We start from the raw sequence: 115,343 nt of genomic DNA, 5'->3' as shown, positions 1-115,343 counted from the left end.
TGCTCAATTATCGCGTACAGAAAAATCGTCCGGCTGATCCGCAGAACCACTATGACCTCAAGGGGTACGCCAAGCTCGATTTGCACGTTGGGGTGGAGAGTGGGGGGTCGGAGGTTTATCTGTGGGGCGATAATCTGCTGGATGCGCGGTATGACCTGTATGGGGCGTATTCCACCGATACGGTGTTGACCGGGATGCCGGGGCGCGGGCGTTCGGCGGGGGTTGGGTATAGCTATCAGTTTTGAGGCAGTCCGGCTGCACTCGGTTAAAAATGTGGGAGGGGGCTTGCTCCCGATGGGGGAGTGTCAGTCAGCACATCTGTGACTGATCCACCGCCATCGGGAGCAAGCCCCCTCCCACATTTGGACTGACAGCAGGCTGAATCGCCGTCAGTTCAGAATTGATAGGTATAGCCTACGCCCAACGTACGCCGCCGCGACGGTGCCCCGTAAGCCACCGGCTCACTGTAGAAACCATAGGTGTCATACGTCTGGTTCAACAGGTTGTCGGCAAACGCATACACCTCTCCAAACTTGCTCTCCAGCCCCGCCCGCAGGTCGAGTTTCTCGTAGTTATCCAGGTTGAAATGATTCTGCGGATCGGCCGCGCGCTCACCCACCAGGTGGTAGTTGAGGCTGGTGTTGAGGGTGGTTTCACCAAGGCTGGCGACGCTGCCCAACGGATGCTTCCAGCTGGCGTTGAAGTTGCCGCTCCAGCGTGGCACGTCCGGGGTGCGGTTGCCGGCGGCGACGTCACCGGCCTGGATGCCTTGCACGCCGCTGGTGATCTTGGCGTCGAGGTAGGTGGCGCTGGCGGCCAGGGTCAGGCCGTAGTCGAAGCGCCAGGTGCCTTCCAATTCGGCGCCGCGGGTGCGGGTGTCGGCATTGAAGGCATTGGTGGCAAAGGTCGCGGCGTCATAGCCGAGCAAGTGATCGTCGTGTACACGGGTGTAGAACAGCGCGCCGTTGAGGCTGCCGCGACGGTCTTCTGTCTCGCTCTTGAAGCCCAGTTCGGCGGCCTTGCTGACGGCGGCTTTGTAGGGCGCGCTGTCGCTGACCTGGGACGCATAGTCATTGAACCCTCCGGACTTATACCCCCGTGCCAGTTGCACGTAGACGTTGGTCTGCGGGGTGATCGCATAACTCAGGGCGGCGCGACCGGTGGCGTAGTGGTCGGTGAGTTTGCGCGAGTCATCCACAGCGCTCGAGCCTGCGAAATATTGGCCGTTGTAGGTCTTGCGGTCCCAGGAGTGGCGGTAGCCCGTGGTGAGTTTCAGGCGTTCGGTCAGCGGGAAAGTCACTTCGCCGTAGCCGGCGTAGGTGGTGGTGGTGAAGTCGCGGAACTTCGCGCCGGAGGTGCCGTAGGTATTGCGCGGGGTATCGTAGCTGCGCTCGTTGCGGCTGGCGGCGACGCCGGCGACCCAGAACACGTCGGAGTCTGGCAGTGAACCCAGGTGCACGTCCTGGCTCCAGCTGCGCTCAAAGGATTTGTCCACCACCCAGAACTCGCCGGGCGTGCCATAGAGCGCGCCCATCAGTTTGCTGTCGTAGGCGATCAAGCCGGTGAAGTCGGCAGTGCCGGTGGCGGTGGTGGAGGTCAGACGGCTGTTGGCGAAGTCGTGATCGACTTTGATCATGTAGCGCTCGGTGGTCTTGTCGTTGTCGTCGAACAGGCCGGGAGTCAGGTCCAGGCTCGGGTGGCTGCCGTAGGGGCGCAACACCAGGGAGTTGGTGGCGCGTTCGGTCTGCTGGCGTTCGGCGCTGAACAGCACCTGGGTGTCATCGTTGAGGTCCCACAACAGGCTGCCGCGATAGGCCTCGTTGCGCGGCTTGGTGATGGGGTGGTGGGTCTGGTCGTTGTCGATCCAACTGTCGTAGCCGGCACGGCGCACTGCCAGTCGGCCGCTGAAGCTGTCACTGAGCGGCCCGCCGATGGCGCCCTCGGTGAGAAACTGGCCTTTCTGGCCGACTTCGCCACGCACATAGCCTTGCAGTTCGCGGGTGGGTTGGCGGGTGGTGATATTCACCGCGCCGGCTTGGCCAATGGCACCGGACAGAGTGCCCTGCGGGCCCTTGAGCACTTCGATGCGGTCCACGTCGAGGGTGCCGAAGCCCAGGCTGCGCGACGACACCGGCACGCCGTCGATATTGAACGCTACCGAGCTGTCGTCCATGGACATCTGGTACAGCGAACCCACGCCTCGGATCAGCACGTTGAAGTCATTCGGCCCGCCGGATGAATTGACGCTGACCCCGGAGGTATTGCGCAGGGCGCTTTCCAGGGTGTCGAGGCGTTGGGTACGCAGTTGCTCGCCGCTGATCACACTGACGCTGATTGGCACTTCCTTGGGATCTTCCTTGCCCATGCGCGCGGTCACCGTCGAGGCGGGCAGTTGCAGCGGCTCATTGTTGGCGGCGAAAGCTGAATGGGTCAGTGTCAGTGCAATTGCTATTGTTATACTATTACGTTTGTAGCAAGATTGGCGGGTAGCCGTCGTGTTGCATCGTGCAGACATGATGGGACCTTGACTGAGAATTCTGATCGGCGCGCGTTGCGCAGGGCAGCGGCGGTTTGGCGTAGCGTTTGCGGCGCGCCAAATGCTAATAATTATCAATTGCGCACATCTACCCCGATGTGATCTGATTCGAGCCGTATCCGGTCAGCCAGGAGATTTACGATGTCAGCCGTTCAAGGAGGCGCAGGAGAGCCGATGCCGGTCTCGCGAATCATTACGGGAGGGTATGGAAGCGATCTCGGGCCTGGGGCGCATTGTCGGGTCACCCGCATGACGCTGCAGGAGGGCCTGGATATCGTGCGCTGGCAAAGCACCTTCGAGCAGCCGGTGGAACTGCCGTTGCAGGACGACAGCGAATGCATTCATTTCAGTTTCACCAACCTGCTCAAGGGCAAGGCGGCGTGCAGCTTTCGCGATGGGCGTCGGCAACGGCGCTATGCGATTGACGAGGGCGCAGGCAGCATCAGCTTTGGTCGCTGCCGCCATGGCCTTTATCACCAGCACGGCGAGATTGACAACATCACCGTCATGATCCGCCCCGAGCTGCTAGCCCAGTGGGAGCTGAAACTCGACCCGCTGCTGCACAAGGCGTTGGCCTGTGAGCAATGCTTTCTCGACGGCCATCGCAGCGGTGAAATGAGCGCCACTGCACACATGCTCGGTTTGGCCATGGACCACGGTACCAGCCTGCCGCCCGCCCAGCCACGCAGCAGCCTGTGGTTGTACGGGCAAAGTGTCACGCTGGTGAGTTTGTTCCTCGAAGCACGTCAGGACGCGCAATGCTCCTGCCGCGTCAGCCACACCGACCGCCAGCGGCTGGTGCGGGCCCGCGATCGATTGCTCGAGGACCTGGGCAAGGCGCCGAGCCTGTCGGAGTTGGCCCGCGAATCCGGCTTGAGCCAGCCCAAGCTTACCCGCGGGTTTCGCCAACTGTTCTCCAACAGCGTCTACGGCGTGTTCCAGCAGATGCGCATGATCCAGGCGCGCAGCCGCTTGATGAACGGCAATGAATCGGTGATGCGTATCGCCTCGGACCTGGGCTATGCCAACGCCAGTCATTTCGCCACGGCGTTCCGCAAGCAGTTCGGGATCAACCCATCGATGCTCAAGAACGGTGGCCGTGGCAAATCCCTGGGGGCCGGCTGACGCTGCCGGTCAGAACACCGCTTTGACCTGCAGGCCCAGCACCAGCGCGTTGTCGATGTTGCCACCGGAAAACGCCCCCGGTTCGATGATGTATTGCACATCCGGGCGCAGGGTCAGCCACGGCGTGGCCTGATAGCCATAACTGAGTTCGATCAGCTGTTCGGCAGTGTCCAGGTCGGGATAGGTCGTGCCTGCATTGAACGCTGCCAGCTCCTGCACATCGCGACTGCGGGGGTTGGGCACCGCACGGCCGTAACCCAGGGCGACGGTATCCCGCGGGCGGCCTTCGAACGGCTTGTACAGCACCATGCCCGCGCCATACCACTTGGTGAATGGCGACGCCGCCTGGCTGGCGGCCGAGTACTGGCCGAAGGCGTGCAGGCTGCGACCTTGCGATGACTCGGAAGCCCACACGGCTTGATCGATCAGCAGGTAATGCCCACCGCGACCGCTGACGGTTTTATCGCTGCCAATGCGCTTCACATCGGAGCTGTCGTAGTAATACCCCAGCTTGTATTCACCCGGCAGTGCGCCGGTGTGCTTGTAGATCAACTCGATGGGCACCACGGTGCCGGTGGTGTGCTTGGGCCCCAGGTGCCAGGCGCGGCTGGAGTTGCCGTTACTGGACGGGTCGACATTGAACGCCGCCACGCGCAGTTGCCAGTTCGGCGAAAAATCATATTTCACTCGCGCGCCCAGATGCGCATTCGGGTAGTTGGCCCAGCCGCTGCCGCCGGACATGTTCAGCGGATGCCCGCAGAAACCGGCGTTCATGAAGTTGCACAGGATGCCGCTGTCCAGGCCGCCAAGGTCGTTACCCATGGCCATATAGCCGAGCTTCACATTCAGTGCAGGAGTAAACAGGCTGCGCTCGTAGCTCAGCTCGGTGAGACGGGTGTAGAGGCCGCCGTAGTTTTCCTGGATCGGCAGGCGGTTGCCGACTAAATCCTCGGAGGCGCTGTTGCCGCGCCGGTCATTGATGGTCAGCTGGATACGGTCGCCATTGTTGAAACCGTAGAGCTTGCCCAGGTCGAACTGCACACCGAGCTTGAGGTTTTGCGAGTAGCGCGCCGAGCGGTGCTGCCCGCCGTGGGCGTTGTAGGCGGTCTCGCCGCTGTAGTCGCCGGTAAAGCGCACACCTTGTGCGTCGAGTTCGCGGCGCAGGCCGCCCCAGTCGCCGGTCAGGGTGCTGTCGTCGGCTTGGACGGGCAGGGCGGCCGCAAAGGCCAGGCCCAGCACCAGGCGCCCAAAAGGCAGATGAGAAGTAGGGTTCATGCGCGGTTTTCCAGACACAAAGCGCGGTGCGGGAGCACCGCGCAAACAGAGGGGTTGTTACGGCAGGGCGTAGGCGATCACGTAGTCGCCACGGTCGGTGGACTGGCGTGCGCCGCCAGCGGTGACCACGATGTACTGCTTGCCGGTTTTCGGCGACACATAGGTCATCGGGCCGCCTTGGCTGCCGACTGGCAAGCGGGCTTTCCAGATTTCATCGCCATTGCCGCTGTTGAAGGCGCGCAGGTAGAAGTCCTGGGTGCCGGCGATAAAGATCAGGCCGCCTTGTGTCGACAGCGTACCGCCCAGGGTCGGCAGGCCCACCTTGATCGGCAGGTGCATGCGAATGCCCAGCGGGCCGGTGTCTTCAACAGTGCCCACCGGTACTTGCCAGGCGACCTTCTGCGTCTTCATGTCGATGGCGGTCAGAGTGCCGAACGGCGGCGCCTGGCAGGGGATGCCGGCCACCGACAGGAAGCGGTTCTTGTTCACCGCATAAGGCGTGCCCTTGAGCGGTACAGCGCCCATGCCGGTGTTCAACGCTTCACCACCGGAAGAGGCCTGGGCCTTGTTCTGCGACGGCACCATCTGGATCCACAGGCCCAGGCGCATGTCATTGACGAAGATAAAACCGTGCACCGGGTCGGTGGAGATACTGCCCCAGTTCATGCCGCCCAGGGAGCCCGGGAAGCTCAGGGATTTATCGGTGCCTGGCGCGGTGTACAAGCCGTCGTAGCGCATGCCTTTGAAGTCAATGCGGCACAGCAACTGGTCATACGGCGTGGCGCCCCACATGTCCGATTCGGTCAGGGTTTGCGCGCCGATCTGCGGCATGCCCACAGATTTAGGCTGGGTTGGCGAGTAAGGTTCATTGGGAATGTTCGCGGCCTTGACCGCTACCTCCTGCACGTCGGTCAGCGGCTTGCCGGTGGCGCGGTCGAGCACATAGATCTGCCCGGCCTTGGTGCCGATCACCACGGCCGGTACCGCCTTGTCGCTGCCCGGAGGGGTGAAGTCGATCAAGCTTGGCTGCATCGGCAGGTCGAAGTCCCACAGATCGTTGTGGACGGTCTGGTACACCCACTTCTCGGCACCGGTGGAGGCGTCGAGTGCCAGCACGGAAGCACCGTATTTGTGGTTGAGCTGGGTGCGTTCCACGCCGTAGATATCGGTGGACGAGCTGCCCATCGGCAGGAATACCGTGTTCATCAGCGGGTCGTAAGACATCGGCGCCCAACTGTTCGGCGTGCTGCGCACATAGGTGCTGCCCTCGGCCGGTGCTTGCTTGTCCTGCGGATTACCCGGGTCGAATGCCCAGCGCATCTGGCCGCTGATCACATCGAAACCACGGATCACGCCGCCGGGCATGTCGGTCTGGACGTTATCGGCGACGCGGCCACCGACGACGACGGTGGTGCCGGCAATCAGGGGCGCCGAGGACAGTTGGTAATAGCTGTCCGGCACATTGCCCAGGCCGGCTTTCAGGTCAACCTGGCCATGGGTGCCGAAGTCTTCGCAGAACTTGCCGGTGTCGGCATCTACGGCGATCAGGCGCGCATCAATGGTGTTGGTCAGCAGACGACGCTGGCACTGCGCGCCGGCAGGCACGCTGGCGGCAATGATCGGCGAGCTGTTGGGCTGGGTCGGCTGGGCAATCGGCGCGCTGGCGTCGAAATAGGCCATGCCCCGGCAACGCTGCCACACCGCCGATTTAGCGTTGACCTCGTTCTTCCACAGCTCTTTGCCGGTGTCGGCATCCAGGGCGATCAGGTTGTTGTGCGGCGTGCAGATAAACACCTTGTTGCCGATCTGCAGTGGCGTCAGTTGGTCTTCGGCACCGTTGCCGTCGCTGATGGCCACGTCACCGGTGTGATAGGTCCAGGCGACTTTGAGCTTGTCGATGTTGTCGCGGTTGATCTGGTCCAGCGCGGCGAAACGGCTGCCACCTTCAGTATTGCCGTAGTGTGCCCAGTCTTTCTGCGCATCGGCCGCGGCCACCGGGGTGATGCCCGGGCCATTACCGGTGGGCGCCACGCTTGGGTGCGCGACAAACATATTGCCCGCCGCAACCGCTACGCCCACCGCCATCACGGCGGCAATGCCATAGGCGCCGCGTGCAGGCCGGCCGGCCAGCAGCGGATACACCAGCGCCACCACCAGGCCAATCACCGCAAACATGAACAGCCGCGAAAACAGCGGCCAGAACACCAGGCCCACATCCGCCACCGCCCACACGGCGGTGCCCAGCAGGAACGCGGCGAACAACCACGCGCCCGCCGGTTTGCGCCGGGCAATCAACAGCCCAGCGACCGCCATTGCCGCGCCGCCGACCAGGAAATACCAGGAACCGCCCAGGCTGACCAGCTTGGCGCCACCCACGGCGAGTGCCACGCCGAGCAGGGCGATGACCACGCCCAGGCCCAGCAGTAAGAATCTAGAGACGCCAGCGGCGCGCGATGCTCGTTTCATATCGATCAGGACTCGAAGGTGAGAGGGCAAAGCGCGATTTTAGCAATATAAGTAACCAGTTAGTACATTGTGCCTTGCAACAGTCTTTTACAACTGCGGTGATGATCGTTTCAGTCAGGCCAACGCATCACGCTGCATCGACTGCAAATTCTTCTCGATGGTCTCGCAGATACTTTCCATCTGGATCTGGTGTTCGCTGGCGTTGAACGGGCTTTGCAGGTCGGTGCCGATGCGCTCGATGGCCAGCAGCATGAAGCCCACCACCGTGGAAGCCAGCGGCGTGAACCAGCCGAGTGATTCCACCAGGCCCACCGGCACGATCAGGCAGAACAGCGAAATGAACAGCCGTGGGAAGTACACGTAGGGGTAGGGCAGTGGCGTGTTGGCAATTCGCTCCATGCCGCCCTGGGCGTTGGACAGATCCACCAGGGTCGATTCCAGCCGTGCCAGGCGGATGCTGTCCAGGCGCCCGGCCTGGTATTCACGGGCCAGCAACGTGGCGGAGCCGGTGAGGATGTCATTGGCAAAGTTATTGGTGGCACCGCTGCGCGCAAATTCCTCGGCAGGGATAAAAGCCCGCACTTCTTCCGGGCAGGCCTGGCCCTTGAGGTGCGCGGCCAGGCAATTCACATAGGCCACGTGACGGCGCAACAGCGTCGACTTGACCGGGTTCACTTCACCCGGTGTGTCATCTAGCAAAGTCAGCACTTGCCGGGCGAAACTGCGCGAGTTGTTGACCATCGCCCCCCACAGCGTGCGCGCTTCCCACCAGCGGTTGTAGGCGCTGCTGTTGCGAAAGCTGATCAGCACCACCAGCGCCGAACCCAGCAGGGTCAAGGGCATCAGCGGCAGGTTGATCTTGGTAGTGAGAAACAGCATGAAGTCCACCGTCACCGCCACGTCCCACAACAACAGCCAGAACAGGGACCAACCCACATAGCCCATGGTCTTGATGATCAGGCGGTATTTCTTCAGGACGGCAGCTTTCAAACGAGAACCTCGCGGCGGATGGTTGGCAACAATGCCCTGTTACGACGTCGCGGGAGAGGGAAGGTTCGCAGCGCGCTGAATCGATTAGTTGATCGGTCAATATTTGCGGAGAATGTAACGAGAGGTTTCGCGCAAGTGCGTGCCGAAGATCAGTTGAATTCGGAACAACTTTGGTACTGATGACGTCTGGTGCGGCAATCGCTGTACATTGCGTTCGGGGCAAATAGCCATCAACCGTAGGGTTAATGCCGTGATTTGTTTTGGGGCCTGGCTGCAGGGATTTCGTAGCCGAGATCAGTGGAATAAAGTTGGTTGATCAGGGCTCTTTCATGCGTGTCAGTTCGTTGAAGTCAGCTATGTGTAATACCGCGCAAGCACTCGAACGTCATAGGGATTTTGAAGCGTGCATGAGAGCGCATTACCACGTGCTGCTCGTGCCCTATTCGAGACGACCGTTTTTCTACAAGAGTGCACTTAAATACAGCCGCTTGATGGTGTCGTTCGCGTTATTGAGCCAGTACTTTTCCACGCCACTGCCGTTGTTGGCAGAAGTTAAAACCCTGTGCGTGACGCGCAGGTATTGTTCGAAAAACAGCCTGGAATCAATCTTCCTGCTATTGCGGGCGCTGGGGTTCATGGAGGTTGCGCCACACCCCGAAGACAGTCGCTTCAGGGTCTACTCACCCTCCGATGAAGCCTGCCGTGAAGCGCGCTTGATGTTGACGGCCCTCACCGAGTCGTTGGCGCAGCTGTACCCGGAAAGAGAGATTTTCCGGCAGATGCGCGATCTCGATGATCGCGGGTTCCTGGCGCTCTATTTCAAAGGTTTCGCCGTGATCCTCGCCTCCGAGTTGACGGTAGATGTATTGCTGCCTGAGTGTTATTGGCTGGTCAAAAGAGACGCCGGGCATCTGTTGATGCTGGCCATCTATAACGATGCTTTTGCGCCAGACAATGACCGAGCCACCTTCAGGTCGTCTTCCTACCTGGCATTGGCCAAGCAACTTTCCGTGTCCAAGACCCACATTATCCGCATGGTGCAGGAGGGCGTGGAGAAGGGCTATTTCAAGGCCCACTCCAAGACCCGGCTGGAAGTCCTGCCACCTTTCGCCAGTCTGGTAAAGCGCTTCATGGCCTTTTCATTTGCGGTTGGCCTGCATGCTATTGAGATGGGAGCGTAAGGATGCCTACTAACTTGAAGTTGCGGCCCAGGATGCGCGGTTTGCTGTCGCCGGCGGTGACGCAAGCCGAATGGATAGGGATCATTGCCTGGATAGGCATGCTATTGATTCAACCGGCCCTGAAGTTGGATATTTATATGTTGGGCCTTACGGTTGGCCTCTTGGCGGTTTGCCGGCTGCATGCGGTGACGGCGAACTTTCTGTTGTGGCGGATGCTGGGCGTTACTTATATCGTGCTGTTGTCCGTCGGCTTCGCCTATATCGTTCGCTTGAATGAAGAGTTGCGTCTTTATGGCTTGCCGTTGGCTGTCACCCTGGCAGTGGGCAGTGCCATCTTGTTTATCAGTGTCCAGGATTATCTGGCCAGCGCCCTGTTGGTCTGGCTGATTCTGTGGCCGCCGATGCAGGCCGATATATATGCAGGCACCGAGGTGTATCTGCTGATGTTTTGTGCTTCTTCGGTGTCCATCGGGTTTATCTTGAGTTATTCCTACTTGAAAAACCTGCGCTCGGTATTGCTGGTGGAAAGTGAGTTTCGCGCATTGGCCGAAACCGATTACTTGACCTCCATCCTCAACCGACGCGCCTTTATGCAAAGCTTCGAAAAGTTACTCGGCGGTGGTCAGGGTGGCTACTTCATCATGCTGGATATCGACAGCTTCAAAGAAAAAAATGATCTGTATGGCCATGACGTAGGTGACAAGATTCTGCGTGCCATGGCCGTCTGCCTGAAAAACGCCAAAGGTAGCCACAGCTTTGGAAGGATCGGCGGGGAAGAGTTCGGTGTGTTGTTGCAGGGCGATGACCCGGAACTGGCCTGTGACTTTGCCCTGGGCTTGTTGCAGGCGATCCGCTGCAGTGTCGCCGCACCGCATAACTACACCTGCAGTGCGGGCATGGCGCGTTTTTCGCCGGGGGACGAGTTGTCGGCGGTGCTCAAGATGGCGGACAAGAATCTTTATGGCGCCAAGCGCAACGGCAAGGACTGCGTGCATCTGGACGGTGCGCTGCTACAACCGGTCGTGGCCTGACGCGCTGGCGCCCTCTACAGCTGCGACAGAATACTCGCCAGCAACCCGGGAAAGCGGCTCTCCAACTCGTCACGACGCAATGAGTTCATATGAGTGGTGCCCACATTGCGGGTGTGCACCAGGCCGGCGTCGCGTAATACCCGGAAGTGGTGGGACATGCTGGACTTGGGTCGCCCGCCATCGAGTTCACCACAGGTGGCTTCGGGCACGCCGGCCAGGCAGCGCACGATTTCAAGGCGTACGGGGTCGCTCAGGGCGTAGAGCACGCGCTCAAGCGTCAATTCTTGCAGGGTAGGGTGTTTGAAGGCTCGCATGGGGCGGATCATAACAGGGGGGTAGCGTTCAATACCATAGTTCGATTACCATCGAACTATCGAATCACACACCCTTCCCCGGAGTATCTGATGTCCGCTTTGTTCGAACCGTTCAAACTCAAAGACGTTACCTTGCGCAATCGCATTGCCATCCCGCCGATGTGCCAATACATGGCCGACGACGGCATGGTCAACGATTGGCACCACGTACACCTGGCCGGCATGGCCCGTGGTGGAGCCGGCCTGCTGGTGGTCGAGGCTACCGCAGTCGCCCCTGAAGGGCGTATCACCCCGGGCTGCGCCGGTATCTGGAGCGATGCCCATGCCCAGGCGTTTGTACCGATGGTCAAGGCCATCAAGGCCGCAGGTTCGGTACCGGGCATCCAGATCGCCCACGCCGGCCGCAAAGCCAGCGCCAACCGGCCCTGGGAAGGTGATGACCATATCCCGGCCTCCGATGCGCGCAGCTGGGAAACCATCGCCCCGTCCGCCATCGCGTTCGGTGCAAACCTGCCCAACGTGCCGCGTGCCATGACCCTGGACGATATCGCCCGTGTCCAGCAGGACTTCGTCGACGCCGCCCGCCGCGCCCGTGATGCCGGTTTTGAATGGATCGAATTGCACTTCGCCCACGGCTACCTGGGCCAGAGCTTTTTCTCCGAGCATTCCAACCAGCGCACCGATGCCTACGGTGGCAGCTTCGATAACCGCAGCCGCTTCCTCCTGGAAACCCTGGCCGCCGTGCGTGAAGTCTGGCCGGAAAACCTGCCGCTTACCGCCCGTTTCGGCGTGATTGAATACGACGGCCGTGATGAGCAGACTCTCACCGAGTCCATCGAACTGGCTCGCCGTTTCAAGGACGGTGGCCTGGACCTGTTGAGCGTCAGCGTCGGTTTCACCATTCCTGACACCAACATCCCGTGGGGCCCGGCCTTCATGGGGCCGATTGCTGAGCGTGTGCGCCGTGAAGCCGGTATTCCGGTCACTTCTGCATGGGGCTTCGGCACGCCGCAACTGGCCGAAGGCGCATTGCAGGCCGGGCACCTGGACCTGGTTTCGGTAGGGCGTGCGCACTTGGCCGATCCGCATTGGGCGTACTTTGCCGCCAAGGAACTGGGCGTTGAGAAGTCGTCGTGGACCTTGCCGGCGCCTTATGCGCATTGGTTGGAACGCTATCGCTGAGGTAGCCAAGGCAATCGCCTAGACGCTGAAACGTGCCGCGCAGCGCTGCAAAATGTGAGCGGGGCGGCGCGACTGCGCGGGATCACAACGGCGTCAACACATTCATCACCGTATCCAGCGCCACTCGGGTGTCATCCAGTTGCACCAGCGACGCATGTCGCGCACCCAGTGCATCGCGGTTCTGAATCGCGGTGAGGATCGCCTTGTGCCGGGGCAGGCTCAGGCCCTGGATATCCGGGCGGCGGTTGGTGATGTTGATCGACTCACGCAATGGCAGCGAGAGCATGTTGCACATATAGGCGAGCAGGTCATTGCGAGTGGCGTCGGCAATCGCGCGATGGAAGTCCAGGTCAGCCTGCAACAGCTGTTCGTGGGTCTGCGCGGTTTCCATGCCCAGGTAGGCTTGTTCGATGGTGGCGATGTCTTCGTCGGTGGCGGTGGTCGCGGCCATGGCGGCGATTTCCGGCTCCAGGATGCGGCGCACCCCGGCCAGGGTATTGAAGAACTCACTGTGGGGCGTGGACTGCATCAACCAGGACAGCACGTCGGGGTCGAGCAGGTGCCATTTCAAGCGTGGCCGCACCACCGCGCCTACCCGTGGCTTGGAGTAGACCAGGCCCTTGGCGCTCAGCACTCGCGTTGCCTCGCGCAATACCGAACGGCTGACCTGGTATTCCTCGCACAGCGTGGCTTCCATGGGCAGCCGTTCTTCGGGCTTGAAGCGACCGGAAACGATGTGCATGCCCAAGTCCTGAACGATTTGGGCATGCTGGCTCTTGCGCGGCTTGGGCGGCTGGTGATCCATGACGACGGGGAGGCTCTGGCTTAGATTCGCCGCATCATAGCATCCCAATTAGTGGGAATGCCGTGGGACTTCGGCGCCACGGCAACCCACCAGGAAGTCGAAATCGCAGCCTTGGTCGGCCTGTAGCACATGGTCGATGTACAGCTGGCGATAACCGCCAACAATGAGTTTCTGCGGCGGCGCCAGGTCGGCCATGCGTGCGGCCAGTTCGGCGTCGGGGATGTCCAGGTGCAGGCGGCCGTTGGCACAATCGAGTTCGATCCAGTCACCTTCCTGTACCGTGGCCAACGGTCCGCCGGCAGCGGCTTCCGGCGCTACATGCAACACCACTGTGCCGTATGCCGTGCCGCTCATGCGTGCATCGGAGATGCGCACCATGTCGGTCACGCCCTGGGCCAGAAGTTTGGCCGGCAAACCCATGTTGCCGACTTCGGCCATGCCCGGGTACCCCTTGGGCCCGCAGTTCTTCATGACCAGGATCGAATTGGCGTCTACGTCCAGGTCCGGGTCGTTGATGCGTGCCTTGTACATGTCGAAGTTCTCGAACACCACCGCGCGGCCGCGATGCTGCATCAGCTCCGGGCTGGCCGCCGATGGCTTGAGCACCGCACCCAGGGGCGCCAGGTTACCGCGCAGTACACAGATGCCGCCGTCGGCGCGGATCGGGTTGTCGAGGGTGCGGATCACTTCATCCTGGCCGTAGATCGGCGAGTCCTGGGTGTTCTCGCCCAGGGATTTGCCGTTGACGGTCAAGGCGTCGGGGTGGGGAATCAGGTTGGCTTCACCGAGGCGGCGCAGAACGGCGGGCAGGCCACCGGCGTAGTAGAACTCTTCCATCAGGAACCGCCCGGAGGGTTGCAGGTCGACGATGGTCGGCATGCCGCGGCCGATGCGGGTCCAGTCATCCAGGTCGAGTTCAACCCCGATGCGCCCGGCGATGGCTTTCAGGTGGATCACCGCATTGGTCGAACCGCCGATGGCCGCGTTTACTCGAATGGCGTTTTCAAACGCCTCCTTGGTGAGGATCTTCGACAGCTTCAAGTCTTCGCGCACCATCTCCACCGCCCGCATGCCGGACATATGCGCCAGTACATAGCGCCGTGCATCCACTGCCGGGATCGCCGCGTTGTGGGGCAGGGACGTGCCCAGTGCCTCGGCCATGCAGGCCATGGTCGAGGCAGTACCCATGGTGTTGCAGGTGCCTGCCGAGCGCGACATGCCGCCCTCGGCCGCGAGGAAATCATCCAGGGTGATGGTGCCGGCCTTGACCTGTTCGCTGAGCTGCCACACCACCGTGCCCGAACCGATGTCCTGACCCTTGTGCTTGCCATTGAGCATCGGCCCGCCGGTGACCACGATGGCCGGCACATCACAACTGGCCGCACCCATCAGCAATGCCGGGGTGGTCTTGTCGCAACCCGTCAGCAGCACCACGCCGTCGATGGGGTTACCGCGAATGGCTTCTTCCACGTCCATGCTCGCCAGGTTGCGGGTGAGCATGGCGGTGGGGCGCAGATTCGATTCGCCATTGGAAAACACCGGGAATTCCACCGGGAAGCCACCGGCTTCGATCACGCCGCGCTTGACGTGTTCGGCGATCTGGCGGAAGTGCGCGTTGCACGGGGTCAGCTCCGACCAGGTGTTGCAGATGCCGATGATCGGCTTGCCATGGAACTGATGGTCGGCAATGCCCTGGTTCTTCATCCAGCTGCGGTACATGAAGCCGTTCTTGTCGGCGGTACCAAACCATTGGGCAGAGCGGAGGCCGGGCGTTTTGTCAGGCATGATCGATTCTCTTATTGTATGACTATATGTTCTATTCGTGCTTAAACATAAGCGTAAAATCGACGCTTTGGAAGTGTTGTTTTGTAAATAGTCCTACTATATAGTCTATCTCAACTGAGGCATGACCCTGGCGGATTTCGCGAGAGGCGTCCCCCGAGCTTCTATAAAAACAACAATCGGAGATCGACCCCATGAGCCAGGAATTGCGGCTTATTCGGCGCATCACGCTGAAACTGATTCCCTTCCTGATCCTGCTGTACCTGATCGCCTACGTCGACCGTTCCGCCGTAGGGTTCGCCAAGCTGCACATGGGCGCCGACGTCGGCATCGGTGACGCCGCCTATGGCCTCGGCGCCGGGCTGTTCTTCATTGGCTACTTCCTGTTCGAAATTCCCAGCAACCTGATGCTCGACCGCTTCGGCGCGCGGCGCTGGTTTGCGCGGATCATGATCACCTGGGGCGCTATCACCATCGGCATGGCTTTCGTGCAGGGGCCGCACAGTTTCTATGTGATGCGCTTTCTGCTCGGCGCGGCGGAGGCGGGGTTCTTCCCCGGCGTGCTTTACTACATCACCCAATGGTTCCCGGTGCGCCATCGCGGCAAGATCCTCGGGCTGTTCATCCTGTCCCAGCCCATCGCGATGATGATCACGGGCCCGGTGTCCGGCGGTTTGCTCGGCATGGACGGCATTCTTGGCCTGCACGGCTGGCAGTGGTTGTTTATCGTGATCGGCACCCCGGCGATCCTGTTGACCTGGCCGGTGCTGCGCTACTTGCCGGACGGCCCGAAACACGTCAGCTGGATGAGCGCGGATGAAAAAGCCTGGCTCACCGGCGAGCTGGAAAAAGACCTGCAGGCCTACGGCCAGACCCGTCATGGCAACCCCTTGCATGCCCTCAAGGACAAGCGCGTGCTGCTGCTGGCGCTGTTCTACCTACCGGTGACCCTGAGCATCTATGGCCTTGGCCTATGGTTGCCGACCCTGATCAAGCAGTTCGGCGGCAGCGACCTCACCACCGGCATCATCTCTGCCGTGCCGTATATCTTCGGCATCATCGGCCTGCTGATCATTCCGCGCAGTTCCGACCGCTTGAACGACCGTTACGGCCACCTTGCTGTGCTGTACGTGCTCGGCGCCATTGGCCTGTTCTGCAGCGCCTGGCTGAGTGTGCCGGTGCTGCAGATGGCTGCACTGTGCCTGGCGGCGTTCGCGATGTTTTCCTGCACCGCGGTGTTCTGGACCTTGCCGGGGCGCTTCTTCGCCGGAGCCAGCGCCGCAGCGGGCATCGCCTTGATCAACTCGGTGGGCAACCTCGGCGGCTACATCGGCCCGTTCGTGATCGGTGCGCTCAAGGAGTACACCGGCAACCTGGCCTCGGGCTTGTATTTCTTATCCGGCGTGATGGTGTTCGGGCTGGTCTTGACCTTAGTGGTCTATCGCGTGCTGGAGCGCAAGCACGTGCTGCCCGTCGACCAATTCGCCGCCAGCGCCCGTGGCGCCACACGTACTTAAACCCTGGAGAAAATGCATGCGTCTAGTTCAGTTCGAGTTGCGCAACGGTGAGCGCCGCGTCGGCGTGGCGGAAGGCGATAGGCTGCGGGAAGTGCAGGGCGCCCATAGCGTGCGCGAGCTGGCGCTGGCCGCTATCGAAGCCCGCGTGGGCCTGGCGCAAAAGGTGCAGGACCTGGGCCTGGGCGACAGCCATGACTACACCGCGCTGCTGGCCGAGTTGAAAATCCTGCCACCACTGGACCACCCGGACCCGAGCCATATGCTGATCACTGGCACCGGCCTGACCCACCTCGGCAGCGCCTCGGCCCGCGACAAGATGCACCAGCAGGCCGGTGACGACAGCGCCATGACCGACACCATGCGCATCTTCAAGTGGGGCGTGGAGGGCGGTAAACCTGCGGCGGGGCAGGCGGGCGTACAGCCGGAGTGGTTCTACAAGGGCGACGGCAGCATCGTCGTACGCCCAGGCGCCGCCTTCCCGGTACCGCCGTTTGCCGAAGACGCCGGCGAGGAGCCTGAGATCGGCGGCCTTTACGTGATCGGCCACGACCGCAAACCCTACCGCCTGGGTTTTGCGGTGGGCAACGAATTTTCCGACCACGTGATGGAACGTAAGAATTACCTGTACCTGGCCCATTCCAAGCTGCGCAGTTGCAGCTATGGGCCGGAGCTGCGCGTGGGCGAGCTGCCCCAGCACCTGGCCGGCAGCAGTCGCATCCTGCGCAACGGCGAGGAAATCTGGCGGAACGAATTTCTCAGTGGCGAGGCCAATATGTGCCACAGCCTGGAAAACCTTGAATACCACCACTTCAAATACAGCCAGTTCCTCAAGCCGGGCGATGTGCACATTCACTTTTTCGGCACCGCCACCCTGTCATTTGCCGACGGTATACGTACCCAGCCGGGCGACGTGTTCGAGATCAGCCAGGCTGAATTCGGCGCGCCGTTGATCAACGGTATTGGCAGCAGCGATGCGGCATTTGAACCCGGCCAAGTCACCCCCCTTTAAGGAGATCAACATGACCCAGTTCCTCGGCCACAACTACATCGGCGGTCAGCGCAGCGCCAATGGCAACGTCAAGCTGCAAAGCGTCGATGCCAACAGCGGTGAAGCCTTGCCGCAGGATTTCTACCAGGCAACACCGGAAGAGGTCGATGCCGCCGCCAAGGCCGCCGCCGCTGCGTATCCGGCTTTCCGGGCGTTGAGTGCCGCGCGCCGTGCGCAGTTTCTGGACGCGATAGCCGACGAGCTGGATGCCCTGAGCGATAACTTCATCGAGCTGGTCTGCCGCGAAACCGCGCTGCCCGCTGCGCGCATCAAGGGCGAGCGTGGGCGCACCAGTGGCCAGATGCGCTTGTTCGCCACGGTGCTGCGTCGAGGTGATTTCTATGGTGCGCGTATCGACAAGGCCCTGCCGGATCGCCAGCCGCTGCCACGCCCGGACCTGCGCCAATACCGAATCGGCCTAGGTCCGGTTGCGGTGTTTGGCGCGAGTAATTTTCCCCTGGCGTTTTCAACGGCCGGCGGTGATACCGCAGCAGCGCTAGCGGCTGGCTGCCCGGTGGTGTTCAAGGCCCACAGCGGGCACATGGCGACGGCCGAGCAGGTGGCCGATGCAATCATCCGTGCCGCTGAGGTCACTGAGATGCCTGCTGGCGTGTTCAATATGATCTTCGGTGCAGGCGTTGGCGAAGCGCTGGTCAAGCACCCGGCGATCCAGGCGGTGGGTTTTACCGGCTCGCTCAAAGGCGGTCGTGCCCTGTGCGATATGGCAGCGGCGCGCCCGCATCCGATCCCGGTGTTCGCCGAGATGTCGAGCATCAACCCGGTGATCGTACTGCCCCAGGCCTTGCACGCCCGCGCCGAAAGCGTGGCTCGCGACCTGACCGCCTCGGTAGTGCAGGGCTGCGGCCAGTTCTGCACCAACCCCGGTCTGGTCATCGGTATCGCTTCGCCACAATTCACGGCGTTCACTCAACAGGTCGCGCAATTGATCGGCGCGCAACCGGCGCAGACCATGCTCAACGCCGGTACCTTGGGCAGCTATGGCAAGGGCCTGGAAAAACTCCTGTCCCACCCCGGCATCCAGCACCTGGCAGGTAACGCGCAATCGGGCAACCAGGCTCAACCGCAGCTGTTCAAGGCAGATGTACGGCTGTTGATCGACGGCGACGAAGTGCTGCAGGAAGAAGTGTTCGGCCCCACCACGGTGTTCGTCGAAGTTGCCGACCAGGCCCAACTCAGCACCGCCTTGCAGGGGCTGCACGGGCAATTGACCGCCACCATCATCGGCGAACCGACTGACCTGCAACTGTTCGCCGATCTCACGCCGCTGCTGGAACAGAAAGTCGGACGCATCCTGCTCAACGGTTATCCCACTGGCGTCGAAGTCTGCGATTCGATGGTCCACGGCGGTCCGTACCCGGCAACCTCCGACGCCCGTGGTACCTCGGTTGGCACCTTGGCCATCGACCGCTTCCTGCGCCCGGTGTGCTTCCAGAATTACCCTGATAGCCTGCTGCCCGACGCGTTGAAAAACGCCAACCCATTGCGTATCCAGCGGCTGGTGGATGGCACGCCATCTCGTGAATCGCTGTAAGTCACCAGGAGGCTTCATGTCGTTCAGAGCAGTGACCCCACACCGTGCCCGGTTGGGCGAAGGGCCGTTCTGGGACATACCGTCCCAGGCCCTGTACTGGGTGGATATCGCCGCCAAACAGGCCCTGCGCCTGATGGGCGGGCAAGTGCGGACCTGGCAGTTGCCCGAGCACCTCTCGGCGTTTATTCCCTGTGAAAGCGGCGATGCGCTGGTGACCCTGAGCAGCGGCGTGTATCGCCTGGACCTGGCCACCGAAGCGCTGACCCTGCTCTGCGTGGCAGACCCGCAAGCGGGCAACCGTGGCAACGAAGCGCGCTGCGATGCCCAGGGCCGGCTATGGCTGGGCACCATGCAGAACAATATCGGTGAGCAAGGCGAGGACTTGCCCATCACCCAGCGTTCCGGTGGATTGTTCCGCATCGATGCCGATGCCACGGTCACGTCGCTGCTCAGCGGCCTGGGCATTCCCAATACCTTGCTCTGGAGCGAAGACGGCGCTCAGGTGCATTTCGGTGACAGCATGGATGCCACGTTGTACCGGTATTCGGTCCAGCCCGACGGCCAACTCGACCCCGCGCAGGTGTGGTTCGGGCCCCACGAGCGCGGCGGGCCGGACGGTTCGGCCATGGACGCCGAAGGCTACATCTGGAATGCCCGTTGGGACGGCAGTTGCCTGCTGCGCCTGACGCCTTGTGGTGAGGTGGATCGCATCATCGAACTGCCTGTCAGCCGTCCCACCAGTTGCGTTTTCGGTGGGCCCGACCTGACCACGTTGTATATCACCAGTGCCGCGAGTCCCTTGGACCACCCTTTGGACGGTGCGCTGTTGGCCATTGAAGTCGATATCCCTGGCAAACCTTGCCATCGTTTTGCCGGTTAAACCCAAGACTCAAAAACAACAACAAGAGGTGTCGTTCATGAAAAAGGCTCTACGCGTTCTGGCTGCCGCCGTTGCTTTAAGCAGCCTCAGCAGCATCGTCTGCGCTGAAGAAGTGAAGATCGGTTTTCTGGTCAAGCAGGCCGAAGAGCCCTGGTTCCAGACCGAATGGGCGTTCGCCGAAAAAGCCGGCAAGGAACACGGTTTCACCGTGATCAAGATCGCCGTGCCCGACGGCGAGAAAACCCTCTCGGCCATCGACAGCCTGGCCGCCAACGGCGCCAAGGGCTTTGTCATCTGCCCGCCGGACGTGTCCCTGGGCCCGGCCATCGTCGCCAAGGCCAAGGTCAATGGCCTGAAAGTGATGGCCGTGGATGACCGCTTTGTCGATGCGAAGGGCAACTTCATGGAGGACGTGCCGTACCTGGGCATGGCCGCCTTCGAAGTGGGCCAGAAGCAGGGCGCCGCCATGGCCGCCGAAGCGAAAAAGCGTGGTTGGGACTGGAACGACACCTACGCGGTGATCAACACCTTCAACGAACTCGACACCGGTAAGAAACGTACTGACGGCTCGATCAAATCCCTGGAAGAAGCCGGCATTCCCAAGGACCACATCCTCACTGCCGCCCTCAAGACTCTTGACGTACCCGGCAGCATGGACGCCACCAACTCAGCCCTGGTCAAGCTGCCCAGCGGCGCGAAAAACCTGATCATCGGCGGCATGAACGACAATACCGTGCTCGGCGGCGTGCGCGCGACTGAAAGCGCCGGCTTCAAGGCAGCCAACGTGATCGGTATCGGCATTAACGGCACCGACGCCATCGGCGAATTGAAGAAAGCTGACAGCGGTTTCTTCGGCTCCATGCTGCCGAGCCCGCACATCGAGGGCTATAACACCGCGCTGATGATGTACGAGTGGGTCACCAAAGGCACTGAACCGCCGAAATATACCGCCATGGACGAAGTCATCCTGATCACCCGCGAGAACTTCAAGGAAGAACTGACCAAGATCGGGCTGTGGAAATGACCGCTGCGGCCCTGTGTTTTGACGCGATCGGCAAAACCTTTCCCGGGGTCAAGGCGCTGGATGGCATCAGCTTCACCGCCCACCCGGGGCAGGTGCACGCCCTGATGGGTGAGAACGGTGCGGGCAAGTCGACGCTGCTGAAGATCCTCGGCGGCGCCTACATCCCCAGCAGCGGCAGCGTACAGATCGGCGCGCAGGTCATGGCGTTCAAAAACGCCGCCGACAGCATCGCCAGCGGCGTCGCGGTGATCCATCAGGAACTGCACCTGGTGCCGGAAATGAGCGTCGCCGAGAACCTGTTCCTCGGGCACTTGCCGACGCGCCTGGGCGTGGTCAACCGCGGCCTGCTGCGCCAGCAGGCGCTGGCGTGTCTCAAGGGCCTGGCCGATGAGATCGACCCCGACGAGAAGCTCGGGCGTCTGTCCCTGGGGCGGCGCCAACTGGTGGAAATCGCCAAGGCGCTGTCCCGTGGCGCCAACGTGATCGCCTTCGATGAACCGACCAGCAGTTTGTCGGCGCGGGAAATCGACCGGCTGATGGCGATCATCGCGCGCCTGCGTGACGAGGGCAAAGTGGTGCTCTACGTGTCCCATCGCATGGAGGAAGTGTTCCGTATCTGCGACGCGGTGACGGTGTTCAAGGACGGTCGCTACGTGCGCACCTTCGATGACATGAGCGCGCTGACCCACGACCAGTTGGTGACCTGCATGGTCGGTCGCGATATTCAGGACATCTACGACTACCGCCCACGCGAACACGGCGAGGTGGCGCTCAAGGTCGATGGCCTGCTCGGCCCGGGCCTGCGTGAGCCGATCAGTTTCCAGGTGCGCAAAGGCTAGATCCTGGGCCTGTTCGGGCTGGTGGGCGCGGGGCGCACCGAGCTGTTTCGCCTGCTCAGCGGCCTGGAGCGCGCCAGCGCCGGCAGCCTGGCGTTGTGCGGGCAAGCGTTGCACCTGCGCTCACCGCGCGACGCCATCGCCGCCGGGGTGCTGCTGTGCCCGGAGGACCGCAAGAAGGAAGGCATCATCCCGCTGGCCAGCGTTGCCGAAAACATCAACATCAGTGCCCGCGCGGCGCACTCCACCTTTGGCTGGCTGTTGCGCGACGGCTGGGAAAAGGGCAACGCCGACCGGCAGATCCAGGCGATGCGGGTCAAAACCCCGAACGCCGCGCAGAAGATCCTGTATCTCTCCGGCGGCAATCAGCAGAAGGCCATTTTGGGCCGCTGGCTGTCGATGCCGATGAAGGTCCTGCTGCTGGATGAGCCTACCCGTGGCATCGATATCGGCGCCAAGTCAGAGATCTACCAGATCATCCATAACCTGGCGGCCAGCGGCATTGCGGTGATCGTGGTGTCCAGCGACCTGATGGAAGTGATGGGTATTTCCGACCGCATCCTGGTGCTGTGCGAAGGCGCCCTGCGTGGCGAACAACGGCGCGAACAGGCCACCGAATCCAACCTGCTGCAGATGGCCTTGCCACGCGGCGCAGCGAACTGAGAGACGACGATGACAACCCAACCCAACGCGTTGCCCTCGGCACGCAAGCCTCTTGATATGCGCGCATTGCTCGACAATTGGGCGATGCTGTTGGCGGCCGTGGGCATATTTGTGCTGTGCGCCCTGTTGATCGATAACTTCCTTTCGCCGCTGAACATGCGCGGCCTGGGCCTGGCGATATCTACGGTTGGCATCGCTGCGTGCACCATGCTGTTCTGCCTGGCCTCGGGGCACTTCGACTTGTCGGTGGGCTCGGTGATCGCCTGTGCCGGTGTGGTGGCGGCGATTGTGATGCGCGATACCGACAGCGTGATGCTGGGCATTGGCGCGGCGTTGTTGATGGGCCTGATGGTGGGTCTGATCAATGGCATCGTGATCGCCAAGCTGCGGGTCAACGCCTTGATCACCACCTTGGCGACCATGCAGATCGTGCGCGGCCTGGCGTACATTTTTGCCGACGGCAAGGCAGTAGGCGTATCCGAGGAGCAGTTCTTCGTCTTCGGTAACGGCCAACTGTTTGGCGTGCCGGTGCCGATCCTGATCACCATCGTCTGCTTCCTGTTCTTCGGCTGGCTGCTCAATTACACCACCTACGGGCGCAACACCATGGCCATCGGCGGCAACCCGGAAGCGGCGCTGCTGGCCGGGGTCAACGTGGACCGCACCAAAATCCTGATCTTCGCCGTCCATGGCCTGATCGGCGCACTGGCCGGGGTGATCCTGGCCTCGCGCATGACCTCCGGCCAGCCGATGATCGGCCAGGGCTTCGAGCTGACGGTGATCTCTGCGTGCGTGCTGGGCGGGGTATCGCTGAGCGGCGGCATCGGCATGATCCGCCACGTGATCGCCGGGGTGCTGATCCTGGCGATCATCGAGAACGCGATGAACCTGAAGAACATCGACACGTTTTACCAGTATATGATCCGCGGCTCGATCCTGCTCCTGGCCGTGGTCATCGACCGCATGAAACAACGCTGATCCAAGCCATATGGAGATCCAATGTGGGAGGGGGCTTGCCCCCTCCCACATTTTATTCAGCGGAGAATTTGAAGAGGGTGTGTTGGGTATAGGTCTGCCCAGGATTCAAGCGAGTCGAGGCAAAGCCTGGCTGGTTAGGCGCATCCGGGAAGTGCTGGGTTTCCAAGGTAAACCCGCTCCAATGCTGATACGTCTTGCCCCCTTTACCCTTCACCGAACCATCGAGGAAGTTGCTGGTATAGAACTGCACACCCGGTTCGCTGGTGTAGAGCTGCAAGCGCCGGCCTGACTCAGGGTCATGCACGTCCGCGGCGAGCTGCTTGATGTCACCCTTGGTATCCAGCGCCCAGTTGAAGTCGAACCCACCCTGTTTCGGTTCGGCGAACTTGAGCTGCGGATGGTCCGCCTTGATGTGCTGGCCGATAGGCGTGGGCTTCAGGAAGTCCATTGGCGTGCCCTTGACTGGCGCCAGTTCACCGGTGGGGATCAGGGTAGCGTTCACGGGGGTGTAGTGGCTGGCATGCAGGGTGGCGACCTGCTTGAGAATGTCGCCGTTACCCGCGCCGGCGAGGTTGAAGTAGCTGTGGTTGGTGAGGTTGAGCACCGTCGGTTTGTCGGTGGTGGCCTTGTAGTCGATGTGCAGTTCGTTGTTGTCGTTCAGGCGGTAAGTGACTTCGGTCTTGAGGTTGCCGGGAAAGCCCATCTCACCGTCCTTGGACAGGTAGGTGAGGGTGACGCCCACCGAATCCTTGTCTTTGACCGATTGGGCTTGCCACACCTGCTTGTCGAAGCCTTGGGCGCCGCCATGCAGGGAGTTGGGACCGTCGTTGAGCGGCACCTGGTAGCGTTTGCCGTCGAGTTCGAAGGCACCGCCGGCCAGGCGGTTGCCGAAGCGGCCGATGGTCGCGCCAAAAAATGCCGTGCCGGCCTGATAGCCCTGCACGTCATCGAAGCCCAGCACCACGTCGTCGACCTTGCCGTTTTTGTCCGGCACCTTCAACGATTGCAATACGCCGCCGTAGGTGATCACCGTGGCTTGCATGCCATGGCTGTTGCGCAAAATGTACTGTTCGACGGCGGTGCCGTCGTTGGTTTTGCCGAAGGGTTTGTGTTCGCTGGTCAGGCCGGCAGCCTGGGTGCCGCCGCTGGCGACCAGCATGGACAGCGCCAGACCGGACAGCAGGTAACGAGGGTGCTTCATGGTCGAACTTCCTTTTGTTGTTTTGAATGGAATAGTTCTACTAATTTGAGATAATTTGTGGTGACGGCCTCGAATTTATAGCCTTTAACGGCTTATTTGCAAAATAAAATAAGACTAATTAAGTGGAGCGATCATTCATATGACTACCCGGCAAGCGATTTATCCCGACCTCAAGGACAAAACCGTGCTGATTTCCGGCGGCGCCTCGGGGATAGGCGAGTTCATGGTGCGCGCCTTCGCCGCGCAAGGCGCCAAGGTGGGCTTCGTGGATCGTGCGCAAAGCCAGGGTGAACGCTTGGCTGCGCTGTTGAATTCCAAAGGGCATACCGTCGAGTTCGAGTGGTGCGACATCACCGACGAAATTGGCTACCGCGCCGCCATCGGGCGCTTTGAGCAGTCCCTGGGGCCGATCACGGTGCTGGTGAATAATGCGGCCAATGACGTGCGTCACAGCCTGGAAGAAATCGACTCGCAAATGTTCGACCAGTTGATCGCAGTCAACCTCAAGCACGCTTTCTTTGCTGCCAAGGCGGTGGTGCCGATGATGAAAGAGGCCGGTGGCGGCTCGATTATCAACCTGGGTTCTGTCGGCTGGATGATGGCCTCGGCCGGCTACCCGGTGTACGCCGCCAGCAAGGCCGCGGCCCACGGCATGACTCGCGGCCTGGCGCGGGAACTGGGGCCGAGCTATATCCGCGTCAATACGCTGGTGCCGGGCTGGGTGATGACGGAAAAGCAACTGGCCATGTGGGTCGACGATGCGGCCAAGGAACTCATCGCCCGCAGCCAGTGCCTGCCCGGCAATGTGCTGCCGGAACACATCGCCAATATGGCGTTGTTTCTGGCCTCGGATGCCTCGGCGATGTGTTCGGCGCAGAATTTCATCGTTGACGGCGGCTGGGTCTAAGCCGGGCATAATTGCTCAAGGCGACGCCGTCCAAATGTGGGAGGGGGCTTGCCCCCGATAGCGGTGGGTCAGCTTAAAATAGGCTGACTGATACACAGCCATCGGGGGCAAGCCCCCCCCCACAGTTGATACGCGGCGTTTACTCGATGGGATAACGCCTGAACGCCGGGTGCTCTTCCAGGCGCTCCGCATGGCGCTTGAGGTTGGGGAACGCATCCGCCTTCACCACCGACGCCACGGTGAACTGACTGAACGACCAGGCGACCGCCGCAGTAATGGACGCCTGGGTCAGCACTTCACTGTCTGCCAGTTGCTTGTCCAGCAGCGCATAAGCCGCCAGCAATTGCCCGCTGACGCGCTCGAGCCACGGCGCATGCTGCTTTTCGGCCGGGCGCAGGTTGTGTTCATAGACGATCTGCACGCTTTTTTCACAGGCCGCGAGGGCCAGCCCGAGCAATTGCAAGTCTCGGGCGCGTGCCTCTGGTTGCTGGGGCAGTAGCTTCTTCTGCGCGGGCGCCAACGTTTCCAGGTAATCGAGGATCAGGCTCGAATCCATCAGCACCGTCCCATCATCCAGCACCAGGGTGGGCGCCTTGACTACCGGATTGATCTGGGCGAATTCCGTGAAAGTGCTGAACACCGACAGCGGTTCATGCACAAACTCCACCCCATACAAGTCCAGGGAAATCGCCACGCGGCGTACGTAGGGCGAGTCCAGCATTCCGACCAGTTTCATGCAGCCTCCATTGCTTTCGCGGTGTGATTGGCTGACGAGATTAAGGCTTCATGATCGGGGTGCGCAATACGTGAAGGGGCAGTCGCTACATCGAATTGCGGGCCGCCCCGGGCGGTTGCCCAGTGATGCGCTTGAAGGCACGGCTGAACGCTGCCTGGGAGGTATAGCCCAGGCGTTGCGCGACGGTTTCGATGGGCATGCGCTCCAGAGTCAGCCACTGGCTGGCCAGGCGCATGCGCAGTTCCGTGGCGTAGCGTAACGGCGGTATGCCCAGGATGGCCTGGAAGCGATCGGCAAACACCGAGCGCGAGGTATGGCACTGCGCGGCCAGTTCCGCCACGCTCCAGTCGCGGCCCGGCTGCTGGTGCAGGGCGAGGAGGGCGCGGGCCAGGCGTGGGTCGCGCAGCGCCGCCACCAGGCCCGAGGCGTTGCCGCAGGCACATTCGACCCAGCCGCGTACGATCATCGCCGACACCACATCGGCCAGGCGCGCGAGGATACCGGCAAAGCCGATGCGCGCGGTGGAGACTTCCCGTTCCATCACCGCCAGGATCGGCATCAAGCCGGGGTAACGCTGGCCCCCGGCATCGATCAGCATCAGCGCCGGCATCAGGTTGCCGAGGCCCTGGATGCTGCCGAGTTCGAACTCCATGCAGGCACTGAACAGCAGAGTGCTGGGGACGGTCTCGGGTGACGCATCCACGGCGCAGACCGCGTCCCCCAGCGGTGCGCTGTCGAAATCGCCGATGTCGTGCGTTGCGGCATTCGCGTCGGATAACAATGCATGCGCGCCGCCATGGGCGATGAACACCGCATTGCCCGCCGACAGGTCGAAAAGGTCGCCATCCTCGCCGCGCAAGGTCACGTGGCCGGCCGCGACAAAGTGGAAATAGGCGTGGCCGGGCTTGGCGCCAAAGCCCATGCCGAAGGTCGGGCCGGCCTGGATGCGACGGTACTGCACGCCGCGCAGGCGCATGCCGCGCAACAGTTCATTGATCAGGTCGGAAGACAGGGTAAAAGCATCCGCGGCAGACATGGTCGGGGTTTCGGTCAAAAACTCAAGGGTTTGCATCATAGATCATCCTAACAGGCAAACCTAGACTGGCCGCCTTGCTAATGATCTGAGGATGACCTGTGATGAGTGAATATGCAGCCCAAGCCCCTGCCGGGGTGGTGACGGAGCCGGCCTGGCTGGCGGTATTTTCTTTGGCGATGGGGGTGTTCGGTTTGCTGACGGCGGAATACCTGCCGGCCAGCCTGTTGACACCCATGGCCTTGGACCTGGGTGTTTCGGAAGCGCTGGCCGGGCAAGCCGTGACGGTGACGGCGGTGGTGGCGTTGTTTGCCGGCTTGCTGGTGCCCGGCCTGACCCGAAGCATCGACCGGCGCGTGGTGCTGCTGGGGTTCTCCACGCTGATGATCGCCTCCAACCTGCTGGTGGCGCTGTCTTCCAGCCTGACCGTGCTGTTGTTGATGCGCATCCTGCTGGGCATCGCCCTGGGCGGTTTCTGGAGCATGGCGGCGGCGGTGGCCATGCGCCTGGTGCCGACCGCGTCCCTGCCACGGGCGCTGTCGATCATTTTCAGCGGGATTGCGGCGGGCACCGTGGTCGCCGTGCCGCTGGGCAGCTACTTGGGTGGGCTCTACGGTTGGCGCAGTGCGTTTATCGCGGCGGCTGCCGTGGGTGGGGTGACCCTGGCGTTCCAGGCGTTCACCCTGCCGCGCCTGGCGCCCAGTGGCACCGCGCGCCTGCGCACCGTGCTGGAGGTGCTGCTGCGCCCGGGTATCGCCATGGGCATGTTCGGCTGCGTACTGGTCCATACCGCGCATTTCGCGTTGTTCACCTACATTCGTCCGTTCCTGGAAAGCACCACCGGCGTCGATACCCAAGGACTGGCGCTGATGCTGCTGGGTTTCGGCGTGGCGAATTTCGTCGGCACCTTGCTCGCCGGTTGGTTATTGGTGCGTCACCCGCGTGGGACGTTGGTGTTGATGCCGGTGCTGGTGGGTATTGCGGCACTGGCCCTGGTCTGGCTGCCCGTGTCACTGCCGGGTCAGGCGTTGCTCCTGGCGCTGTGGGGCATGGCGTTCGGCGGCGTACCGGTGGCATGGTCCAATTGGGTCGCCCGTGCGGTGCCGGACCAGGCTGAAAGTGCCGGCGGCATGGTGGTCGCTTCGGTGCAGTCGGCGATTGCCGCAGGGGCTGCCGGTGGCGGGTTGATGTTCAGCGTCAGCGGTATTGCTGGGGTGTTTGTCGGCGCGGGCGTGTTGATGCTGATCGCGGCTTTGCTTATCGCCCTGCGCGTACAGGTGCCTCGACAAGACGGGGATGCCGGTGTGACGCACCAGCCGTCTTTGGTTTAGTCTGGAACGCTTGGTTGAATACAATCCCTGAGGAGCAGTGGCATGGCTGACTATCTACCCCCAAAGGTCTGGACCTGGGACACCGAAAACGGCGGCACCTTCGCCAGCATCAACCGGCCTATCGCCGGCGCCACCCACGATAAAGAGCTGCCGATCGGCAAGCACCCGCTGCAGTTGTATTCCCTGGCCACCCCCAACGGGCAGAAGGTCACGATCCTGCTCGAAGAGTTGCTGGCCCTCGGGCACACCGGCGCCGAATACGATGCCTGGCTGATCAAGATCGGTGACGGCGACCAGTTCGGCAGCGGCTTCGTGGCGGTGAACCCGAACTCGAAGATTCCGGCCCTGATGGACCACAGTGGCGCCACGCCGATTCGGGTGTTTGAGTCGGGCGCGATCCTGCAGTACCTGGCCGAGAAATTCGGCGCGTTCTTGCCCACCGAGCCTGCGGCCCGGGCTGAATGCCTGTCGTGGTTGTTCTGGCAGATGGGTAGCGCGCCCTACCTGGGCGGTGGCTTCGGACATTTCTACGCCTATGCGCCGAGCAAGATGGAGTACCCGATCAACCGCTTTGCCATGGAGGCCAAGCGCCAACTGGACGTGCTGGACAAGCGCCTGGCGGTGAGCGAGTACATCGCCGGGGATGAGTACACCATTGCCGACATTGCCATCTGGCCCTGGTACGGCGGGCTGGTCAAAGGCCGGCTGTATGGCGCGGCGGAGTTTCTATCGGTGCATGAGTACCAACACGTGCTGCGCTGGGCCGACGCGATTGACGCCCGGCCAGCGGTGCAGCGCGGGCGGCGGGTGAATCGGGTGTCGGGTGAGGATCTATTGCCCGAGCGTCATGATGCGAGTGACCTGGACTGAAGGTAACTGGCCGACCGCGAACCCGCGGCTTAACTCAACAACCCGGTGCTGACTGCCACGATCAGGAAGATCCCCAGCAGCGCACGGTAGATCACGAATGGCCAGGTGGAGAAGCGCTCCAGGAACTTCATCAGGCCCCAGATCGCGAAGAACGCCGAGACGCTCGCCACCAGCAGGCCGAAGATCAAGTGCGGCCAGGCGTGAGCCGGCATATCGGCGTGCAGCAGCACCCACAGCTCTTTCAAGCCGGCCAGGGCGATGGCCGGCAGGCCCAGCAGGAAGGAAAATCGCGCCGCTTCCTCACGCTTGAAATTCAGGAACAGCGCTGCGGTGAGCGTGGAGCCCGAACGCGATACCCCAGGAATCAACGCGCCGATCTGCGCCACCCCTACGATCAGCGCATCGCGCAGGCGCATCTGGCTCACGTCGCGGGTGTGGCGGGCGCGCACTTCGGCCAGCGCCAGCAACACCGCCATCACCACGCACGAAATGCCGATTACCATCAGCCCACGCAACGGCGAGTTGCAGGCATTCAGGGTCGAAGACAAGGCCAGGCCGGCAATGCCGATCGGCACGGTCGCGAGCACAATCGCCACGGCCAGCTTGAACCACGGGTCGTTGTAGTCACCCCGGCGTACCGCACTGATGCTGCCGGTGGTGACCTGGTGCACATCCCGCCAGAAGTAACTGACCACCGCCGCCAGCGCCGCCAATTGCATGGCTGCGGAAAACGCCGAGCCCGGGTCTTGCCAGCCGAGGAGGGCGGGCACCACGCGCATATGCGCGGTGGACGACACTGGCAGCAATTCGGTAATGCCCTGGATCACACCCAGGATGAAGATCTGCAGGTAATCCAGGGAGGCAAAGCCCACATCCAGGCCGGCGGTACAGACGTTGGTCAAAATTAGGTGTCCTTGAGCAAAAGGTGGAAGCCTGCGAAGTTTATTCTAAATGTTTCAGGAATTAGCCCAGGGCAACCGCTATCTGCAATCGGTTCAGCAAGTAGAAAGGAATCGACAATCCATTGGCTTGACGAACACTTTTGTGAACAATGGCGCCCTGCGTTTTTTCACTGAGAGCCCCATGCCTGAAACCACCGTCGAATTGATCCAGACCGGCCCTGAAGACGCCGAGCTGATCCGCAATCTCTACCAGTACTACGCCTACGAGTCTTCGGACTGGGAACAGGAAGATGTCGAGGCCGATGGCCGTTTCTACATCCATGACGAGCACCTGGCCCGTTACTGGCACGACCCGCAGTGGAGCGCCAACCTGCTGCTGGTGGACGGCTATATTGCTGGTTTCCTGCTGATCGAAGGTAGCGAACTGCCCGGCATCGACGCCCTTGAACTGGCCGACCTGTTTATCCTCAAGCGCTACCGTCGCAAAGGCATTGGCCGCGCCATCGCCAGCCAGATGCTGTGCAGTGGCGAGGCCAATTGGCTGGTGCGTTTTTATGATCAGGACGAGGTGTCCCAGGCGTTCTGGCGCACCGTCCTGGATACCCTGCCGCGTCCGGTGCAGACGATTGAACTGGAGGATGATCCGCAGTTGGTGAGCTATCTGATTACCCGGGTTTCGCTGCATTGACGGGCGGTTTTTTCCGAGTGTGAAGGCGGGTCGCTGTCACTGATCCCCTGTGATCCAAATGTAGCAGGGCAAGCTCCAATGCCGCTCCCCCAGTTTGCTCTGCAAACTTCAGGCAGATATCCATCTGCTTGATCTTGAGCGGCAGCAATTCGCTTCATGATGTTTTTATTTGCATAAAAAAACATTTACATCGGAAGCTACTGCTGCAAATATGTCTCGGCGAATTTAAAAAAACAAAAGCCCGCGGTACTGATCCCGATCAGGCCATAACAACAACTACCTGACACAGGCTTGAAGCCGGCTCCTGCCCCAGGCCGGTCTTTTCAGCGTAGGAGAACGTCTCCCGTGAATCGCTTACTCAATGGCACACTGTGCGTCACCCTCGCACTTGGCGCCGGCCTTGCGCAGGCCCAGAGCACTTTGCGCGTCGGCTTGAACGCCGACATCCGCAGCACCGAACCGGGCGTCAACCGTGACGAAAACACCGACACTGTGATGCTGCATATCGTCGAAGGCCTGGTGGCCCATCGCGAAGACGCCTCCGTCGGCCCGTTGTTGGCTCGTGAGGTGCAGCAGTCCGATGACGGCATGACCTACACCTTCAAGCTGCGCGAAGGCGTGCACTTCCAGAACGGCGCAAGCTTGACCGCAACCGAGGTGAAGTGGACTTGGGAGCGTTACCTCAACCCTAAAACACAATGGCGCTGCCTGGCTGAATTCGATGGCCGCGGCGGAGCGAAAATCACCGGCATCGACACCCCGGACCCACTCACCGTGGTGTTCCACCTCGATCAGCCCAGCGGCCTGTTCCTGGCCGCGATGGCGCGCCCCGATTGCGCCGGCAGCGGCATCCTGCATCCCGACTCACTGGCCGCAGACGGCAGTTGGAAGGCCCCCATCGGTACCGGCCCGTTCAGCCTCGCCGAATGGAAACCCGGCCAATACGTGACGTTGTCGCGCTTTAATGACTACAGCCCGCGCGACGAGGCCGGGCCGGATGGTTTTACCGGCAAGAAGCAGGCCCTGGTGGAAGCGGTACGGTTCATGGTGATCCCCGATCCGTCGTCGGCCAAGGCGGCGTTGATGTCCAACAACATCGACCTGCTGCCCAATGTCAGCGCCAGCGATGCCGAGGAGTTGAAGGTCCGTCCGGGCGTGCAGATCTCGTTCAGCCCGATCATGGCGATCTGCGGCTTGCTGTTCCAGACCAACGACCCGCTGCTCAAGGATGTGCGCATCCGCCAGGCCATCGCCCATTCCCTGGACTACGGGCAAATGGTTAACGCGCTGTCCAACGGCACTTCCGAGCCGAACAATTCGGCGGTCCCACAAACCAGCGCCTTCTACAGCGCCACGGCCAGGCAGGGTTACCGCTACGACCCGCAGGAATCCCGGCGTCTGTTGCAAGAGGCCGGCTATCAGGGCCAGCCGATCAAGATGATCGTCAACAAGCGCTATCCGCAGATGTTCGACATGGGCCTGCTCAGCCAGGCGATGGCCATGGCCAGCGGCGTGAATATCCAGATGGAAACCCTGGAGTGGGGCACTCAACTGGAGCGCTACCAGAGCGGCAATTACCAGATGATGGCGTTCTCTTATTCATCGCGCCTGGACCCGGCCACCAGTTTCGATTCACTGATGGGCGACAAGACCAAGGAACCGCGCAAGGTCTGGGACAACCCCCAGGCCCAGGCGCTGCTGCGTGAAGCTGTGCGTGAGAGCGACACGGCCAGGCGCCAGGCGCTGTTCGACCAATTGCACACGATGATGATCCACGACACGCCGATGGTGATCATCTACAACGGCACGGTTGCCGCAGCGTTGCGCGATAGCGTCAAGGGTTTCCATTCGTGGCCGGTGTCATCGCCAAGGCTGTGGGGCGTCAGCCTCGCGGCGCACTAACGGGGCTTGAGCATGTTGCGTTTTATCCTGCAAAAACTCGCCATGGCGATCCCGACGCTGTTGCTGATTTCAGTGATGGTGTTCGCGCTGATTCGCCTGATCCCCGGCGACCCGGCACTGCTGATGCTCGGCGATATGGCCGATCCCCAGAGCCTGGCCGACATGCGCCACACCCTGGGCCTGGATCACTCACTGGTGACCCAGTTCCTGATCTGGTTCAAGGCGGTGCTGAGCGTTGACCTGGGTTTTTCCATCAGCACCAAGCAAGCGGTATTGCCGCTGATTCTCGACCGGTTCAGCGTCAGCGCCACCATCGTGCTGGTGGCGGTGCTACTCGCCACGCTGATTGCGGTGCCGATTGGCCTGATCGCGGCGTGGAAGCAAAACAGCGCTCTGGACCTTGGCCTGGTGTCCGTTGCCACCTTGCTGCTGTCGATCCCCAGCTTCTGGCTCGGCCTGTTGTTGCTGCACGCGTTCGGCATCCAGCTCGGTTGGTTGCCGGTGGTGGGCTACGTCAGCTTCGCCCAGGCGCCGTGGCAAGCGATCAGCTACATGGTGCTGCCAGTGGTGACCCTGACCTTGGTGGAAGTCGGCGCAATTACCCGCATGGCGCGGGCCAGCACCATCGAAGTGCTGCGCCTGGAGTACATCGCCCATGCACGGGCAAAGGGGCTGTCGGAGCGGGCGGTACTGTGGAAACACGCACTACCCAACGCCTTTGCACCGACCTGGACCCTGGTGGGTTTGATCCTCGGCAACCTGTTGGGCGGTATCGCTGTGCTGGAAACCGTGTTCACCCTGCCGGGCATCGGCCGGCTGATGGTGGACGCGATTTTCGCCCGTGACTACCCGGTGCTGCAGGGCTGCCTGTTGCTGATCACGTTTATCTACGTGCTGGTCAACCTGTGTGTGGATCTGCTCTATCCGCTGTTCGATCCAAGGGTGAAGTTATGAGTGCGAGTATTGCCGTGCCCGTGCCGGGCAAGCGCCGACGCGTATGGGCGCCGGCCAATGCGTTGATCGGCGGCGGGTTGCTGGTGGTGTTGATTGGGTTGGCGTTGCTAGGCCTGGTGTGGTCACCGTTCGACCCGTTGAAGATTGACCTGATGTCGCGTTTCCAGGCGCCCTCGGCGGCCCATTGGCTGGGCACCGACGAGTTTGGCCGCGACGTGTTCAGCCGCTTGCTGATTGGTGCACGCACCAGCTTATGGGTGAGCGTGCTGACGGTGAGTGTCGCGGTGCTGGCTGGCACCTTGATCGGCATGCTCGCCGGTTACCTGCGTGGCTGGACTGATCGCGTGCTGATGATGCTCAACGATGCGCTGCTGGCGTTTCCCGGCATCCTCATGGCGCTGGGCATCATGGCGATCATCGGTGCCAGCGAGTACGGCATTGTCCTGGCCCTGGGCATCGCCTACACGCCGTCGGTGGTGCGGGTGGTGCGCGGCACTGTGCTGTCCTTGCGTGAACTGGAATACATCGAGGCCTCGCGGGTGATCGGCAACTCCGAGCTGTACACCATGCTGCGGCATATCGCCCCCAACTGCCTGGCGCCGCTGTGTGTGCTGGCCACCAGTATGTTCGGCTGGGCGCTGCTCTCGGAAAGCGCGCTGAGCTTTCTTGGCCTGGGCGTGCCACCGCCGGCTGCCACCTGGGGCAACATGCTCGCCAGCAGCCGGCCATATATGGCCTCGGCGCCCTGGCTGGGTGTGTTCCCTGGGCTGTTTATCTGCCTGACGCTGTTGGCGATCAACCTGTTCGGCGATGCCTTGCGTGATCGCCTCGACCCCCGGATGAGGAAGTAGGCATGTCGGCCAATCCTGTTTTGTTGAACGTGCAACACCTGAAGATCCGTGTTGGCGAATACGGCCCGTTGGCGGTGGATGACCTGAGTTTCAGCATCGCACCGGGGGAGATCGTGGCGCTGGTGGGCGAGTCCGGCAGCGGCAAGACTATGGCCGCCCGCGCCGCGATTGGCCTGCTGCCCTTGCCCATGCAAGTCTGCGGTGGGCGCCTGGACTTCCAGGGGCGCGACCTGGCCAGTGCCAGCACCGAGGCGCTGCGCGCCATTCGTGGCGCGAGCATCGGCATGGTGTTCCAGGAACCGATGGTGTCGCTCAACCCGGCGTTGAAGATCGGCCAGCAGATGAGCGAAGCCCTCAGGCTGCACACCGACCTTGACGCCACGCAGATTCGCGAGCGTTGCCTGAGCATGCTGCGGCGTATCGGCATCAAGGCCGCCGAGCGCTGCCTGGAGTCCTACCCGCACCAGTTCTCCGGCGGCATGCGCCAACGCATCATGCTGGCCTCGGTGATGCTGCTGCGCCCCGCCTTGCTGATCGCCGATGAGCCCACCACCGCCCTGGATTGCCTGGCGCAGCTGGACGTGATCGAACTGATGCTGGAACTGACCCGCGAGCAAGGCACGGCGATCCTGTTCATCAGCCATGACCTGTCCCTGGTCGCCCGCTATGCGCATAAGGTGGTGGTGATGCGCCATGGCCAGGCAGTGGAGCAGGGCACTATCGAGGAGATTCTGCTCTCGCCGAAGGCCGAGTACACCCGCCAGTTGCTGGAAGCCTTGCCGCGCCGTGGTGTGCTGGCGCCATTGCCGGCGAGCAACGGGCCCTTGGTTGAAGTTGACCAGGTGAGCATCGAGCATCCCGGGCCGAACTCGTTCTGGGGCAAGCGCCAGCACCACCGCGTGGTGCATGCCGCCAGCCTGGTGATCGCCCCGGGCGAAACCCTGGCGCTGGTGGGTGGCAGTGGCTCGGGCAAGACCACCCTGGGCCGCTCCTTGGTCGGGCTGATCAAGCCTTGCGCCGGCTCGATCCGCTTCAAGGGTGTGGACATTCTCAAGGCCGCCAACCGTACCCATCGCCTGCAGTGCCAGATGATCTTCCAGGACCCGTATTCATCTCTGAACCCACGGATGAAAATCGGCGAAATCCTTGCCGAGCCGTTGCGTCACGAACCCGGTTTGAATGCGGCCGAGCGCCGTGAGCGGGTGGTGCAAACCCTCAAGGACATCGGCCTGGGCGAGCAGTTTGTCGAGCGCTTTGCCCATCAGCTTTCCGGCGGCCAACGCCAGCGCGTCGCCATCGGCCGCGCCCTGGTGCGCCACCCGCAATTGGTGATCGCCGACGAGCCGATCTCGGCCCTGGACATGACTATCCAGAAGCAGATCCTCGAACTGTTCGAGCGGTTGCAGGCGCAGTACGGCTTTGCCTGCCTGTTCATCTCCCATGACCTGGCGGCAGTGGAGCGCATTGCGCATCGGGTCGCGGTGATGCATCAGGGCGAGGTGGTGGAAGTGGGCCACCGCGAGCAGATCTTCGATCACCCGCAGCACCCGTACACCCGTCAGTTGCTGGCCGCCGCCAGCCCGTTGGAGCAACTGCCGGGCGGCGGCTACCGAATACGACCGGCCATTTAGACCCTGATTTCTTCCGGCGCGCAGCCTTGAAAACCTGCGCGATGGGGAATGTCGTGCCCAAAAAAACAATAAGACCTACTCACCCGTAGCGACTGCCAGGAGCCAAGCCCATGCATAACAACCATTTCAACCTGATCTTGAAAGGTGTCGGCCTGATGAGCGGGGGCCTGCTGTGCGCCCCAGCCCAGGCGGACTTCATCAAGGACAGCAAGGCCGACCTGGACTTGAAGAATTACTACTTCAACCGCGACTATCGTGAAGACGCCGGGCAATCCAAGCGTGAGGAATGGGCCCAGGGTTTTATCCTCAACCTGAAGTCAGGCTTCACCGAAGGCCGAGTGGGGTTCGGCCTGGACGTAGTCGGCATGCTTGGCGTGAAACTCGACTCCAGCCCGGATCGCTCAGGCTCCGGCCTGTTATCCAGGGACAACGATGTTGCACCGGGTAAGCCCAGCTATGCCAAGCGCGCCCATGACGAGTACTCCAAGCTCGGCGTGACCGGCAAGGTGCGCCTGGCCAAGAGCGAGTTGCGCAGCGGCTACCTGCTGCCGGACCTGCCGACCTTGCAACCCAACACCAGCCGGTTGTTCCCGCAGACCTTCCGTGGCACCCAGGTAACGTCCACGGACATTGCCGGCTTGGCCTTGGTCGGCGGGCAGATCGACCAGACCAGGCAACGCGAATCCACCGACTACGAAGACCTGGGGCTGACCAGCCAGAGCGGTGCCTACAAGAGCAGCGCCAAGAGCGACCGCTTCCGCTTTGCCGGCGGCGACTACACGCTCACCCCAGGCATGGTCCTCAGCTATCACTTTGCGCAACTGCAAGACATCTATCAGCAGCACTACGTCGGGCTGAAAAACAGCTTTGCCCTCGGTGGTGGCACGCTCAAGACCGATATCCGCTATTTCGACGCGGACAAATCCGGCGCGGGCTTGGCGGGCAAAGTCGACAACCGCGCGCTGAGTACGCGGGCGATGTACAGCTACAAGGGCCATAGCCTGGGCGGCGGGTATCAGGAGCAGTTCGGGTCGACGCCGTTTACCTATGTGGACGGGACCAATACCTACCTGTTTTCCGAGTATCAACTGAGCAACTTCTCCCAGACCAACGAGCGGGTCTGGCATGCGCGGTATGACTTTGACTTCGCCGCCCTGGGCGTTCCGGGGCTGACCTTTTCGACGCGTTGGGCCAAGGGCGATCAGGCGCAGGTCAAGGGGTTTGTGGGGGAGGGGCGTGAATGGGAGCGGGATATCGATCTGGGCTATGTGGTTCAGTCCGGGGCGCTCAAAGGGGTGTCGTTGCGCTGGAGGAATGGGTTGAGCAAGTCCAACTACTTGCGGGATATGAATGAGAACCGGGTGATTGTTGGCTATACCGTGGCGCTTTGGTGATGAACGTATTCGGCCAGCACGGTTCAATGGGGCGCCAGAGATCAAGATCAAGAGCGCCTCTCCCACCTTCGGCTTTTTGTGTCTGTGACAGCAACGCCTCAGCCCTTATTGCGCGCCACCCGCAACTTGCTCGCCACCTCCAGGTGGCGGTGCAACAGCGTCGCCGCCCATTCGTTATCGCCTTGCTCCAAGGCATCGAGGATTGCCAGGTGTTCCTGGCACGACACCTTGACCCGTTCCACATTGCTCACCGTGTGGAATTCGGTGAGCCGGCGCAAGCGGTTCTGCTGCTGGATCGCTTGCAGGATATAGCCATTGCCCGACGCCGCCGCCAGCAGTTCATGGAACTCTGCGTTGCACTCGATAAAGCGTTGCCCATCGACCTGGCCTTCGAGCAGTTCCAGTTGCCGTTCGCGGCAGCGGCGCAATTGTTCGCGGTTGATCCTGAAGGTCGGCTCCAGCAACCCGGCGGGCTCCAGCAGCATGCGCAAGCGATAGCTTTCGAAGCGCGTCTGCGGGCTGTTCAGGGTCGGCAGGAATTGCCAGCCATGCCCGTGCTTGCGCTGCATCACGCCTTCATCCGACAGGCGCAACAGGCAACGACGCAGCACGCTTTTGCCGACGCCATAGCGGCGCAGCAAATCGCTTTCGGAAATCTGGTCCGGCAGTGCCTGGTTCAAGCGATCGTCGATCAGCCGCGTGTACAACTGGTCCTCTTCGTTGTGCAACTCGCTGACCTGTTGCGCCAGGCCAGCGGCCGCCTGCAGCGGTACGCGAAAGCCCTGTTGCGGCAATGGCTCGATGGCCTGCTGTTGCGCCAGGTAGGACAGCGCGCTGCGAATCGGCGAGCGCGACACCCCCAGGCGCTGGGCCAGCTCGACTTCTTTGAGGTGCATACCGGGTTGCAAGTCGCCGCTGGCGATGGCGGCAAGGATCTGGCCGGCAACTTTGGTCTGCAGCGAGGTGAGTGGGGACATGGCGCGGAGTCATTCCTGTGACAGGGGAGGCAAGGATACTCGGAAAAACGGAATTATAGGTGGCTCAAATACACCAGGCCGCTGTGAGCAAATCTTTATCTGCATTATTTGAAATATAAAAACATGAACGAGGACCCACTATGACTTACATCCCGCTGCCCCGGGCCTTGCCCATTGAACGCGGTGTCGACCCCGCCGGTATCGTCGACTTTATTCAGGCCGTGACCGAGGCGGGCCTGGAGCTGCACAGTTTCATGCTGTATCGCCAGGGCGCAGTGGTGGTCGAGGCGTTCTGGCAACCCTATTCGGCCCATCGCATGCATGTGCAACATTCGGCGACCAAGAGCTGGACCGCCACAGCAGTGGGCTTGTTGATCGACGATGGTCGGCTGGCGCTCACGGACAAGGTGATCGATTTCTTCCCCGAGCTGTGCCCGCGGCCCATCAGTGCCAACCTCGCGGCCATGACTGTGGAGGACCTGCTGACCATGCGCACCGGCCACACACGCGGCATTTCCGGTGGTGACTGGCGCAACCTGCAAACCAGCTGGGTCCAGGCGTTCCTCAATGAGCCGGTGGACGAGCCGCCGGGCCAGTCGTTTATCTACAGCAGTGCCAGCAGTTTCATGCTGTCGGCCATCGTCACTCAGGTCAGCGGGCAGACCCTGCATGCACTGCTGCAGGAGCGGGTGCTGAAGCATATGGGCCTCGACCGACTGGAATGGGACCTGGCGCCGGGCGGTTTCAACTCCGGCGGCAATGGCTTGAGCTGCACCAGCGAGGACTCGCTGAAGTTCGGCGTGCTGCACTTGAACCAAGGCCAATGGCAGGGCCGTCAATTGCTGTCGCCAGCGTGGGTGGGCGCCGCCACGCGCAACCAGGTGCAGGATGTGTGGATGGGCGAGTTCGACGGCAAGCAGTACTTGCCACGGGACAAGAACAAGGCCAATGAAGCCCAGCGCGAAGGCTATGGCTACCAATGGTGGATGACCCAACACGGCGGCTACTACGCCTCCGGCGTGTTCGGCCAGTACTGCATGGTGCTGCCCGAGCAGGAGGCGGTGATGGTCTTTACCTGCGGCCTGCGCCTGGGGGAAAAGCGCGTGCACCAGGCGCTGTGGCAACACTTGTTTCCGGCGCTGGGGCGCAGCAGTGCCGACCCCAAGGCCAGCCAGGTGCAGCTGGAGGCGCTGATTGACCACTTGCGCCTGCCCACTTTGCAGGGTTTGTCGGTATCGCCGGCGAGCGCCGCACTGCAAGGGCGTTACATCATCGAACCGAATGAAGATGGCGTGCACGAACTGGCTTTTGAATTCCACGGCGATCACTGCACCTTCACCCTGGTCGACCACCGCGGCACTCACCACCTGCGCGCCGGTTTCCAGCGGCCGCTTGAAACCATCACCAGCATCACCGGCAACTACCTTCACCACCAATACCAGCCTGAGCAGACTCCAGTGGTTGCCAAGGCTGGCTGGACCACCGAAGGCGAGTTGCGCATGGACTGGCGTTTTGTCGAAACCGCGTTCGGCGACCACGTCAGTTGCCGCTTGCATGACGGGCGCCTGCACTTCGACCGCGGCGTCAACACCAACGCCGGTGCCCTGCAACGTCCGACTCTGTTCGGCACGCGAATCTCTGCTCAAGGAGTACACCCATGAGTTCTTCCCTGTGGGCGCCGTTTACCGCGATGCGCCCGTTCAACCGTGCGCCGATGCTGTTTGATCGCGCTGCCGGCATGCACTACACCACCACCGATGGCCGCGCGGTGCTCGATGCCATGGCCGGGTTATGGTGCGTCAACGCCGGCCACGGCCAACCACGGATTGTCGAGGCGATTCGCGAGGCAGCGGGGCGCCTGGACTTCGTGTCGTCGTTCAAAATGAGCCACCCGGCGGCGCTGACCCTGGCCGATCGCCTGGCGGCCATGGCGCCGGCGGGCCTGGATAAAGTGTTCTTCACCAACTCCGGTTCCGAGGCGGTGGACACCGCCCTGAAAATCGCCCGCGCTTACCATCAGGCCCGTGGAGACTGCCGCCGTACCAAGCTGATCGGCCGCGCCAAGGGGTATCACGGCATGGGCTTTGGCGGGCTGTCGGTATCGGGAATAGGCCGCCAGAAGCGCGACTTCGGACCGTTGCTCGGCGATGTGGCGCATTTGCCGTTGCCTTATGACACGGCGTCACGTTTCAGCCACGGCCAGCCAGAGCAGGGCGCCCACTATGCGGACGCGTTGCTGCAACTGCTGGAGATCCACGACCCGGCCACAGTGGCGGCGGTGATTGTTGAACCGGTCACGGGCTCCGGTGGCGTGTACGCCCCACCCCAGGGTTACCTGCAACGGTTGCGGGACATCTGCGATCGCCATGGCGTGCTGCTGATTTTCGATGAAGTGATCACTGGCTTTGGTCGCGTCGGCCATGGTTTCGCCGCCCAGGCCTTCGGCGTCACGCCAGACCTGATGACCCTGGCCAAGGGCCTCACCAACGGTGCGGTGCCCATGGGCGGCGTACTGGTCAGCGGTGCGGTCTATGACGCCTTTATGCAAGGCCCGGAACAAGCCATCGAGCTGATGCACGGCTACACCTATTCGGCCCATCCGCTGGCGTGCGCGGCAGGTTTGGCGACCCTGGATGTGCATGCGGAGCTGGGCCTCAATGCCCATGTCCAGCAGATCGCGCCGCTGTGGCAAACCACCGCGCTGGCGCTGCGCGAACAGCCCCTGGTGCTGGACGTGCGGGCCATCGGCCTGCTCTGCGCGGTGGAACTCACCCCCCGTGACGGTGCTCCCGGTGCGCGGGCGGCGGAGGTGGCCCAGCGCTGTTTCGATGCCGGGGTGCTGGTGCGGGCGTCGGGGGACAATATCGTGCTGTCGCCGCCGCTGATCATCAGCGAGGAACAGGTCGCGCTGGTGTTCGGCACGTTGAAGCAGGCCCTTGAGGTAACGCGATGAACCCCCTGGATTTCTACATCGACGGTCAATGGGTCAAGCCCCAGGGCACCGAGACCCTGGCGGTGATTGATCCTGGCACCGAGCAGGCCATCGCCCACATCAGCCTGGGCAACCGCGCCGACCTCGACCTGGCTGTCGCTGCGGCAAGGCGCGCTTTCCACAGCTACGGGCAATGGAGCCGTGAACAACGCCTGGACCTGTTGGCGGCCATCATCGACGGCTATCGCGAACACGCCGAGGCGTTGGCGCTGTGCGTGCACCAGGAAATGGGCGCACCATTGTCCCTGGCCCGTAGCGCCCACGTGCCCGCGGGGCTCGGCCATCTGCAACGGGCCTACGAAATTCTCAAGGACTATGCCTTCGACCGTCCCCACGGCAGCACGTTGATCAGTCGCGAACCCATTGGTGTGTGCGGGCTGATCACGCCGTGGAATTGGCCACTCAACCAGCTCACCTGCAAGCTCGCCCCGGCACTGGCGGCGGGCTGTACGGTGGTGCTCAAGTCCAGCGAAAAGGCGCCGTTATCGGCGATGTTGCTCGCCGACATCCTGCACCGCGCCGCAGTGCCCAAGGGCATATTCAACCTGGTCAATGGCGACGGCCCGACCATCGGCGATGGCCTGGCCCGACATGCCGACATCGATATGCTCTCGTTCACCGGTTCTACCGGCGCCGGTATCGCCGTGGCCAAGGCGGCGGCGGATACGGTCAAGCGCGTCTCCCAGGAGCTGGGCGGCAAGTCGGCCAACTTGATTCTCGAGGATGCCGACTTCGATGCGGTGGTGCGCCATGGGGTCAGCAGCTGTTTTCGTAATAGCGGGCAGTCGTGCAATGCACCTGCGCGCATGCTGGTGCCACGGGCCTTGCAAGCACGGGCGGTAACGATTGCGCAGGAGGTTGCCGCGCACGTGTGCTGGGACGACAGCAACCCGGCCACGGCCATGGGGCCGCTTGCCAATCAGGCGCAGTTCGAACGGGTGCAGGGCTTGTTGGCGGCGGTGGATATGACGCCGGTCTGCGGTGGAGCAGGGCGTCCGGCAGGCGTGACCACCGGTTTCTATGCCAGGCCCACGGTATTCGCCGATGTCGACCCGGCCATGCCAATTGCCCGTGACGAAGTGTTCGGCCCGGTACTGGTGATCATCCCCTATGACAGTGAGGAACAGGCCATCGCCATTGCCAATGACAGCGTCTACGGCCTGTCGGGCTATGTCAGCGCCGGCACGCTGGAGCGCGCCCGTGCCGTGGCCCGGCGCCTGCGCACCGGGATGGTCCATCTCAATGGCAGCAAGGCCGACAATGGCGCACCGTTCGGCGGCTACAAGCAGTCAGGCAATGGGCGTGAGTGGGGTGTGTTCGGGTTGGAGGACTACCTGGAGGTGAAGTCGATGTTCGGCTATGAGCCTAGCCTGGATTGAACAACACCTGCTGCATCGCCTGGGGCGGCTGCCCGAACGCTCTCAGGAACGCCTGGCGCATGCGCTCGCGATCACCAAAGCCAGTTTCGCGGGCCACCACTTCCACCGGGTGGCGGCTGGTTTCCATCATCGCCCGCGCCGCTTCTACCCGCAGGGCTTCAATGGCCTTGGCCGGTGTCTGCCCGGTTTCTTCGCGAAACACCCGGCTGAACTGGCGCGGGCTGAGCCGGGCGACGTCGGCCAAGGCTTCCACTGACAAGTCATGGGTCAGGTTCTCGCGGGCATAGGCCAGGGCCAGTTGCACGCGGTCGGACTTGGGGTCCAGTTCCAGCAAGGCCGACAACTGCGATTGCTCGCTGCCGCGGCGTTGGGCAATCACCAGCTTGCGTGCGATGCGGCGGGCGAGGTCGCTGCCCAGGTCGTTCTCCACCATGGCCAACGCCAGGTCGACCCCGGCGCTCATGCCGGCGCCGGTCCACACCTGGCCGTCCACCACGAACAGCTTGTCTTCTTCCAGGCGGATGTCCGGGTAGCGCTTGCGGAATGCCGGCGCGTGGATCCAGTGGGTGGTGGTGCGCTTGCCGGTGAGCAGGCCGGCTTCGGCCAGCACAAAGATGCCCATGCATAACGATGCCACACGGCGTGACTGCGCGGACGCCGCCTTGACCAGTTCCAGCAGGTTGGCCTCCGGCAGGCGAAACTCCAGGTAGCCGCTGACGATCAGGGTGTCATAGCCCTGCGGCCGGATCGCCGTAGTGTTCACCGAAAAACCTTGGGAGGTCATCACCGCGCCGCCGCTTTCCGACACCAGATGAAACTCATAGGCCGGCTCACCGCGCAGCAGGTTGGCGCACTCGAACACCGAGCCCAGGCTGAGGCTCAAGGATTGGAAATTCGGGTAAACCATCAGTGCAACGCTGTGCATCGCTTCTCTCCAAGGGGCGGTGGAGCGGCGATTGTCGGCGTGTGCCGGGTAAACGGCAACCGACTTTGGCCCATGGCCGGAATCCTTGCGGATATGACATTGTGAGCCGTTGCCTTGCTGCCTAACATGGCCCCAACGAACTAGACGACTGGTCTAATCGGACGGGGTCAAGCATGAACCACACAAGCAAAAGTGCACGGCAGGCGATTCTGGAACGTGGGCAATCGATTGTCGGTGCCAAGGGGTTTTCCGCCGTGGGCTTGAACGAAATCCTGCGGGCTGCCGAAGTGCCCAAGGGTTCGTTTTATCACTACTTCGGTTCCAAGGATGCCTTCGGTGTGGTGTTGCTCGACACCTATTTCGACCACTACCTCCAAGGCATGCAGCAGCTGTTCGACCAGCCGGGTTTATCCCACTACGCCAAGCTGATGCGCTATTGGCAATGCTGGGTCGACAACCATACGGGCTGCACCGATGCCGGCAAATGCCTGGCGGTAAAGCTCGGCGCCGAAGTGTCGGACTTATCAGAGCCGATGCGGTTGGCCCTGCAACGCGGGACCTCGCGCACCATCGATTTGCTCACCATGGCCCTGCAACGCGGCGCCGAAGACGGCTCGCTCACCTTCGAGCAAGCTCCCGACAGCCTGGCCCGGCGCCTGTATGCGCTGTGGTTGGGAACCAGCGTCATGGCCAAGATTACCCGTACCACCGCGCCGTTCGCTGAGGCGCTGCTGCTGACCCGACAGTTGTTGGGCGCCCCTGAAACCCCTGATATCCACATCGATCGAGGCACTGGAAAATGAACGTATTAATGGTACTGACCTCTCACGACCAGCTTGGCGATACCGGGCGCAAGACCGGCTTCTGGCTGGAAGAATTTGCCGCGCCCTATTACGCGTTCAAGGACGCCGGCGCCGAGGTGGTGCTGGCCTCTCCGGCCGGCGGCCAGCCGCCGTTGGACCCGGTGAGCGACCTGCCGGACTTCCAGACCGAACAAACCCGTCGTTTCGCCGCCGACCCGGCTGCACAGCAAGCACTGGCCAACACCGTCAAGCTGGACTCGGTCAACGCCGCCGACTTTGACACGGTGTTCTACCCAGGTGGCCACGGCCCGTTGTGGGATTTGGCGGAGTCGCCGGTGTCCATCGCGCTCATCGAGTCGTTCGAACGAGCCGGCAAGCCCATTGGCTTTGTCTGCCATGCCCCGGGTGCGTTGCGTCACGTCAAGGCGGTCAACGGTGCGCCGTTGATCAAGGGCCGTCGTGTGACCGGGTTCTCCAACTCGGAAGAAGCGGCGGTGGAGTTGACCGATGTAGTGCCATTCCTGATTGAAGATGAATTCAGGAAATTGGGCGGCAAGTATGAGAAGGGCGCCGACTGGCAGTCTTTCGTGATCGTCGATGGCTTGCTGGTGACCGGGCAGAACCCCGGCAGCTCCAGCGAAGTGGCCAAGGCCCTGCTGACACTCAGCGCCTAAGTCAATCAACTGCTGTACGCATTTGGCGACTCCCGGGAGTCGCCAGTGTTTTCGTTCGTTCTGAATTTGGACTACCCCATGCCTGACTGCATCTTGAATACCCCGATAAAGCTGGGGCATCACCGATTGAACAATCGCATTGTGCTGCCGCCGCTTACACGCCAGCGCAGTGCCCAGCCGGGTGATATCGCCACCGACCTGATGGCCGAGTACTACCGCCAGCGTGCCAGTGCCGGCTTCATGGTCAGCGAGGGCACGCAGATCGAGCCCCGTGGCCAGGGTTACGCCTGGACGCCGGGTATCTACTCTGCGGCGCAGATCGACGGCTGGCGCAAGGTCACTGCGGCGGTGCACGCTGAGGGCGGGGTGATCTTTGCCCAGTTGTGGCATGTGGGGCGTGTATCCCACAACGCCTTACAGCCCGGTGGTGCCGCCCCGGTAGCACCCTCGGCGCTGCCGGCGTTGCAAGCCAAGGCCTTTATCGAAACCGGCCCGGGTGTTGGTGAGCTGGTGCAACCACCCGTACCTCGTGCATTAGCCACGCTGGAAATCGAAGAACTGGTCGGGCAGTACGCCCAGGCTGCGCGAAATGCGCTGGATGCCGGGTTTGATGGCGTGGAAATCCACGCGGCCAACGGCTACCTGATTAACCAGTTCATCTCGGCTCACTCCAACATCCGTGAAGATGAATACGGCGGCTCGCTGGAGAATCGCCTGCGCTTGTTGCGCGAGATCGTCGAAGCCGTGTGCAAGGTGGTCGGGCCGGAGCGCCTGGGTGTGCGCTTTTCGCCGCTGTTCAGTGGCACGGACCAGGACCGCGTCTACATCGGCCTGGTGGAGCAAGACCCGCACCACACCTATATCGAAGCGGTCAAGGTGCTGGAAGCGTCGGGCATCGCTTACGTGTCCATCGCCGAAGCCGACTGGGAAAACGCTCCCGACCTGCCCGAGACCTTCCGCCAGGCGGTGCGCAGCACCTTCAGCGGCAGGATCATCTACGCCGGCCGCTACACCGCCGAGCGGGGTGCTCGGCTGGTAGAGGCAGGGCTGGCGGACCTGATCGCGTTCGGGCGACCGTTCATTGCCAACCCGGACCTGCCCCAGCGCATTTTCAATGGCTGGCCGTTGAATGCGTTGAAGGCAGAAGGGTTGTATGGCGGGACGCGGGCGGGGTATGTGGATTATCCGGTGTATGCCGAACCACAGTGACACACGCACTATGTGGGAGGGGGCAAGCCCCCTCCCACATTTGTACCGAGTACCGCCCATCTAAGCCGGCTGTCAAGGCATCAGGAAAGCGCCTCACTCCACCCGCAACACAATCTTGCCAATATGATCCCCGCCTTCCATCCGCGCATGGGCCTGGGCGGCGTCGGTGTAGGCGTAGACCTTGTCGATGATCGGCAGGCAGCGTCCGGCACTCAGCACCGGCCATACGTATTCGCGCAGTTGCTCGGCGATCGCAGCCTTTTCCTCGCGGGTGCGGGCACGCAGCAGCGAGCCGGTGATCACCGCGCGTTTGGCGAGGATGGTCAGCAGGTCGACATCATGGGCCTTGCCGCCGCCGAGGAAGCCGAGCATTACCAGGTGGCCGTCCATGCCCAGGGATTTGAGGTTGTTGTTCAGGTACGAGGCACCCATGATGTCGAGGATCACATTGACGCCTTTGCCGTCGGTCTGTTTGGCGATGACCTCGGCAAATTCCTGCTCGCGGTAGTTGATCGGCTCGGCGCCCAGCCTGGCAATCGCTGCGCATTTGTCTGCACTGCCGGCAGTGGCGAATGCCTGGATACCGAACTCCTGGCAGAGCATCAATGCGGTCGTGCCAATGCCACTGGTGCCGCCGTGGATCAAGGCGCGCTGGCCTTTGTGCGCACCGCCCAGGCCGAACAGGTTGGCCCAGACGGTGAAGAAAGTCTCCGGCACGGCAGCGGCTTGAATCCAATCCATACCTTGCGGGATCGGCAGCGCCTGGCTGGCCGGCACCGCACAAAACTGTGCATAGCCACCGCCATTGGTCAGGGCACAGACCTTGTCGCCCAGGCTGTATTCGGTCACACCGCTGCCCAGTGACACCACTTCACCAGCGACTTCCAGCCCGGGAATCGGGCTCATGCCGGGTTTCATCGGGTACTTGCCGGCGCGTTGCAGGGCGTCGGGGCGGTTGACCCCGGCGGCGTGCACGCGAATCAGGATTTCACCAGGCCCGGCCACCGGCACGTCTGCTCGCCGTGGCTGCAGAACGTCGGGGCCACCAGGGGTAGTGATTTCGATCAGGGTCATTTCTTGGGGAAGCGTCATGGGTGAGTTCCTGTAGCGATGAGCGTATGGGGTGGGACCGTGGCCAGTGGTCGGCAGTTCAGCACGATCATACGCGGCTACAGCGAGATGTCGGCGCCCATCGAAAAAAAAGGCCGGAGAGTTCCGGCCACACAGTTCAACGGTTCAGGAACGCCAGAAGGTCTTCATTCAGCTGTTGGGTGTGGGTCGCCGCAAAGCCATGGGGGGCATCCTTGTATACCTTCAAGTCGGCGCCCTTGATCATCTCGGCCGCGACTTTGCCGGTGGTCTCGAACGGTACCACTTGGTCGCCGTCGCCGTGGATCACCAGGGTCGGCACGTCGATCCTGGCCATGTCCGGGCGGAAGTCGGTCTCGGAGAACGCGGTAACGCAATCCACCGTCGATTTGAGCGAGGCGAGCAGGGCGATTTGCAGGGTTTGGGTGAGCACGCCTTCCGAGACTTCCTGGCCCTTGTTGAGGCCGAAGAACGGCGTGTTGAAATCGCTGATGAATTGCGCGCGATCTTTCAACAGGCCAGCCTTGATGCCATCGAAGACATCGGCGGGTACGCCTTGGGGGTAATCGGGTTTCTGGCCGAATATCGGCGTCACCGCGCCCAGCAGTACCAGGCCGGCGACACGGGCGCTGCCATGGCGGGCGATATAGCGCGCCACATCACCTCCACCCATGGAGAAGCCCACCAGGATTACGTCCTGCAGGTCCAGGTGTTCGATCAACTGCGCGATATCGTCGGCGAAGGTGTTGTAGTCGTTACCGGTCCAGGGCTGGTCCGAGCGGCCAAAGCCACGGCGGTCGAACGCAATGGTGCGAAAGCCGCGGCTGCTCAGGTATTGCATCTGGTACTCCCACATGTCCGCATCCAACGGCCAGCCATGGCTGAACAGGACCGGCTTACCGCTGCCCCAGTCCTTGAAGTAGATCTGGGTACCGTCTTTGGCAACAAAAGTGCTCATGTAAAAAACTCCTGATTGAGGGGGCTGAAAGACTCTAGCCCACTCTCGCGATAAACCGGACGAAGGGCTTGTACGGGTGTGCTCGGTTGAACGGTTCAGCGTCTATGCTGGTCCACTGACCTCCAACGTCAGATCAACAGGTGAACCAAATGGCCAAGACTTACAGCTACGCCGCCCAGAACGCCAAGGACGCCCTCAAGCCCTACACCTTCGAGCGCCGCACGCCGGGGGCTGACGATGTGCAGATCGACATTCTTTATTGCGGTGTGTGCCACTCCGACCTGCACACCGTGCGCAACGAGTGGAACAACACCCTATATCCTTCAGTGCCTGGCCATGAGATCGTCGGGCGGGTGACGGCGGTCGGCGCCAATGTGAAGAAATTCAAGGTTGGCGACCTGGCCGGTGTCGGCTGCATGGTCGACAGCTGCCAGCAGTGTTCATCCTGCGCCGAGGGCGAGGAGCAGTATTGCGAGAACGGCTTTACCGGTACTTATAACGGCCCGATGTTCGGCGGCGAAAACACCTTCGGCGGCTATTCGGACAACATCGTGGTCAAGGAGCAGTTCGTGCTGCGCATCTCCCATGACGACTCGAACCTGGCGGCGGTGGCGCCGTTGCTGTGCGCCGGCATCACCACCTACTCGCCGCTGCACCACTGGAAGGTCGGCCCTGGCAAGAAAGTCGGTGTGGTTGGCTTAGGCGGGCTCGGCCATATGGCGGTCAAGATTGCCCACGCCATGGGCGCCCACGTGACGTTGTTCACCACCTCCCCGAACAAACGCGAAGACGGCCTGCGTCTGGGCGCCGACCAGGTGGTGGTGTCGAAGAACCCGGACGAAATGGCCAAGGTCGCCAACAGCCTGGACTTCATCCTCAACACCGTGGCCGCGCCGCATAACCTGGATGCCTTCCTCAACCTGCTCAAGCGTGACGGCACCATGACCCTGGTCGGCGCCCCCGACAGCCCGCACCCGTCGCCCACGGTGTTCAACCTGATCTTCAAGCGCCGCAGCCTGGCTGGCTCGCTGATCGGCGGCATCCAGGAAACCCAGGAGATGCTGGACTTCTGCGCCCAGCATGGGATTGTCTCGGATGTGGAGATGATCGATATCCAGAACATCAATGAGGCGTATGAGCGCATGCTCAAGGGCGATGTGAAGTATCGCTTCGTGATCGATATGGACAGCTTGAAGCAGGAACATCACGCGGCCTGATAATGCCGTAATGGGGCTTGCCCCGGTACAAACCGAGTACATATCCGTTACCGCAGCAACGGATATGTACTCGGTCAAAACCCCCAGCATTCTGGTGGGCTGTCAGGCTGCCATCGCAGGCAAGCCACACACATGATTCTTTGTGTGCTTCAGACCGAAAGATGCTCGTACAGAATCGTCGCTCCCACCAGCATCAACACTACGCCACCGACCATCTCCGCACGCTTGCCCACCACCGTGCCCAGCACCCGGCCAAGCATCATGCCAATGGTCACCATGGTCATCGTCGCCAGGCCAATTGCCGCCGAGGCCAGCAGGATATTCACGTCGACAAACGCCAGGCCCACGCCTACGGCCATTGCATCAATGCTGGTGGCAAATGCCGTCACCGCCAGGATCATGAAGGAGTGCTGTGTGGGTTTTTCTTCTTCCTCATCCTCGGCCTTGAGCCCGTTCCAGATCATATGCAAACCCAACCCGACCAGCAGAGTGAAGGCAATCCAGTGGTCCCAGTTTTCCACCCAGCGGGTGGCCGCGTGGCCGATGGCCCAGCCGATCATGGGCGTGATGGCTTCGATCACACCAAAGATCAGGCCGGCGCGCAGGGCTTCGGTCAAGCGTGGTTTATGCAGGCTGGAGCCTTTGCCGATGGCCGCTGCAAAGGCGTCCGTGGACATGGCCAAGGCCAGGAGAATCAAGGAAATGGGGTTCACGGTAAGGCTTCCAGTCGGGCTGTATGAGTCAACGACACCGCCACACGCCCGACTACCGGCATGGCTGTGTCGCTGGTCTCACCAACCACAACGGTGTTCGTACCACGGCAGGTTGCCGAATATGTTGATACGAACGCTTCTGAGCGGGTCAGAAGCCGGTTACTCCCCAACGAAGGGCGTCAGCATAGCCGCGCACATATGAAAAAACTGTCAACGCCCCCGAATACGCCGGGCGTGACTTGGAGTCAATCCAACGACCGCCCGTCAGGCCACCATAATGATCTTCGACACCAACTCCACCACGGTCTTGGCCTGCAGCTTCTTCATCAGCCGCGCCCGGTGCACTTCCACCGTTCGGTGGGAGATCGCCAGGCGCAGGGCGATTTCCTTGGATTTGAAGCCATTGACGATGTGCATGGCGATTTCCCGCTCCCGGGGCGTGAGGTCGCCGGTGCCCTGGTGCATGCGATCCAGGCGTTCGAAGTGCCAGATCATCAACTTGAACGGGTCGTTGGGGGTGAGGGTGTAGCCGTGGGACTTGGCCCAGAACACTTCGCCATTGTGGTGCTGCATGAAGCGCTCATCGGAATAAAAGCCGTTGTCGCTGTCGAGCAACCAGTCATGGCTGCGCTTGCCGATGGCGTGGTAGTCGGCCTGGGAAGGGTAGATCAGCAGGGTCAATTGATTGACCAGTGCCTGGCGTGTATAGCCGAACAGCTTCAGGAAAGCGTCGTTGCAGTCGAGTATCACGCGGTCGCTGGTGACGATCTGCGGGGCAGGGGACAGCTTGAACGCCAGGCGTTCGAGGTTTTGGAATTGTTGGGCTAGCGCGTTCATGGGGCATCCTGCCTCGTTGTTCATTCCCTGGTGCGCTACTTACCCGTGTAAGTAGTTACACGAATTGGCGGGCGACCGGGGGTGCGTCATTGTAAGTAAAGTCCGACTCAAGAACAGAAGAAATTGATTATGCCTGCTGATTGCGTCTCCATTGTTGCCGCTGGTCACTCCCGTTTCGGTCGCCTGGAAGGCACCACGCTGGAAGACCTGATCGTTCAGGTCACCCGTGAAGCCTTGAGCGACGCCGCGATTGACGCTTCGCAAATCGACGCGTTGTTCCTCGGCCATTTCAACTCGGGGCTGGTACCCGACGGGTTTGCCGCCTCATTGCTGTTGCAGGCCGACCCCGGGCTGCGCTTCAAACCCGCCACTCGCTGCGAAAACGCCTGCGCGTCCGGCTCGGCGGCGATCCTGGCGGGGGTCAATGCGATTCTCTCCGGCAGCGCCGAACTGGTGCTGGTGGTAGGCGCCGAGAAAATGACCCACACCAGCACCGCCGCAGTCACCCAAGCCTTGGCCGGTGCCGGTTACCAGAATGACCCGGCCGAAGCCGGCCTGAGTTTCCCGCAATTGTTTGGCCGCGCTGCGCGCCAATATGCCGAGCGCTACCACTGCCCGCTGGGTTCGATGGCAGCCATCGCCACCAAGAACCACTCCAACGCCCTGGCCAACCCGCTGGCGCAGATGCATCGGGAGATGAATTTCGAGCACTGCAACAACGTGTCCCAGAGCAACCCCTTTGTGGCCGAGTCCCTGCGCCTGACCGATTGCTCGCTGATCAGCGACGGTGCCGCCGCTATCATCCTGGCGTCGCCCAAGCGGGCGCGGGCGTTTCGCCGCGACGTGCAGATCCGTGCGCTGACTCAGGTCAACGACATGTTACCCATTGCCCAGCGCGACATCCTCGCCTTTGAGGGCCCGCAGCGGGCGATTCACTCGGCGTTGCGCGGCGCGAACATCACCCTGGCCGACCTGAGTTTCGCCGAGGTGCACGACTGTTTCACCATCGCCGAATTGCTGATCTACGAAGCCATGGGCCTGGCGCCCAAGGGCGAGGGGCACCGGGTGCTCGACAGCGGCGTGGTGCGCGCCGGCGGGCGCTTGCCGGTGAACCTCTCCGGCGGGCTCAAGGCCAAGGGGCATCCGGTGGGCGCCACAGGGGTATCGATGCATGCCCTGGCGTTCCGGCAATTGACCGGTGAGCCGATAGGCCTGGCGGTGCCCAACCCTGAGTTCGGCCTGGTGTTCAACATGGGCGGCATGGCGGTGGCCAACTACGCCTCGGTCCTGCACGCACGCCGGAGCTGAGCCATGAACATTGCCAACTGGCTGCACGACACCCAGCGTCGTGCCCCTCGACGCCCGGCACTATTTGACGGCACTGAGCTCGTGGCCGACTACGCTACTTTTGCCGCCCACGTGCGCCAACGCGCTGCGCACCTGGTGGACCAGCACGGGCTGGTGCCGGGAGACGTCGTGGCGCTGCTGATGAAAAACAGCTGCGACTACCTGGAATTGCTCTACGCCATCTGGTGGATGGGCGCCGTGGCGGTGCCGATCAACGCCAAGCTGCACCCCGGCGAAGCGGCATGGATTGCCGATAACGCCGAGGCGCGGTTGATCTTTACCGATGGCGGCCAGGTGTTTTCATCGCGGGATTTGCCCCAGTGCTGCAAAGAGCTGGACGGCCACCTGCTACCCGCCAACCGTGGCTGGCCGACCCTGGAACACCCGGTGCCGCGTCAGGATCAGGACCTTGCCTGGCTGTTCTACACCTCTGGTACCACCGGGCGCTCCAAGGGCGTGATGCTGTCCCACGGCAACCTGGTCGCCATGTCGCTGTGCTACGCCACCGATGTCGATGCGGTCAGCGCCGACGATGCGGCGGTGTATGCCGCGCCGATGTCCCACGGTGCCGGTTTATACAACTTCATCCATGTGCGCTGCGGTGCGCGGCACGTGGTGCCGGCCTCCCACGGCTTCGACGCTGCCGAGCTGTTCGGGCTGGCAGAGCAGGTGGGCAATGTGTCGCTGTTTGCCGCGCCGACGATGGTCAAGCGCATGGTCGAGCAGGCACGGCGCCAGGACTATCACGGCGCCGGCATCAAGACCATCGTCTACGGCGGCGGCCCCATGTACCTGGCCGACCTGCGCGACGCCGTCGACACCTTCGGCCCGCGCCTGGTGCAGATCTACGGCCAGGGCGAGAGCCCGATGACCATCAGCGTGTTGCCCCGTGCACTGATCGCCGAGCGCGAGCGCCCCGACTGGGCTAGCCTCGCCGCCTCGGTAGGCCACGCGCAATCCTGCGTGGAAATCCGCATCCTCGATACCGGGCACCAGCCATTGCCCACGGGCGAGCGCGGCGAAATCGCCGTACGTGGCGCCACGGTGATGCAAGGCTACTGGCGCAACCCACAGGCCACTCGCCAGACCTTGGTGGACGGTTGGCTGCTGACCGGTGATATCGGCTATCTCGACGCGGCCGGCTACCTGACCCTGACGGATCGTTCCAAGGACGTGATCATCAGTGGTGGCAGTAACGTGTACCCGCGTGAAGTCGAGGAAGTGCTGGCCCAGCATCCCGAGGTGTTCGAAGTGTGCGTGGTGGGCGAGCCGGATGCGCAGTGGGGCGAGTCGGTGGTGGCCTTCGTGGTAACCCGCAATGGCCAGCCCCTCGATGAAGGCGAACTCACCGCATGGTTCCTGACGCGCATGGCGTCGTTCAAAAAACCGAAAAAGTATGTGTGGCGCAGCGACCTGCCGAAGAACAGCTACGGCAAGATTCTCAAGACCGACTTGCGGCAGTGGTTGAAAGCAGCGAGTATCGCCGCGCTTTAACATGGATCGACAATCAGACAAGGAGTCCCCTCGATGGGCAATCCCGCACAAGACACCGTCCGCAAGCGCCGCCGTGCCTTTCTCGGTGCCACCTCCGGCCACTTGATCGAGTGGTACGACTATGGCGTCTATGGTTTTCTCGCCGTCTATATCGGCCAGGCGTTCTTCGTCTCCGATGACCCCACCACCAGCCTGTTGGCCAGCTTCGCCGCATTTGCCCTGAGCTTTTTTATCCGCCCCTTGGGTGGGCTGTTCTTCGGCCCGCTGGCGGACAAGATCGGCCGGCGCAAAACCTTGATCATGGCACTGGTGATGATGACCGGCTCCACGGTCATGCTGGGCCTGTTGCCGACTTACGCGAGCCTGGGCATTGCCGCGCCGATCCTGCTGATCCTGGTGCGCTGCGTACAGGGCTTCTCGGCGGGTGGCGAAATCGGCACCGTCACCAGCTTTATCTCCGAATACGCCGGCCCCGGCCGCCGCGGCTTCGCCACCTGCTGGTTGATGGTCACCGCCGTGCTCGGCCTGCTGCTGGGCGGTGCCGTCGCCAATGGCATGACCTGGGTATTGGGCGCCGAGGTCATGCAGGAATGGGCCTGGCGCGTGCCGTTCCTGATCGCCGCACCGCTGGGCTTAATCTCCATGTACATCCGCCTCAAGCTCGAAGACAGCCCCGAGTTCCTCGCGCTGCAACGCGCCGGGCAAACCTCGCGGGCGCCGCTGCGGGAAGTCTGGCAATGGAAGCGCGCGATTGCCCTGGTGTTCTTTATCATCACCTTGCACAGCTCGATCTTTTACCTGGTGCTGACCTTCGCCTCGACCTACATGGCCAAGATCCTCAAGTTCGACAGCGGTACCACCTTGCTCTATGTGTTCGTTGCCAGCTTCTCGGCCGCCTTTGTGATGCCGTTTGGCGGGGCGTTTACCGATAAATACGGGCGCAAGCCGTTCCTGATGGTGATTGGTACGCTGGCGACCCTGGCGATGTTCTGGATGTTCAAGTCGGCCCCGACCGCGACCCCGGCCTCGTTCTTTGCGCCGTTGATGGCGGTGGCGATTCTGTTCGGGCTGTATGCGTCGTCGACCTATGCGTTGATGAGTGAATTACTGCCGACGCGGATTCGTTCTACCGGGATTGCGGTGGCGTATAACGTGCCGGTAGCGGTGTTTGGCGGCAGTGCGCCGTTGATTTCCACCTGGTTGATCAAGGTGACGGGGGATATTACGTCGCCGTGGTATTTCTATGTGGCGACGGGGGTGGTGTCGTTGGTGGCGTTGGTGGTGTTGCGCAAGGAGGATTTTGTCGCCAGCGGTGGGGTGGTGGCGGTGCCGGTTGATGCGGCTTTGGCCTGATGTAGGCCTTAAAGTGGGGGTTTTGACCGAGTACATATCCGTTGCCGCGGTAACGGCCACTTAGGGTTCCGCTCTTACAGCGGGTCACTTTTGGAAGGACCCAAAAGTAACCAAAAGGTCCTCGCCCCACCACTCGGCACCTCGCCTAGGCTCGGTGTGCCCGAACGAAGGCTTGAATCCGTGGGCCGCCGCAATGGGCCATCCATGGCCCAGTGCGGCTAACCCGGCGTCCTGCCGGGTTACCCACGGATTCAAGCCTGCGTTCGGCCAGCGTGGTTTAACGGGGCGCTTGAGATCAAAAGCGACTCGCTTCGCATCGTAGCTACGCTGGCGGCGCTGCTGCTTTTCTGTGGGGGCGGGTCAGTTAAGCGAACGAAATGCTCAAGGCAGCGAAGATCAAATGTGGGAGCGGGCTTGCTCGCGAAAGCGGTGGGTCAGTCAACCTCACTGTTTGCTGGACCGACGCCTTCGCGAGCAAGCCCGCTCCCACAGGGGGTACGCGTACGCCTCAACGATCAGGTCGGCTGTAAGGCCGCCTCGCTGTGCTTTTGATTTTGATCTTAAGAGCCCCGTTAAACCACGCGGCCCCCCAAATCAATGTCGGATTACGGGCACACCGAGCCTAGGCGAGGTGCCGAGTGGTGGGGCAAGAGCGTTTTGCTTACTTTTGCGCTGTTCAAAAGTGAGCCGCTGTAAGAGCGGAACCATAAGCAGCCGTTACCCAAATAACGGATATGTACCCAGTCAACCCCGGCCCGCGTGATTCACCCGGCCGCCTACACACTCAAGGCCGCTGCGGCTTAACCGACACCCCAAACGTATTCCCCATGCGCGTACCCGTCGCCGCCGGCGTGGCCAGACCTACCTGGTGGGGCGGGCGCTTTTGCACCGGAACGTTCTGTGCCTCACGGTTTTTCCGGCTGGCCTTGGCCGCGTCCGAATCGCTGCCCATCTGCTGACTCAAGCAGCCGTAATCAGGCGCTTTATAGCCATCCACCGTGACCTCCGTGCAGCCGGTGGCCGCAGTTTCGGCATGGGCGAGCAAGGGCAGGGCGACGCACAGCCCTAGGCTGGCAAGTAGTGAAATACGCTTCATCGAGGCCTCCTGGCCGGCCCGTCAAGGAGGGCCGTTAGCCGAGCAAAGTGTAGTGCAGCGGGCTCGTCGTCACCGTGATGTTTTTTTTGCTATCACCGTAACATCAGGTTCATAAACTGGCCTCAGGATGACGGTTTTCAAGGACACGTCGACCGTGCAGCGAGGCAGAGCGGGAGGTGAGCAAGGGGGCTGGAGGTGGGTCGCTGGCGCCCTGGCCTTGCTGTTGATGCTGAGTGGGTTTGAACCCGCCCAGGCTGAACCTGAGCTGCTCACCCTGGACCTGCCGGCGCAAGCGCTGGAGCCCGCACTGCACGCCTACAGCCACGCCACCGGCATGGCGGTGCTGGTCGATCGTGAGTTGACGCGCGGCCGGCGTTCCATCGGTGTGCGGGGGCATTTTACAGCGCAACAGGCACTGGCGGTGTTGTTGACGGGGAGCGGTCTGATGGCTCGTTATGCGCGTGATGATGCGTTTACCTTGCAGGTGCCGCAGGTCAGCCAGGCGCCTGTGACCGGTGGGGCGTCGGCGCGCAGTACCGCGCGACTCAACCACAGTTACGCCACGGCCGTGCAGCAAGCGGTCGAGGCCAGCCTGTGCCGTTCGCCATTGACCCGCCCCGGCAGTTTTCGTGCGCTGGTGCAGGTATGGGTCAACCCGCAAGGGCTGATCGAACACAGCCGGTTGGTCAGTTCCACCGGCGATGAACAACGCGATGAGGCCCTGGTGCGCAGCCTGGGCGCGGCACGGGTAGAACGCCCGGCGCCGAGTTCGCTGCGCCAGCCGGTGACCTTGCTTTTGATGCCCGTCACCACAGGAATGCGCATGGAATGCACAGCAGGGAACGGAGCCACGGGGGCATGAAAAACACCGGGCATAGCCCCATGGTCAGCCTGTTCCTGGCCTCCTACGAGGACTTCAAGGTGCGTTTGCGCAAGCGCCTGGGGTCCGAAGACCTGGCCAATGATGTGCTGCACGAAACCTACCTGCGTGTCGACCGCATGGACGTGCCGCCCAACCTGCAACAACCCAATGCCTACTTGTATCGCATGGCCCTGAACATCGCCGCCGACCGACGCCAGGCTGACGCCCGCCTGCTCACCGGCAGCGAAATCGAAGAACTGCTGCAAAGCGCCGACGAAACCCAGGACCCGTCACGGGTGGTAGGCGGCCAGCGCGAGATCCAGTCCCTGGTCAAGGCCCTCTACGAGCTGCCGGCGCGCCGGCGCAAGATCCTGATTGCCGCACGCCTGGAAGAGGCGCCGCACCTGGAAATCTCCCAGCGCTTCGGCATTTCCACGCGTATGGTCGAGAAAGAAATCAAGGCTGCCCTCGGCCACTGCGCCCAGCGCCTCGAAAGAAAAGTGATTCAGCGGTTCGGTCCCGGGGCCGGAAAACCGTCTTAGTGTTGAGTCCCTGATAAATCCGTGAGTACCAGCGCGCTTGAATATTTTTAGCCTCTCCACCGCTCGGGCAACCCCCGCCAGCCCCTTGCACGACGAAGCCCGCGACTGGCTGGTGTTGCTGACCTCGGGCCGTGCCACTGTGGCCGATGCCAAGGCCCTGCGCGCCTGGTGCGCCCTGAGCCCCGAGCATGCCCAGGCGTTCGAGCAGGCCAAGGCACTGTGGCAGCAACTGTCACCGGCGGTTGAGCAACTGAACCGGCCGCGTCATTTTGGTCGGCGCGCGTTCCTCGGTGGCGCCATCGCCGCGTCCGTGGCTGTAGTCATGGTGCGCGTCGGCGTCCCCGGCGGTTTTGCCGGCCTCACCGCCGACTATCGCACCGAAGTCGGCGAGCAACGGCAGGTCCAGTTGAGCGACGGCGTCAGCCTGGAACTCAACACCCAGACGCGCATCAGCCGTGTGGAGCAGGGCATTGAACTGCTCGAAGGCGAAGTCGAAGTGGTCACCCACCTGGCCCAGCCCCTCAAGGTCCAGGCCGGCCCAGGCTGGATAAGTGCGGCCCAGGCCCGCTTCAATGTGCGCCACACCGGCAACAGCGTGTGCGTGACCTGCATCGAAGGCTCGCTGTCGGTGGACGCCGCCGGCAGCAGCGCGAGCCTGGGCAGTGGTCGACAACTGACCTACGGCGCCGCCGGCATGGGCGCCGCGATTGCCGTGGACACCCAGGCGGTCGTGGCCTGGCGCGAGCAGGTGCTGGTGTTCAACAACGCGACCCTGGCGACGGTGGTGGATGAAATCAACCGCTATCGCCCGGGAATGCTGGTGCTGCTCAACAAGGAACTGGGCCAGCGCCGTGTGCAGGCGCGCTTCAGTTTGCAGCAGTTGGCCGGGGTGGCGTTGTTGATCCGCGATGCGTATGGAGCCAAGTGCACGGAGTTGCCGGGTGGGGTGGTGTTGTTGAGTTAGGCCGCGGCTAATGGACAGGTGCCTGAATAGCTGGTTTTCCCGAGGTTTGCCGGGTGCGCGCCTACAGGGCGGGCCGCTATTTCAACGGTCCCACCACCTGCCGATATCGCTCCACCCCTTGGGGCGTTTGCCTGACCAGGCTGAATTCCAACCCCAGCGGTTCTTCCTGGCGGTTGCCGCTTAACTGGCGCCAGCCCTTGTCTGCTTCCCACACGCGTACCTGCAAGTCACTGACGCCGGTTAACACCACCACGCCATCTTTGGCCGCTGGCAGCGGATAGCGTTGCCGTGGCGCGGCGGCGGCGCGGTAGAGGGAGTCACCCTTGAGCCACCAGCGCACCCGTTGCAAGCCGTCGCCGGCGACGGGGGCGCTGCGAATGACGTCCAGACGAAAGCCTTTGCTGTCGGAGCTGCGCACGGTGACGGCCGCCAGCCCAGCGGCTTTGTCGGCCTGTTCCTGGGCGGTATTGGGCGCGTTCAGTTCGACGCTGGCGCGCAGGCTCAGATCGCGTTGCAACTGGTTCAACACCCGTAGCAGGGCTTCGGTCTGTTCGGTGCTGGCCTGCAGGTGTTGGTCGGCGCGGGTCACGCTGTCGAGGCCGCGCCAGGCGATCAGGCTGACCAGCGCCATGAGCATGATCGCCACCATCACTTCAATCAGCGTGAAGCCTTGCTGGGATGGCTTCATGGCGGGCTCACCACTCGCAGCAGGCCGGCGGCATCGCGTTGCAGGTCGAGGCGGTGCTGGCCGTCGGACAGCACCACCCGCAACGGCGGGCTGATCCATTCGGCGTCGAGTACCAGGGTTTGCCGCGGTTCGATGCTGACCTGCATCGGTGTGCTTTCCCACAGGCGCGGGCGTAGTTGATTGTCGCCCTGGAACGCCTCGACGCCCGTGCCATCGTCGCTCGGGCGGTTGAAACGAAAGCCCTTGGCGTCGGCACGCCAGGTGATCGGGCGGCCGTCGGCGCGGGCTTCGGCCTGGGCCACTTGCAGTACCTGGCTGAGGCGTTCGGCATCTTTGCGCAACAGGTGCAGCGGGTCGGGCCTGATGGTCAGGCTGATGGCGGCGCTGGCGATGCCGATGATCACCAGCACCACCATCAGCTCGATCAGGGTGAAGCCGTGCTGTTTCATCGGTCGCTCCCTGGAAAGCTGGTGAGGATGTGCAATAAAAAAGTTGGAATTGGTGTGTAGGCTGGCGCAACGGACAAACAGGAGGTCCTGCCCATGGCATTTGCCCAGCGTTTTTCACCGGCCCACGGCGTGCAGCTCGTCGCGTTGTTCGCGGCTTTGGCCGGCGTCGCGGTGTGGACGCCGCTGTTGCTGACGTCCGCCGAGTCCCACACACCCCAGGCGGCCCCCCAGGCATTGGCGGCGCGCAGTGACAACCCGGCGTTGCAGTGGTTTGCCAGTGCGCCGACGACCCTGCAGGTCAAGGTTTCGGGGGTACTGGCCGGCGCGCGCGGTGCGGTGGCGATCCTCAGCCTCAATGACGGCCCACCCCGCAGCTTCCTGCTCGGTGAGCGTCTCGGCCCCGGCGTGCGTTTGACGGCTATCGAGGGCGATGGCGTGGAGATCGAGCGCGCTGGCGAGACGCTGCGCGTGCACCTCGACAAGTTGCCGGACGCGCCACCCTTGCCGCTGCTCACTCGCCCATGACCCGGGTTTCCAGGCGCGCCAGGGGTGGCGCGTCGCGGCTGGCGTCGAGCACCTGCACGCTAACCTGGAACAACCGCCCATCGGTGTTGATGGTTTGTTCGCAGCGCAATTTCAGCCGGCCCTGGTCGCACTCGAAAGTCTGCCGGCCAGCCTTGATGCGCCCACCCAGGCGCAACTCCGCCAGGCGGCTTTGCGCTGCCAGCAAGGCCATGGCTTTGTCGCGCAGCAGGCCGTTGCCCGAGGTCATCACGCCGGCCACGCGCACGGCGGCGGCCATGGCTACGGCGATGATCGCCAGCGCCACCAGCACTTCGATCAGGGTAAAGCCTTGCTCCTTGCGACGGTGGTACATGGCGCTCTCAAAGCCTGGGCACAGGCCTGCAGACTAGCCGCGGCAGTTGACCGAACGGCGACTAAAGCTCCCGAGGATTTTCAATACGACTGACATATGTTCTTGCAACACTGCGCCACGAAATGCACCCCCAGCCAAGGAATGTCGAGATGGATATCGCGCCCCTAACGTCCCCATTGCCAGGCCCTCGCGGCCAACGTGGTTTCACCCTGATCGAGATCATGGTGGTGGTGGTCATCCTCGGGATCCTGGCCGCGATGGTGGTGCCCAAGGTGCTCGACCGCCCGGACCAGGCCCGGGCCACCGCCGCCAAGCAGGACATCGGCGGGTTGATGCAGGCGCTGAAACTCTATCGCCTCGACCACGGCACTTACCCGAGCATGAACCAGGGGCTCAAGGTGTTGGTGGAGCGCCCTGCAGATGCCAAGAACAGCAACTGGCGCGCCTACCTCGAACGCCTGCCCAACGACCCGTGGGGCAACCCGTATCACTACCTCAACCCAGGCGCCAATGGTGAAGTGGACGTGTTCTCCCTGGGCGCCGATGGCCAACCGGATGGCGACGGCGTGAATGCCGATATCGGCTCCTGGCAGTTGTAAGGCGCGCCATGAACAGGCATTCGCCCGCAGCGGCGAAGCAACGCGGCATGGCGATTATCAGCGCCTTGCTGATCGCCGCGGTGGTGGCGGTGCTCGCCGGGGCGATGCTCACCCGCCAGGGTGTATTCACCCGCTCCCTGGAGGCCGAGCAGTCGCGTATCCAGGCGCAATGGCTGTTGCAGGGCGGGCTGGAATACAGTCGCCAACTGCTATGGGAAGCGCGGCAGAAGGATGTGCTGACACGCCTTGACCAGCCTTGGGCCCGTGCCCAGGGCGGGGCGTTCGAAGCGCGGTTGGTGGATGAGCAGGGCAAGTTCAACCTGCGCAACCTGGTCAATCGCCAGCAGCCGGATACCGAACAATTGCAGCATTTCGAGCGTCTGTGCGGCTTGATCGGCGTCGACCCGGCGGTAAGTCGGCGCATCAGCCAGCGGGTGCTCGGCTCCTACGACCAGCGTATCAACGACGTCGTGGTGCCGGCCAGGTACCCGATGCTGCGCAGCCTTGAAGACCTGGCAGGCATAGAGGGCGTGGACCCAGCGTTACTGCGGCGCCTCCAGGGTTTTATCAGCGTGTTGCCCGCCAATACCTGGGTCAATGGCAACACCGCCAGCGCTGAAGTGCTCAGTGCGGTGGTGCCGGCACTCAGTGTGTCCCAGGCCCAGGCGTTGGTGGCCGAGCGCGACAGCGGGCGCTGGTTTATCAACCGTGGGGATTTCGTCAACCGGCTGCGCTTGCCACAGGTGGCGGTGGAGTCGGTGCAGGTGGGCATCACCAGTGAGTGGTTTGGCCTGCACGGCCAGGTGCGCCGCGAGCAGCGGCGGGTAACCCTCGACGCGTTGTTGCATCGGCCTGAAGACCGCCAGCCCCAGGTGATCTGGTCGCGGGTGGGCGTATGAAGCGCTTGCGCATCGGCTTGCCGCCGCTTGCGCAGTTGAGCGTCGACAGCCCGGTGCAATTTGCCTGGCTGGAACGTGGCGTGGTGGTGTCAGCCGGGTGTGAGAGCCTGGCGCGATTAGGCCAGCACCGCCAGGCACTGGAGTGCTTTCTGCACCCTCGCGACAGCCTGCTTACCAGCCTTGAACTGCCGCCGCTGCCCGCGGCGAAAACCGCTGCCGCTGTGGCCTGTGCCGCGCAGGCGCTGATCCTCGGCGCGGTGGACCAGATGCACGTGGCCCACGGCCCCCGTGACAGCGATGGGCGTGTACAGGTGGCCTGGGTACCCAAGGCCGGATTGCAGCGCTTGACCCAGGTGCTTGCCCAGGCGCAGTTGCGGCTGCGCGGTGTTTACCCGGCGCCCTATGCCTTACCGGTGGCCACGGCGGCCCTGGATGAAGGTTATTGGCTGACCCGCGAGAGTCTGCAACAAGGTGCTGTGCACCCATTGGGGCAACAGGCGCTGGAAGTGCCGCTGGTAGAGGCGGCGCACCGCTGGAGCGGGGCTGTGCCTGCCTGGGGCTTGCACGCGGGCCTGAGCCAGCGCGCCAGTGGCGGCTGGGGCAGGGCGCTGGCGTGTGTGGCGCTGGCGGCGGTGATCTGGACTCTGGGCCTGAACCTCTACGCCGCCCGCCAGGCAGACCAAGGCCAGCGGCTCAAGGCGTTGATGAGCCAGCAGGTGCGCCAGGCGTTTCCGCAATTGCCGGTGGTGCTCAACCCCTTGCAGCAAGCGCGCCAACAGTTGGCCGCCCGTCAGAGCGGGGCGGCGGCGGACCCTGGTCAACGCTTCACCAGCCTGTTGCAACTGGCGGGCCTCCACTTGCCGTTTATGGTGGGCAGTGTCGACAGCCTGAACTTCGAGCAAGGCCGCTTGCACCTGGCGTTGCTCGCCGACAGCCACAACCCGGCGGCCGAAGGCGACTGGCAGGCGGCATTGGCCGAGGCAGGGTTTGCCGCCACCCGCGACGACCAGGGTTGGAACATTGGTCCGGCGCAGGTCGAGCCAGGCGTGCAAGACGCGGAAGATGAGGATGAATAAGCTCCAGCGTGCGCGCTGCCAGGCCCAGGTGTTCTGGAACGGCCTGGCCTTGCGCGAAAAACGCCTGGTTAGCGCGGCCGGGTTGATCTTGGCGAGCCTATTGACCTGGCTGGTGCTGGTGCAACCGGCGTTGAAGAAAATCGATTACTGGCAAGTCGAAACCCCCAAGCTGCGTGCCCAGGCCGAAGCCTTGCAGATCTTATTGCAGGGCGTGGCCGCGCCACGCCAGGCCGACGAGGTCGCCCTGCGCCAGACCCTGGATAACGCCGGGCTGCAAGGCCGCTATCAATTGCAGGCGCTGGACGCCGGTACGTGGCGCCTGACGTTCGACAAGGCGCCGGCTGACGCCGTGGTGGGCTGGCTGCTGGGTAACCCCCGTGAGTTTTCCCTGGAGGTGTCCGAGGCCCGTTTGCAACGCGCCGCGGACGTCATCGACAACTCGGCCGGCACCGTGTCCGGCACCGTTCGCATGGATCAGGCGCTTGGCGCTAAGGAAGCTTCATGAAGTGGTCAGTCTCCAACCCCGCGCCTTTTCGCAAGGTTGCGCCGCTGCTGTTGCTGGCCCTGGGCGCGTGCAGCAACCCGCAATCATCCAAGCCATTGCTGGTGGACAGCGAACTCGGCCAGCCCCTGGCCGAGACCCGCCGCACCAGCGAAAGCGTACTGGAGCGCCAGCGTGAACCGGTGCCCGCGCCACGGGTGGTGCATCCGCTGACCAACAGCGCCCGTGCCCACGCCCCCGCGGCGACCAAGGCGCGTAACCCGCTGGGGGATCAGCCGGTGCAACTGAATTTTGTCGACGCGGATATCCAGGCGGTGGTGCGTGCGCTGTCCCGTGCCACCGGCCAGCAGTTCCTGGTAGACCCACGGGTAAAAGGCAACCTGACTCTGGTCAGCGAAGGCCAGGTGCCGGCCCATCAAGCCTACGACATGCTGCTTGCGGCGCTGCGCATGCAGGGCTTCAGCGTGGTCGACGTGGGTGGCGTCGCCCAGGTGGTACCGGAGGCCGATGCCAAGCTGCTTGGCGGGCCAATCTACAGCACCGGTAGCAGCGGCATGCAAACCCGCACCTTCCGCCTGCAATACGAAAACGCGGTGAACCTGATCCCGGTGCTGCGCCCCATTGTTTCGCCCAACAACCCGATCAATGCCTACCCCGGTAACAACAGCATCGTCATCACCGACTACGCCGAGAACCTCACACGGGTGGCGCAGATAATCGACGGCATCGACACCCCCAGCGCCATCGATACCGATGTGGTGAAGGTGCAAAACGGCATCGCCGTGGACATCGCCGCGATGGTCGCTGAACTGCTGGAAACCCAGGGCGCCGACCAGACCCAGAAGATCAATGTGGTGGGCGACCCGCGTTCCAATTCGATCATCATTCGCTCCGGCAGCCCGGAACGCACGGAACTGGCGCGCAACCTGATCTACAAGCTCGACAACGCCCAGAGCAACCCCAGCAATATGCACGTGGTGTACCTGCGCAACGCCCAGGCGGGCAAGTTGGCCCAGTCCCTGCGCGGCTTGCTCACCGGTGAGAGCGAGTCCGGGGTCAGTGACGAAGCCCGCGGCAAGCTCAGTGCCATGGGCGGCAATAGTCAGAACACCCAGGGCGCCAGCGCGCAAAGCAGTAGCGGCACGCCCACCGGCAGCGGCGTGCAGTCGGGTTACAGTCAGGACAAATCTTCCAGCACCAGCACCTCCAACGACCAGAGCACCGCCTTCAGCGCCGGCGGTGTCACGCTCCAGGCCGACGCGACTACCAACACCTTGCTGATCTCCGCACCCGACCCGTTGTACCGCAACCTGCGCGAAGTCATCGACATGCTTGACCAGCGCCGCGCCCAGGTAGTGATCGAAAGCCTGATCGTGGAAGTGGGCGAAGACGACGCCAGCGAGTTCGGTGTGCAGTGGCAGGCGGGCAATCTGGGCGGCAAGGGCGGATTTGGCGGCGTCAACCTGGGTGGCAGTGGCTTGAACGGCACGTCCACCAGCAAGACCAGCATCGACGTATTGCCCAAGGGCCTGAATATCGGCGTGGTTGACGGTACCGTGGATATCCCCGGCATCGGCAAGGTGCTCGACCTCAAGGTGCTGGCCCGCGCCTTGAAGAGCAAGGGCGGCACCAACGTATTGTCCACGCCGAACCTGCTGACCCTGGACAACGAAGCGGCGAGTATTTTTGTCGGGCAGACCATTCCCTTTGTCACCGGCAGCTATGTGACCGGTGGTGGTGGCACCAGCAATAACCCGTTCCAGACCGTACAGCGTGAAGAAGTGGGGCTCAAGTTGAACGTACGGCCGCAGATTTCCGAGGGCGGCACGGTGAAACTCGATATCTACCAGGAAGTCAGCAGCGTCGACCCCCGCGCGTCGGTGGCGGCGGGCACGGTGACCAAAAAGCGTGCGATCGATACCAGTATTTTGCTTGATGACGGGCAGATCATGGTGCTCGGTGGGTTGCTGCAAGACGGCTACAGCCAGAGCAATGATGCAGTGCCGTGGTTGTCGGATATCCCCGGGTTGGGGGCGTTGTTTCGCAATGAAGCGCGCAGTGTCAGCAAGACCAATCTGATGGTGTTCCTGCGGCCCTACATCATTCGCGACAGTAAGGCGGGGCGCAGTATTACGTTGAACCGCTATGAGTTCATGCGCCGCGCCCAGGGTGGCTTGCAGCCGGAGCATAGCTGGGCGCTGCCGGATGTGCAGGCGCCGCAGTTGCCGTCGGTGGATAAGGCGATTCCGCAGGCGCAGGGGCCGCGGGCGGTGATTCGAGCGGTTCCAGTGCCGGTGTCGGAGGGGCGGCGGTGAGTGTGCTCGCAAGAAAGGGGCCACCCCAATGAGCCTGCTCCCCTACGCCTGGGCCAAATCCCAGCGCATTCTCCTGCGCCCAGGCGAGGAGGGCGTGTTGCTGACCGTCTGCCCCTCAACCCCCGGCTGGGCGATCAGCGAAGTCCAGCGCCAGTTCGGCCAAACCCACCTCGAACAGGTGCGCGACGATGAACTCGACGGCCTGCTCGCCAGTGCCTACGCCGACACCGGCAGCGCTGCCGCCGTGGTAGGCGCCGCGGAAAACGAGGTAGACCTCGACCGCCTGATGCAAGACATGCCCGAGATCACCGACCTGCTAGACACCCAGGACGGCGCCCCGGTGATCCGCATGATCAACGCCTTGCTGACCCAGGCCGCCCGCGACGAAGCCAGCGATATCCATATCGAGCCTTATGAGACTCACTCGGTGGTGCGCTACCGCGTCGATGGCACGCTGCGAGACGTAGTGTCGCCGCGCAAGGCATTGCATGGTGCGCTGGTGTCGCGGATCAAGATCATGGCCCAGCTCGACATCGCCGAAAAACGCCTGCCCCAGGACGGTCGCATCGCCTTGCGCGTGGCCGGGCGGCCCATTGATATCCGCGTGTCTACCGTTCCCACTGGCCATGGCGAACGGGTGGTCATGCGCCTGTTGGACAAACAGGCCGGGCGCTTGCAGTTGGAAACCCTGGGCATGGAACCGCAGTTGCTGGCGCGCCTCGACACCTTGATCCGCCAGCCTCACGGCATTGTGCTGGTCACCGGGCCCACCGGCAGTGGCAAGACCACCAGCCTCTACGCGGCCCTGGCGCGGCTGGATGCGAGCACCAGTAATATCCTCACCGTGGAGGACCCGGTGGAGTACGACTTGCCGGGCATCAGCCAGATCCAGGTCAACGCCAAGATCGACATGACCTTCGGCCTGGCACTGCGGGCGATTCTGCGCCAGGACCCGGACATCATCATGATCGGTGAGATCCGTGACCTGGAGACCGCGCAAATCGCTGTGCAAGCCTCGCTCACCGGCCACCTGGTCCTCGCCACCTTGCACACCAACGATGCGGTGTCGGCGGTCAATCGCTTGATCGATATGGGCGTTGAGCCGTTCCTGTTGGCGTCGTCGTTGTTGGGCGTTTTAGCCCAACGCCTGGTGCGGCGCCTGTGCCCGCATTGCAAGCAGCAAGACCCGGCTGCGCCCGGCACTTGGCGCCCGGTGGGTTGCGCGCAGTGCAACCAGATCGGCTACAGCGGCCGCACGGGGATCCATGAATTGTTCTGCGTCGATGACGAGGTGCGCAGCCTGATCCATCAGGGCGCCGGCGAGCAGGAGCTGCGCCTGGCCGCACGGCGAGCGGGGATGTTCAGCATGCGTGAAGATGGTGAGCGCTGGGTGCGCAGCGGTGCCACCGCCTGCGAAGAAATTTTGCGTGTGACACGGGACGCCTGATGAATCGCTACCGCTATGAAGCCGCCGATGCCAGCGGCAAGGTCGAGACCGGCCACGTGGAAGCCGACAGCCAGAGCGCGGCGTTTGCCAACCTGCGCGGGCGTGGCTTGACCGCCTTGCTGGTGCAAATCGAAGGGAACCCGCAAACGGCAAGCAGCCATTGGTTCACCGCCAAGCTATCGGACAACGACCTGGCCTGGGCCACGCGGCAGCTGGCGAGCCTGCTGGGTGCCAGCCTGCCGTTGGAGGCGGCGCTGAGCGCGACGGTGGAGCAGGCCGAGAAAAAACACATCGCCCAGACCCTGAGCGCGGTGCGTGCCGATGTGCGCGGCGGCATGCGCCTGGCGGATGCGTTGGCGGCGCGGCCACGGGACTTTCCGTCGATTTATCGAGCGTTGATCGCGGCGGGGGAGGAGTCCGGTGACTTGGCCCAAGTGATGGAGCGCCTGGCCGATTACATCGAGGAGCGCAACAACCTGCGGGGCAAAATCATGACGGCGTTTATCTACCCCGGCGTGGTGGGGCTGGTGTCTATCGGCATCGTGATTTTCCTGCTCAGCTACGTGGTGCCCCAGGTGGTCAGCGCGTTTTCCCAGGCGCGCCAGGATTTGCCGGGCCTGACCCTGGCGATGCTCAACGCCAGCGACTTTATTCGTGCCTGGGGCTGGCTGTGTTTTGCCGGAATCGTCGGTGGCTTCTGGGGTTGGCGCCTGTACCTGCGCAACCCCGTGGCGCGGCTCAACTGGCACAGCCGCGTACTGCGCTTGCCGCTGATCGGGCGTTTTGTGCTGGGCCTGAATACCGCACGGTTTGCCTCCACACTGGCGATTCTTGGCGGCGCCGGGGTGCCATTGCTGCGCGCCCTGGAGGCGGCGCGCCAGACCTTGTCCAACGACCGTTTGAGCCGGTGCGTCAACGATGCAACGGCCAAGGTGCGCGAAGGTGTCAACCTGGCCCCGGCGCTGGCGCTGGAAAAAGTCTTCCCGCCGGTGTTGATCCACTTGATCGCCAGCGGCGAAAAAACCGGCTCGCTGCCGCCGATGCTGGAGCGCGCGGCGCAGACGTTGTCGCGGGATATCGAACGGCGGGCCATGGGTATGACTGCACTGCTGGAACCGCTGATGATTGTGGTGATGGGGGCGGTGGTGTTGGTGATTGTGATGGCGGTGTTGTTGCCGATCATCGAGATCAACCAGTTGGTTACCTGACTTCATGGGGTCAAGAGTGTGGGAGGGTGTTGGGGTTTTGACCGAGTACATATCCGTTATTTGAGTAACGGCCACTTAGGGTTCCGCTCTTACAGCGGCTCACTTTTGGAAGGACCCAAAAGTAAGCAAAAGGTCCTCGCCCCACCACTCGGCACCTCGCCTAGGCTCGGTGTGCCCTCTCTCCGGCTTGAATCCGTGGGCCGCCGCAATGGGCCATCCATGGCCCAGTGCGGCTAACCCGGCGTCCTGCCGGGTTACCCACGGATTCAAGCCTGCGTTCGGCCAGCGTGGTTTAACGGGGCGCTTGAGATCAAGATCAAGATCAAGAGCGACTCGCTTCGCATCGTTGATACGCTGGCGGCGCTTCTGCTTTTCCGTGGGAGCGGGTCAGTTAAGCGAACGAAATGCTCAAGGCAGCGAAGATCAAATGTGGGAGCGGGCTTGCTCGCGAAGGCGTCGGCCCAGCAAACATAGATGTTGACTGACCCACCGCTTTCGCGAGCAAGCCCGCTCCCACAGGGGGTACGCATACGCCTCAACGATCAGGTCGGCTATAAGGCCGCCTCGCTTTTGCTTTTGATTTTGATCTCAGGCGCCCCGTTAAACCACGCTGGCCGGAATTCGACATGGATTTGGGGGGCCGCCGCCCCGCGCCATGGATGGCGCGTGGCGGCGGCCCCCCAAATCCATGTCGGATTACGGGCACACCGAGCCTAAGCGAGGTGCCGAGTGGTGGGGCAAGAGCCTTTTGGTTACTTTTGGGCTCTTTTCAAAAGTGACCCGCCGTAAGGGCGGAACCCATAGCCGCCGTTACCTCAATAACGGATATGTACTCGATCAAATCCCAAACCTCGGGTGCCCCATCACGTCACATTCAATCCGCCCCACCACAGCCCCGGCGGCCTGCACCACACCCCCGCTGAAACCCCGCTGTCACCTACCCCGAAACCACTCAAAACGATGACCAAAACACCCGATAATCTTTTTTAAAATCAAGCGCTTCCTCCCGAGGTTTTTTCCTTTTGCTGTCATCGGATGCTGCGAGATTTGCTACCCATGGTCTCACCCCTCGCCACCCCCGGAGCTACCTCGGTAGCCCAGGCTTGGGACCGAAGCCATGGCGTCATGCAAGAGCCATCTACCCCAACGTACGAACACGACGAAAGGAGATTCTTCATGTTTAAGCGCACTATGATCGCAGCCTCTTTGGTAGTTGCAGCACTGGCTTCGGCCCAATCCATGGCCGCGGTGGTCGGTGGCGGTGCCACCCTGCCGGAAAAACTCTACGGCACCACTGCCGGTACTGGCATTCTCGCGTCCTCCATCCCTGGTTTTAACGCCTACATCGGCGTAGGCAGTGGCGGCGGCAAGAAGGCGTTTTTCGGTAACGATTCGACCCAGCTGAAATTGGCCGCTGGCATCACCGTCGACTATGCGGGCAGCGACTCGATCGTCAGCGGCGCGGAGCTTCTGGCTTACAACAATGACGCCGTCAAGGGCCGCCCAGCCTACGGCGCGCTGATCCAAGTGCCGGCTGCAGCCACCTCGGTGACGGTGCCTTATCACATCAACGGCAAAACCTCGCTCAAACTCACCAGTGTTCAACTGGCCAACATCTTCGCCGGCGTGACCAAAAACTGGAATGAAGTGCTGTTCGACGGCGTTGCCGGCCCGAACCTGCCAATCAAAGTGGTCTACCGTACCGAAACCAGCGGCACTACCGAAATTCTGACCACCCACCTCAAGGCCGTCAGCGGTAATTTGTTGCCTGTTGCCAGCAATAGTTTCGCGACCGCTGTAGGTTTCAACCCAGCCGTCAACCCACCTGCCGGCACTAATTACATCGGCGTGGTCGGCAGCCAGGGTGTTGCCGCCGCTGTTGCCGACGCCAACAACAACGGTGCCATCGGCTACGTCAGCCCTGACTACGCACAGTTCAACGACGCCTCTGCTGTTGCTGCAATCAACGGCGCACTGCCGACCGAAGTCAACGTGCAAGTCACCCTCGATACTGTTGCACCGCCAGCCCTGGGCAGCAACGACGCCAAGGATCCATTGAAGTGGGTGCCTACGTTTGCCAACCCCACTGCGGGCTACCCAATCGTGGGCTACACCAACCTGGTCTTCAGCCAGTGCTACAAAGACACCACCGACACCGCGCGTATCCGTAACTTCCTGAACCGTCACTACACCGGCCTGAACAATGCGGCTGTCAGCAGCCACTCCTTCATTCCGTTGTCTGCCACCTGGCAGAAAGCTGTCCACGACAACTTCTATGCCACCACCAGCGCCTTGCGCCTGGGCGACACCAACACCTGCAACGGTATTGGCCGTCCGCTGTAACACCCCGTCTCGACAGGGTTAGCCCTATCACCGGCAATGACTTCGCGTCATTGCCGGTTTTGTCGTTTTCCCGCCAGACCGACCAGTTGAACCGCTGCGCATGAACATTGTGTGACAACAGTTCGGTCGCGCCGCCCGGCAACCGCCTTAAGCAATAACCCCGACAGGTGGCCGCGCAGTGTTTGCGTGCCCGTCGTTCGCCTGCCCCGTCAAAAGGACCTGTAACTGATGCGTTCCCGACTGAAGCTGCCTGCTACCCGCGCCGCCAAGGTGCCTGCCACCGCCGGTCAAGTGTTGCTCCTCAAACCCCTGGCCCAGGTGATTGCGCTGCTGGTGTTTGCCGGTGGTGCCCATGCGGCGCAGCCCCAGGCGTTCAGTTCGGGTTGGTTTGCCGCCAAGGGTGCGGCGCAGGCGGCCGGCAGTGCCCGCCCGGGTGTGGTGGTGCCGGGCACGCCGCCGCCGTTGTCCCAGCAGCAGCGCGGTAACGAGCAGTTGCAACGCTCGTTGCAGAACCTCAATACCAGCGTCGCCGCGATTGCCGCACAACAGGCCGCCCAGGCGGCGGCCAGGAATACTGCGAGTGCGGGGCCGCAGACCATCCACAATGGCCTTGGCGGCAATGGCTTGAACGTGGTGATCGGTGCGGATGGCAAGCCGCTGTTCGTCAATGCCGAAGGGCCGGTGCAGACCGATGCCAACGGCAAGACGCTGGTGTCGATCAAGCAGACGGCTGACAAGGCGATCCTCAATTGGCAAACCTTCAACGTGGGCCGCGACACCACCGTACAGTTCCAGCAGAACAGCGATTGGGCCGTGCTCAACAAGATCAACAACAGCACCGCGCCGAGCCAGATCCAGGGGGCGATCAAGGCCGATGGCACGGTAATGATCGTCAATGGCAACGGCGTGGTGTTCAGCGGCAGCAGCCAGGTCAACGTGCGCAACCTGGTGGCGGCGGCCACGGCGTTCAGCGATGAGCAGTTCACCGCCCGGGGCCTGTACAGCTCAAGTAGCACCGCGCCGAGTTTTGCCCAGGCTGCCGGCAACGTGACGGTCGAGCGCGGCGCGCAGATCAATACCCAGGTGCCCGCCACCTCGACCGCCGGTGGCGGTTATGTGCTGCTGCTCGGCAAAGAGGTGACGAACGCCGGGAGCATTTCCACCGCACGGGGCCAGACCACTCTGGCGGCGGGCGACAGCTTTGTGATCAAGAAGGGCTACAGCACCGATGGCAATGTCACCTCCACCACGCGCGGCAATGAAGTCAGCGCCACCGGCAGCGGCAAGGCCGGCAACAGCGGCCTGATCCAGGCCGCCACCGGCGACATCACCCTGACCGGCCAGCAGGTGCTGCAAAACGGTGTGTTGCTCACCAGCTCCTCGGTGGAAGCGCGTGGCACCCTGCACTTGAAGGGCACGGGCAACAACGCCAGCGTGACCCTGGGCGAGGGCAGCGTCAGCGCGATCCTGCTCGACAGCAGCAACGCCCTCGACAGCCAGCGCGCCGGGTTGATCACACCCTCGGCTGACCAGGCCGGCAACGTCGTGCCCGCAGACGTCTACCGCCGCGACCAATCCCTGGTCGAGATCACCAGCGACGCCAGCGTGGACTTTCGCAACGGCTCCTTGACCCTGGCCACCGGCGGCCAGGTGGGCGTCAAGTCTACGCAGCGGACCCTGGTGCGCGAGGGTGCGGTGATCGACGTGTCGGGCGCCATCGGCGTCAAGTTGGCGATGGAGTCCAACAGCGTCAAGGTCAACATTCAGGGCAACGAGCAGCGCGATGCGCCTGTCAACCGTGACGGCAAGGTGCTCAACAACAACGATGTGTGGGTGGATGTCCGCGACCTGGTTTTTGTCCCGGCCGGCACCCACGGTTATGCCACCGACCGTTGGTACACCGCGGGTGGCCTGCTGGAGGTGGGCGGCTATCTGGGCACCCGCAACCACGCAATTGGCGAGTGGATGGCCCAGGGCGGTACGGTGAGCTTCAGCGGCAAGGACGTGGTGACCCAGCAAGGTTCGCAGATCAATCTGTCGGGCGGCACCCTTGACGTGCAGAGCGGCAAGCTCCAGCAAACCTGGCTCAAAGGCCCCGGCGGGCGCTTGTATGAGCTGTCCAGCGCGCCGGGGGATTTGCTCTATACCGGGATCTACAAGGGGTATGAAGACAACAGCCAGCGCTGGGGTGTGACCGACTATTACTACAACCCGCTGATCGCTCCCCGTGAGCGCAGCGAGGCCGGCTACACCGTGGGGCGCGATGCCGGGCGCCTGGTCGTCAGTACCGCCAGCGCGGTGCTGGAAGGGCAGGTCGTGGGTGACACCTATCAGGGTGAGCGTCAGACCCAGGCCGCGCAAAAAGGTCTGGACGGTTACCTGCAATCGCAAAAAGCCGTGGCCCGGGGCGCCGCGCTGGTGGTGGGCAGCTACGTGCCGTACTACGTCAAGGACAGCGCCCAGTTGCAATACGCCCTGGGCGCGGACACAGGCACCGTGAAAAACGTCGTGCTGGGGCAGCGCGCGGCGGCCATCGCGGCCGGGCTGGACTTGAACAGCGTGCTGTCGGCTGAGCGGGCATCCACGCTTTATCTGAACAGCGACGCCTTGAACGCGGCGAAACTGGGGGCGATCAACATCGCCAGCAGTGGTTCGATTCTGGTCAACGGCGCGCTGGAGGTGGCATCGGCGGGTGACATCACCCTGTTCGCACCCAAGGTCGAGGTGAACGCCAACCTGACCGCGCATTCCGGCAGTCTGCAACTGGGCAATGTGCTGACGCAGATTACCCCGACCGGCAAAAACGACGTGACCCTTGGCGGTCGCGGCAGCTTGACGGTGAACCGCGGCGTATCCCTGGACACCAGCGGCCTGTGGAGCAACCAGTGGCTGAGCCCCGGCGACAGCAGCCGCTTGCCCTACCTCAACGGCGGCAGCGTGGCCTTGCGCAGCAGCGCTGATGTGACGCTGGCAGCGGGTAGTCGCGTGGATGTGTCTTCCGGTGCGGCCCTGGATGCCAGGAACCAACTGATCGGTGGCAAGGGCGGTGACCTGACGCTGGCAGCCAACGCCAACAGCGCCGACAGCCGGGGCAACCTGGCACTCAACGGCGAGTTGCTCGGGTATGGGGTCAATGGCGGCGGGCGCTTGAGTGTGCAAGCTGGCAAGGTGTTGATCAGTGCTCAGCCTGTCACGCCTCAAGCGGACACGCTGCAACTCGACAGCGGGTTCTTCAACAAGGGCTTTGGTGCCTATGACATCACCGGCAACGAAGGCTTGCGGGTTGCCGACGGAACTCAGGTCGATGTGACCGCGCCGTTGTACCGCCTCAATGACGCCGCGCAAAACGTGGTAAGCGGCGCTGATTCGCGCAGCGCACTGCAAATCTGGACCCCGCCGCAATACCGGGAAACCCCCACCAAGGGCCAGTTGACGGTGCGCAAAGGCGCGAGTCTGAACCTGCAAGCCGGCAGCGCGTTGTCTACCGCGGCGCAGATGGCGACGGTGCAGGCGCGCATTGGCCAGGGTGCGGTGATCAACGTCGATCCGGGCCAGTCCATCGGTGTGCGCAGCATTGGTCAGTTGACCGTAGACGGCACGCTGAACGCCTGGGGCGGCAACATCACCCTGGGTGGCGTCAGCGTGCAACCTGCCGTGGCCGATGGCGTTGAAGCCAAAGGTCACGACCGTTCGATCTGGATCGGTGAACACGCCGTGCTGGATGTGGCCGCCCGCGCAGCGACTGCGGTTGACAGCCTTGGCCGGCGCTACGGCGTGGTGGGCCAAGGCGGCAATATTGTGATTGGCGGGGTGATCGATCCGGCCACCGGCATCGCCAGCGCCGCCAACCTGTTTGTGGTGGTGCGCGAAGGGGCACGCCTTGATGCTTCCGGCAGCCAGGCGGTGCTGGACCTGTCCGGTGCTGGTTCGAGTAGGGTCGCCAGCCGTGGCGGTAGCATCTCCCTAGCCTCCAACAATGGCCTTTACCTGGATGGCACGCTCACGGCCAACAGCGGCGGCGCCGGTGCCGCTGGCGGCAGCCTGAATGTTGCCCTGGAAACGCCGTTATACCTCGATACGGCCGCTGCCACTGTGCGCCAGGCGCGTGAATTGATCGTCAGTGCCGCCGATTCAGGCACGCCGTTGCCGAACGGCAGTACCCCCGAAGCGGTCGCGGGCGCCTTAACCTATGGCCATGGCCGGCTGACAGTCCGCCAGGTTAACGCCGGCGGTTTCGACAACCTGTCGCTGTTGAGCAACGGCCTGATCAGCTTTGACGGTGACCTGGCCTTGCATCTGGGGCAGAGCCTGAGCCTGTATTCAGGGGCCATGGCCTTGACCGATGGCGCGGCGCGGCACTCGCAAGTGCTACTGGCTGCGCCCTATGTGCGCCTGGCCGGGGTTGGCAACAACAGCCTGGGTACCGACAACCTCGTGCGCCCGACGGTCCAGGGCGGCGTTTCCACTCAGGCTGCGGCCGGTCTGTTGAGGGTTGCAGCGGCGAATGTGTTGGATGTGCGTGACAGCGTCAACTTCGGCGCCCATGCCGCGAGCTCCAAAGCGTTGGCCAACGCTATTGACCGGCGTGCCTTTGACCAGGCCCATTTGGTCAGCCAGGGGGATATGCGCTTTCTGGCCCGCGGCTCTGACACGACTAAGACCGCCTTGACCACCCAAGCCGACCTGAACCTTTCGGCTGCGCAAATTTACCCGGCGACCGGCGCCGTTGCGCAAGTGACGGCGGGCTACACCGGCGGTGACTTTGACCCGGCGCGTACGTTGCGCATCGGTCGGGTCGGCAGCACGGCCCCGGCGCAACCTTATTCTGTGTTTGGCAGCCTAGTGCTGGCGGCCTCGACCATCGAGCAGGGGGGTGTACTGCGAGCGCCCATGGGCAGTCTCACCTTGGGTGTGGACGAAGGCATTACCCGTTCAACCAAAGCGGTCAAGCTATTGCCGGGTAGCCTGACCTCCGTCAGCGCCGGTGGCTTGGTGCTGCCGTATGGCGGGACAGTCGACGGCGTGACCTGGCAGTACGACGGCAAACAGGTGGAGTTGCTGGGTGTCGGCGGCACCCGCAGCACCGGCAACGTGGCGGTGGGCGTGGAACTGGCGGGCCGCTCGCTGAATGTGCAGCAGGATGCGGTGCTGGACCTTTCCGGTGGCGGCCAATTGCTCGGCGCGGCATTCATCTCTGGCCGTGGCGGCTCCACCGATGCGCGCTACAACCCCTTGATGCAAATGGGCGCGGATGGGCGTTTTACCTTGCCGGGGCTGGCGACGAACCCGATCTATGCGATTGTTCCCGGCGGCCAGCCGGGGGTAGCGCCCAGCGGCGGCGAAGCGGGCGCGACCCAGCCGTTGGTGGGGCAACAAATCAGTCTCGGTGCCGGTGTTCCCGGCTTGCCGCCGGGCACCTACACCTTGCTGCCGTCCACTTACGCCTTGTTGCCGGGGGCGTTTCGGGTGGAGATCAACGGTTTGGCAGCGCCGTTCGCCAGCGGCTCGCTGCCTAGCGCTTCGGTCATGAACAACGGGTCCTGGTCAACCGAAGGCCTGCTGTCGATTGCCGGCACCGGTATCCGCGACAGTTTGTCGAGCCAGGTGATCGTCACTCCGGCTGCGGTATTGCGCCGTTATTCCCAGTACAACGAAACCGCCTATGCAGACTTCGTTCGCGCTGATGCAACGCGGCTGGGTGTGCCACGCGCGGCGCTTGAAGCGGACGCCAAGACCCTGAAGCTGCGACTGGTGAACGGTGAAAAAGACCTGGCGTTCAACTTTGACGGTGAGGGGCGATTCAAACCCGCACAAGGCGGATTTGGTGCCACGGTTGCGGTGCTGTCCAGCGGCGATATCGAGGTAATTTCAGACACGGCCCAGGCCAGTAGCGGCGCCTCGAGGGTGTCGGTGCGGGCCAGCGACTTGAATGCCTTGGGCGCTGCCCGGCTGGTGGTGGGCGGTGAAATGACCGTGGTGTATGGCCAGGGCGGCAATTTTGTCAGGTCCGACCTGGCTGCAACCACGGCCGGCTCGGTCGTCGTGCGTCAGGGCGCGACCCTGGCAGCGCCGGAAGTGTTCCTGGTAACGGGCAGGTCCCAGGGCGCCATTGAGATTGAGCAAGGTGCATCGATCAATACCCTGGGGCGCGGCAAGGCAGCCTATGACTCGGATGATGGTTTTATCTATCGGCCCGGCAACCGTAGCGTGTTGGCAGTCTCCAATGGGCGCTTGCAGATGTTGGCGCCGACCAGCGGCACCAATGGTTTAGGGCCGGGCAGCATCCTGATCGGCCAATGCACTTCAGGTGCCTGCGGCGGTGAAACATCACTCTACTCCGAGGGCTCGATTGCCTTTGCCACCACCAACCGGTTTGCCTTGGGTGACAGCGTGCGCTACGGCACCCGCCATCTGGCACTGGCGGTGGGCGGGATTAACGTCGGCAGCGCCGAGGCACTGGCCGAAGCCGCCGCGCGAGGTGTGTTGCCGTCGGGCCTGACCCTCAATCAGCAGGTGCTGGATCGCCTGCTGCGTGGCGATACCGGCAACGGCGCTCCGGCCCTGAAAAGCCTGGCGCTGACCGCCGGGCAATCGTTGAACTTCTATGGCAGCACTCGCCTGAGTACCCTCGACAGCGCGGGTAAGTCGCTGCTCGATGAACTGATGCTGACCACGCCGGCGATCTATGGCTATGGCGCCGCCAGTGATGTGGCACTGATCCAGACCGGCACCCTGGTATGGGGCGGCGACATCAGTGCACCGCCAGCGGTCATCAGCAACGGTGCAGGCACCGGCAGCGGTACGTTGGAACTGCAGGCGCGGCGCATCGAGTTCGGCTATGGCCGCAATGCCCAGCCCGACAGCCTGGCTAACAATGGGCGGATGACCCTGGGTTTTGCCAACGTCAATCTCAACGCCAGCGAACGCATCACTGCCAACCACAAAGGCAACCTGAGCGTGCACCAGGCCCAGGGTGCCTATGAAGCCGGCAAGGGCTTTACCTACAGCGGTGGCAACCTGAACATCACCACGCCTTTGCTGACCGGTGAAGCCGGCTCGGTCAACCGCATCAGCGCCGGTGGCACTGTTAACGTGAAGGCCCCGGCCAACGGCGCGGCACCGGTTGCGGCGGGGGCTATCGACGCCCTGGGCGCCGAATTGCTGTTGTCCGGGCACAGCGTGGCCCTCGATACCTCGGTGGTGCTGCCCAGCGGCAAGCTGACCCTCAGCGCCGATCAAGCGCTGACGCTGGGCGCGGCTTCGCGCCTGGACCTCAGTGGCCGCAAAGTGCAGATCAACGATGTGAGCCAATACAGTTGGGGCGGCGATGTCAGCCTGGAGAGCCGTCACGGTGACATTCGCCAGGCGGCGGGCGCGCTGATCGACCTGTCCGCGCAATTCAACCAGGGCGGCTTGCTCAAGGCCGTGGCCGTGGACACCGGTGCCGGGCAGGTCGACCTGCAAGGGCACGTTCGCGCCGGCAGCAGCGGCTATTACGATGCCGGTGGCACGCTGGTGCCGTACAAGGCCGGTGGTGTGGACATCCGTGCGCAACAGGTGGGCGATTTCGCCGCGTTGAATCAACGCTTGAACCAAGGCCAAGTATTCGGTTCGCGCAGCTTCCAGCTCAAGCAGGGCAACCTGGTGATTGGCGATGAACTCAAGGCCAATCAAATCAACGTCTCGGTGGACAACGGCAGCCTGACGGTGGTGGGCACCCTTGATGCCAGCGGCGAGCGGGTCGGCAGCATACGCCTGGCCGCCAAGCAGGGCGTGACCGTTGCCGGCAGTGCTGTGCTGGATGCGCACGGCACGGCGTTGCGAGTCGACAGCTACGGCAAAATCATTGATGCACCGAACCGGGCGATGGTGGAGCTCAACAGCGGCGACGGCCAATTGAGTTTGGCCGAGGGTGTGCGCATCGACCTGCGCCACGGCACGGCGGCGGTTTTGGGCAGTGGCCCGGGGCACTACGACGGCGTGGCCCGGGGCACCCTGGAACTGAATGCACCACGGCTCAATGCCGATGACGTGGCCATCGATGCGAGTGGGGCGCTCAATGTTCAGGGCGCTCGCTCCATCGCGGTAAACGCAGTGGCCCGTTACACCGATGCGCCGGTGGGCATTGAGCCCTCGGCCAGTGGCCGACCGTATCAGGTGATCGACCAGCACTACCTGGAGCAGAAACACGCGCTTGCCCAAGCCTTTATCAACAATGCCTTGAACAACGCTGGGCTGATGACGGGCAAGCTCGCGGGGTTGAACAACAGCCGCTACACCGAGGCGTTCCACTTGCGCCCAGGTGTGGAAATCGTCACCCAGGGCGACCTGGTGGTCAGTGGCGACCTGGACCTTTCCGGTTACCGTTATGCCAGCGTCAACCCCAACACGCCGAAGACCTCGGTGTACGGTTCGGGTGAGGTGGGCGGCCTGGTGGTGCGTGCCGGTGGCAATATCAATATCTACGGCAGCATCAACGACGGCTTCGCCCCGCCACCTGCGACCCCGGACGACAATGGCTGGGTGTTGACCCCGGGTCTGCAAGGGTTCGGTGCCGATGTGATCGTGCCCGGCCCCGGTGTGGTCCTGGCAAACGGCAGTGCGTTCCCCACCGGCAAGACCCTCAACTACCCGTTGCCGATCCAGGCCACCACACTGGCGCAAGGCACTGTGCTGCCGACCCAGGGTACCCTCGACGCACCCCTGAGCCTGCCGGCCAACACCGTGTTGAGCGCGGCGGTGCACGACAGCGCCGGCAACCTGCTGTATGCCGCCGGCACCTTGTTGCAGCAACCTGTGGTGCTGGCCGCGGGTACGCAACTGGATGCGGGCACGGTGTTGGCGGGCGCCGCCTCCCTGCGTGCCATGACCTGGCCGGCGGGCGTGCCGTTGCCCAGCCGTGGGGCCGTGACGGGCAGTGCAACCGATGGGGTCGTGCTGGCCGGTAACCTGGCACTCAAGGTGGGGGCGCTGATCCCTTACGGCACGGACGTCAAGTTGCCCAATGGTGCGGTGTCGGTGCCGTTGCGCACCGTGACCGGCGCCACCGCACGCCAGAACTGGGCCGTGGCGCCAATGCTGGCCGAGGGCTCGCAATCGTGGTCGTTGCGCCTGGTGTCGGGTGCCGATACCCAGGCTGCCGACACGCGTTCGATCCAGCCAGCCTATGCCGGCGACCTGACCTTGGCGGACACGCACTACGGCATTTACCAGACCCACGAGAAAATAATCGTGCCTGGGCAACCGGCCCGGCCGGGTGGGGCCTGGTACTGGAGTGACTTTGCTGCCGAGTTGTTCGGTGTCGAGGCGGGGACGGCGGTGCCGGAGCCCGAGTGGGGTTCTTGTGACGAGCCTGATATCTGTGTTCGAGTCAATTATGTGTGGAGTGATATCGCCGAAATCTTTGGCTTTGTGCCCGGCCAACCGGTATCGCCTCAGGACGAAAGCTTCTGTGACCCGGAAATGTGCGTGTCCCTGGGCGAACCGATTCCGGCGATACCCGAGAAGGTGACCATTGGGGAGGTGAAACTGGTCTCGCCGGTGAGTCAGCATTTCAGCGTACTGCGTACCGGCACCGGAGATCTGGACCTGATCGCCGCCGGCAATGTGGCGATGCAATCACCCTATGGCATCTATACCGCCGGCGGTTCCAGCGCTTCTCGTGCAGGCAGTGCGGCTGCAGATTTTGACCGGGCCCGTGCCGCCTCGGCGGATGGAACGGTGCTGGGGAGCACGGCCAAGGCGTATGAAGCCTTGGTCGATGACAACAGCCCATATGCTGCCTGGTATCCCGACGCCGGCGGCAACCTGTTGCTGCGCACGGGCGGTAGCCTGACAGCCGATGTCTGGACGCCAAACCAAGGCGTGGCCATGCCCAATGACGGTCGCACCCAACTCAACAGTGGCAACCTGGGCAACTGGTTGTGGCGTCAAGGCACGGGCAATACCCCTGGCGTTACGCCCACGCCTACCAGTTGGTGGATCAACTTTGGTACCTATGTCAAAGGCGCGGGCAATGCCAACATTCAATTCGAAGACGCCAAGCAGATAGACCTGTTGCCGCGCCTGGTAGGGTTCACCGGTGTCGGCACCCTGGGGGGCGGCAACCTGACCCTGGACCTGGGCAGCGATGCTGGCATGCAGACGCGCCGCGGCTCCCTGGACGGGGGCAGGGCACCGCGCAGTGAAGGGCTGGTATTGGCGGTCGGTAGCACCGGGCGTTTGGTTGACGGTCAATTGCTGCTCACTGGGGGCGGTGACCTGGATGTGCGTATGGGCGGGGATTTGAACCCAGGATTGGACGCTCGCGCCACCCGACTGAATACGGCCGGCCTGCTGTCCGCTGACTTTAAGGCAGAAACGCTCAGCCTCAACGGTGTCTTCACCAACCTGCGCGGTGCCTTGAACCTGCAGGCCGGTAGCCTGGGGGGCATCGCCTTGAACTATGGCGGTATGCGTGGCGATCAGGATGCCAAGGACACTCGGGCCTACTCGCCGTACACCGCGAGCCTGGGGACGGCCACTGGCGGGATCACGCTGATGCTTGGAGACGCGACGGCCAACCTGTCGACCCGAGGTGATCTGGTGCTGGCGGGGGCCGGCGACCCTGGGCGTGTGTCTACCGAGAATAACCAGGCGTTCAGCTACAACGGCAAAGACTATGGCAATGGGACCACCTGGTTCTCGCTGTGGACCGAGCGTACGGCCATCGACTTATTCTCTGCGGGCGGCAGTTTGACACCTAGCGTGCAGAGTGTGTCGCTTAGCGCCGGTGGCAGCACTGAGCCGTTGAAAGGGCAGAACTACTCCAGCTCGGATGGGCGTTTCATCTTCCCCTCCAAACTAGGTGGGGTGGCAGCCAATGGCAGCATCTACCTCGGTGCTTCCGCGTTAGGCAGCGGCCCGCAGCCCAACAACCCTGCCTACTCGCTATTGCTGGCGCCATCGAGCAATGGGCGGCTGGCGATGCTGGCCGGCGATTCGATCTACGCCAGTGGCTATGCCGTCAACCAGTCGGGTGACAGCCTGGGCTCGATACCGACGCCGTTCGCGCCAGCCTTTGTGGGCCGGGACGGGTTCAACAGCGTCGTCCACAACCTGGGCAGTGATGCCCTGCAGGCTGACTTTTCCTTGTTTGCCTTGCGCAGCCCGACCGATCTTGCGCGCCCGTCCTCCCAGGCAGAACCGGCCAGGTTTTATGCGCGGCAAGGCGATATCGTAGGGGTGCGCAGTGGCGAAATCATTACGTTCAACGGCTCACGCCAGGGGCAGGTTCGCTATGAGTCGGTAGGCCCGGTATGGATTCGCGCGGGGCGTGACATTGTCAGTTCAGGCACGTATTTGGGCTCGCCGACGCTGTTCCCCGCGCTGTTGGGCTACAACGGCGATTACACCGGTGAAAGCCGCGGCAACCTGTTCGTGCACAGTCGTCCCGAGGATGTCTCGGTGGTGTCGGCCGGGCGCGACATTATCTACAGCAGCTTCAACGTTGCCGGCCCCGGCGCCCTGGAAGTCAGTGCCGGGCGCAACCTGTTGATGGAAGACAAAGCCTCCATCACCAGCCTGGGCCCGGTGGTTGCCGGGGATTCGCGCCCGGGTGCATCTATCGTGCTGGAAGCCGGGGTAGGGCCTAATGGCCTGGATTACCTGAAGTTCGTCACCCCTTATCTGGACCGCGCCAATCAGGCCGTCGAAGGTGTTCCCCTGGCCACACAGGCCGGCAAGGTGGCGAAAACCTACGAAGCCGAACTGCTGCAATGGCTCAAGCAACGCTATGCCTTCAGTGGTGACGCCGACCAGGCCCGCGCCTATTTCGCGGGCTTGGGCCCTGAGCAACAACGCCTCTTTGCCCGCACGGTGTACTTCGCCGAAGTGCGTGAGGGTGGCCGTGAATTCAACCTGGCTGCAGGCCCGCGTGCGGGTAGCTTTGTGCGCAGTCGCGTGGCTATCGACGGGCTGTTGCCGAGCAAGGACGTGGCGGGTAACCCCATCATGTATGACGGCGATATCACCCTGTATGGTGGCGCCGGGGTGCATACCCTGTTTGGCGGCAATATCCAGATGCTCACCCCGGGCGGGCAACAAGTGTTCGGCATTGAAGGCACTGCACCGCCGGCGACTGCCGGTGTGCTGACTCAAGGTGCCGGGGACATCCAGCTGTATGCCCAGGGCAGCATCCTGCTGGGCCAGAGCCGTATCATGACCACCTTTGGCGGGTCGATACTCGCCTGGTCCAACGCCGGCGATATCAACGCCGGCCGTGGCGCGAAAACCACCGTGCTCTACACCCCGCCCAAGCGGGTGTATGACACCTGGGGCAACGTGACGCTGTCGCCCAACGTGCCAAGTTCCGGTGCGGGTATTGCCACCCTGGCCCCGATTGCCGAAGTGCCGGCCGGTGACATCGACCTGTTGGCCCCGGCGGGCACCATCGACGCGGGCGAAGCGGGCATCCGGGTCTCCGGCAACGTCAACATTGCCGCGTTGCATGTGGTCAACGCGGCCAACATCCAGACCCAGGGCAAGTCTTCCGGGGTGCCGGTGACAGCGGCGGTGAACACCGGCGCGATGACCTCGGCCAGTGCGGCGGGGGCGGCGGCGTCCCAGGCGGCGGAAGATGCAGCGCGCAGTCAGCAGGCGGCGGCGAAGCAGGGCAGGGCGTCGATCGTGACGGTGGAGGTGCTGGGTTTTGGCACCGAGCCGGTGCCGCGTGAGCCGCAGCAGAAGACCTCCGGGTATAACCCGGACAGCCCGGTGCAGGTGTTGGGCGCGGGGCCTTTGAGTGAACAGGCGCGGGCGCGGTTGACTGACGAAGAGCGCAAGCAGATCAGTTTGTAGCAGGACCTCTCGATGTAGCTTTGGGGTGATCAGTGATTGCCCCTTTTTTTATTGGGTTTGACCGAGTACATATCCGTTATTTAGGTAACGGCCACTATGGGTTCCGCTCTTACAGCGGGTCACTTTTGGAAGGACCCAAAAGTAACCAAAAGGTCCTCGCCCCACCACTTGGTGCCTCGCCTAGGCTCGGCATGCCCTCACTCCGGCTTGAATCCGTGGGCCGCCGCAATGGGCCATCCCTGGCCCAGTGCGGCTAACCCGGCGTCCTGCCGGGTTACCCACGGATTCAAGCCTGCGTTCGGCCAGCGTGGTTTAACGGGGCGCCTGAGATCAAAAGCCAGATCAAGAGCTGCTCGCTTCGCATCGTGGTTACGCTGGCGGCGTTTCTGCTTTTCTGTGGGGGTGGGTCAGTTAAGCGAACGAAATGCTCAAGGTAGCGAAGATCAAATGTGGGAGCGGGCTTGCTCGCGAAGGCGTCGGCCCAGCAAACATAGATATTGACTGACCCACCGCTTTCGCGAGCAAGCCCGCTCCCACAGGGGTACGCGCAGGCTTCAACGATCAGGTCGGCTATAAGGCCGCCTCGCTTTTTCTTTTGATTTTGATCTCAGGCGCCCCGTTAAACCACGCTGGCCGGAATTCGATATTGATTTGGGGGGTAAACCGGCAGGGATGCCGGTTTAGCCGCCCCGCGCCATGGATGGCGCGTGGCGGCGGCCCCCCAAATCAATGTCGGATTACGGGCACACCGAGCCTAGGCGAGGTGCCGAGTGGTGGGGCAAGAGCCTTTTGGTTACTTTTGGGCTCTTTTCAAAAGTGACCCGCTGTAAGAGCGGAACCAATACTCGCCGGTACCGCAGCAACGGATATGTACTCGGTCAAAACCCCTAACATCCTGGTCGCTGTTAGGCCGCAATCGTCACACCGCCCCTCCTACATTTGCGCACATGACCCCACTGAAAAATTGCCCCCCACCCAATCCAAAATGAAGCTTTCATGACAAAAGTTCGGTAGCCCGCACCCACTCCTGTCTTGCCTATGTAACGCGCTGGAGGCGATCAAAGGTCCCCTCCAAAGCCGTCAGCAGCACGCCAGGAGGGGGCAAGTGGGAACTATGGAACGCTACTCGAAAGTCGGTATGCAGGAGCTCGACCAGCGCCTGTCGAAGATCGTGGAAGCCGCACGCAAGAAGCCGGTTTCGGTGTACCGCTACGGTGCGCCGTGGGTGTGGATCGTCTCCCAGGACGACTGGCAGGGCGCGTTGAAGGAAGTGTCCAGCTACATCCCCACCGGCCATTCACTGGTGTTGCTGCGCCCGCAGATCGATGAGGTGCTCGACAGCCACCGCGACCAACTCCAGGCCGAACCGGGCATGTCGATCGCGCCGCATACGGTGGTGCACATCCTGCTCCTGCAACTGCTGTATTCGGTGCCCAGCGAGCAGCAACTGCACGAACAGCTCAATTACAACCTGCTGTTCCGCTGGTTCGTCGGCCTCGACCTGCACCAGAAAGTCTGGGGTATCCACGCGCTGCAACGGGACATTGCCACGCTGTTGGACAACCCGCATGCGGTGCAACTGATTCAGAAAATCATCGGTGAAGTGTTTTGTGGCGCCTTGCTGCACATGCCGGAGTTCTCGTTGAACTTCGCCTTGCTGCACACCTGGCTGGCCCGGCACAGCCATCTTTCGACCACCAGCAATTGAGCAGGCCGAACGCCGTGCAATCGGTGAAGGCGCAACACTTTAGACAACCAGGGGGCGGTGTGGAGCATCTGTTCAAGTCAACGTTGGCGCTGTGTTGCCTGGCGCTTGGGGCCACGTGCCAACCCGTGCTGGCCGAGGAGCAAGCGCCGGCGCGCCGGGTGGACGTCAATGAGTACTTCGTGCGCGGCAATACCGTACTCGACGCGCCCACTATCGAGGAGGCGGTGTACCCGTTTCTCGGGCCGCAAAAAACCCTCGACGATATCGAAGGCGCCCGTGATGCGCTGCAGAAAATCTACCAGGCGCGCGGGTACCAGTCGGTGTTTGTCGAGTTGCCGGAGCAGAAGGTCGATGACGGTATCGTCTACCTGCAAGTCAGCGAAACCAAGGTCGGCCGCGTGCGGGTGGTAGGCGCCAAGCACTACTCGCCGGTAGAGATCCGTGAAGAAGTACCCGCGCTGAAGGAAGGCGCGGTGCCGGATTTTGCCAGTGTGCAAACCCAGCTCGCGGGGCTCAACCGCGGGGCAGGGCGGCAGGTCACGCCGCTGGTGCGAGAAGGCCAGCGCCCGGGCACCATGGATGTCGACCTGCAGGTGGAAGACCAGAACCCCTGGCACGCCAGCCTGGGCCTGAACAACGACTACAGCGCCGACACCGAGAAGCTGCGCTCAGTCGCAACCCTGGGCTATGACAACCTCTGGCAGCTGGGCCACAGCGTTTCCCTGACCTACTTCACGGCGCCCCAGGACAGCAGCAATGCCAAGGTGTGGTCCGGCACCTACAGCGCTCCGCTGGATGAGCGCTGGACCGTGCAGTTTTCCGGTTACCAGTCCGACAGCAACATCGCCACCATCGGCGGCAGCAACGTGTTGGGCAAGGGCCATTCCTATGGTGTGTCGGCGATCTACAACCTGCCGGCCGCTGGCAGTTGGGCCAACTCGTTGTCCGCAGGCGTCGACTTCAAGGACTTCGACGAGCAACTCAAGCTCGGTGCCAGCAACGACCAGGTGCCGCTCAAATACGCGCCGCTGACCTTCGGCTACAACGGTTATCGCTACACGGAGCAATCCCAGCTGGGGCTCGGCTTGAACCTGGTGGTCGGCACTCGTGCATTTTTTGGTTACGGCAGCGACGCCACCGAGTTCGAGTACAAGCGCTACAAGGCCAGCCCCAGTTTCGCCGTGCTCAAGGGCGACGCGAACTACCTCTACACGTTCGGCAACGACTGGCAGTCGGCGAGCAAGGCCGGCTTCCAGTTGGCCTCGGGGCCGCTGGTGTCCAACGAGCAGTATTCCGCCGGCGGCGCAACCTCGGTGCGCGGTTACCTCGCGGCTGAGCGCACCAGTGATGAAGGGCTGTTGCTCTCCCAGGAGTTGCGCACCCCGTCCCTGGCCAAGTTCCTCGGCAGCTACGTACAGGAATGGCGTTTCTACGCGTTTGCCGAAGGGGCACGCATGCGCCTGCATGAGCCGCTGCCCGAGCAGGAAGACGAATACAGCCTGGCCAGTGTCGGCCTGGGCACCCGCGCCAGTTTGAGCAAATGGTTATCCGGCAGCCTGGATTGGGGCTACCCGCTGCTCGATGGACCGAACACCCAGAAACAGGATTCGCGACTGCACTTCAGTGTGCAGGCGACTTTCTGACTTTTTCTTCCGGAGACTTCACCCATGCAACGCCTATTTCTGAGCCTGTTGATCTGCCTGGGCTTCACGCTGCCTGCCACCGCCCATGCCTGGTGGCAGGACGACTGGCACTACCGCAAGCAGATCACCGTGGACACCACCGCCCAAGGTGGCGCGATCAACCAGGCCCTGGGCCGTACCGCGCTGCTGGTGCGCTTGCACACCGGCAACTTCAGCTTTGACGGCGTCAAGGATGACGGCGCCGACCTGCGCTTTGTCAGTGCCGATGACAAGACCGTGTTCAACCACCAGATCGAAAGCTTCGACCCGCTGATGGGCATGGCGCTGATCTGGGTCGATGTGCCCAAGGTCGAAGGTGCCCAGCGCCAGGATATCTGGATGTACTACGGCAACCAGAAAGCCCCGGCCACCGCCAACGGCCAACTGACCTTTGACCCCAGCTACACCGCGCTGTACCACTTCGACGGCGCCAACGGCACGCCGCCCCGGGACACTACCGCCTACGGCAATACCGCGTTGAACGCCACCGGCGCCAGTATTGACGGGGTGATCGGCCGTGCCTTGCAGTTCGGTGGCCAGCCGCTGATGCTGCCGGCCAGCCCGTCGCTGCAACACGCGGCGGGTGGCGCATTCACCTTCAGCGCCTGGCTGCGCCTGGACCAGGCCAGCGGCGAGCAAGTGCTACTGGCCCGTCGCGACGGCGGCCATAGCCTGTTGCTGGGGCTTAACCAGGGTATGCCGTTTGTGGAGATTGACGGCCAGCGCGCAGTCTCGACCCAAGCGTTGAACCCCGGTCAGTGGCAGCACCTGGCATTCACCGCCGAGGGCGAAAAAGTCGCGCTGTATGTCAATGGTCGCGAAACCGCGAGCCTGGCGGTGGCGTTGCCCGGGTTCAATTCGCCCCTGGCCATCGGCGCCGATTTGCCTGATGCGGCCACCGCGCGCTTGCCGTTCGCCGGGGCCATCGACGAGCTGCGCCTGTCCAAGGTGGCGCGCCCGGCCACGCTGTTGCTGGCCGATGCCAGTGCCCAGGGCGCCGAGTCGAAACTGGTGGCCTATGGCGTCGACGAAGAGCAGTCGGGTTTCGGCTTCGGCAGCCTGGGCTTCTTGCTCAAGGCGGTGCCGGTGGATGCCTGGGTGATCATCCTGGTGCTGGTGGCGATGATGTTCCAGTCGTGGTTCATCATGCTGCGCAAGAACCGCATGGTCAGCCGCGTGAGTGCGGCTAACGAGATCTTTCGCGGCGAGTTCGCCCAGATCGGCACGCGCCTGGAGATGTACTACGACGACGCGGTGCTGGCCGAGCGCTTGACCCATTCCTCGCTGTGGCGCCTGTACCGCGTGGCGGTCAAGGAGATCCGCACGCGCCGCGCCCAGGGCGCCGACACCTCGTCGGTCTCGGCGGCCACCATCGAAGCCATCCGCTGCTCCATGGACGGTTTGCGCACCCGCGAAAACCAGGCCCTGGGTGCCAAGCTCTCGACTCTCTCCAATGCTATTGCCGGCGGCCCGTACATCGGCCTGCTCGGCACCGTGCTGGGGATCATGGTGGTGTTCCTCGGCACGGCCATGGCCGGTGACGTGAACATCAACGCCATCGCCCCGGGCATGGCCGCGGCGTTGCTGGCCACGGCCATGGGCCTGTTCGTCGCGATCCCGGCGCTGTTTGGCTATAACCGCCTGATCACACGCAACAAGGAAGTCAGCGCCGACATGCGGGTGTTTGTCGATGAGTTCATTACTCGCCTGGCGGAGATGCACGGCGAGAGCCAGTCCCGTGAAGCGGCGCATCGCCTTCCCCAGCAAACGCCGGTTTCGGCCTGAGGAGAATCGCCATGGCTAATGTGAATGCCGCCCACGACGATGATGAAGATGCCGCCGTCGACAGCATCAATATCACGCCGCTGGTGGATGTGCTGATGGTGGTGCTGGTGATGTTTATCCTCACCGCTACCGCCCAGGTGTCCGGCATCCAGATTCACCTGCCCAAGGCCAGTGCCTCGGTGTCGTTGTCCGAGGCCAAGACCAAGGCCATCTCGATCAATGACGGCGGCCAGGTGTTCCTTGATGCGTACCCGGTGACCCTCGGCGAGTTGGAAGAGCGCCTGCGGATCGAGAAGGCCCAGAACCCGGACTTCCCGGTGATCGTGCGCGGTGACGCGCTGGTGCAGTACCAGAAGGTGATCGAGGTGCTCGATTTGCTGCGTCGGCTGGAGCTGTCCCAGGTCGGGCTGGTCACCGGCAAACCGAGCCAGGGCTGAGCCATGACCGCACAGATGCCGATCCCGCCCGTGCCTGTGAAGAACAGGTTGCTACGCCCGCTGAAGTGGGGCGCCGGCCTGCTGTTGGGCGCCGTGGCCGCCTGGTTCCTCTGGCAGTGGGCCAATGACATGAGTGGCGTACGCCGCGAAGCGCCGAAGGTGCCGACCATCATCCCGTTGCCGCCACCCCCACCGCCACCACCGGAAAAGCCCAAGGAACCCGAGCCTCAGGTTGAAGAAAAAGTCCCGGAGCCGGTGCCCACCCCTGAACCCGAAGAGGTCAAGCCAGCCGAGGAGGCACCGCCGTCACCGGCTGATGACTTGGCCAACCCGATGCAGATCGACGGCGACGCCCAGGCCGGCAATGACGGCTTCAACATCGGCGCGGGCAAGGGCGGTGGCATGGCCGGTTCCGGCGGTGGTGGCCTGGGTACGGGCACGTACAAGCAGTACCTGGCGGGGCTGTTCCAGCGCCTGCTCAGGGATGACCCGGAGTTACGCAAGAAGGCTTACGCCGTGCAGGCCGATTTGTGGTTGAGCGCCGAGGGCCAGGTGACGCGGGCTGAGTTGGTGAAGTCCAGCGGCGACGCCGAGACCGACGCGCAAGTGCTTGCGGCTTTACGCGCCCCCCACGCCACTCAACGCGTGCCGGCAGCGGTGACGATGCCCGTGCGCCTGTCGCTCAAGGGCCGTCGACCGGATTGATCAAACCCTTTTTTTTGCAGTTTTCTACAGGAGTTGCGTACACATGATTTCCCCCGTGAATCGACTGACCCTGGCGGTCGGCATGGTCATCGCCACCCTGGTCGGCCAGGCGTCGGCAGCGCCGGTTGCGCCTTCGGAAAACGTCACGATCAACCTGATCCGCCTGCTGGTGCAGCAAGGTGTGCTCACCCAGGACACCGCTAACGGCTTGATCGCCCAGGCCGAAAAAGAAGCCCGGCAGGCGCGCCAGGCTAATGCGGCGCCGCTGGTCGCCAGTGGCCCGACGGCCGCGCCTGGGGATGTGCGTGTGCAGTACGTGCCGCAAGCGGTGCGCGACCAGATTCGCGATCAGGTCAAGGCTGAGGTGATGTCCACCGCCAAGCAGGAAAACTGGGCCCAGCCCAATACGTTGCCGGATTGGGTCTCGCGTATTACCTTTGACGGCGATATCCGCCTGCGCGATGAGTCACGCTACTTCTCGGGCAACAACAGCAATGAAATCGTCGACTACGCCAAGCTCAATGACAGCGGCCCCTACGATGTCAACAAAGACACCAACACCAAGTTGCCGCCGTTGCTCAACACCACCAAGGACCGCGAAAACCTGTTCCGCCTGCGCGCGCGCCTGGGCATGAAGGCGGTGATCTCGCCGGAATGGACCGCCGGCATTCGTATCGGCACCGGCTCGGACAACAACCCGGTGTCCACCACCCAGACCCTGGGCGGTGGCTTTGGCAAAAAAGACATCTGGCTCGACCAGGGCTACTTGAGCTGGAAGGCTGCGCCGGACCTGACCCTGACGGCAGGGCGCTTCGCCAACCCGTTCTACGCAACCGATATGATGTATTCCGGTGACCTCAACTTCGACGGTATCGCGGCCAACTTCAACCATGCGCTGAACAGCGACTGGGGCCTGTTCGGTACCCTTGGCGCGTTCCCTGTGGAGTACACCTCCGATGCCGCCAGCAGTAACGGTTTCGACAAGGAAGACAGCGACACTAAATGGCTGTTCGGCGGCCAGGTCGGCGCCAACTGGAAGATCAACCGCAGCAACAGCCTCAAGGGCGCGTTGGCCTACTATCACTTCGACGATATCGAAGGCCAGCGTTCCAGCCCCTGTTCGCCCTGGGCTGGCCAGCCGGCCTGCGACAGCGACGGCACGCGCCTGGCCTTTATGCAGAAGGGCAACAGCGTGTTCCTGTTGCGCGACATCACCCCCAACCCGGCCACGCCGGGCCTGACCCCGCAACCGCAGTTCGTGGGCCTGGCGTCCAAGTTTGATGTACTGGACCTCAACCTGGCCTGGGATGCCGAGCTGCCCAGCGACTTCAAGCTGCGCACCCAGGCCAACTACATTCACAACCTGGCCTACGACAAAGGCGAGATGCTCAAGCGCAGCGCCGGCCAGATCGTCAACAACATCAACCGCGACGGCCAGTTTGAAAGTGGCGGCAACGCCATGCTGGTGCAGTTCACCCTCGGCAGTGCCCTGGAGATGCGCAAGCGCGGCGACTGGAACCTGTTGGCCGGCTACAAGTACATCCAGCCTGACGCCTTGCCCGACGGCTTCAACGACTCTTCGTTTCACCTCGGTGGCACCAACGCCAAGGGCTACTTCATTGGCGGCAACTACGGTATCGACAAGAACATCTACGCCAGCGCCCGTTGGTTAAGCGCATCCGAAGTGTACGGCGCGCCATTTGAAGTCGATGTGATGCAACTGGAACTCAACACGCGCTTCTGATGCGCAGGGAGATGCCACATGAACACGCGAATCTGTGGGCTGCTGTTGCTATTGCTCACCACCGGGGCCTCGGCCGAAGGCATGGAAGAGCGCCTGCGCACGCAACTGCGCAGCACCACCCAGCAGTTGCAGGCCCTGCAAAGTGAACAGGCCCAGGCCAGTGCCGCACGCCTGGCCGCTGAAGCCCAGGCCAAGCAAGCCCAGGCGCAGATCAAGCAATTGACCCTGGAGCTGGAAAAAGCCCGTGGCATGGCCGAGCAACTCGCCAGCCAGCAACAGAGCCTGCACAGCCAGGCGCAGGCCCAAGTGGTGGCGAGCAATGAACAGGTCGGCAAGTTCAAGAAAGCCTATGACGACCTGCTGGCATTGGCCAAGGGCAAAGAGAGCGAGCGTGCGCGCCTGCAAACGCAATTGACTGAACGTGACACACAAGTGCAGCAATGTGCTGCCAAGAATCAACAGATGTACGGCGTGGCCCAGCAATTGCTCGCGGCCTACGAAAAAATCGATGTGGCCGAGGTGATGAGTATTCGCCAACCCTTTGCCAGCGGCGCGCGGGTCAAGTTCGAGGAACTGGCCCAAGGTTTTGGCGATGAGCTATACCTTAATCGGTTTGATGCTCCGCACACCGTCGTTAATCAATGATCAACAAGGAAGAAACTTCATGAGCGATGTTCAACTGATCACCAGCGTTACTACCCAAAGCCTTACCGAGCTGTTGCAGGAAGCCGGCTATCGGGTCAACCAGACCGAACAGAACGGCATTGTGCAACTGCTCAGCGCCAGCCAGGGCATCGGCTTTGCCGTACGCTTCGGCAACCCGGCAGCCGAGCCGGGCAGCTATGTGGACTTCACCTACAGCTGCGCGCTGCGGGTGCAGGGTGAGTTGCCCGAGGGCCTGGCCCAGGTGTGGAATGCCTCGCGACGTTTTGCGCGGTTGTCGGTGCAGGGCGAGTTCCTGCTGATGGAGATGGACGTGGTGGTGGCCGGCGTCGGCGCCACGCACCTGCGCAGCCAGCTTGAGCTGTGGGACCGCCTGCTGCAGGAATTTATCGTCTACCTGCGCGAGTACAGCCAGCAAGCCGCCCAGTTGCAGGCCCAGGCCACAGCCGCACCGGTGAGTGAAGAGGCGCCTGCCCTGTGAAAAAACCAACCCTGCTCGTCGGCGCAGGCGCGCTGGCCTTGCTGGTCGTGGCGGTAGGGTTGAGTCTGCGACCGGGCACTGGCCCGGTCGCCGCTCAGCAACCCTTGAACCCGCACGCTCTGAACCCGCAACCCAGCGGGCCCGCCGTGGCCCGCTTGGGCAACCAACAGATCGATGTGCCCGAATTGCACAGCGTGCTGGCGAGCCTGCCGGCCGAAACCCGTGAACAACTGCGAGGTAACCGTGGCGCCCTGGAGACGTGGCTGCGTTCACGCCTGGCGCAAAAGGCCGTGCTCGAACAGGCCGACGCACAGGGCTGGCGCCAACGCCCGGAGGTGGAGCAACAGACCCGCGCCGCCACCGAGCAGATCGTGTTTCGTGACTACATGCTGTCGGTCAGCCAGGTGCCGGCCGACTATCCCAGCGCGGCAGAATTGCAGCAGGCTTATGACAACGGCAAGGCACAGTGGATGACGCCACCGTTGTACCGGGTCAGCCAGATCTTCCTCGCCGTCAATGACCCACTGAACACCGATGCTGTGCGCCGCCAGGCCCAGGAATTGAGCCGCAAGGCCCAGGTCGCGCCAGGGGAATTTGCCGCGCTGGCCACGCAATATTCCCAAGACCCCGGCACCGCACAACAAGGTGGTGATTCGGGCTTGCAACCGCTGCAGCAGTTGCTGCCACCGGTGCGCGAGGCGGTGGCACGGCTGAAGGTCGGTGCCGTGTCGGACGTGGTGCAAAGTGCGGCGGGTTTCCATGTGCTCAAGCTCACCGCCCAGCAACCGGCCCGCACCGCCACCCTCGATGAACTGCGCGGGCGCTTGACCGAAGCCCTGCGCGCCCAACGCCAGGAACAGATCGCCAAGGCTTATCTGGAAGGCATGCTCAACACCGCCACCTTGAGCATCGACGGTGCCGAGTTGAACAAGGCGCTGGAGTAACGGATTGGATGCAAAGACCCATCAGACAGGGAGTCACCCATGGCATATCTGGAACCGTCCGCTCCCCAGGGGCCAGGACCTTTTCGCGCACCCAGTGACTCGCGCAGTGCCTGGCTGGCATTGGCCGAGGAGATCGAACCGCAGGTTGCGCATTACTTTCTGGTGAGTGCGCGATGCGGGTGCTTCATGCAGGCCGCGCGCAGCTTGAATATCAAGGCAACGCTGCTGCGCAAGCGCCTGGCGCAATTGGAAGAACACCTGCGTCATTCGTTGTTCACCTACCAGGGCAACGGCTTGGTGCTCAGCCGCGACGGCCTGCAACTGCAAGCGCAACTGGCGAGCCTGGCCCTTGAGCGGCGCCTGCCGGTGCTGGAGCAGCCGCTGATCCGCCTGGCCGTGGCCGAGCCGATCCTGCATGACATCCTCGGTCGCGACTTGATCGCGTTGCTGCGACGTAACGCCAGTGTGCGTCTGGAGATCATCTCCATTGACAGCCAACTGGCGCTGCAAGCCGTGGATGCGGACGTGGTGTTATGGCTATCGGAAACCGACGGCCGGGCATCCGGACCAAGCTTTGCCACCGAACCGCCACGGTGCCTGGCACGCTTGCAGTACCTGCCGCACATCGCCAAGCGTTATTCGCGCCTGACCACGCGCCCCGACAGTGTCGAAGACCTCAATGACTACATGCTGGTGCAGTGGCAACCGGACGTGCAGGTCGATGCCTTGCAGCCCTGGAACAACCTGGTGCAGCAGCGCCTGGCGGCGGTGGTGCAGGTGCAGGCTTATTCACTGATGCTGGAGATGATTCGCTGTGGTGCCTGCATTGGCTTGTTGCCCCATTACATGGGCAGTTTCGACCGTGGGTTGGTGGCATTGCCGGGGCTGCTGGCGCAAAGCATGCAACGCCAGGTGTGGCTGGCGGTGAATACGCAAGCGGGGGAGGTGGAGGCGGTGCAGATGATTGTGGCGTTGATCGTGAGTACGTTCGAGGGGCGGCGGGAGTGGTTTGATTAAACCGGTGGCGCGGAGCAAATGCATCAGGTTATTCGGGGTGCTGTAACATACCGAAAACAGAGTGAATTGCGATGCTGGCCACCCGCTTGACCCTGATCTGCCACGCCGTCACCCCCTTGCAAAAACAAGGGCGCTTTCCCGACGACGAGTCCGTCGCCATGGACTGGCAGGGCGCGGCCTTATCCCTGGCCAGACGCTACAAAAAACCGCCACGCCTGCTGTGCGGCCCCGAGGCCAGAGCCCGCCAGACCGCAGGTTTGTTCGGCTATAACGCCGAAGTCGAAACAGCATTGCGCGACGCTGATTTAGGCACCTGGAAAGGCCAGGACATCGGCCAGCTTGATAGCGACGAGTTGACGGCCTGGACCACCGACAGTGCGAGCGCACCCCATGGCGGCGAGTCGGTGGATCAGATGTGTGCCCGGGTAGGCCAATGGCTCAAATTCCTCGAAACCCAACCTGGTCATGTAGTCGCAGTAACCCACCCATTCGTCATCCGCGCCGCGATGCTGTACGTCATGCAGTTCCCGATCTCAATGTTCTACCTGATTGATGTTGAGCCTTTGTCGTCGGTTGAGTTGAGATTCAACGGGCGATGGCGGTTGCGGTTGGCGGCTGAATCAAGCGTGGCTTAACGCAGAGCAACGGTGTGTGGCAAAATGGCATTACTGCTCGATACGAGCGTTTGGCCCACGGATTGCGACTGCTCATATTTTGAACTGGCCGGATGACTGACGGGTTGCGTAAGGGATTCTATGCAAATTAACAAATTGATTGCGGTAAAAACGGGTGCGAATAAGTTTGAATTTGAGAACCCAGAGAGTCTCAAATGGAATGGCTTCTTTGACGTCGATACAATTCGCTTAATTCTTGGTAATAACGGGTCTGGTAAAACCGCCTTATTGTGCGATATAGCATCTTGCATTTCATCACCGCGCTCCCTAGACCGACGAGAAGTTTATGATGCTCGAAAGCCATCTTCGGAAAAGCTTTCCGATCAAGAACTTGAAAACATTGGCGTGATTTATTTTTCTCCCGTTCCCTACCGACGCAGGCTGCCCTTTCGCCACAGATTTTCCGACGCTTCTCCCCAATTTGGCAAAGTGGAGAATTTTGGTCGAGTTGAGCAGTTTTACCAGGTGGCTAGTGATTTGGCGCTCAACTCGCGCTTGAGAGCTGAAGTGGGGTACGAGTTTGAGTTGTTCAAGACGATCTTGGTGCCGTCACTTATTTCAATGAGTCGCGTTGACGGCTTTGCAACCGATGCGTCCGTGATGAAGTTCCTGTCTGATTACGACAAGATTGAGAAGAGGCGTAAGTCGGTTAGCTCGAATTATTATGAAAGTGAGCGCTTAAGTAGTCGCATTGAAGGGTTACTGGATACATGCGTCCTTAGGTTGGAACACCACGTTTGCTCTAAGCTGCCGACAGACCAAGAGCGAGTGGTGCTCGCTGCCTTAACAGAAGTAACAAAGAAAGTAATTGACCCGCACCGGGTTGGACGATTTTTCTTTAATTTTTATGGTCTCGTCCATGATCCATCTTATAAAAAAGATGAGGAGTTGTTCGAGTTGCTGAACGTTACCTATCGCACCACTCGAAACTATATAAGCGCGAGGCAAGAGGGAGGCGTTCGTACCCACCCTCGCTCCTATTCTTTTGCCATACGTTCAGCAAAGGAAGCTAAGGACATAAAAAAAACGAAGGCAGCAGTTGAAGTCCGATGGACCGACCAAAGCTCTGGAATAAGGGCCTTGGTTGACCAGTTTTTCTTGCTGCGCAGGGCTTTTGCAACCATGGCCCGAAAAAAATTCAACCATGTGTTGGTTCTGATTGATGAGGGTGATGCCTATCTTCATCTTGAGTGGCAGCGTAAGTACATTTCTCTTTTGAATAAATTCCTGGCAACCGTTAAGTCTGAATTTGGCATGGACATTGTGCAGGTGGTGATTGCTACGCACTCACCCGTCATAGCTGGAGATTTTCCAGCCTGTATGGTCACCAATCTGGACGAGAAGATCACACCTCAGAATACTTTTGCTGCCCCGTTGGAGGATATTATCCTTAACTCTTTTGGGACCACCGCGATTGGTGAGTTTGCGGCGAACAAGATAAATGAACTCAATGAACGTCTTGAGCGTGGGGATGTATCGGCATTGGATATGCTGGTGCTTGAGAGTATCGGCGATATTGGTATCAAGGAGGCGTTGTACCCCGCCCCAGAGAGACCGGGGCAATGATTATTAATATTGCGCAGGTGTGGGGAAATGTCTCGGCCAGGCACAGGTTGTTCTTGCAGTGGAAGTTACAAAAACTCACTGATATCTTGAGAGCCTTCACGGGGCCCGACATGACGCAGCATCTCCTCGTCGAGTTCTTGGATAAACACAAGGGTGCTATATGTGGGCGTGATCCGCTAAAACTGCCGGCGGTGATTGTTGCCTTTGGTCAGTCTTTTACGCTTGCTGCTGATGTCGAGTACGTGAAAGGTCTGCTTAAAAAATACCTGTGCTATGCGGAGTTTAGTGCCAAAGAAAGGATCGTTCTGTTAAAAACATGGGACGCCTATGCACTGTGTGCGTCCACAGCATTGAAAATTTGCCCTTATTGCCATATTTCACCGATTGATACTTATGTAAGCCCTGATGGGTTGAAAGCGTATCGGCCAAATATTGATCATTATTACCCTCAGGCCGAATTTCCATTTTTGGCATTGACCATTGGTAACTTTATCCCCTGCTGCGAAAAGTGTAATGGGCCGCAAATGAAAGGAACGACCCGGTTTGATTTGAAACCTCACCTGCACCCATTGGTGGATCCGGAAAACATAACGTTTAAACTTATGCATAAGGGAAGTGGCCTAGACTTAAATAAGTTGAGGCTTGAGGCCGACAGCTCGTCCTACGAGATTGAGCTGGTGGCAACCAATGGCAAATGCCTGAAAGTGGATAACTCAATTGCTACCTTTAACTTGATCCCGCGCTATCAGGTCTGTATACCCGATGCGTTGGCGGTGGCGAAACTCTCCCGGTTAGGTGGTAGATACAGGATCTTGCCCAAGATACTGGCCAAACTCAATTTCTCTGGTAAACACCCTCTGGGTTTCAATGAAACGGACGACAGCTATAAAAACGTGCTGATGGGTAAACTCAAACTCGACATCGCCCGGCAATACAAGGTGATTTGACTCAGCCGGTCACCGCCATAACATGGCAAAATCCACGCCCCGCACTGAGAGCACCCCATGAAACGCATCCTGATCATCGGCATTGGCGCCGGCAACCCTGACTACATCACGATGCAGGCCGTGAAGGCGCTGAACCGTACCGACGTGTTCTTCCTGATGGACAAGGGCCAGAGCAAGGACAAGCTGATCGACCTGCGCCGTGAGATTTGCGAAACCTACATCACCGAGCCCGGCTACCGTTTTGTCGAGGCCGATTGCCCTGAGCGCGTGCGCGGTGCGATCGACTACACCACCGCCGTGCAGGGCCTCAACCGCGATAAGCAGCAGACCTTCGAGCGCATGATCAACGAAGAAATGGCTGACGGCGAAGTAGGGGCGTTCCTGGCCTGGGGTGACCCGGCGCTGTACGACAGCACCATCCGCATTTTGCAGGCGATCCTTGCCAGTGGCCGTTGCGTGTTCGAGTTCGAAGTGATCCCCGGTATCACCAGCGTGCAGGCCCTGGCGGCCCAGCATAAGGTGCCGTTGAACCGTATCGGCAAGTCCATCGAGATCACCACCGGGCGTCGCCTGGCGGCGGGGCAGGCGAGTGATGCCGATACCCTGGTGGTGATGCTCGATGCCGAAGACTCTTACCGCAGCGTCGCCGACCAGGACCTGGATATCTACTGGGGCGCCTACCTGGGCACGCCGGACGAGATCCTCATCAGCGGTAAAGTGGCTGAAGTGGCGCAAGAAATCGAACGGGTGCGCAAGGCGGCGCGCCTGGCCAATGGCTGGATCATGGACACTTATTTATTGCGCAAACCCTGAGGACGCTTCCCCATGCTCAAACTGTTTGCCCTGGCGCTGACCCTGCTCGCAGGTGCCGCCCACGCAGACTCCACCCTGCACACCGATTTGCCGCTGGCGTACCTGGAGCAAACCCAGAGCGATGCGCGCAACCAGCCGCTGGTGATTTTCCTGCATGGGTTTGGCAGCAACGAGGACGATTTGTTTGGCATCAAGGACGCGTTGCCGTCGACCTGGACCTACCTGTCGGTGCGAGCACCGATGCCGGTGGACCCGCACGGTTATCGCTGGTTTACCAAGACCGATGAGCCCGACTACAACGGCGAGACTGCGGACTTGCAAAGCAGCGCCAAGCTGATCGAAGACTTTGTCGGCAAAGCCACTGCCAAGTACCACACGCAAAGCGACCGGGTGTTCCTGGTGGGGTTCAGCCAGGGCGCGATCATGTCTTACGAAGTGGGCCTGCGTCAGCCCGAACGGGTGCGCGGCATCGCAGCGTTGAGCGGCAGTGTGTTGCCGGTGCTCAAGGCGCAGCTCAAGCCCAAGGAATCATTAGGCAAGCTGGCGATTTTTATTGGCCATGGCACGTTGGATCAGGCGCTGCCGTATGCGTCGGGCACGCGGGCGAATGAGGTGCTGGTGGGGTTGGGGTTGAAGCCAGAGTTTCATGGGTATCCGGGGATGAATCACACGATCAGCGAAGTGGAAGTGCAGGATTTGAAAGCCTGGCTAGAGAAAAGCTTGAAGTAAATGCGATTAAAAATGTGGGAGGGGGCTTGCTCCCGATGGCGGTGGATCAGTTACAGATGTATCAACTGACACTCCCTCATCGGGAGCAAGCCCCCTCCCATATTTGATTTGTGTTGTCTGTGAAAATTGGGTTACTTACCGCCGGTAATCTGCTTCACCAACTGCGCATGCCCCTTCACATCATCAGCCCGGGAGATCGCCTGGATCACCAGCAGATGGTTGCCGGAACCGCCGAGGAAGGTCGAGTTCAAGGTCTTGCCACCGCCCTGGGTGGCGCTGCTGTCCACTTGGCGTAGGCCGAGGCCCTTGTAGGTGAGTTTCTTCTCGCCCAGCTTCTTGAAGTCGGGCAGGGCGGCGCTCTGGTCCTTGACGAAATCTGCCACGGCGCCATCGAGGAACTGCGGGTCATTATCCTGGATAGTTGCCCCATCGTTACGCACGGTTTCGGCGACGATCACCACACTTTTCGTCGTCGAGTTGGCGTACAGAGTACCTTGGGTGTCGGCCGTGCCGTCGTCAGCCTTACCGGAGGGCAGGGTGTCGGCGCTGTAGGCCTTGGGCAGGGTGAAGGTGAACTTGCCACCCAAGGTGGTGATCGTCTGCGTCGCCGGTTTGGCGGCAGCCAGCACGCTGCCAGCAGTCAGCGCGAGGGCCAGCAGCACTGCGGTCTTGGTGATCGTGGCCATGAAGCACTCCAGGGATGAACGAAATTGCGGCGTATTCTGTCAGAAAATTCGCAATATCGTTCATCTCCAGCCTCACACCTTGTCGGACTCTTCCTCAAGCCTGTCCATCTCAAACAGCCGCGCCAGTTCCGTACGGGCTTCCTGGGCGCTTTGCATGACTTTGGCTGCGTCGTCGTACACCGCGTGTTGGGCGGCGAGCAGTTGCAGGTCGTGGTTCTTGAAGCGGTTGATGCGTGCATCGGCCTGGGCCTGGCTCAAGCCGAGGCCGACCAGGGTACGGCGGCTCATTTCCAGGCTGGAGTAGAAGGTCTCGCGTATCGGTGAGGCGTCCAGGTCTACCAGGCGGTGCACGTGTTGGCGGTTACGGGCACGGGCGATGATCTTCATGTGCGGGTAAAGGCTGCGCACCAGGGCGGCGGTCTTGATGTTGATCTCCGGGTCGTCCATGGCGATGACGAAATACTCCGCCTGGTCGACCTTGGCCGCGTGGAGGATTTCCGGGCGCTGGGGGTCGCCGTAGAACACCGGCATGCCGCCAAAACTGCGGGTCAGTTCGATGGTTTCGACCGAAGTATCGAGGGCGATAAACGAGATGTTCTGTGCGCGCAGGATCCGCGCCACGATCTGACCCATCCGGCCCATGCCAGCGATGACTACACGGGGTGCATCGCTTTCGATGGCGCGGTATTCCTCGGGTACTTCCACCGGCTTGACCTTGGGCTTGAACAGCTTCGGGCACACCAGCAGCAACAGCGGCGTCACCGCCATGGACAGGGTGATGGTCAGTACCAGCACGTCGTAGAGGTGCGGTTCGAACAAGCCTTGGTCGCGGCCGATCTTGAACACCACGAAGGCGAATTCACCACCCGCCGCCAGCACTACACCCAGGCGCAAGGCGCTTTCGCGATTGAGATCGCCGACCATGCGGCCGACGGCGTACAGCAGCGGCAGTTTCAAACCGATCAGCAGCAAGGTCAGGCCGATCACCAGCAGCGGGGTACTGAGCAGCAAACTGAGGTTGGCGCCCATGCCCACGCTGATAAAAAACAGCCCCAGCAGCAGGCCCTTGAACGGCTCGATCTGGGATTCCAGCTCGTGGCGGTATTCCGAGTCTGCCAACAACAGGCCGGCGAGGAAGGCACCCAGCGCCATGGACACACCGACCAATTCCATCAGCCAGGCGGTACCGATCACCACCAGCAGCGCGGTGGCCGTGGACACTTCGCGCAGGCCGGTCTTGGCGACGATGCGAAACACCGGGCGCAACAGGTAGCGCCCGCCGATGATCACCACGGCGATGCTGCCGAGGATCTGCAACACGTGTTGCAGGCCCTGGGCCTCGTTGGTGGGGTGATCGCTACCGGCCAGCAGCGGCACCATGGCGATCAGCGGGATCGCGGCGATGTCCTGGAACAGCAGGATGGCAAACGCCAGGCGCCCGTGGGGCTGGTTGAGTTCCTTGCGTTCAGCCAGGCTTTGCAGGCCAAACGCCGTGGAGGAGAGCGCCAGGCCCAGGCCGAGCACGATTGCGCTGTTCCACGACTGGCCAAACAGCCACAACGCCACCGCGCCGATGACCATGCCGGTGAGCAGCACTTGGGCCAGGCCGACGCCGAACACCGCCTTGCGCATCACCCATAGGCGCTTGGGTGACAGCTCCAGGCCGATGATGAACAGCAACAACACCACGCCCAGTTCCGAGAACTGCGCCACGCTTTGCGGGTTGCCGATCAGGCCCAGCACCGACGGGCCGATGATCACACCGGCGAGCAGATAGCCCAACACAGCGCCCAGTTGCAGGCGCTTGGCCAAAGGCACGGTGAGCACGGCGGCGAACAGGAACACCACGGCCGCTTGTAACAGGTTGCCTTCATGGGGCATTGCGAACTCCATTGTTTACTTGGATCAACGGCTGACCGCTCCTACGGGGGACGGAAATAGGGCGCTATTAAAGCGCTTTTTCACATTTTGAAACTTGTATTTCTGTCGCGAGAGTCAATGGATGTTGGCTGTCGTCCAATTCTTACGCCGGCTTTACGAAAGTATTAATACCATTTAATTCAATGACTTTTCCGCGGCTCTACTAATGTTTTCGACAACTGGATCAGTAGTCACCACGGTCAGGTTTTTCGAATTCGATGCGTGTGGGTCATTGGGATTGAGCTTCTACGCATTCATGGACGAAACGCTTGGACCATAAGGAGTTGAACGTGGATAGAAGACTTGCGACTGCCGTTACACCTCGTATTTCTGCGCTCTCTCTTGCGATTCGCTTGGGGGTGGCCGGGCTGGTGATGGGCCTGGCGAGTCCGGATGTGCTCGCCGCCTGTACCCCGGCAAGCCCTACGCCCGGTGTGACGGTGACCTGTACGGGCGTGCCGTCATTGCCGCTGTTCCTCAACACCTTCTCCAGTGCGGTCGCCGACTTGACGGTCAACGTCAACGCGGGGGCGCAACTCAATGCGACGCTGGGTGGCAAGGCGCTGACCCTGACCGGCAACAACGCGACCTTGACCAACTCCGGCACGATTGACCCGGCGCTACTCGGGTTTGTTTCAGTGCTGAGCGGTGGCGTAGTCATCGGCAACCCTGCGGCCAGCGCGTTGAACATCACCAACACGGCCACCGGTATCATGCGTGGCACCGGCGCGCTGCTTGGGCTGAACCTGGCCTCGTTGGACGGTATGGCCCTGAACGCCACCAATGGCGTAGGCGGCATCACCACGATCGTCAACAATGGCACCATTGGCTCTTCGTCCTTGCTCGGCCTGACACTGTTCACCTCCGATACGCCGGTGGTGGCGGTTCAAGGCGGCGGGCAGGTCAACATGACCAACAACGGCACCCTGACCGGGCGCGTGGCGTTCGAAAGTTCTGCCACCGGGAATACCTTCCTCAACGCCGGGACCATCTCCGGTGGTGTGTCGATGGGGGCCAGCAGTAGCAATACCTTTATCGCCGTTACAGGGTCGACTGTGAACACAGGCGGTGGTATCGGCCTGAGCCTGGGCGGACTGATCGGCGTAAACCTGACGTTCGCGCCCACCGGCCAGGTGGATGGTGGTGCCCTGGGCAGCAACACCTTGATCCTGCAGAACAACGTCGGCGTCGGCGGTGGTATTACGGGCGCCGGCACGGCGTCGAGCGCCAACTACGTCAACTTCAACAACCTGACCATCAACAGCGGTACCTGGACGCTGCAAGGTCCTTTGGTCAGCGGCAGCACCACGCTTAATGGCGGCATCTCGCAGTTCAATAACAACGCCACATTCGGCAGCGGCGTGTTGACCGCCAACGGCGGGACCATCGAGGCCAGCGGCAACGGTCTGACCCTGGCTAACTTGCTGACCCTGGGCACCGGTGGCTTGACGGTGCAGGGCGCCTCCACCGGGCTGACCTTGGGGGGCGTGCTCTCGGGCACTGGCGGCTTGACCAAGATCGGCACCGGCCAACTGATTCTCAGCGGTGCTAACACCTTCCAGGGCGGCACCACTCTGAACGCCGGCACACTCACCCTGGGCAACGCAGCGGCGCTGGGTACGGGCGCCCTGACCGTGGCAGGCGCGGCGAACCTGGACAGCACTGCGGCACTGACCGCCAACAACGCAATTACTCTGAACGCCAACCTGACCGCCGGCGGCGCCAACCCCCTGAACCTGGGTGGCATCATCAGTGGCGCAGGTGGCCTGATCAAAAACGGCGCCGGCACACTGGGCCTCACTGGCGCCAACACCTACACCGGCGTCACCGCGTTGAACGCCGGCACCTTGAGCGTCGGTTCCAATACGGCGTTGGGCAGCGGCGCGTTGAACGCAGCGGCGGGCACCACCCTGGATGCCAGCGCAGCGGTGAGCCTGGGCAATAACCTCAACCTGGGCGGCAACCTGACCCTAGGCGGCAGCAATGCACTGACCCTGGGCGGCACCATCGCGGGTATCGGCGGCTTGATCAAGAACGGCCCCGCCGACCTGGTCCTCAACGGGGTGAACACCTACCTGGGCAATACGGCGCTGAACACCGGCAAGCTGGTGGTGGGCGCGAGTGGCGCCTTGGGTTCCGGTGCATTGAATGCGGCGGCGGGGACCACCCTGGACGCCAGCACGGCGGCCAGCCTGACCAACGCAATCAACCTGGCCGGCAACCTGGGCATCGGCGGCACGGCCAATCTGACCTTGGGCGGTGTAGTGAATGGCGCCGGCAGCTTGACCAAGAACGGCACGGCCAACCTGGTCCTCAACGGTGCCAATGGGTTCCTCGGTGGCACTGCCCTGAATGCCGGCACCTTGACCGTCGGCAGCAACTCGGCCCTCGGCCTTGGCAACCTGACCGTCGGCGGCGCGGCGACCCTGGACAGCAATGCGGGCGTCAGCCTGGGCAATAACGTTACCCTGAACGCAGGCTTGAGCATCAGCGGTAGCAATAACCTGACCTTGGGCGGTGCGATCGACGGTGCCGGTGGCTTGACCAAGAATGGCCTTGCCAACCTGACCCTCAATGGCAATAACACCTACAGCGGCGGCACCACCCTCAATGCAGGGACCTTGACCCTAGGTAGCCCATTGGCACTGGGCAGCGGTGCCCTGACCGTCGGCGGCGCGGCAACCCTGGACAACAACCCGGCCCTGCAATTTGTCAACGATATTGCCCTCAACGCTGACCTGACCGTCGCCGGCAACAATAACCTGACCATCAACGGTGTGATCAGCGGCGCCGGTAGCCTGATCAAAAACGGCCTGGCTGACCTGGCGCTGTCGGCCAGCAACACCTTCACCGGCGCCGTGGACATTTTGTCCGGCAGCGTCACGCTGTTGAATGCCAATGCCCTGGCTGGCAGTTCCGGCGCCAACGTCGCAGCCGGTGCCGCGCTGAACCTGGGTGTCGACTCCAGCCTGGCCGGCCTCAGTGGCACGGGCGGCGTGGCGGTGGGGGGTGGTTTCAATCTCAGCGTGGGTGGCCTCAGTACCAGCAGTACCTTTGACGGTAGCCTCAGTGGCCCAGGTGGCCTGATCAAGGTCGGCACCGGCACGTTGAATCTCACCGGGATCAATGGCATCACCGGTAACACCGCGATCAATGCGGGCACTCTGAACCTCACCGGTTCCCTGGGCAGCGCTGTGGTCGATGTCAATAACGGCGGCACCCTGACCGGCAGCGGCTCGCTGTTGGGCGATGTGAATATCAACAACGGCGGGCACTTGGCCCTGGGCAGTGGCGCGACCTTGTCCGCCGGCAGCTTGACCATGAATGCCGGCGCGAATATGGATGTGGCGCTCGGTGCACCTTCGCTGACCTCGTTGCTGAACGTCGGCGGCAATGTGAACCTGGCCGGCAACCTCAATGTCAGCGATGCCGGTGGTTTCGGCGCCGGTGTGTATCGCTTGATCAACTACACCGGTAGCCTGGGCGGCTCGTTGAATGTGAGCAGTGTGCCGGTGGGCTATGGCCTGGGTGACCTGTTGGTACAAACTTCGGTGGGCAACCAGGTCAACCTGGTGGTGTCAGCGCCGAACATTCGCTTCTGGGACGGCAGCAACAACGTGGCCAACGGCAGCGTTGACGGTGGCAGCGGCACATGGACAGCGGGCGGTACTAACTGGACCTCGGCCGACGGCATTCTCAACCAGACGTGGGGCGGCGGTTTTGCGGTGTTCCAAGGTGCGGCGGGTACCGTCAGCGTCGATGGCGCGCAAACCATCACCGGTCTGCAGTTCGTCACTGATGGCTACTCCCTGGTCAATGGCACCGGTGGGCAATTGAACACCGGCAGTGGCAACTTCGCGGTGCGCGTCGACCCGCTGGCGACTGCGACCATCGGCGTCGATGTAACCGGGGCAGGCGTCCTGAATAAACTCGATACCGGCACCCTGGTGCTCAATGGCGCCAACACCTACACCGGCGGCACCGCGCTCAATGGCGGCACGCTGGTGGTCGGCAGCAACTCCGCGCTGGGCACGGGTACCCTGACCGCTGCGGCTGGCACCACACTGGACAGCAATGCGCCCGTGACCCTGGGCAATGATGCGGTACTCAACGGCGCCCTGACGGTTGGCGGCAGCAACGCCTTGGCGCTCAATGGCGTGATCAGCGGCATCGGTGGCCTGGTCAAGAACGGCGGCGCCAGCCTGACCCTGGGCGGCAACAACACTTACCTGGGTTCCACCGCCCTGAATGCCGGTGGCCTGATCCTGGCTGCCAATACGGCACTGGGCAGTGGCGCGTTGAACGCGGCAGGCGGTACCACGCTGGATGCGAGCACTGCGCTGACCGTCAACAATGCAATCAACCTGGCCGGTAACCTGGGCATCGGCGGCACAGCCGACCTGACCCTGGGCGGTAACGTCAACGGTGTCGGCAGCCTGACCAAGAATGGCGCGGCCAACCTGACCCTCAACGCTGCCAATGGCTTCCTCGGTGGTACCACGCTGAATGCCGGCACACTGACCCTGGGCAATGCAGCAGCTCTGGGCCTGGGCAACCTCACTGTTGGCGGTGCAGCGACGCTGGATAACAACACTGCGTTGAGCGTCGGCAACAATGCCGTATTGAACGCGGCGCTGACGGTGGCCGGCGGCAATGACCTGGCGTTGGGTGGCCTGCTCACCGGCACCGGCGCGCTGGTAAAAAACGGCGCGGCCAACCTGACGCTCAATGGCGTCAACACCTATCAAGGCGGCACCACCCTCAATGCCGGCACCTTGACCCTGGGCACGGCAGCGGCCCTGGGTACCGGCGCCTTGACGGTCGGCGGTGCGGCCAGCTTGGCCAACAGCACACCGCTGGTACTGGCCAATGCGGTCAACCTCAACGCTAACCTGAACGTGGGCGGCGCCAATAACAACCTGACCCTGGCCGGCGTGCTGGCGGGCAGCGGCAGCCTGATCAAGTCCGGCAGCGCTGACCTGACTGTGACTGGCAACAACAGCTTCTCGGGCCTGTTCGACGTGCAATCCGGCAGCCTCAGCACCCTGGGCAACGGGGCGTTGGGTGTGGGGGCGGGCGTGAACCTGGCCAGCGGCACCTCGCTGAACCTGGGTGGCTCGGCCAGCCTGGGCGCATTGACCGGCAACGGCCTGGCACTGGTGGGCGCCGGCAACACCTTGAGTGTGGGCGGCACTAACCTCAACAGCAGCTTCAACGGCATCCTCACCGGTGCCGGTAATCTCGCCAAGGACGGCACGGGCGCCTTGACCCTCGGCGGCGTCAGTGCGTTGACCGGGGATACCCAGGTCAACGCCGGCAGTCTGCTTGTCAACGGCTCGCTGGCCAGCGCGAATGTGGCGGTGGGCAACGGCGCGACCCTGGGTGGTACCGGCACTTTGCTGGGCAATGTGACCATCGCCGATGGCGGCCACCTGACCGTCAACTCGGGCAATACCCTGACCACCGGTGCGCTGTTGCTCAACGCCAATTCCAACCTGGACGCGGGCCTCGGCGCTCCGTCCACCGGCGGCACAGCGCTGGTACAGGTCAACGGTAACCTGACCCTGGACGGTACGCTGAATGTCAGCGATATCGGCGGCTTCGGCGCCGGTATCTACCGCCTGATCGACTACACCGGCGGCCTGACCAACAACGGCCTGCAACTGGGCAGCCTGCCGGTGAATATCCCGGCCACCGACCTGGACCTGCAAACTGCCATCGGCAATCAGATCAACCTGCTGGTCAACGGCAATACCACTGTGCAGTTCTGGGACGGCAGCCAAACCAGCGGCAACGGTGCCATCGAAGGCGGCAGCGGTACGTGGAGCGCAGGTGGCAGCAACTGGACCGGCGTCAATGGCGCATTCAATACCGCCTGGGCGCCGAACAGTTTCGCGGTGTTCCAAGGCACTGCGGGCACTGTCACCGTTGACGGTGCGCAAGCCATCACCGGTTTGCAGTTCGTCACAGATGGCTACACCCTGGCCGGCGGCGCGGCGGGCGCCTTGACCCTGTTCAATGGCACCGGTGGCAATACCGCCGTGCGGGTCGACCCTGGCGTCACCGCTACCCTGGGCGTCACGCTCAACGGCGGCGGCACCCTGGCCAAGCTGGATGCGGGCACCCTGGTGCTCAACGGTGCCAACAGCTACACCGGAGGCACCGCGCTCAATGGCGGCACCCTGGTAGTTGGCAATGACAGTGCCTTGAGCAGCGGTTTACTGACCACCGCCAATGGCACCACCCTGGACAGCAATGCCGCGGTCAACCTGGCCAATAATGTGAACGTCAACGGCACGTTAACGGTCGGTGGCAGCAATGCACTGACCCTGGCCGGTAGCGTGGCGGGCACCGGTAGCCTGATCAAGAACGGCATCGCCAACCTGACCCTCAGCGGCAACAACACCTACGCCGGCCCCACCGCACTGAACGCGGGCGGGCTGATCCTCGCATCCAATACCGCACTCGGCAACGGTGCCTTGAACGCGGCAGCCGGCACCACCCTCGATAGCAGCACCGCGGTGGCCCTGGCCAACACGGTGAACCTGGCCGGTAACCTGGGCATTCTGGGTAGCGCCGACCTGAGCCTGAACGGCTTGGTCAGCGGCGCGGGCGGCCTGACCAAAACCGGTACCGGCAACCTGACCCTCAATGGTGCCAATGCCTACCTTGGCGGCACCCAGTTGAATGCCGGTTCGTTGACCCTGGGCAATGGGGCGGCACTCGGCAGCGGTGCGTTGGCGGTCAATGGTGCGGCGACGCTGGACACCAGCACCGCGCTGGTCCTGGCCAACAACACCAGCCTGAATGCCGCGCTGACCGTCGGCGGCAGCAACGACCTTAGCCTTGATGGCGTAGTGGATGGCGCTGGTTCGCTGACTAAGGCCGGTGGCGCCAACCTGACCCTCAACGGTGCCAATACCTACAGCGGCGGCACGGCACTGAATGCCGGTACGCTGACCCTCGGCAACGCCACGGCCCTCGGCTCGGGTGCCTTGACCGTCGGCGGTGCGGCGAACCTGGCCAATAGCGCGCCGCTGGTGCTGGCCAATGCGGTCAACCTCGACGGCGACCTGACCGTCGCTGGCAACAATAACCTGACCCTGGCGGGTGTACTCGCCGGCAATGCGGCGCTGATCAAGAATGGCGCGGCAGACCTGCTGCTGACTGGCAACAACAGCTTCAGCGGCCCCCTCACTGTGGCGTCGGGCAGCGTGACCACGCAGGGTAATGGCGCGCTGGGCAATACCTCCGGCGTCACCGTCGGCACAGGCGCCAGCCTCAACCTGGGTGGCAATGCCAGCCTCAACAGCCTGGCCGGCAACGGTGCGGTGCAGGTGGCAGGCGGCAACACGTTGGCGGTGGGTGGCAGCAATCTGGACAACACCTTTGGCGGTTCGCTGGGCGGTGCCGGCAACCTGGATAAAAACGGCATTGGTGTGCTCAACCTGACTGGCACCAACGGCATCAGCGGCGCGGCCAACGTCAATGGCGGCACCTTGAATGTCACAGGTTCCCTGGCCAGCGGTACGGTAGCGGTGAACAACGGTGCGACCCTGACCGGCAGCGGTGCCCTTGCCGGCGCCGTTACTGTGGCCGACGGTGGCCATATCGGCCTGAACGCTGGCAGCACACTGTCGGTAGGCTCGCTGGTGCTGGGCAGCAATGCCAACCTGGACGTCGGCCTCGGCATCCCAGCGGTGGGCGGCGGCAGCGGGCTGCTTAATGTCGGCGGCGACCTGACCCTGGACGGCAACCTCAATGTCACCGATATCGGCGGCTTTGGCAGCGGCCTCTACAACCTCATCAACTACACCGGGGCCTTGACCGATAACGGCCTGGCCCTCGGCACACTGCCGGGCAGCGTGATCCCGGGTGACCTGCAAGTGCAGACTGCGATCAATAACAAGGTCAACCTGCTGGTCACCGCGCCCAACACCACCGTGCAGTTCTGGGACGGCAATAACCTGATCGGCAACGGTGCCATCGACGGCGGTAACGGTACCTGGAACGCCGGTAATACCAACTGGACCAACGTTGACGGCACCTTTAACCAAGGCTGGGGTAACAGTTTTGCAGTGTTCCAAGGGGCGGCCGGCACTGTGACGGTGGACGGCACGCAAAACATCACCGGCCTGCAGTTCGTCACCGATGGCTACAACCTGGCCTCCGGCACGGCGGGCGTGCTCAACCTGGTCAATGGCGGCACCGGCAACACCGCGGTACGCGTTGACCCGAATGTCACCGCGACCCTGGGTGTGACCCTCAACGGTGCCGGCACCCTGGCCAAACTCGACAGCGGCACCCTGGTGCTCAACGGCGCGAATGGCTACACCGGCGGCACCGCGTTGAATGGCGGCACGCTGGTGGTCGGTAACAACAGTGCTCTCGGCACCGGCGTGCTGACGGCGGCCGGCGGCACCACCCTGGACAGTAACGCGGCGGTGACCCTGGCCAACGCGACGGTCCTCAATGGTGCCCTGGCGGTGGGCGGCAACAATGCGCTGACGCTCAATGGCGGCATCAGTGGCAGCGGCAGCCTGGTGAAAAACGGCGCTGCGACGTTGACCCTCAACGGCACCAACAGCTACAGCGGCGGCACCGGCCTGAACGCCGGTCAATTGGTCCTCGGCAATAACGCGGCCCTGGGCAGTGGCGCACTGACGGTTGGCGGCGCCGCGCAACTGGACGGTGGCACTGACCTGCAACTGGCCAATGCCATTAACCTTGGCGGTCCTCTGAGCCTGACAGGCAGCCATGACCTGGCCCTCAACGGCGTAGTCAGCGGCACCGGCAGCCTGGTGAAAAACGGTAACGGCGCCTTGTTGCTGACCGGTGCCAACACCTACAGCGGCGGCACTACGCTCAACGGCGGCAGCACCACCGGCACCACCAACAGCCTGCAAGGCGCCATTGCCAACAATGCGACATTGACCTTCGAGCAAGCCACCGACGGTACCTACACCGGCAACCTCACCGGTACTGGCGTGTTGAATAAAACCGGGACAGGCGCGTTGCTGCTCAGTGGCAACAACACCTTTACTGGCAACACCAACGTCAACACGGGCAGCCTGCTGGTCAACGGCAGCTTGAACAGTGCCTCCGTGCAAGTCGCCAGCGGCGCGACCCTCGGCGGCAGCGGCACCCTGGGCGGGGCGGTGAGCATGGCGGACGGCTCAGTGCTCAAGGCGGGAGCTGCGGCGCCACTGTCGGTGGGCTCGCTGGCCTTGTCGTCGGGCACCACTCTGGACTTCGCCCTCGGCGCGCCGGGTGCCTCGAGCACGGCAGTGAATGTCGCCGGCAACCTGACCCTGGACGGCACGCTTAACGTCAGCGATGCGGGCGGCTTCGGTCTTGGCGTGTACCAACTGTTCCGCTACGGCGGCAGCTTGACCGACAACGGCCTCACCTTCGGCACCTTGCCCGTCGCACTCGGCAATGTGAGCCTGCAAACCGCTCTGGCCAACCAGCTCAACCTGGTGGTGCAAACTGCTCCAGGGCAGATCCAGTTCTGGAACGGCGGCACCACCAACCCGAATGGCAGCATCACCGGCGGCAGCGGCACCTGGGGGCCAAGCACCAATTGGACCGATCCGACGGGCACCCAAGGCCAGACGTCCACCAACCAGTTCGCCGTATTTGGCGGGCAGGGCGGCACCGTGACAGTGGTCGGCAACCAAGGCTTCACCGGCCTGCAATTCCTCGACGCCGGTTACACGCTGACGGCTGGCGCAGGGGGTAGCTTGAGCCCGACCAACGCGGCGGATGGCAGCCTGGCGGCGGTGCGGGTGAACTCCGGCGTAACCACTCAGATCGATGCACCTCTGGTGGGCACCGGCGGGATCAACAAGCTGGACTCCGGCACCTTACTGCTGACCGGCGCCAATACTTACACCGGCGGCACTACGGTCAGTGGCGGTACGCTGGCGGGTAACACCACCAGCCTGCGCGGCAATATCCTCAACAACGCCAATTTGCTGTTCGTCCAGCCCACCAATGGTCAGTTCAGCGGCACCTTGAGCGGCACCGGTGCCCTGGTCAAACAAGGCGCGGGCGCGTTGTTGCTGACCGGCAACCAGCCCTTCAGCGGCACCGTTGCTGTTGATCAAGGCGTGCTGCAAGTGGGTAACGCGGCCAACCCTGGCGCAGTGCTCGGCGGCCAAGTCACCGTGGCCAACGGTGCGGGCCTGACCGGCAACGGCAGTGTCGGTTCGCTGGTCAACAATGGCTCTGTGAGCCCTGATGGCGGCAAGTTGACTGTGGCCGGCAATTTCACCAACGCCAGCACAGGTGCGCTGAACCTGGTGATCACCCCATCCACCACTGGCTCCCTGGCCGTCGGCGGCACCGCCAACCTGGGCGGCACCTTGAATGTGATCAACCTGGCACCGTATGCCGGCGCGACCACCTACACGCTGCTGACCGCAGGCGCGGTCAACGGCACGTTTACCACCACCAACCTGGAGAACCTGGCGTTCCTCAATACCGCGTTGAACTACAGCCCAACCCAAGTGGCCCTGGCGGTCAGCCGTAACAACGTCAGCTACGCCAGCGTGGCGGCCACCGGTAACCAGCGCGGCGTTGCGGCGGCGTTGGGCAGCGGTGCGGCAGTCGGTGGCGCGGCGGTGCAGAACGCGCTGCTCAACACTGACGTGGCAGGGGCGCGTGCAGCCTTCGACAGCTTGTCTGGCGAGATCCACGCCAGCACCGCCAGCGCGATGCTCGAAGATTCGCGTTACGTGCGTGACGCGGTCAACGAGCGCTTGCGCCAACCCGGCTGCTACCGCGAGGACGACCCACGCAATGCCCTGGCGCCAAGCGAAAATCGCCTTACCAGCGCCGGTTGCCATGGCGAGATGGTCGGTTGGATGCGTGTGCTCGGCACCTGGGGGCATATGGGCGGTGACAGCAACACCGCCAAGCTGGACCGCAACCTCAGCGGCTTCCTGCTCGGCACCGACAAACAAGTGGATGACGCCTGGCGCGTCGGCGTAGCCGCTGGCTACACCCGCAGCGACCTGGATGCCAAGCGCCGCAACTCCAGCGCCGACGTCGACAGCTACCACCTGATGGCCTACACCGCGTACCAGCAAGAAGCCTTCGCCGCACGCATGGGCGTGGCGTACAGCTGGCATGACATCGAAAGCAAACGCAACGTGGCCGTGGGCGGTGAGGGGCAGCGCCTAAAAGCTGATTACAAGGCACGCAGTGCGCAGGTATTCGGTGAAGTCGGCTACACCATCCAAACCGGTAGCGTCGCCCTGGAACCGTTCGCCGGCCTGGCCTACGTCAACTACGACAGCGATACCATCAAGGAAAAAGGCGGTTCGGCTGCCCTGCGCGGCGATGCCGACCAGGACATCACCTACTCGACCTTGGGCGTACGCATCGGCCAGACCATCACCTTGGGCAACGGCTCGAAACTCACCCCACGAGGCAGCATCGGCTGGCGCCATGCCTTTGGCGATACCAAGCCTGACGCCGACCTGAGCTTTATCAACGGCGGTGGCTCGTTCAGCACCCAGGGCGTGCCGATTGCCAAGGACAGCGCGGTAGTGGAAGCGGGCCTGGACTACCAGATCAGCCAGAACGGCAAGCTGGGTCTGGGCTACTCGGGTCAACTTTCGCGCAACGACAAGGACCATGCAGTGACGGTCAGTTTCTCCCTCGGTTTTTGATCAAGGCCGAGTTTTTTGAACCGCCCGTGAGGGCGGTTTTTTTTGGAAAAAATTCTTGAAGTAATACGCTGGCGCATAAATGCATGGGGTTTATTGCTCACCCGCCTGGCTGAAGAATGTACACACAATTTCCTCTGGAGCGCGATTGGCTGGACAACCAGCGTCGGCCTAAAGTTATGCCCTTGAGTTTATATTCCTTGGGTGGCATATTTGCATGGTCTGGGACATTGAATACACGGATGAATTCGGAGAGTGGTGGGGTGGCTTGGATGCGAAGGCGCAATCTTCGGTGGCGGCCAGTGTTGATTTGCTGGAGCTGTTCGGGCCGGGGCTGCGCTTTCCCCATAGCAGCGATATCAAGGGCGCTCGACACGGCAACCTGCGAGAGCTGCGGGTCCAGCACGCAGGACGACCTTATAGAGTGTTGTATGCCTTCGATTTTCGGCGCTGTGCAGTGTTGCTGATAGGTGGCGATAAAACCGCACAGCACCGTTGGTACCACGAGTACGTACCCTTGGCCGAGAAGCTATACGACGTACATTTAGAAACATTGCGTAAAGAGGGCCGTGACCATGGCTAAGAAATTCGCGGAACTGAAAGCTCGCATGACGCCCGAGTCGCGCGCCGATGCTGAGCAGATACTTCAGCAACATTTGAAAGAAATGCCGCTGCATGAGCTGCGCAAGGCCCAGCAATTGAGCCAGGCAAGCCTGGCGAAGGCATTGAACATCAATCAGGCGGCGGTTTCGAAGATGGAGCGTCGTACTGATATGTACATCAGTACATTGCGTGACTACATCCGTGCGATGGGCGGCGAGTTGGAAATCATCGCTACCTTCCCAGATGGCCAGGTCAAGATTGACAACTTCGCTTGCTGACACTGATGAACCACCCGTAAGCCCGGTCAA

General features: G+C 62.4%; 84 protein-coding genes, 1 pseudogene and 1 riboswitch (1 of these 86 cut by a window edge). Of the genes and pseudogenes, 62 read left to right on the top strand and 23 right to left on the bottom strand.

What is annotated here, in order from left to right:
• A protein-coding gene (locus FRT59_RS21130; RefSeq protein WP_153872286.1) for a TonB-dependent receptor crosses the window boundary here: on the top strand, positions 1 to 245 show its 3' end. Its footprint begins 1,903 nt before the window's first position; only the last 245 of its 2,148 coding nucleotides appear in the window; its start codon lies beyond the left edge, outside the window; it ends in the stop codon at positions 243 to 245.
• A 149-nt stretch (positions 246 to 394) separates the two neighbouring features.
• Here FRT59_RS21130 and FRT59_RS21125 read toward each other — a convergent pair whose 3' ends face one another.
• Positions 395 to 2,515: a TonB-dependent receptor gene (locus FRT59_RS21125; protein WP_167524303.1), complete on the bottom strand. Its 2,121-nt coding sequence runs from the start codon at positions 2,513 to 2,515 to the stop codon at positions 395 to 397.
• Between the two features lie 270 nt (positions 2,516 to 2,785).
• On the opposite strand from FRT59_RS21125, the gene FRT59_RS21120 reads away from it, so the two are divergent.
• The gene (locus tag FRT59_RS21120) at positions 2,786 to 3,661 is read left to right on the top strand and encodes a helix-turn-helix domain-containing protein (RefSeq protein ID WP_233094218.1); all 876 of its coding nucleotides are present in this window, start codon (positions 2,786 to 2,788) and stop codon (positions 3,659 to 3,661) included.
• A gap of 9 nt (positions 3,662 to 3,670) precedes the next feature.
• On the opposite strand, the gene FRT59_RS21115 is transcribed toward FRT59_RS21120, so the two are convergent.
• The 3 genes from FRT59_RS21115 to FRT59_RS21105 form a co-directional block, all read right to left on the bottom strand.
• Positions 3,671 to 4,936, bottom strand: a complete 1,266-nt coding sequence (locus tag FRT59_RS21115) for a carbohydrate porin (RefSeq protein ID WP_153872285.1) — start codon at positions 4,934 to 4,936, stop codon at positions 3,671 to 3,673.
• Positions 4,937 to 4,993: 57 nt separating this feature from the next.
• Complete coding sequence (locus FRT59_RS21110; protein WP_153872284.1) at positions 4,994 to 7,402, bottom strand: glucose/quinate/shikimate family membrane-bound PQQ-dependent dehydrogenase; 2,409 nt, start codon at positions 7,400 to 7,402, stop codon at positions 4,994 to 4,996.
• A gap of 114 nt (positions 7,403 to 7,516) precedes the next feature.
• Positions 7,517 to 8,392 (bottom strand): bestrophin family protein, encoded by an 876-nt coding sequence (locus tag FRT59_RS21105; RefSeq protein WP_153838416.1) that lies wholly within the window; start codon positions 8,390 to 8,392, stop codon positions 7,517 to 7,519.
• 329 nt (positions 8,393 to 8,721) lie between these two features.
• Between FRT59_RS21105 and FRT59_RS21100 the strand changes: the two genes are divergently transcribed.
• On the top strand, positions 8,722 to 9,573 hold the full coding sequence (locus FRT59_RS21100; protein WP_198809726.1) for a hypothetical protein: 852 nt from the start codon (positions 8,722 to 8,724) through the stop codon (positions 9,571 to 9,573).
• Between the two features lie 2 nt (positions 9,574 to 9,575).
• The gene (locus FRT59_RS21095) at positions 9,576 to 10,604 is read left to right on the top strand and encodes a GGDEF domain-containing protein (protein ID WP_167524302.1); all 1,029 of its coding nucleotides are present in this window, start codon (positions 9,576 to 9,578) and stop codon (positions 10,602 to 10,604) included.
• A 14-nt stretch (positions 10,605 to 10,618) separates the two neighbouring features.
• On the opposite strand, the gene FRT59_RS21090 is transcribed toward FRT59_RS21095, so the two are convergent.
• Positions 10,619 to 10,918, bottom strand: coding sequence for an ArsR/SmtB family transcription factor (locus tag FRT59_RS21090; RefSeq protein ID WP_052224569.1), 300 nt, complete (start codon positions 10,916 to 10,918; stop codon positions 10,619 to 10,621).
• A gap of 90 nt (positions 10,919 to 11,008) precedes the next feature.
• On the opposite strand from FRT59_RS21090, the gene FRT59_RS21085 reads away from it, so the two are divergent.
• Positions 11,009 to 12,100, top strand: coding sequence for an NADH:flavin oxidoreductase/NADH oxidase (locus FRT59_RS21085; protein ID WP_057012441.1), 1,092 nt, complete (start codon positions 11,009 to 11,011; stop codon positions 12,098 to 12,100).
• 82 nt (positions 12,101 to 12,182) lie between these two features.
• Here the strand turns inward: FRT59_RS21085 and FRT59_RS21080 are convergent, their stop codons facing one another.
• Together FRT59_RS21080 and FRT59_RS21075 are read right to left on the bottom strand one after the other, a co-directional pair.
• Positions 12,183 to 12,905: a FadR/GntR family transcriptional regulator gene (locus FRT59_RS21080; RefSeq protein WP_078049097.1), complete on the bottom strand. Its 723-nt coding sequence runs from the start codon at positions 12,903 to 12,905 to the stop codon at positions 12,183 to 12,185.
• Between the two features lie 48 nt (positions 12,906 to 12,953).
• On the bottom strand, positions 12,954 to 14,690 hold the full coding sequence (locus tag FRT59_RS21075) for an IlvD/Edd family dehydratase (protein WP_153872283.1): 1,737 nt from the start codon (positions 14,688 to 14,690) through the stop codon (positions 12,954 to 12,956).
• A gap of 191 nt (positions 14,691 to 14,881) precedes the next feature.
• Here FRT59_RS21075 and FRT59_RS21070 point away from each other — a divergent pair, with 191 nt between their 5' ends.
• The 7 genes and pseudogenes from FRT59_RS21070 (at position 14,882) to araH (ending at position 23,185) form a co-directional block, all read left to right on the top strand.
• Complete coding sequence (locus tag FRT59_RS21070) at positions 14,882 to 16,204, top strand: MFS transporter (RefSeq protein ID WP_153872282.1); 1,323 nt, start codon at positions 14,882 to 14,884, stop codon at positions 16,202 to 16,204.
• A gap of 16 nt (positions 16,205 to 16,220) precedes the next feature.
• Positions 16,221 to 17,213, top strand: a complete 993-nt coding sequence (gene araD1 / locus FRT59_RS21065) for an AraD1 family protein (RefSeq protein ID WP_034119148.1) — start codon at positions 16,221 to 16,223, stop codon at positions 17,211 to 17,213.
• A gap of 10 nt (positions 17,214 to 17,223) precedes the next feature.
• Positions 17,224 to 18,804 carry an aldehyde dehydrogenase (NADP(+)) gene (locus FRT59_RS21060; RefSeq protein ID WP_153872281.1) on the top strand — a complete coding sequence of 527 codons (1,581 nt, stop codon included), beginning with the start codon at positions 17,224 to 17,226 and terminating at the stop codon, positions 18,802 to 18,804.
• Positions 18,805 to 18,820: 16 nt separating this feature from the next.
• Positions 18,821 to 19,684 carry an SMP-30/gluconolactonase/LRE family protein gene (locus FRT59_RS21055; RefSeq protein ID WP_153838411.1) on the top strand — a complete coding sequence of 288 codons (864 nt, stop codon included), beginning with the start codon at positions 18,821 to 18,823 and terminating at the stop codon, positions 19,682 to 19,684.
• Positions 19,685 to 19,721: 37 nt separating this feature from the next.
• Entirely contained in the window at positions 19,722 to 20,708 is a 987-nt protein-coding gene (locus FRT59_RS21050) for a substrate-binding domain-containing protein (protein ID WP_153872280.1), read from the top strand.
• Positions 20,705 to 22,207, top strand: a pseudogene (gene araG, locus FRT59_RS21045) (L-arabinose ABC transporter ATP-binding protein AraG). Before FRT59_RS21050 ends, araG begins: the two are co-directional and overlap by 4 nt.
• A 9-nt stretch (positions 22,208 to 22,216) precedes the next feature.
• Entirely contained in the window at positions 22,217 to 23,185 is a 969-nt protein-coding gene (araH, locus tag FRT59_RS21040; RefSeq protein ID WP_153872279.1) for an L-arabinose ABC transporter permease AraH, read from the top strand.
• Between the two features lie 52 nt (positions 23,186 to 23,237).
• Here araH and FRT59_RS21035 read toward each other — a convergent pair whose 3' ends face one another.
• Positions 23,238 to 24,386, bottom strand: a complete 1,149-nt coding sequence (locus FRT59_RS21035; protein ID WP_153872278.1) for an aldose epimerase family protein — start codon at positions 24,384 to 24,386, stop codon at positions 23,238 to 23,240.
• Between the two features lie 139 nt (positions 24,387 to 24,525).
• Here FRT59_RS21035 and FRT59_RS21030 point away from each other — a divergent pair, with 139 nt between their 5' ends.
• Positions 24,526 to 25,293, top strand: coding sequence for an SDR family NAD(P)-dependent oxidoreductase (locus FRT59_RS21030; RefSeq protein ID WP_153872277.1), 768 nt, complete (start codon positions 24,526 to 24,528; stop codon positions 25,291 to 25,293).
• Between the two features lie 139 nt (positions 25,294 to 25,432).
• On the opposite strand, the gene FRT59_RS21025 is transcribed toward FRT59_RS21030, so the two are convergent.
• Both FRT59_RS21025 and FRT59_RS21020 read right to left on the bottom strand, forming a co-directional pair.
• Positions 25,433 to 26,029: a glutathione S-transferase family protein gene (locus FRT59_RS21025; protein ID WP_153872276.1), complete on the bottom strand. Its 597-nt coding sequence runs from the start codon at positions 26,027 to 26,029 to the stop codon at positions 25,433 to 25,435.
• 85 nt (positions 26,030 to 26,114) lie between these two features.
• Positions 26,115 to 27,101 (bottom strand): AraC family transcriptional regulator, encoded by a 987-nt coding sequence (locus FRT59_RS21020; protein ID WP_153872368.1) that lies wholly within the window; start codon positions 27,099 to 27,101, stop codon positions 26,115 to 26,117.
• A gap of 65 nt (positions 27,102 to 27,166) precedes the next feature.
• On the opposite strand from FRT59_RS21020, the gene FRT59_RS21015 reads away from it, so the two are divergent.
• Both FRT59_RS21015 and yghU read left to right on the top strand, forming a co-directional pair.
• Complete coding sequence (locus tag FRT59_RS21015) at positions 27,167 to 28,393, top strand: MFS transporter (protein ID WP_153872275.1); 1,227 nt, start codon at positions 27,167 to 27,169, stop codon at positions 28,391 to 28,393.
• A gap of 42 nt (positions 28,394 to 28,435) precedes the next feature.
• Entirely contained in the window at positions 28,436 to 29,263 is an 828-nt protein-coding gene (gene yghU / locus FRT59_RS21010; protein ID WP_153872274.1) for a glutathione-dependent disulfide-bond oxidoreductase, read from the top strand.
• A gap of 29 nt (positions 29,264 to 29,292) precedes the next feature.
• Here yghU and FRT59_RS21005 read toward each other — a convergent pair whose 3' ends face one another.
• Entirely contained in the window at positions 29,293 to 30,165 is an 873-nt protein-coding gene (locus FRT59_RS21005; RefSeq protein ID WP_153872273.1) for an undecaprenyl-diphosphate phosphatase, read from the bottom strand.
• Between the two features lie 181 nt (positions 30,166 to 30,346).
• On the opposite strand from FRT59_RS21005, the gene FRT59_RS21000 reads away from it, so the two are divergent.
• The 6 genes from FRT59_RS21000 (at position 30,347) to FRT59_RS20975 (ending at position 37,585) form a co-directional block, all read left to right on the top strand.
• Positions 30,347 to 30,853, top strand: coding sequence for a GNAT family N-acetyltransferase (locus tag FRT59_RS21000; protein WP_198809715.1), 507 nt, complete (start codon positions 30,347 to 30,349; stop codon positions 30,851 to 30,853).
• Between the two features lie 345 nt (positions 30,854 to 31,198).
• Entirely contained in the window at positions 31,199 to 32,755 is a 1,557-nt protein-coding gene (locus tag FRT59_RS20995; protein ID WP_162524873.1) for an ABC transporter substrate-binding protein, read from the top strand.
• Between the two features lie 12 nt (positions 32,756 to 32,767).
• The gene (locus FRT59_RS20990; protein ID WP_034119162.1) at positions 32,768 to 33,709 is read left to right on the top strand and encodes an ABC transporter permease; all 942 of its coding nucleotides are present in this window, start codon (positions 32,768 to 32,770) and stop codon (positions 33,707 to 33,709) included.
• Positions 33,706 to 34,560 (top strand): ABC transporter permease, encoded by an 855-nt coding sequence (locus FRT59_RS20985; protein WP_034119163.1) that lies wholly within the window; start codon positions 33,706 to 33,708, stop codon positions 34,558 to 34,560. The genes FRT59_RS20990 and FRT59_RS20985 overlap by 4 nt, the downstream gene beginning before the upstream one ends.
• 2 nt (positions 34,561 to 34,562) lie before the next feature.
• On the top strand, positions 34,563 to 36,191 hold the full coding sequence (locus tag FRT59_RS20980) for a dipeptide ABC transporter ATP-binding protein (protein WP_153872271.1): 1,629 nt from the start codon (positions 34,563 to 34,565) through the stop codon (positions 36,189 to 36,191).
• A 155-nt stretch (positions 36,192 to 36,346) separates the two neighbouring features.
• Positions 36,347 to 37,585 carry an OprD family porin gene (locus tag FRT59_RS20975; protein WP_411828997.1) on the top strand — a complete coding sequence of 413 codons (1,239 nt, stop codon included), beginning with the start codon at positions 36,347 to 36,349 and terminating at the stop codon, positions 37,583 to 37,585.
• Positions 37,586 to 37,683: 98 nt separating this feature from the next.
• Here the strand turns inward: FRT59_RS20975 and FRT59_RS20970 are convergent, their stop codons facing one another.
• Entirely contained in the window at positions 37,684 to 38,562 is an 879-nt protein-coding gene (locus tag FRT59_RS20970; protein ID WP_034119166.1) for a GntR family transcriptional regulator, read from the bottom strand.
• Positions 38,563 to 38,702: 140 nt separating this feature from the next.
• Between FRT59_RS20970 and FRT59_RS20965 the strand changes: the two genes are divergently transcribed.
• Genes FRT59_RS20965 through FRT59_RS20955 form a run of 3 tightly spaced genes read left to right on the top strand, consistent with a single transcriptional unit; the run spans position 38,703 to position 42,933 of the window.
• On the top strand, positions 38,703 to 40,223 hold the full coding sequence (locus FRT59_RS20965; protein ID WP_153872269.1) for a serine hydrolase domain-containing protein: 1,521 nt from the start codon (positions 38,703 to 38,705) through the stop codon (positions 40,221 to 40,223).
• Positions 40,220 to 41,515, top strand: coding sequence for an omega-aminotransferase AptA (gene aptA / locus FRT59_RS20960; protein ID WP_034119168.1), 1,296 nt, complete (start codon positions 40,220 to 40,222; stop codon positions 41,513 to 41,515). Before FRT59_RS20965 ends, aptA begins: the two co-directional genes overlap by 4 nt.
• Positions 41,512 to 42,933 carry an aldehyde dehydrogenase family protein gene (locus tag FRT59_RS20955; RefSeq protein WP_153872268.1) on the top strand — a complete coding sequence of 474 codons (1,422 nt, stop codon included), beginning with the start codon at positions 41,512 to 41,514 and terminating at the stop codon, positions 42,931 to 42,933. The genes aptA and FRT59_RS20955 overlap by 4 nt, the downstream gene beginning before the upstream one ends.
• Here the strand turns inward: FRT59_RS20955 and FRT59_RS20950 are convergent.
• A complete protein-coding gene (locus FRT59_RS20950) occupies positions 42,920 to 43,858 on the bottom strand; it encodes a GlxA family transcriptional regulator (protein WP_034119170.1) in 939 nt (312 codons plus the stop codon). The two genes, FRT59_RS20955 and FRT59_RS20950, sit on opposite strands and share 14 nt — an antisense overlap.
• 173 nt (positions 43,859 to 44,031) lie before the next feature.
• On the opposite strand from FRT59_RS20950, the gene FRT59_RS20945 reads away from it, so the two are divergent.
• From FRT59_RS20945 to FRT59_RS20935, 3 genes are all read left to right on the top strand, one after another.
• Complete coding sequence (locus tag FRT59_RS20945; RefSeq protein ID WP_153872267.1) at positions 44,032 to 44,661, top strand: TetR/AcrR family transcriptional regulator; 630 nt, start codon at positions 44,032 to 44,034, stop codon at positions 44,659 to 44,661.
• Entirely contained in the window at positions 44,658 to 45,335 is a 678-nt protein-coding gene (locus FRT59_RS20940; protein WP_153872266.1) for a type 1 glutamine amidotransferase domain-containing protein, read from the top strand. Before FRT59_RS20945 ends, FRT59_RS20940 begins: the two co-directional genes overlap by 4 nt.
• Before the next feature lie 78 nt (positions 45,336 to 45,413).
• The gene (locus FRT59_RS20935) at positions 45,414 to 46,544 is read left to right on the top strand and encodes an alkene reductase (protein WP_153872265.1); all 1,131 of its coding nucleotides are present in this window, start codon (positions 45,414 to 45,416) and stop codon (positions 46,542 to 46,544) included.
• Positions 46,545 to 46,637: 93 nt separating this feature from the next.
• Here FRT59_RS20935 and FRT59_RS20930 read toward each other — a convergent pair whose 3' ends face one another.
• Positions 46,638 to 47,636: an NAD(P)H-quinone oxidoreductase gene (locus tag FRT59_RS20930; RefSeq protein ID WP_153872264.1), complete on the bottom strand. Its 999-nt coding sequence runs from the start codon at positions 47,634 to 47,636 to the stop codon at positions 46,638 to 46,640.
• A gap of 136 nt (positions 47,637 to 47,772) precedes the next feature.
• Positions 47,773 to 48,591: an alpha/beta fold hydrolase gene (locus FRT59_RS20925; RefSeq protein WP_153872263.1), complete on the bottom strand. Its 819-nt coding sequence runs from the start codon at positions 48,589 to 48,591 to the stop codon at positions 47,773 to 47,775.
• Positions 48,592 to 48,740: 149 nt separating this feature from the next.
• On the opposite strand from FRT59_RS20925, the gene FRT59_RS20920 reads away from it, so the two are divergent.
• Positions 48,741 to 49,808 (top strand): NAD(P)-dependent alcohol dehydrogenase, encoded by a 1,068-nt coding sequence (locus tag FRT59_RS20920; RefSeq protein WP_153872262.1) that lies wholly within the window; start codon positions 48,741 to 48,743, stop codon positions 49,806 to 49,808.
• A gap of 149 nt (positions 49,809 to 49,957) precedes the next feature.
• Here FRT59_RS20920 and mntP read toward each other — a convergent pair whose 3' ends face one another.
• Positions 49,958 to 50,521, bottom strand: coding sequence for a manganese efflux pump MntP (gene mntP / locus FRT59_RS20915; protein ID WP_034119176.1), 564 nt, complete (start codon positions 50,519 to 50,521; stop codon positions 49,958 to 49,960).
• 36 nt (positions 50,522 to 50,557) lie between these two features.
• A riboswitch (yybP-ykoY riboswitch) is annotated at positions 50,558 to 50,701 on the bottom strand.
• 84 nt (positions 50,702 to 50,785) lie between these two features.
• Positions 50,786 to 51,358 carry a LuxR C-terminal-related transcriptional regulator gene (locus FRT59_RS20910; RefSeq protein ID WP_153872261.1) on the bottom strand — a complete coding sequence of 191 codons (573 nt, stop codon included), beginning with the start codon at positions 51,356 to 51,358 and terminating at the stop codon, positions 50,786 to 50,788.
• A gap of 129 nt (positions 51,359 to 51,487) precedes the next feature.
• Between FRT59_RS20910 and FRT59_RS20905 the strand changes: the two genes are divergently transcribed.
• Genes FRT59_RS20905 through FRT59_RS20895 form a run of 3 tightly spaced genes read left to right on the top strand, consistent with a single transcriptional unit; the run spans position 51,488 to position 55,552 of the window.
• Complete coding sequence (locus FRT59_RS20905) at positions 51,488 to 52,666, top strand: acetyl-CoA acetyltransferase (RefSeq protein ID WP_153872260.1); 1,179 nt, start codon at positions 51,488 to 51,490, stop codon at positions 52,664 to 52,666.
• A gap of 3 nt (positions 52,667 to 52,669) precedes the next feature.
• Entirely contained in the window at positions 52,670 to 54,199 is a 1,530-nt protein-coding gene (locus FRT59_RS20900; protein ID WP_153872259.1) for a class I adenylate-forming enzyme family protein, read from the top strand.
• Between the two features lie 33 nt (positions 54,200 to 54,232).
• Positions 54,233 to 55,552 (top strand): MFS transporter, encoded by a 1,320-nt coding sequence (locus FRT59_RS20895; RefSeq protein ID WP_153872258.1) that lies wholly within the window; start codon positions 54,233 to 54,235, stop codon positions 55,550 to 55,552.
• A 784-nt stretch (positions 55,553 to 56,336) separates the two neighbouring features.
• Here FRT59_RS20895 and FRT59_RS20890 read toward each other — a convergent pair.
• Complete coding sequence (locus FRT59_RS20890) at positions 56,337 to 56,648, bottom strand: hypothetical protein (RefSeq protein ID WP_034120013.1); 312 nt, start codon at positions 56,646 to 56,648, stop codon at positions 56,337 to 56,339.
• Positions 56,649 to 56,874: 226 nt separating this feature from the next.
• On the opposite strand from FRT59_RS20890, the gene FRT59_RS20885 reads away from it, so the two are divergent.
• The 3 genes from FRT59_RS20885 to FRT59_RS20875 are packed head-to-tail and all read left to right on the top strand — an operon-like array spanning position 56,875 to position 59,016.
• Positions 56,875 to 57,510: a secretin and TonB N-terminal domain-containing protein gene (locus tag FRT59_RS20885; protein ID WP_233094222.1), complete on the top strand. Its 636-nt coding sequence runs from the start codon at positions 56,875 to 56,877 to the stop codon at positions 57,508 to 57,510.
• Entirely contained in the window at positions 57,507 to 58,052 is a 546-nt protein-coding gene (locus FRT59_RS20880; protein ID WP_034120010.1) for an RNA polymerase sigma factor, read from the top strand. The genes FRT59_RS20885 and FRT59_RS20880 overlap by 4 nt, the downstream gene beginning before the upstream one ends.
• Before the next feature lie 37 nt (positions 58,053 to 58,089).
• Positions 58,090 to 59,016, top strand: a complete 927-nt coding sequence (locus FRT59_RS20875) for a FecR family protein (protein WP_153872257.1) — start codon at positions 58,090 to 58,092, stop codon at positions 59,014 to 59,016.
• 76 nt (positions 59,017 to 59,092) lie between these two features.
• Here the strand turns inward: FRT59_RS20875 and FRT59_RS20870 are convergent, their stop codons facing one another.
• On the bottom strand, positions 59,093 to 59,704 hold the full coding sequence (locus tag FRT59_RS20870) for a prepilin-type N-terminal cleavage/methylation domain-containing protein (RefSeq protein ID WP_153872256.1): 612 nt from the start codon (positions 59,702 to 59,704) through the stop codon (positions 59,093 to 59,095).
• Positions 59,701 to 60,153: a type II secretion system minor pseudopilin GspH gene (gene gspH, locus FRT59_RS20865; RefSeq protein ID WP_153872255.1), complete on the bottom strand. Its 453-nt coding sequence runs from the start codon at positions 60,151 to 60,153 to the stop codon at positions 59,701 to 59,703. Before gspH ends, FRT59_RS20870 begins: the two co-directional genes overlap by 4 nt.
• A gap of 93 nt (positions 60,154 to 60,246) precedes the next feature.
• Between gspH and FRT59_RS20860 the strand changes: the two genes are divergently transcribed.
• Positions 60,247 to 60,678, top strand: coding sequence for a type II secretion system protein N (locus tag FRT59_RS20860; protein WP_153872254.1), 432 nt, complete (start codon positions 60,247 to 60,249; stop codon positions 60,676 to 60,678).
• Here the strand turns inward: FRT59_RS20860 and gspI are convergent.
• Complete coding sequence (gspI, locus tag FRT59_RS20855; RefSeq protein WP_153872253.1) at positions 60,665 to 61,030, bottom strand: type II secretion system minor pseudopilin GspI; 366 nt, start codon at positions 61,028 to 61,030, stop codon at positions 60,665 to 60,667. The two genes, FRT59_RS20860 and gspI, sit on opposite strands and share 14 nt — an antisense overlap.
• 149 nt (positions 61,031 to 61,179) lie before the next feature.
• On the opposite strand from gspI, the gene gspG reads away from it, so the two are divergent.
• The 24 genes from gspG (at position 61,180) to FRT59_RS20735 (ending at position 100,151) form a co-directional block, all read left to right on the top strand.
• Positions 61,180 to 61,629, top strand: coding sequence for a type II secretion system major pseudopilin GspG (gene gspG, locus FRT59_RS20850; protein ID WP_034120003.1), 450 nt, complete (start codon positions 61,180 to 61,182; stop codon positions 61,627 to 61,629).
• An 8-nt stretch (positions 61,630 to 61,637) separates the two neighbouring features.
• Positions 61,638 to 62,528 (top strand): type II secretion system minor pseudopilin GspK, encoded by an 891-nt coding sequence (gspK, locus tag FRT59_RS20845; RefSeq protein WP_167524300.1) that lies wholly within the window; start codon positions 61,638 to 61,640, stop codon positions 62,526 to 62,528.
• On the top strand, positions 62,525 to 63,604 hold the full coding sequence (gspL, locus tag FRT59_RS20840; RefSeq protein ID WP_153872252.1) for a type II secretion system protein GspL: 1,080 nt from the start codon (positions 62,525 to 62,527) through the stop codon (positions 63,602 to 63,604). The genes gspK and gspL overlap by 4 nt, the downstream gene beginning before the upstream one ends.
• Entirely contained in the window at positions 63,597 to 64,109 is a 513-nt protein-coding gene (gene gspM, locus FRT59_RS20835; protein WP_153872251.1) for a type II secretion system protein GspM, read from the top strand. The genes gspL and gspM overlap by 8 nt, the downstream gene beginning before the upstream one ends.
• Positions 64,106 to 66,421, top strand: coding sequence for a type II secretion system secretin GspD (gene gspD / locus FRT59_RS20830; protein WP_153872250.1), 2,316 nt, complete (start codon positions 64,106 to 64,108; stop codon positions 66,419 to 66,421). The genes gspM and gspD overlap by 4 nt, the downstream gene beginning before the upstream one ends.
• A gap of 28 nt (positions 66,422 to 66,449) precedes the next feature.
• Positions 66,450 to 67,868, top strand: coding sequence for a type II secretion system ATPase GspE (gene gspE / locus FRT59_RS20825; protein WP_153872249.1), 1,419 nt, complete (start codon positions 66,450 to 66,452; stop codon positions 67,866 to 67,868).
• Positions 67,868 to 69,076: a type II secretion system inner membrane protein GspF gene (gene gspF / locus FRT59_RS20820; RefSeq protein ID WP_034119997.1), complete on the top strand. Its 1,209-nt coding sequence runs from the start codon at positions 67,868 to 67,870 to the stop codon at positions 69,074 to 69,076. The genes gspE and gspF overlap by 1 nt, the downstream gene beginning before the upstream one ends.
• Positions 69,077 to 70,252: 1,176 nt before the next feature.
• On the top strand, positions 70,253 to 71,419 hold the full coding sequence (locus tag FRT59_RS20815; RefSeq protein WP_153872248.1) for a substrate-binding domain-containing protein: 1,167 nt from the start codon (positions 70,253 to 70,255) through the stop codon (positions 71,417 to 71,419).
• 228 nt (positions 71,420 to 71,647) lie between these two features.
• Positions 71,648 to 84,256: a filamentous haemagglutinin family protein gene (locus FRT59_RS20810; RefSeq protein ID WP_153872247.1), complete on the top strand. Its 12,609-nt coding sequence runs from the start codon at positions 71,648 to 71,650 to the stop codon at positions 84,254 to 84,256.
• Positions 84,257 to 85,370: 1,114 nt separating this feature from the next.
• On the top strand, positions 85,371 to 85,964 hold the full coding sequence (locus FRT59_RS20805) for a transposase (protein ID WP_034120143.1): 594 nt from the start codon (positions 85,371 to 85,373) through the stop codon (positions 85,962 to 85,964).
• A 59-nt stretch (positions 85,965 to 86,023) separates the two neighbouring features.
• Positions 86,024 to 87,607: a ShlB/FhaC/HecB family hemolysin secretion/activation protein gene (locus tag FRT59_RS20800; RefSeq protein ID WP_034120142.1), complete on the top strand. Its 1,584-nt coding sequence runs from the start codon at positions 86,024 to 86,026 to the stop codon at positions 87,605 to 87,607.
• A gap of 24 nt (positions 87,608 to 87,631) precedes the next feature.
• The gene (locus tag FRT59_RS20795; protein WP_153872246.1) at positions 87,632 to 89,431 is read left to right on the top strand and encodes a DUF2341 domain-containing protein; all 1,800 of its coding nucleotides are present in this window, start codon (positions 87,632 to 87,634) and stop codon (positions 89,429 to 89,431) included.
• 11 nt (positions 89,432 to 89,442) lie between these two features.
• Entirely contained in the window at positions 89,443 to 89,868 is a 426-nt protein-coding gene (locus FRT59_RS20790; protein WP_034120138.1) for an ExbD/TolR family protein, read from the top strand.
• Positions 89,869 to 89,871: 3 nt separating this feature from the next.
• Positions 89,872 to 90,573, top strand: coding sequence for an energy transducer TonB family protein (locus FRT59_RS20785; protein ID WP_034120136.1), 702 nt, complete (start codon positions 89,872 to 89,874; stop codon positions 90,571 to 90,573).
• Positions 90,574 to 90,616: 43 nt separating this feature from the next.
• Positions 90,617 to 92,317, top strand: coding sequence for a putative porin (locus FRT59_RS20780; protein ID WP_153872245.1), 1,701 nt, complete (start codon positions 90,617 to 90,619; stop codon positions 92,315 to 92,317).
• Positions 92,318 to 92,335: 18 nt separating this feature from the next.
• Entirely contained in the window at positions 92,336 to 92,962 is a 627-nt protein-coding gene (locus FRT59_RS20775; protein ID WP_153872244.1) for a DNA repair protein, read from the top strand.
• Positions 92,963 to 92,981: 19 nt separating this feature from the next.
• On the top strand, positions 92,982 to 93,461 hold the full coding sequence (locus FRT59_RS20770; RefSeq protein WP_034120132.1) for a YbjN domain-containing protein: 480 nt from the start codon (positions 92,982 to 92,984) through the stop codon (positions 93,459 to 93,461).
• Complete coding sequence (locus FRT59_RS20765) at positions 93,458 to 94,405, top strand: peptidylprolyl isomerase (RefSeq protein WP_198809714.1); 948 nt, start codon at positions 93,458 to 93,460, stop codon at positions 94,403 to 94,405. Before FRT59_RS20770 ends, FRT59_RS20765 begins: the two co-directional genes overlap by 4 nt.
• Positions 94,406 to 94,444: 39 nt before the next feature.
• Positions 94,445 to 95,422 (top strand): LysR family transcriptional regulator, encoded by a 978-nt coding sequence (locus FRT59_RS20760; protein ID WP_153872243.1) that lies wholly within the window; start codon positions 94,445 to 94,447, stop codon positions 95,420 to 95,422.
• A gap of 71 nt (positions 95,423 to 95,493) precedes the next feature.
• On the top strand, positions 95,494 to 96,057 hold the full coding sequence (locus tag FRT59_RS20755; protein ID WP_153872242.1) for a histidine phosphatase family protein: 564 nt from the start codon (positions 95,494 to 95,496) through the stop codon (positions 96,055 to 96,057).
• Between the two features lie 120 nt (positions 96,058 to 96,177).
• Positions 96,178 to 97,662 (top strand): AAA family ATPase, encoded by a 1,485-nt coding sequence (locus FRT59_RS20750; RefSeq protein ID WP_153872241.1) that lies wholly within the window; start codon positions 96,178 to 96,180, stop codon positions 97,660 to 97,662.
• Positions 97,659 to 98,609 carry a hypothetical protein gene (locus FRT59_RS20745; RefSeq protein WP_153872240.1) on the top strand — a complete coding sequence of 317 codons (951 nt, stop codon included), beginning with the start codon at positions 97,659 to 97,661 and terminating at the stop codon, positions 98,607 to 98,609. Before FRT59_RS20750 ends, FRT59_RS20745 begins: the two co-directional genes overlap by 4 nt.
• A gap of 57 nt (positions 98,610 to 98,666) precedes the next feature.
• A complete protein-coding gene (gene cobF / locus FRT59_RS20740; RefSeq protein WP_153872239.1) occupies positions 98,667 to 99,422 on the top strand; it encodes a precorrin-6A synthase (deacetylating) in 756 nt (251 codons plus the stop codon).
• Positions 99,423 to 99,434: 12 nt separating this feature from the next.
• A complete protein-coding gene (locus FRT59_RS20735; protein WP_153872238.1) occupies positions 99,435 to 100,151 on the top strand; it encodes an alpha/beta hydrolase in 717 nt (238 codons plus the stop codon).
• A gap of 131 nt (positions 100,152 to 100,282) precedes the next feature.
• Here FRT59_RS20735 and FRT59_RS20730 read toward each other — a convergent pair whose 3' ends face one another.
• Positions 100,283 to 100,837, bottom strand: coding sequence for a DcrB/PsbP domain-containing protein (locus FRT59_RS20730; protein ID WP_153872237.1), 555 nt, complete (start codon positions 100,835 to 100,837; stop codon positions 100,283 to 100,285).
• 72 nt (positions 100,838 to 100,909) lie between these two features.
• On the bottom strand, positions 100,910 to 102,718 hold the full coding sequence (locus tag FRT59_RS20725) for a monovalent cation:proton antiporter-2 (CPA2) family protein (protein WP_153838377.1): 1,809 nt from the start codon (positions 102,716 to 102,718) through the stop codon (positions 100,910 to 100,912).
• Positions 102,719 to 103,047: 329 nt separating this feature from the next.
• Here FRT59_RS20725 and FRT59_RS20720 point away from each other — a divergent pair, with 329 nt between their 5' ends.
• The 3 genes from FRT59_RS20720 (at position 103,048) to FRT59_RS20710 (ending at position 115,313) form a co-directional block, all read left to right on the top strand.
• The gene (locus FRT59_RS20720) at positions 103,048 to 114,435 is read left to right on the top strand and encodes an autotransporter-associated beta strand repeat-containing protein (protein WP_198809713.1); all 11,388 of its coding nucleotides are present in this window, start codon (positions 103,048 to 103,050) and stop codon (positions 114,433 to 114,435) included.
• 214 nt (positions 114,436 to 114,649) lie between these two features.
• Entirely contained in the window at positions 114,650 to 115,015 is a 366-nt protein-coding gene (locus FRT59_RS20715) for a type II toxin-antitoxin system RelE/ParE family toxin (RefSeq protein WP_153872236.1), read from the top strand.
• Positions 115,008 to 115,313, top strand: a complete 306-nt coding sequence (locus tag FRT59_RS20710) for an XRE family transcriptional regulator (protein ID WP_034120120.1) — start codon at positions 115,008 to 115,010, stop codon at positions 115,311 to 115,313. Before FRT59_RS20715 ends, FRT59_RS20710 begins: the two co-directional genes overlap by 8 nt.
• Positions 115,314 to 115,343 lie beyond the last annotated feature (30 nt).

The organism is Pseudomonas haemolytica (assembly GCF_009659625.1).
Taxonomy (GTDB): domain Bacteria; phylum Pseudomonadota; class Gammaproteobacteria; order Pseudomonadales; family Pseudomonadaceae; genus Aquipseudomonas; species Aquipseudomonas haemolytica.
The sequence above is the reverse complement of the archived record's forward strand: the minus strand, read 5'-3'. Positions and strand labels throughout refer to the sequence as shown.

Coding starts and splice junctions, on each gene's coding strand:
- FRT59_RS21125 (WP_167524303.1), bottom strand. CDS start 2,515: ATGTCTGCACGATGCAACACGACGGCTACCCGCCAATCTTGCTACAAA.
- FRT59_RS21120 (WP_233094218.1), top strand. CDS start 2,786: ATGACGCTGCAGGAGGGCCTGGATATCGTGCGCTGGCAAAGCACCTTC.
- FRT59_RS21115 (WP_153872285.1), bottom strand. CDS start 4,936: ATGAACCCTACTTCTCATCTGCCTTTTGGGCGCCTGGTGCTGGGCCTG.
- FRT59_RS21110 (WP_153872284.1), bottom strand. CDS start 7,402: ATGAAACGAGCATCGCGCGCCGCTGGCGTCTCTAGATTCTTACTGCTG.
- FRT59_RS21100 (WP_198809726.1), top strand. CDS start 8,722: ATGCGTGTCAGTTCGTTGAAGTCAGCTATGTGTAATACCGCGCAAGCA.
- FRT59_RS21095 (WP_167524302.1), top strand. CDS start 9,576: ATGCCTACTAACTTGAAGTTGCGGCCCAGGATGCGCGGTTTGCTGTCG.
- FRT59_RS21090 (WP_052224569.1), bottom strand. CDS start 10,918: ATGCGAGCCTTCAAACACCCTACCCTGCAAGAATTGACGCTTGAGCGC.
- FRT59_RS21085 (WP_057012441.1), top strand. CDS start 11,009: ATGTCCGCTTTGTTCGAACCGTTCAAACTCAAAGACGTTACCTTGCGC.
- FRT59_RS21080 (WP_078049097.1), bottom strand. CDS start 12,905: ATGGATCACCAGCCGCCCAAGCCGCGCAAGAGCCAGCATGCCCAAATC.
- FRT59_RS21075 (WP_153872283.1), bottom strand. CDS start 14,690: ATGCCTGACAAAACGCCCGGCCTCCGCTCTGCCCAATGGTTTGGTACC.
- FRT59_RS21070 (WP_153872282.1), top strand. CDS start 14,882: ATGAGCCAGGAATTGCGGCTTATTCGGCGCATCACGCTGAAACTGATT.
- araD1 (WP_034119148.1), top strand. CDS start 16,221: ATGCGTCTAGTTCAGTTCGAGTTGCGCAACGGTGAGCGCCGCGTCGGC.
- FRT59_RS21060 (WP_153872281.1), top strand. CDS start 17,224: ATGACCCAGTTCCTCGGCCACAACTACATCGGCGGTCAGCGCAGCGCC.
- FRT59_RS21055 (WP_153838411.1), top strand. CDS start 18,821: ATGTCGTTCAGAGCAGTGACCCCACACCGTGCCCGGTTGGGCGAAGGG.
- FRT59_RS21050 (WP_153872280.1), top strand. CDS start 19,722: ATGAAAAAGGCTCTACGCGTTCTGGCTGCCGCCGTTGCTTTAAGCAGC.
- araH (WP_153872279.1), top strand. CDS start 22,217: ATGACAACCCAACCCAACGCGTTGCCCTCGGCACGCAAGCCTCTTGAT.
- FRT59_RS21035 (WP_153872278.1), bottom strand. CDS start 24,386: ATGAAGCACCCTCGTTACCTGCTGTCCGGTCTGGCGCTGTCCATGCTG.
- FRT59_RS21030 (WP_153872277.1), top strand. CDS start 24,526: ATGACTACCCGGCAAGCGATTTATCCCGACCTCAAGGACAAAACCGTG.
- FRT59_RS21025 (WP_153872276.1), bottom strand. CDS start 26,029: ATGAAACTGGTCGGAATGCTGGACTCGCCCTACGTACGCCGCGTGGCG.
- FRT59_RS21020 (WP_153872368.1), bottom strand. CDS start 27,101: ATGCAAACCCTTGAGTTTTTGACCGAAACCCCGACCATGTCTGCCGCG.
- FRT59_RS21015 (WP_153872275.1), top strand. CDS start 27,167: ATGAGTGAATATGCAGCCCAAGCCCCTGCCGGGGTGGTGACGGAGCCG.
- yghU (WP_153872274.1), top strand. CDS start 28,436: ATGGCTGACTATCTACCCCCAAAGGTCTGGACCTGGGACACCGAAAAC.
- FRT59_RS21000 (WP_198809715.1), top strand. CDS start 30,347: ATGCCTGAAACCACCGTCGAATTGATCCAGACCGGCCCTGAAGACGCC.
- FRT59_RS20990 (WP_034119162.1), top strand. CDS start 32,768: ATGTTGCGTTTTATCCTGCAAAAACTCGCCATGGCGATCCCGACGCTG.
- FRT59_RS20985 (WP_034119163.1), top strand. CDS start 33,706: ATGAGTGCGAGTATTGCCGTGCCCGTGCCGGGCAAGCGCCGACGCGTA.
- FRT59_RS20980 (WP_153872271.1), top strand. CDS start 34,563: ATGTCGGCCAATCCTGTTTTGTTGAACGTGCAACACCTGAAGATCCGT.
- FRT59_RS20975 (WP_411828997.1), top strand. CDS start 36,347: ATGAGCGGGGGCCTGCTGTGCGCCCCAGCCCAGGCGGACTTCATCAAG.
- FRT59_RS20970 (WP_034119166.1), bottom strand. CDS start 38,562: ATGTCCCCACTCACCTCGCTGCAGACCAAAGTTGCCGGCCAGATCCTT.
- FRT59_RS20965 (WP_153872269.1), top strand. CDS start 38,703: ATGACTTACATCCCGCTGCCCCGGGCCTTGCCCATTGAACGCGGTGTC.
- aptA (WP_034119168.1), top strand. CDS start 40,220: ATGAGTTCTTCCCTGTGGGCGCCGTTTACCGCGATGCGCCCGTTCAAC.
- FRT59_RS20955 (WP_153872268.1), top strand. CDS start 41,512: ATGAACCCCCTGGATTTCTACATCGACGGTCAATGGGTCAAGCCCCAG.
- FRT59_RS20950 (WP_034119170.1), bottom strand. CDS start 43,858: ATGCACAGCGTTGCACTGATGGTTTACCCGAATTTCCAATCCTTGAGC.
- FRT59_RS20945 (WP_153872267.1), top strand. CDS start 44,032: ATGAACCACACAAGCAAAAGTGCACGGCAGGCGATTCTGGAACGTGGG.
- FRT59_RS20940 (WP_153872266.1), top strand. CDS start 44,658: ATGAACGTATTAATGGTACTGACCTCTCACGACCAGCTTGGCGATACC.
- FRT59_RS20935 (WP_153872265.1), top strand. CDS start 45,414: ATGCCTGACTGCATCTTGAATACCCCGATAAAGCTGGGGCATCACCGA.
- FRT59_RS20930 (WP_153872264.1), bottom strand. CDS start 47,636: ATGACGCTTCCCCAAGAAATGACCCTGATCGAAATCACTACCCCTGGT.
- FRT59_RS20925 (WP_153872263.1), bottom strand. CDS start 48,591: ATGAGCACTTTTGTTGCCAAAGACGGTACCCAGATCTACTTCAAGGAC.
- FRT59_RS20920 (WP_153872262.1), top strand. CDS start 48,741: ATGGCCAAGACTTACAGCTACGCCGCCCAGAACGCCAAGGACGCCCTC.
- FRT59_RS20910 (WP_153872261.1), bottom strand. CDS start 51,358: ATGAACGCGCTAGCCCAACAATTCCAAAACCTCGAACGCCTGGCGTTC.
- FRT59_RS20905 (WP_153872260.1), top strand. CDS start 51,488: ATGCCTGCTGATTGCGTCTCCATTGTTGCCGCTGGTCACTCCCGTTTC.
- FRT59_RS20900 (WP_153872259.1), top strand. CDS start 52,670: ATGAACATTGCCAACTGGCTGCACGACACCCAGCGTCGTGCCCCTCGA.
- FRT59_RS20895 (WP_153872258.1), top strand. CDS start 54,233: ATGGGCAATCCCGCACAAGACACCGTCCGCAAGCGCCGCCGTGCCTTT.
- FRT59_RS20890 (WP_034120013.1), bottom strand. CDS start 56,648: ATGAAGCGTATTTCACTACTTGCCAGCCTAGGGCTGTGCGTCGCCCTG.
- FRT59_RS20885 (WP_233094222.1), top strand. CDS start 56,875: ATGCTGAGTGGGTTTGAACCCGCCCAGGCTGAACCTGAGCTGCTCACC.
- FRT59_RS20880 (WP_034120010.1), top strand. CDS start 57,507: ATGAAAAACACCGGGCATAGCCCCATGGTCAGCCTGTTCCTGGCCTCC.
- FRT59_RS20870 (WP_153872256.1), bottom strand. CDS start 59,704: ATGAAGCCATCCCAGCAAGGCTTCACGCTGATTGAAGTGATGGTGGCG.
- gspH (WP_153872255.1), bottom strand. CDS start 60,153: ATGAAACAGCACGGCTTCACCCTGATCGAGCTGATGGTGGTGCTGGTG.
- FRT59_RS20860 (WP_153872254.1), top strand. CDS start 60,247: ATGGCATTTGCCCAGCGTTTTTCACCGGCCCACGGCGTGCAGCTCGTC.
- gspI (WP_153872253.1), bottom strand. CDS start 61,030: ATGTACCACCGTCGCAAGGAGCAAGGCTTTACCCTGATCGAAGTGCTG.
- gspG (WP_034120003.1), top strand. CDS start 61,180: ATGGATATCGCGCCCCTAACGTCCCCATTGCCAGGCCCTCGCGGCCAA.
- gspK (WP_167524300.1), top strand. CDS start 61,638: ATGAACAGGCATTCGCCCGCAGCGGCGAAGCAACGCGGCATGGCGATT.
- gspL (WP_153872252.1), top strand. CDS start 62,525: ATGAAGCGCTTGCGCATCGGCTTGCCGCCGCTTGCGCAGTTGAGCGTC.
- gspM (WP_153872251.1), top strand. CDS start 63,597: ATGAATAAGCTCCAGCGTGCGCGCTGCCAGGCCCAGGTGTTCTGGAAC.
- gspD (WP_153872250.1), top strand. CDS start 64,106: ATGAAGTGGTCAGTCTCCAACCCCGCGCCTTTTCGCAAGGTTGCGCCG.
- gspE (WP_153872249.1), top strand. CDS start 66,450: ATGAGCCTGCTCCCCTACGCCTGGGCCAAATCCCAGCGCATTCTCCTG.
- gspF (WP_034119997.1), top strand. CDS start 67,868: ATGAATCGCTACCGCTATGAAGCCGCCGATGCCAGCGGCAAGGTCGAG.
- FRT59_RS20815 (WP_153872248.1), top strand. CDS start 70,253: ATGTTTAAGCGCACTATGATCGCAGCCTCTTTGGTAGTTGCAGCACTG.
- FRT59_RS20810 (WP_153872247.1), top strand. CDS start 71,648: ATGCGTTCCCGACTGAAGCTGCCTGCTACCCGCGCCGCCAAGGTGCCT.
- FRT59_RS20805 (WP_034120143.1), top strand. CDS start 85,371: ATGGAACGCTACTCGAAAGTCGGTATGCAGGAGCTCGACCAGCGCCTG.
- FRT59_RS20795 (WP_153872246.1), top strand. CDS start 87,632: ATGCAACGCCTATTTCTGAGCCTGTTGATCTGCCTGGGCTTCACGCTG.
- FRT59_RS20790 (WP_034120138.1), top strand. CDS start 89,443: ATGGCTAATGTGAATGCCGCCCACGACGATGATGAAGATGCCGCCGTC.
- FRT59_RS20785 (WP_034120136.1), top strand. CDS start 89,872: ATGACCGCACAGATGCCGATCCCGCCCGTGCCTGTGAAGAACAGGTTG.
- FRT59_RS20780 (WP_153872245.1), top strand. CDS start 90,617: ATGATTTCCCCCGTGAATCGACTGACCCTGGCGGTCGGCATGGTCATC.
- FRT59_RS20775 (WP_153872244.1), top strand. CDS start 92,336: ATGAACACGCGAATCTGTGGGCTGCTGTTGCTATTGCTCACCACCGGG.
- FRT59_RS20770 (WP_034120132.1), top strand. CDS start 92,982: ATGAGCGATGTTCAACTGATCACCAGCGTTACTACCCAAAGCCTTACC.
- FRT59_RS20760 (WP_153872243.1), top strand. CDS start 94,445: ATGGCATATCTGGAACCGTCCGCTCCCCAGGGGCCAGGACCTTTTCGC.
- FRT59_RS20755 (WP_153872242.1), top strand. CDS start 95,494: ATGCTGGCCACCCGCTTGACCCTGATCTGCCACGCCGTCACCCCCTTG.
- FRT59_RS20750 (WP_153872241.1), top strand. CDS start 96,178: ATGCAAATTAACAAATTGATTGCGGTAAAAACGGGTGCGAATAAGTTT.
- FRT59_RS20745 (WP_153872240.1), top strand. CDS start 97,659: ATGATTATTAATATTGCGCAGGTGTGGGGAAATGTCTCGGCCAGGCAC.
- cobF (WP_153872239.1), top strand. CDS start 98,667: ATGAAACGCATCCTGATCATCGGCATTGGCGCCGGCAACCCTGACTAC.
- FRT59_RS20735 (WP_153872238.1), top strand. CDS start 99,435: ATGCTCAAACTGTTTGCCCTGGCGCTGACCCTGCTCGCAGGTGCCGCC.
- FRT59_RS20730 (WP_153872237.1), bottom strand. CDS start 100,837: ATGGCCACGATCACCAAGACCGCAGTGCTGCTGGCCCTCGCGCTGACT.
- FRT59_RS20725 (WP_153838377.1), bottom strand. CDS start 102,718: ATGCCCCATGAAGGCAACCTGTTACAAGCGGCCGTGGTGTTCCTGTTC.
- FRT59_RS20715 (WP_153872236.1), top strand. CDS start 114,650: ATGGTCTGGGACATTGAATACACGGATGAATTCGGAGAGTGGTGGGGT.
- FRT59_RS20710 (WP_034120120.1), top strand. CDS start 115,008: ATGGCTAAGAAATTCGCGGAACTGAAAGCTCGCATGACGCCCGAGTCG.